The sequence below is a fragment of the Acinetobacter albensis genome, from assembly GCF_900095025.1.
GTDB classification, from domain to species: Bacteria; Pseudomonadota; Gammaproteobacteria; order Pseudomonadales; family Moraxellaceae; genus Acinetobacter; species Acinetobacter albensis.
This window is the reverse complement of the sequence record NZ_FMBK01000005.1, coordinates 57,672-173,014: the sequence shown is the minus strand read 5'-3', so window position 1 is coordinate 173,014 and position 115,343 is coordinate 57,672. Positions and strand designations below refer to the sequence as shown.

The following is a 115,343-nucleotide window of genomic DNA, read 5'->3' as shown; positions in this document are numbered from 1 at the left end:
ATAGAAAGCGTGGCATCACGGCGGTTACGCATCTCAATAAATTCTGTTTTAGTGGTGTTGCGATTTAAATGAATATTTTTATTTTTTTGCTCATAAATACTGCTTTCACAGCAATATTCATCCCTGTTTTCAGGTAAATAATCATGGCACAGCAAAACACGCATATTTTCATCTAATTCATATAAACGCTTAATCGAATCATAAAGCTCAGATGCACTCCCCTTAGGAAAATCACACCGAGCTGTACCATAGTCGGGCATAAATAAAGTATCACCGACGAATACACAGTTTTCTATCACATAGCTGATGCATGCAGGTGTATGCCCTGGCGTTGGGATATTGTATGCATTTAATTGGCCAATATGAAACTGTTCGTAGTCTTCAAAAAGATAATCAAATATCTGATTGTCAGCGGTACTATGAATATTCATATTATAAATTTTATTAAATGTTTCTTGTACAATTGCAATTTTTTGACTCATTGCAATTTTTCCACCTAATTCTTTTTTTAAATACTGTGAAGCAGTTAAATGATCTGCATGAACATGTGTTTCTAAAATCCACTCTACGCTTAGGCTATTTTCATGAATATATTGAATGATTAAATCTGCTTGAATTGTAGAGCTTGTCGCTGACGGCGCATCATAATTTAAAACACTATCAATAATTGCGCAGCGCTTGCTTATCACATCAGATATGACATAACTAAAGGTATTGGTGTGCTCATCAAAAAAATGCTGTATTTTCGGATTTTGCATTCTAAAATTCCTTATATTTTGAAAGTTGATCACCCATCATTAAAGTGATGCTATTGTGATTATTTTTCTATTTATACACTTTTATTTTAACCAAGCTCAGGGTACTCAAACCCATAACCTATTTTGAACTCAAATAATAAAACTCAAAACCCAGCCACAAAAAGCTGAATAACTTTATTCTGCTGTAAAATCCTTAAGTACCTTTTCTGCAAACCACCATGGAAGCTGCTGCACATCAGGATTTATTTTAAGGATTTCTGCCGATTGAATTTCTGCAAGGAAGGCTGCATTTTCACCATTTGAAGAATTATCGAATAAATATGTTCGGTCGCTTGCATCAACTGCCTGCATCAGTAAATTTATACTTCGATAGTAACGCTCAACAATTTTTTGTTCTGGTACAGCATGCCCTCCCATTCTCACTCGATATTGAACACGCGCAATATTAATAATCGGATCGACAGTCGAGACATAATATAAATAGGTTTTAAAACCTTGACGTTTTGCTTCTTGTAAAAATTCAACTTTGGAAATATGTGACATGACTGTTTCAAAAGTAAAACTAATCTTTAAACGTAAAAACTCCAAACGAATATAATCAATAATACGGCCACACAAATAAGAGTCAATTTCTGAAAGGTCAAACCGTATTTGACCATCTTCTAATATTGAGGGCTGTAATTTAAGCAAAGGTAGCAATTTCCCAGCTTGAGGCCGTTTTTTTTGGTTTAAAAAATGGATTAAATTTTGTGCTTTTAAAGCGGGATGATAGATCATTAAATCTAATTGATGCGTGGCACTTAAATTCTGTTCGAGCTCATCTGCATTTAAATAAGCCCCAATATGATGGGGCAATAGATATTCTTTAATTGTGCTTTTCCCCGATCCATTTGGACCAGCAAACATTCTAATTCTAGGTTGAGGCATTAAATTATACAACAGCCTCTTTTTTATGGCGCTTTAACACTTTAGGTACATGATCAGCAGCAATGTAAGCATGAGACAAATCTTGGATCATGCTTTCGTGCCCATTGGTGTCACGTTGTACGAGTCTTAGATCTTTTGTATACACTACAGTGGCTACAGAGCAGGCTTTATTAAAAGCATGTCGAAAAGCATGCATAGCAAGTTTAGGAATCATGTCATCCTCATACTGACCTGCTTTCATGATGGTATAAGCTGTCATAAAACAACTCCCTTTCGACTTGATTTATTTCATTGTATTCTAGCAATAGCGCAGACTATTGTCTATTTATACATCAATATAGAAATGTAATGCATAACGCTAAAGCTTTAAAACGAGGTAAAAACTTTAATAAAAACGACTCTATAACAGTAAAATCAGATACTCCCTTCCTTCCATACATCTTCGTAATCTTCACGATCAATCATAAAGCGATAACCTTCAGCTAAAGCCAAGTATGGGAGAACTTCAGGTAAAATATCCTGTAACTCACGAACGGTCATGGTTTGAAAAACATCTTGCTCCTCACCTAATTCACCGCCATAAATAAACCAAGCAACATTTTCTTCAGTTTCAGGTTTTTTACGAATTCCAACGATAGGTTCTTGGTTTAAACTATCCACAGCGATGGCTACGACATCATCTCCTTGGACTTGAATATAAGCAGAGTCGTATTCCTCGCACAGCAATTTTTGTTCTGCGATTAATTCTTCTAAAGGAGATTTTTGAGTCATTGTTTATTACCAATCAAAATAAATAAGGTATTTTACTCTACATTCTTTATATATAAAGCCTCTTTTTAAATTGTTCTGCTTCTGCTAATCTTGAAAAAGTTACATATTCAAGAAGAAACTAAAGTTGATAGACTCACTGCACCAAATTCCTAATCACGGCGGAAAACGTAAAAATGCTGGCCGGAAAACGCATTATCAAGAAAAAACAGTCGTCATGCGTGTGCCAGAATCTAAAGTAGTGAAAATAAAAGCGTGGTTAAAACCGATTCCCAAAGACGACCGTTCTAAAAATATTGAACTTCAACCAATTGAAGCTCGAACTCATTTACAAATTGCCTATCCACTCGAGTCAGTAGCTGCGGGGTTCCCCTCGCCTGCTCAAGATTATACTGAAGACTTTATCGATCTCAATGAACATCTGATTCATAATCCATTAAGTACATTTATATTACGCGTGAATTCACTGTCTATGAAAAATGCAGGCATTGATATCGATGACCAAATTATTATTGATCGAAGTTTAACCCCCGAGCATGGCGATATTGTTCTTGCCATGATTAACAATGAATTTACTGTCAAACGATTCATGAAAGAGAAAACGCATCAACATCAATATAAAGTTTGGTTAAAAGCAGAAAATCCAGAATATCCCGACATTTATTTACAGAGTGAAGAAGAACTTGTTATTTGGGGCGTAGTAACGTGTATTTTAAAAAAATTACGTTAATTAAATCAACAATTTAAATTATTAATTATTAAAAAGCCTCAATATTAATTGAGGCTTTTTTCTTGGTAAATCTTAGCGTTGTTGTTGAGGGTTTTTTTGTTGCTTCTGCTGACGTTGATTGTCTTGTTGGTTTTGCTGTTGTTGATGCTGATTGTCATTTTGCTGGTTAGGCTGTCTATTTTGTTGACGTTGCTGGTCTTGCTGCTGTTGACCCTGATTATGATTTTGTTGGTTGTGTTGTTGATTAGCCATTTTCATATCCATCCTTTAATTTTTTGGGATATGTCGCACTAACTTTACGACTTCTACCAATCTAATGAATATTTTGAATTCGCCAAGCCTACAACTGTGTCTATTTAATACACTGTAATAGCGCTACTGTTAATGTATTGATTTTTATTTAATCCATAAAAGAGTGATTTACATGTTTAACTGTAATTACACTCATAGTTACACAAGTTTAAATGCTTCTCCCCATTCATTGATTTTTAAATTTGGAATTTATTGAATTACACGTTATTCTTAATTTGAAAAAGTTACAAATTCAAGATAAAAATGGACAAACAATTATTCGCTCTCATTGATATTAATAACTGCTATGTCAGTTGCGAACGTGTGTTCAATCCAAAACTCAATGGAAAAGCTGTGGTTGTGCTTTCAAATAATGACGGTTGTGTGGTTTCACGTAGCAATGAAGCAAAAGCCTTAAATATAGGCATGGCCGTTGCTTGGCACACCATTGAAAAACAAGCACTGCAAGCAGATGTTAAAGTTTTTTCGAGTAACTACGCTTTATATGGAGATATGTCTCGACGTTTTTTTGCCATTTTAGCCAAACATTTTCATAGTGCAGATATTGAACCCTATTCAATTGATGAATGTTTTATCAATCTAACGCCTTATGCGAAAACGCTTGACCTTGAACAATACTGTCGTGAACTGATAAATACAATTAATCAATGGATAGGCTTACCTTGCTGTATTGGTATTGGTTTCACAAAAACGCAAGCCAAACTGGCCAATCATTTTGCAAAACAAAAAACAGGTTTTAACTCTTTATGTTATTTACCTCACCTAGATTTATGTAGCTACGAAAACCTACTTCAAGAAACTCCAGTGGCTGAAATTTGGGGGATTGGGCGTAAAATCAGCAAAAAACTGCAGGATTATGAAATATATACTGGCTATGACTTAACTTTTGCCAATGAACAGCATCTGACTAAGCAATTCTCTGTGCTTATTACACGGACTATTCGTGAGCTAAAAGGTCACTCTTGCATTGCCTTAGAAGATCCATCTATACCCTCAAAAAGTATTCTTTCATCGCGAAGTTTTGCAACCGCCACCAATCAAAAGAGCATTCTGAAGCAGGCTTTAATTTTTCATATTGACCGTGCTTATAAGCGCTTAACGAGGCAACAGCAATTATGCGCCTGCGTGCATGTTTCCCTCTATGAAAAATCTTCCCATCCGCCCTATAAAATCAGTATTTCTCATACTGTAGGACTTGAATATGCCACCGATGATTTGATCATTTTAAATCAAACAGTATTAAATCAAGTAGATGTTTTATTTAAAGAAAATAAAAAATATATGAAAGTTTCAATTATGTTGACCGCACTTCAACCTAAGCAACAACATATTCAAGATTTATGGCACCCCATAGAACTGATTCAACAACGCGATCATTTAATGAAAACCTTGCTAACGATGAAACAACGCTATGGAGCCGAATGCATTCAGTTGGGTTATCATTCAAACAGCAAAATATGGAAAATGAGGCAACAATATCGCTCCCCACGCTACACCACATGTTGGCAAGAAATGCTGAGCATTGATGATTCTTCGATGGCAGTTACACAAATCACATGAACTGTTTTGGTCAATTCGGTTTACAATATTGAAATAAATAAAAACGATAAAAAATGTCATTTTTTAACATTGCCATTTACTTGCAAAGTTCTCAATATATAGCACAGATATGACACACAAACTCTACGTCAAAATTAAGCAAGTTATAATAAAAATGTAGGATTTCGTGCCATAATGGGCAAATTTTGCAGGTATCTTGCAAGATATTGGTGCAACTTAAAAATGGAGCAAGCTGAATGAATTCGAGCATTTTGGTCATTCATGGACCGAATCTTAATTTGCTAGGAAAGCGTGAACCAGATGTTTATGGGCATCTCACTTTGGATGACATCAATCAGCAGCTCATTATTCAGGCACAAAAAGCAGCAATTCATTTAGATACTTTCCAAAGTAACTGGGAAGGCGCAATTGTTGACAGAATTCATCAAGCACAATTAGAAGCTGTGAAATTCATCCTCATCAATCCCGCAGCATTGACGCATACCTCTGTTGCAGTTCGTGACGCTCTTCTTGGTGTAGCTATCCCCTATATTGAAGTTCATTTATCGAATGTTCATGCTCGCGAAGCATTTAGACATCACTCATATTTATCTGATAAAGCCGTTGGCGTGATTTGTGGCTTAGGAGCAAAAGGTTATTCATTTGCTCTCGATTACGCTATCGAAAAAATTCAACCTACTACGCAACCATAATTAGGAATATTGTCTCATGGATATCCGTAAAATCAAGAAACTCATCGACCTGATGATTGAATCTGACTTACAAGCGATAGAAGTTAAAGAAGGTGATCAATCTATCGCTTTAACGCGTCGTAATCCAGTGGTTGCGGCAGGTGTTCAAAGCATCCCTACAGCTGTTGCTGCTGCGCCTGTAGCAAAAACGCCGCGCGGTGCGGTAGAAACCTCTCCGATGGTTGGGGTATTTTATGCTGCTCAAAGCCCAGGTGAACCGCCATTTGTTAAAGTGGGTCAAACCATTTCAGCAGGTGAAACGTTAGGCATCATTGAAGCCATGAAAATCATGAACCCAATTGAAGCGACGCAAAGCGGTGTGGTAGAAGAAATTTTAGTGAAAAATGGCGAAGTGATTCAATTCGGTCAACCTCTTTTCCGCTATCGCGCGTAAAACCACGAGGATTTATCATGTTGCAAAAGGTATTAATTGCAAACCGGGGTGAAATCGCTTTACGCATTACCCGAGCTTGCAAAACTTTAGGAATTAAAACCGTTGGTATTTATTCCGATGCCGATAAAGACCTCATGCACCTTCGTTTTGTTGATGAAGCCGTATGTATTGGTCCGGGTGCAAGTAGTGAAAGCTATTTAAACATCCCAGCAATTATTACTGCTGCTGAAATTACAGGTGCAGATGCGATCCATCCAGGTTATGGCTTCTTATCTGAAAATGCTGAATTTGCAGAAATTGTTGAAAGTTCAGGTTTTATTTTCATCGGACCACGCCCTGAACACATTCGCCTAATGGGAAACAAGGTTTCTGCCATTACCGCGATGCGTAAAGCAGGCGTTCCAACTGTTCCAGGTTCTGCACACGCAGTGACCACTAGCAATGCGCTAGCTGAAGCCAAAGAAATTGGCTTCCCATTGATCATTAAAGCTGCTTCAGGCGGTGGTGGTCGTGGTATGCGTATTGTAGAGCGTGTAGACACATTACTTGAATCTGTTCAAGCCGCACAGCGTGATGCAGAAATGTGGTTTAGTGATGATACGGTTTATATGGAACGTTTCCTACAAAAACCACGTCATGTTGAAGTGCAAGTTCTAGCGGATGGTAACGGCCATGCGATTCATCTTTTTGACCGTGACTGTTCTTTGCAACGTCGCCATCAAAAAGTACTTGAAGAAGCGCCAGCGCCAGGCTTACCAGAACAAGCCCGTGCTGACATTTTGGAAGCATGCGTAAATGCATGTAAGCTCATGCAGTATCGTGGAGCGGGAACATTTGAATTCTTGTTTGAAGATGATGAGTTTTTCTTCATTGAGATGAATACGCGTGTTCAAGTTGAACATCCAGTGACCGAGATGGTTACAGGTATCGATATTATTGAACAACAATTGCTGATTGCAGGCGGTCTTGGTCTAAACATTCAACAGTCCGATGTTCAATGTCATGGTCATGCCATGGAATGTCGTATCAATGCTGAGGACCCAACCAACTTCATGCCATCACCGGGTAAAATTGAGCACTTCTATACTCCAGGTGGTGCAGGTATTCGTTTAGATTCGCATATTTACGAAGGTTATAGCATTCCTCCTTATTATGATTCAATGATTGCTAAACTCATTGCACATGGTAAAGACCGGAAAACCTGTATTGCGCGTATGAAACAAGCCTTAGAAGAAATCATTCTGACAGGAATTAAAACCAATATTCCTTTGCATAAAGATCTAATTTTAGAAGATAAAAACTTTTGCTCTCAAGCAATGGATATTCATTATCTTGAAAAGCATTTGCTTCAAAAATTAGAAGGTCATGTAAAAGAAAACGCTTAAAATATATAAACATAAAAAAACCGCTCTAATGAGCGGTTTTTTTATAAAAATTATTTAAGTTTTAAGGCAAGACACGGCTTAAAGTAGCAAAACATTGTTCTGCCTTTTCATTCGTACAAAAATGAATGGTTGATGGATTTTTCCATTGGACAAAATACTGGGAAATTTCGCCACTTTGATCCTGCTGAAGGCCTGAGCAATCCTTTTCATTATTATCATACTTGACTTGCAAGATCAGGGCTGGCAATAAGGTACGTTCCTCTTGAGGTGGTTGGTAATCGTAAATTCCCGATGACCACTCTTGTCCACTCTTAATCATCACATCGTTATTACTTTTAAAATTGTAATATTCAATACATTTTTTATTATTGGGAATTTGCATTCCCCACAATCCTACAATCTCTGGACGCGTCACAATACGAATACTATTCGAATTTTCTGTTGGTTTTACTTTTTCGTTTGCTACCACTGATTTACTTTCATTTGCCATCGCAATTGATGAGCATAATACGAGAAAAATGGTCAGATATTTTTTTTTCATACGTTTAAAATTCAAAACTAAAATCCTTAACTACAAGTTAGCATGCTTTTATGAAAAACCAGTATTTATCACCATATTACAACAATATATTTAGTCTATTGAACATAAAAATCAGTTATTTGACTGTCAAAAAAATAGCTTTAAATGGTCTGGTTTTGAATAGCCAACTCTCATTTTTTTGAATAAAAAAACAGTCTTGCTTATTAAGATAAAATCGCTTACAAAAACAGAGGTTTAAAAAAATTAAATAAGGACACTATGAAACTTTCTGAATATCTTCAATATGATGGACTAGGATTGGCCGAATTGGTGGCTAAAAAACAAGTGAGCTCTTCAGAATTGCTTAATTTAGCATTACAACGCGCCGCAGACACCAATCCCAAATTGAATGCCATTATTATTCCTATGCATGACTATGCAAAGACACGCACTCAACAAGCATTAACTGGGCCTTTTGCTGGTGTCCCTTTTTTAGTGAAAGATTTATTTCAAGAATATGCAGGCTATCCCACGTCATATGGCTGCACAGGATTAAAACGAATCCATTATATTGCTGAACAAAATTCTGAAATTGTAAATCGCTGGGAAAACTCAGGTATTGTCACTTTTGGGCGTACCAATACACCAGAATTTGGCATTAAAGGCATTACCGAGCCCGATGCTTGGGGTACGTGTCATAACCCTTGGAATCTCAAACATAATAGTGGTGGATCATCAGGTGGTTCTGCTTCTGCTGTTGCAGCAGGCATCGTTCCTCTGGCTGGTGCAGGAGATGGCGGTGGATCTATACGTATTCCAGCATCTTATTGTGGTTTATTTGGGTTAAAACCTAGCCGTGGCCGTACCCCGTGGGGGCCAAACATGAGTGAAGCGATGCATGGTGCTGCAATTCAACATGTATTGACCAAAACAGTACGTGATAGTGCTGCAATGTTAGATGTAACGCATGGCCCTGAACATAGCTCATTATTTAAAATTAAATCACCTGAATCCACTTATTTAGAAGCAATTCAGTTTCCACCCAAAAAATTAAAGATTGCATTTAGTACCCAATCTCCAATCGGTACAAAAGTTTCTGAAGACGCCATAGCCGCAGTACATCATACCGTGAAATTACTAGAATCTTTAGGACATACGTTAATAGAAGATACTCCTGCTATTGACGGACTGGCTTTAGCTCGAGATTTTATTACCACTTGGTTTAGTCAGTTTTCTTATATGCTGGAACAAATCAAACAACAATATCAAAGTAAAAATGGGGATTTTGAACTCGACTCATTGGCATTGGCCGCATTTGGAGCTCAAACCAGTGCAGCTCAATATATCCATAATCTCAATAATTGGGGACTATACACCACACAAATGAATCATTTTTTTGATCGCTATGATTTATATTTAACACCTGCCACTGCATCAGTTGCACCTAAAAATGGCGAAATCAAACTTCCACAATGGCAAAAACCTATTTTAAAAAGTTTAATCAAATTAGGAAAAGCGCATTTGCTTGCTCAAGGGAAACTGGTCGATCAAATTGTTAAAGACAATCTAAAATGGGTTCCTTTTACCCAATTGGCCAATATTACGGGTTTACCTGCAATGTCAGTGCCACTGTATTGGAATAAAGATCATCTTCCTTTGGGCTCTCAATTTATTGCACCTTTCGCTCAAGAAGACAGATTACTACAACTTGCGGCTCAACTCGAACAAGCTCAGCCATGGTTAAATCGTTATAACCAAATTCACATATAACACGTCAAGATCACTCTATGTCCTTGAACTATTTTTATGAGTCTCATAATAATGCAAACTTGAAAGAATTTTTTGCAATTAAAAAGCCCATAAAAATGGGCTTAATTTAATGGATTGTACTAATCTTTGTCCATCGAATGTGGTGTAGTGGTTTTGTCTTGCTGACTATTATCAGTATCACGTTTTTGGCAACCTGTGAGTCCAACCATCACCAATAGTCCTACTACGATCATTATTTTCATTATTGACTCTCATATACTCAGAATTAAACAGAATATAAGACCTAGAATAAATACACAGTTTTATTTTTACACAACAAATGTAAAATTATCATTACTGATCAAAAAATCTTTTACAACCTGCTAAAAATTCTGCATTAAATACTTTAACCGCATTATCTTTTGCATTTTTACATTGATCTGCACCAGCTAATTTATTTTCTTGTGCATAATGATAACCCGCATACTCCGAAGTACCTTGTTTAAAAGGCTCTTTGTCTTGCGTTCGTATAGATTCTTGGAAATATAAAAATGCAGCAACTCCAATAATAGCCAAAATGACATTCACGATTTTAAATTGTTTAAAATTCATAATTTTATACTTTTTTGCCTATGTAACTCATCATAAATAAAATTAATCGCTTCGTCTATGCGTTCAAATATAAGTCTATTTCTATTTACTTTGGGTCAAAATCATAAAAAAACTCTATTGGGCTTATCACCACTTAGTTCAATTGCAATAAACTTTGTTCTGCCTCAAAAACCAACTGCTTAATTTCATTTTTTCTTTTTTCCTTATTTTGTTGATGAATATACAAACCTAGTACTACACTCAAAAATACTAACATCGATAACAATACCCTTAATTTTTTAGTATTCACACTCAACCCCACAATAAAAATTAATTTATATTTGATTTATTTTTATACTTTAAATTTATCTTTCAATTTTACTATTCCTCAATTTGATGACCCTACTTAAATAAAAAGCACCTTTTGGTGCTTTTTATTGGTTATTTATAATGAATTAGACATTTGCCCAAATGCATAAATGACTAGCATAAGTAAAACAGCAGATGATGATGTTAATAATAATTCTAAAGTTCTCATACCCCACTCACTTCTTGAAAGTGAAGTATTAGTTATACGGGGATTATGATTACTTAATAATGACAAAAAGTGACAAAAAGTGCTCATAACAACATAAAATTGTAAAAATTGATTTCTTAAATACGCATAAAACATCTAAAAATATACACAGTACTTTGAAAACCAAAAAACCGCCTTATGGCGGTTTTAAAGAGCATTTTTAATGTGGTTTAATTTACACGAGAAGTGAATTTAAACATTTCATTTACATCTGTATAGAAGCTACGACCATCAAGGTTTAAATCAATTTCTACACCAGATTGAAGTAATACTTTTTTTCCAACTTCAACCCATTTAAACCCATCACGCGTACTTTGCATCTTTTTTGATGGAACCAACGATACAATTATTTCACTACCATTTACAGATTTTGCAATTAAATTTTCTATATTATTCAACATTTACACCAATTTTTTAACATCTACAGAAACACCACCATTGGCATTTCAAAACAACTTTTATTTCGATCACTTAGACTAATATAATATTTCTATCAATTTCAAAAAGAGAACATTTTCATACTTGTTGCAATAAGTATAACAGAAAAACTGATTCAATTCTTATTAAACCATCAGCCTTGCTCATATTAATTGCATCTAAATATTTCATCAAGACCGCTAAAGTAATTCTTGTTGATGCTGATTGATTAAAAAATCAGAAATTAATCGTGTCGCCCAAGAATTAGTTTGTTTTAATCCTTCGTAAAATCCACAATGACTGCCCTTTTTCGTGGTGACCACCATAATATTTGGCATGTTCTGAATCACCGTTTTATACGGTTCTAGATTTTGTATACGACACACAGGATCATCTTCTGCATTTAACACCATCAGTGGAATGGTAATTTTTTCAAATACAAAAATAGGATTGGTGGCCTGATTATAAGCTTCAAAGCTCTGATAACCTGCCATTTCAAAATAACGGTACTGGAAGTCAGCCAAACTTCGAGTGGCAAGCACTTGAGTGAGTGACGCTGTTTTTTGCCATGTGGTCGAATAAGGATGAATAAATGACTGAAATAATTTTTTGGTCATAATTTTACTATAAAAGGGATGCACATTTTTGAAGCCCAGTTCTGTGTCATAGCCTGGGCAAAGTGCAAAAGCAGCTTTAAACGGCGTTTGCTCGCCTTGTTCCCCTAAATATCGTACCAATAGCCCTGTCCCTGCTGACGATCCGACAGCATACAAAGTAGAATGAGCAAATTTGGTTTGAATATATTCAATTTGTTCGCGCAAATCAGAGGTCGAACCAAAAATAGAGATTTTAGGAACTATCATAGGTAAGTTTGCATGACCACGGCGTAAACATAATGCAATCCGCCAACCCGTATAACGATGTAAATCGTGAACTACCTCAGACATGCTTTCAGGCGTTCCCGTTAAGGTATGCATAAGGACAATCGTCGGTGTACTTTCAGGCAAATGTAATCCGTACCATGCAATAGCAGTAATACCACCGTCAGCCATGTGTAAGTGCTCAATTGCATCATACTGTAGCTGAACATTCTTTTTCTTAATCAAATCAAAATACATTAAATGCAGATGAGTATTAGACAACCATGGTGTTGGACGATATTTGTGATTGAGTTGAGGCAATTGATCAATCCATTGTTGCGCCTGTCCTTTTGGATCAAAATACAATTTCGGTATTTCGGCTCCAGATAACTGATCAACAATATTTTGTACCCAGTGCGTTATTTTTTTGACCGGCAATTTCATGTGTATTTCACCTTGGGAGATTAATGCAAATTTAAAATAATAGGCTTCATATTCACCCTAAATCATTTACACGATCTGTTATCTCAATTTTTACCTTAAAATTTTACTCAGTTAAACTTTTGGGGTAAATGCCGCCAAACGCTGTCCCATTTGTGCAGCCAAAGCTTCTAGCCCACTTTTAGGACGTAGCATCACTTCAAAATCAATAATTTTTCCTTGATCATTAAAGCAAATCATATCAATGCCTTTTAATTTTTTTTCGGTTACATTAGCCGAAAACTCAAGTACAACACTCATTCCGTCTGAGGTATAAAACGCTCGGTGGTAAGTAAAATTTTCAAAAATCTCAATCACGTTTGATAAAATGAAAAATACAATTTGTTTACCAACATAGGGATTAAATGCAACCGGTGAACGAAAGATCACATCATCTGCAAGTAAATCATTCAATATTGACATATCGCGGGTTTCTAGCATTTCATGCCAGCGCTGTACGGCAGTTTGCGTATTTGCTAAAGCCATTTTTATTTCCTTATAATTTTATATTTCAATTGAGAGAAAAGAGTTCTTTGTTTCTATCATTTTTTTTCTACTTGAAATCCATTGATTTAGTCCTCCCCCAAAGGGAGAGGACTTTGTCTGTTTAGATGACTGCTGCCAAATCCGCACCTTGACGAATGGCACGTTTTGCATCTAATTCACCTGCTTCTTTAGCACCACCAATTAAATGCACATTTTTCCCTTCAGCTTTTAATTGCTCAAACATGGCGGTAAAAGGTTCTTGACCTGCACAAATCACAACATTGTCTACCTCTAATACAGTGGCTTGACCATTAACTAAAATATGTAAGCCTTGATCATCAATTTTTTCATAACTGGCGCCTGCAATCATTTTCACTTCACGATGTTTTAAGCCTGTGCGATGAATCCAACCTGTGGTTTTACCCAAACCTGCACCAACAGCCTTTGATTTACGTTGTAATAAATAAATTTCTCGATTGGATTGTTCCAATACAGGATTTTTTAGCCCCCCGACATGGGCATAATTGGTATCAATACCCCATTCATCATAGAATTTTTCAGGGTTGAGACTGGCGCTTTGACCTTCATGACTTAAATATTCTGCTGTGTCAAAACCAATCCCGCCAGCACCAATAATGGCAACACGTTGACCCACAGGCTTACGTTCTTTCAATACCTCTAAATAAGTTAATACTTTAGGGTGATCAATACCCTGAATATCTAAATGACGTGGCGTAACCCCTGTTGCAACCACAATCTCATCATAATTCGATTTAGAAAGTGCTTCATACGTCGCTTGGTGATTCAAAACCAGTTGAATATTGGGTTGTAATTCAATTTTGCGCTGAAAATAACGTAAAGTTTCATAAAACTCTTCTTTTCCTGGAACAGTTTTCGCAATATTAAATTGTCCACCAATCTGATTGGAGGCTTCATATAAGGTGACTTTATGTCCACGATCTGCCGCATAGGTTGCAAAGCTCAAACCGGCAGGCCCAGCTCCAATCACGGCGATATTTTTAGTCAAGGTTGTTTCTTTAAAAATCAGTTCTGTTTCATAGCATGCCCGTGGGTTGACTAAACATGTGGCAATTTGCATGGAGAAAATATGATCTAAACACGCTTGGTTGCAACCAATACAGGTATTAATTTCATCACTACGACCTTGTTCCGCTTTTTGAACAAAGAAAGCATCTGCAAGCATTGGACGTGCCATTGATACTATATCCGCATGACCTGAAGCCAGTACATGTTCCGCCATTTCAGGTGTATTAATCCGGTTTGATGTAATCAATGGAACATTGACTAAACCTTTAAGTTTTTCCGTTACCCACGTAAATGCTGCACGTGGCACTTTGGTCGCAATGGTTGGAATACGGGCTTCATGCCAACCAATTCCCGTATTGATAATGGTTGCACCTGCTTTTTCAATTTCTTTGGCAAGATGTACTACTTCATCAAAAGTTGAACCACCTTCGACCAGATCGAGCATAGATAAACGATAAATAATAATAAAATGCTCACCCACTTCCTCACGTGTGCGCTTTACAATTTCAATTGGGAAACGGATACGATTTTCATAACAACCACCCCACTCATCATCACGATGATTGGTACGTGCAGCGATAAACTCGTTAATGAGATAACCTTCCGACCCCATAATTTCAACGCCGTCATAACCTGCGTATTGCGCCAGTTTTGCACAATTTACAAAGTCAGCAATGGTTTGATGGACTTCGGCTGAGCTTAAGGCATGCGGTTTAGTGGGATTAATAGGCGCTTGAATAGCAGAAGGTGCAACTAAGTCGGGCTGATAAGAATAACGACCCGTATGCAAAATCTGCATGGCAATTTGACCACCTGCATCATGTACAGCCTGTGTAATCACTTTATGCTTTTCTGCTTCTTCTAGACTGTCAAGTTTTGCGCCACCAGCAAAGGTTAAACCCGCATCATTCGGTGCAATACCGCCCGTCACAATGAGCCCAACACCACCTTGTGCACGTTCAGCATAGAAAGCCGCCATACGTTGGTAGCCCTGTGGTGCTTCTTCTAAACCGACATGCATAGATCCCATCAAAACTCGGTTTTTTAAAGTGGTAAAACCTAAATCTAAAGGGGCTAACAAATGAGGATAGTTAGACATACAATCTCCTTGGCGCGCTTAATACAGCTGGCTTATATTTCAATTAATGCAATTTGTTGCATATTTTATATTCTAGATTTGATTTTTATGCAACATGTTGCATAATGATTAGGTAAATATTTACTGACTGAGCCGTCTATGTCTTTAGCCCATGTTTTATTGACCAGCTTAATTGAGAAACCCAGTACAGGTATTGATTTAGCACGTCGTTTTGATCGTTCTATGGGCTTTTTCTGGAATGCAACACATCAACAAATTTATCGCGAACTCAGCGGTATGCAAGAAAAAAAATGGATATCGACGCTTGAACAGCCCGACAGCAGCAGTCGAAAAAAAACCTATCAGGTTGAAGCGTTAGGACGTATCGAATTAGCTGATTGGATGGTCAAACAAAGTCCACCCGCGCAATTACGTGAAGAACTCATGGTGCGTTTAAGGGCTGAAGCTCAGTTAGGTGGAAAAAGTTTGTTGCCTGAACTCGAGCGTCATCTACGCTTACATCAACAAAAGCTCAAAACCTATCAAACTATTTTTGCAAAAGATTTTGCAGATGGGCATAATCATAATCGAACACAATTTATCCATAAAATGATTTTACAACTTGGAATTGATTTAGAAATAGGCTGGATTAGCTGGTTAGAGATGCTTATTCCGCAATTAAAAATTTTTGATGAACAAGAATAATCTAAGGAAATAATAAACATGTCCTACTATGCTATGCCAGATGGTGAGCTACTTTTTGTACGAGAGTTTGGCCAAGGGAAGCCCGTATTGGTTCTATCTGGTTTAGGCATGCAAAGTTGGCAATGGTTACCTTTTTTATATCCTCATACTCAAAAATTTAAATTTATTATTCCAGACTGGCGTGGTTTTGGTGGTTCACATAATTGCCGCATCCCAACTCTAGATGCAATTTCAAGTCATTGGACTGATATCACAAGTCTGATTGAACAATTTAAATTAGATCAATTTTCTGTAATTGCTTATTCAATGGGGGCATCTACTGCCATGCATGGCATGCAATATGGCAATTTTCATCAAAAGATAAAGTCTTATCTGCATATTGATCAAACCCCTAAAATTTCAGTAGATGAAACATGGCAATATGGTTTGCTCAGTCAGCGTCAAGGTGAATTTAAAGCGCTTTTAGCTCAAATTTCCATCTTGCTGGCATCCAACCCGCAAACACGTTTATTTAAAGATCTAGAGCCAACACCTCAACAAGAACTGATGAAACTTTGGCTCAGTTTTATTGAATTACAAGCCAGCAATAAAATTGTACCGCTTCTGTTTAAAGTGGCATTAAAGCAACCTAAATTACAACCATTAATTTTACCCATTCAACGTTTAGATTATCTGGCTTGGTATATCAATAATTACCTGAACCATAACGAGGATTATCGCGAAGCAGTGGCACAACTTGATTGTCCAACAACTTTCTTTATAGGTGAAAAATCTTCTTTATACCCCTCTCAGGGCCAAAAGATCATTGCGAATAGTGTGCAAAATTCAACCCAAATTATATTTAAAAAATCTGGGCATACTCCTTTAATTAGTGAACCAATTAAATTTAGCCGTGAAATTGCTCGTTTTTTAAAAAATCCTGTATAAATAATTCAGATAAACAAAATTTAAAATTGACAAATTGCAACGATAAATCTTTAATTAACGGGATTGTTGCATCAATGGAATTTTTAAATGCTGTCCGATCTTGATGATTTTTATTGCTTTGCTATGGTGGTCGAACATGGTGGATTTAGTGCAGCAGAACGCGCAACCGATATTCCAAAATCCAAATTAAGTCGTCGAGTACACAATCTTGAAGAGCGTTTGGGTGTTCGCCTAATTCAGCGCAGTTCACGTCATTTTGCAGTGACCGATATTGGGATGAATGTTTATCGTCATGCACAAGTGATGATGACTGCGGCTCAAGCTGCTCATGATTTGGTTGATCATTTGAGTATTCAACCACGTGGGGTCATTAAAATGAGTCTACCGGTTTCGATTGCACAAAATGAAATTGCAAAAATTTTGCCTGAGTTTTTAAAAACCTATCCTGAAATTAAAGTTCAGTTAATTGTCAGTAATCGCCGTGTCGATATTATTAATGAAGGCATTGATATTGCGCTTCGAGTTCGCTCTAATCTTGATGATGATCCCACTTTAGTGCTACGCAAATTTGAAAAAATTGAACAGCACTTATTTGCAAGCCAAGCTTATTTGAACCAATACGGTGACTTGAAACAGCCTGAAGACTTAAGTGAGCATCGTATTCTGAGTATGGTCGATGAGCATTTAGATCAACATATTGTGGTGCACGATGAAGACAATCATCAGAAAAAAATTAAAGTTAATCCAGTCGTGATGGGTTCTGATTTAATGATGTTGGCACAACTGGCCCGACAAAATTGTGGCATTGCTCTCTTACCAGATACCATTGCTCAAGACTATATTGAAAGTGGTGAACTGGTGCGTGTGTTGCCTAACTGGAAAGCGCCCCATGGTATTCTACACGCAGTTTATCCTTCACGACGCGGACAACTTCCAGCTGTACGTGTACTTATCGACTATTTGGTCAAGCAACTCAGCAAATATTAAGATGGCTGTGATCTATCGTAATGATAGAAAGCTTAAACAATAAATGATTAAAATTGAAAATTTCTAATTTTGAATCTAGCTCAAAGCGACAATCAGCTCATTCTTCTCACTGAAGAAAATTTTTGATAAAAAAAAGCTTACCCGAGGTGGATAAGCTTATAAACTAAGATAAGAAACTACAGCTAGATTCTATTTGTCTATAATACAAATAAAACACACTTTTATCTAATAGATAAAATATCTTAAAATTTACTCAAAAACAGTCAAACACCAAATAAAATCAGATATTGCAGGAAGTTTTTATCGTTTAAAACACTTTATTTATGTGGAATCAGAATTTAGTTCTACTAAAGTCTAAAGCCATATTTTATCATTTAAATAAATCTTTTAAATTGCTGGATATGAACCTGTTCCTTCTGGCCAAGGTGACAATAACTCAAAACCTGTATCCGTTACAGCAACCATATGCTCCCATTGTGCTGTTAATGAACCATCTGCTGTCACCACAGTCCAACCATCTTTAAGCTCTTTTACTCGTGCTTTACCCGCATTGACCATAGGCTCAATTGTAAAGACCATGCCTTTCTTCAGTTTTAAACCTTGTCCTGCTTGCCCATAATGCAGAACATTAGGTTGTTCATGATAAATTTTACCAATTCCATGACCACAATATTCACGAACAATGCTATAGCCTTCGCGCTGTGCTACTGATTGAATGGCAAATCCAATATCGCCCAAGGTTGCATCTGGCTTTACTGCATGAATCCCCGCAACCATTGCTTCATAAGTCGTTTCAACCAATTTTTTCGCTTCAGGTTTAACACTGCCAACATAATACATGCGACTGGTATCGCCAAAATAATCATCTTTGATAATCGCAACATCAATATTCAGAATATCCCCATCTTTTAAAATAGTTGCTGCTGAGGGAATACCATGACACACCACTTCATTTGGGGAAATACACGTCGTTTTGGTGTAACCATAATAGCCAACATTGGCTGGCGTCACTTTTAAAGTATTTACAATATAATCATTACAAATATCGTCCAAATATTCTGTCGTCACACCCGGCTGAACATACTTCCCTATCATTTCTAAAACTTGAGCAGCCAATCGCCCAGAAATACGGAGTTTTTCGATATCTTGCTCAGTTTTAATTGTAATAGTAGAAGCTTTCATTATTTATTCTCATCTGGGATCATTAAGATTATAAACCTTTTATTATTTTTTTGTTTAATTACAGATTATTAAGTCATTCATTATTCAGCATAACGATTCCCCCACGCTGAATGTATAATTTTTAAACTTGCGATCATCCTCGCTAAAAGAGGTTTATAAATAAAGTAAAAAATAAATTATCTTTTTTTAATAAAAAAATCAGTAATATAAATAAAATTTTATTTTTTTATTTAATATAGCTTTTTATTTGTTTATAAATAAAATCTACAACTTACATAAAATAAAGTACCCAAAACTTTGTGTATCCTCTAAAATTGCCCTTTTTGCTTGACCCTCTCCCTTTCTATGACAAATCTTCGTACTCGAGATATTGTTGCTTTAGGTTTTATGACCTTTGCACTTTTTATTGGTGCTGGCAATATTATCTTTCCTCCTATTGTCGCTCAACAAGCGGGTGAACATGTATGGTTGGCTGCATTTGGCTTTCTAATCACGGCCGTTGGTCTACCTGTCATCACCATTATAGCTTTATCACGCGTTGAGGGTTCTATCCAAAATTTAAGTTCACCCTTAGGTAAAATAGCAAGTTTAATTTTAACTGTGGTGTGTTATTTAGCGGTTGGACCTTTGTTTGCAACGCCTCGTACAGCAACGGTTTCATATGAAATTGGATTTTCTTCATATTTTGGTACATCAAGTAGCAGCTTACTTATTTATAGTGCTATTTATTTTGCAATCGTGACTGTCGTATCACTTTATCCAAATAAACTCCTTGATACAGTGGGGCATTTTCTCGCACCATTAAAAATTATTTCTTTAGCGATACTCGGAATTGCTGCATTTGCGATACCTGCTGGATTTATCCCACCTGCAATTAATAATTATGTTACTGCTCCAGTCTCCGAAGGTTTCGTGAATGGTTATCTAACCATGGATACTTTAGGTGCTTTGGTTTTTGGTATTGTAATTATTCATGCCATTCATTCGCGCGGAGTAACTGATAAAAAGCTGGTCACTAAATATGCTGTCATCGCCAGTTTAATTTCAGGTGTAGGTTTAACCTTAGTCTATTTAAGCTTATTTAAGCTGGGTTTAGGCAGTCACGAAGTTGCACCCAATGCTGCAAATGGAGCTGTTATTTTACATGCCTATGTACAGCATGCGTTTGGTGATGTGGGATCGTTATTTTTAACAGCGATGATTTTTCTGGCCTGTATGGTCACCGCGATCGGTTTAACCTGTGCATGCGCAGAGTACTTTTCTGAACTGACTAAAATTCCGTATAAAATTTTAGTTTTTATCTTAATTGGCTTCTCGTTTATTATCTCTAACTTAGGCTTGACCAAGCTGATTACTGTTTCAGTGCCTGTTTTAAGTGCGATTTACCCACCTGCAATTGTGGTTATATTACTGAGTTTCTTTTGGAAATTTTTTAATCGTCCTTCCTCTGTCGTTGCACCTGTTACTGCAATTGCATTTTTATTTGGTTTATTCGATGCTGTAAAAGTGGCTGGTTTTGAATCATATTTACCTAATTTTATTCAACATTTACCTTTAAACGAACAAAATTTAGCATGGCTTATTCCTTCTCTATGTGTGCTAGTGATTGCGATTGTGCTAGATAAGGTCGGAAAATAAGCAAAACTGATAGTATTTAAAATCAAGTTTTACCCAAACCTGATTTTAACCCAATCAATAAAGCATCGTGTTTTACCCAAACAGAGTTTTATTGTTTACATCATCAGTAGATTGAAAAATTCTTTAGACATGGCGTGAATAATTTCAACCATATATTGTGTTCACTTTTTGAATGATGCACGATCGTCCTTATTATCGTAATTTCAATAAACTATTTATTCTCATGATGAATCTTTTAATTTCTGATCAATAATAAAATAACTCAGGTTATGCTCTTAAAAAATACCATATATTTACATTTAAAATAAAATAGTCATACATAAGTTCGCATTAGCATAGTTTTATTGCAAAATTATGAAAACAGCCCTTGAAATACACCAAAATAAGAAGTAAAACATTAGAACGAAGTTGACTAAAACAATTTGGTTTAAGTCGAAAATTATAGGAGGGGTGGAGATGTTATCATTACATTTCAACAAGCAAGTCTTCATTAACGCTCTAAAAGCAAACAAAAATATGGTCACCTATTTAAGTACCACTGTTGGTCTCATGGTGATTCTGATCATGCATGGTTTAATTCAAGGTAATCTGAAACCAGAATTCTTTATGTATGCTTTTATTGCTTCAATTGCCTTTTACATTTGGGCAGTGGTCGATCAAAAGTATCGTTACCAGAAACAGAGTAACTCTACAGAATAGAAGATGGGTGAGCCACTCACCCATCCTAAGAAAAAATAAAATAATAAAAATTATATTAAAGTTTAAATAGACCAATCATCGCACCACCTAATAATCCGGCTGTAGCCACCAATTCGCCTATAACCAATAACAACATAGCGCTGCTTAACATCCATTTGGGTAAGTGCCAACGTCCCATTTGGTGAGGTTGTTTAAATTGATTCGTAGTGTCTTTTAACCAGCCATGCAATATATAGCTTAAAATTGAAAAGCTAAAAAAGAAAAGATTAATGAAGACAAAGATTAAGTTTATTTCTTCTATCCATACTGAAAAATAAGCCAAGACAGCAAGAATTAAACTGGCTGGTGCGTACAATAAACTGCTTCTATGTGCAATATCGACGTAATAATGAGCGCGCGCTTGTGCTGAACAACGGATTTGATAATATTTCCATACGCCAGTAAGCATACCTACCCAAAGAAAAATCCCACTAAATACAATTGCCCAGATCACTGAATAATTTAAATTTTCCATACTAATTGATTTATATCCTTATTTTTAGAACGCTATTCTGACTTTAAAGTCATGAATTATGCAAGTTTGTTTTTAGAATTTGGGTACAGTACAACTAAGAAAAATGAATGTGCGTATTTAATATGACTATTTTTGAAAGCCTAGAAATTAACTGCAAAGATGGTTATTGCTTAAGTGGACGTTTTTATCCCAATCAAAAAACCAATCATAAGCGCTATCCTGTTTTAATTTGTCCTGCTACAGGTATTACCCAACACTTTTACCAAGCGTTTGCAGAATGGCTAACTACTCAAGGTTATGATGTTTTAAGCTTTGATTTTCGTGGTATTGGCCGTTCTTTACATGGCCCGCTCAAGCAATCTCAAGCTAGTATTGTACAGTGGGGACAACTTGATATTCCTGCTGCAATTGACACGCTCTTATGTAAAACTCAAGCAGAGCAAGTAATATTATTAGGTCATAGCGCAGGCGGTCAGCTTCTGGGAATTGTGCCAAATTATCAAAAAGTTGCCAAAGTAATTGCTGTTTCAGGCTCAACTGGACATATCAAAGGTTTAAAAGGTAAAACGAAATTACTGGCACCGTTGATGTTTAATGTTATTTTTCCATTAGCACGTATTACGCAAGGATATGGGCCAACTCAAGCGATTGGTATGGGTGAGAACTTACCTAAAGATGTTGCTCAACAATGGGCACAATTTTGCAGCAAACCTGGATATGTCCTGAATGCGATAGGTAAAACTGTATTTCAAGATTACCATGCCGAAATTAATTGTCCTATTATCTCAATCTGGTCATCAGATGATGAAATTGCGACAGAAGCCAATGTAAAAGATTTATTGCGCTTATATCCGAACGCCAATACCCAAATGATTGAACTAAAACCTAAACACTATGCGCATAAAGCCATTGGTCATATGCTTATGTTCAAAAAATCACATCAAAATTTATGGTCAGTCATTGAACAACAATTGGTTGTTTAGCTTTGATTTAAACTCCTAAAATGATATTTTCATTTTAGGAGTCTTTATCTTAATGACCCATTTATTGTTTTTTGATTTTATTATTCATCAATAAAACCTTCTTTTTGAGTTTTTTATCAGACAAATATTCTCGGACAACTAAGCTAACGATCACAATAACTCCAACCAAAATTGCTGCAGATATCGTGATTTTCATAAAGTTTTCACTCGTTAAAACTGAAAACCATAATTGGACAATTGCAAGTAAAGCCCATAAAACTGAAATTGTCAGTGAACTAATCACACCATACTTCATTTCATTCTTTCCAAAATAACCACATAAGCTTCACGTTTCCAAAACAGTAACATACGGCGAATATCTTTTTCCATCGTGATCACAGACCAACCTTGTGCAGCATTTTGATTTAAAAAATTGGTAAATTTTACTGGGTCTACTTTGGATGAACCAAACAGTAAAGATCCCAATAACCCCTCTTGATAAATAACAACTTTATATTCTTTCATTTATAAATTTCTTTTGTAAAGGTTAATTTTAGGCATTATTTTAAAACTCAGTCCTGAGTATACATTTTTATTTTTAACTTTCAATAATATAGAATTTAAAAGCAATCACTTGATGTTTTTGAATTATTTTTATGTTTTAATACCCTCAGTTTGAGATGAGCCTCTTACAGTATATGAGCTTGACTTGTATACGACTAACCCCTAACCATGGGGTTTTTTATTGTCTAAAATGAACAACTTACAACTAATTGGCGTAAATCAAGCGAAATAATAAAGTTATCCACAGCTTGCAACTACTTTGTTGTACCAACCTCCCATAAAAGGTTGTTCAGCAATATCATTTCCGAATGAATAGGCTTACAACTATAATCTACTATACAAAGAATTGGTGCTTTTACAATCGAACTTTAATCAATCGAGGAAAACTTTCGATTTGGTTTGATCCTACTACTGAATGGTTACAGGCCTTATTTAGAGCCTCATTAAATTATATGGTTTAGATTGGACAATACCCGATTACTCCAAGCTTACTCAATAAATTTGCGGAATTAGGTAGACTTTATAAAATGTAAAAGTTTTGATCAATCAGTAAGCGATCACAGCGAAAATCTAGATCTTAAAAAACCCTAAGAAGCATAAAACTAATTAGGGTATAAACTTTGAATCTTTTTCGTTGGTAGCGTGAGCTGGATTTGAACAAACGACCTTCGGGTTATGAGCCCGACGAGCTAACACACTGCTCCATCCCGCATCAACGAGGCGCCTGTATACGTCTTATTAGGTCTAATACAATCTTTATTAATTTAAATCCAAAATCATTTTAATATCTAGATAATGCAAATAAATCTAATGAATTTCTGATTCTGTTATAAATTCAGGATGAGAAGATCGATATAACCCCAATTTCTTTATTTCATTCTCTAAATAGGATTTAGGCTCTTCTAGCCATGTAACTTTATCACTACCAAAATCTGAATTATTCAAAGCCCAATCAGAAATAAGACCATACATAAACGTATTATCAGCAAAAATTAATTTTGATTTTTTACTGGTATTACTCACAAACACTTTATGCGTCGGTAAAAAACCAAATATACTGATACGAGTATATAGATATCTATAAGTATCTTTCATATTAGACATGTCCTAGTAAGAAAGTACTATATCAGCAATAAGTGATACTAATTAAATTATCTCGTGGCAGCATTCAATTTAAACCACTACGACTAAAGATATCGCTATAAAAAAGCCCACCTTTTCAATGAGCTTTTGTTGATATTTAAATCTATTCCCTTGAACACTTTACTTCAAGCTGACTGTCATCTTGAGTAATTTTAATTTTAATTTTTTTGTATGTCCGCTTATTTGGATCCATTGCGGAGCCTACTACTTCTTCAAAGAAGCTGCGATCATTCATCAACTCTGCGTAAACTTTATAGCCTATTAATATTTTTTCAGGTTTTTTATTTCTTGCTATTACATCACTAAAAATAGTGTTTAACTTATTAACATCAACTGTGGGCATAAAAAAGAGTTCAAAAATAAAGTGCCTATTATCCTTTATTTGTATGACCAATCAATGTCAAAAAAGCCCACATTTCTGCGAACTTCTTTTGAAATCCTAAGTGAATTACTATAGCTACGTCCACTATAGCTGAAATAGGCCATATCCCTTGCGCAAGGTCAATATATCCACACTGCCTTTAAACTATTGATTATATAATACTTTCATCATCTAAATATTCGTTCTATTTTATGGTTGATTTCAGCTTTCTCCAGGTGAATACCTCAATACGGTTCAAGAAGTTATATGCGTAGCTTTTGATGAGCCAGTATGAGTGAAAGCTAAGATTCGAAATTAAAAACAAACACTTTATCAGCTTTAAAATTTGGCTAACACACTTGGTTTTATCTAAAAAGTATCGTGAGAATGATGGTGCGAAGTTCAAAAAATCTGTTATTGCACTAATACGCCTGCCATTAAACATAAGTTTAATTTGATATGACTCATCACTTTTTTAGCTTTAGGAGGTTTAATTATTGGGCCTAATCTTGGTGTAAAGTGTGAGCTAATTTAACGTAAACTACGTCTAAAATAGATAAAATGACCAATAAAATAAAAAGAACCTTATTAATCAACTGCTTTTCACACTCATTAATATGAAAATAATTTTTTGTTTTTAATTGTTTTTTTAAATTAACTGCAAATTAACTAACTATGCCACCCCAAAACCAAAAATTATAAAAAACTTAACTATGGGGTGTTTTTTTCTAAAATTAATAATTTATAAAAATTGATAAGTCATAAAAAAGCACCTAATGGTGCTTTTTTATTTTTAAGAATTCGTAATAGATGAATTAGTTCAAGATCCCAATTGAAAATTGGATCACAAATGCATTCACAATATCGACAAAGAATGCACCCGTCAGTGGAATAATTAAGAAAGCTTTATGAGATGCCCCATAAGTATTTGTCACTGCTTGAATATTAGCAATTGCCGTTGGAGTGGCACCTAAATTTACGCCACATTGACCGGCACACAATACCGCAGCATCATAAGTTTTGCCCATCACACGGAAGGTCACAAAATATAGATACAAAGCTAAGAAAACGGTCTGAACAATCAGAATAATCACCAAAGGCCCTGCCAAGTCTGCTAGTAACCATAACTGTAATGACATTAAAGCCATCGATAGAAATAGTGCCAAAGATGCATTCCCAAAAACATCTATGCAACGGTCAAACACTTGAACTTTTAAACCATGCTCTAGAATATTACGTAAGATCACACCACACATGAGTGCCCAAACGAACGTTGGTAATTCAAACCATTGCCCTTTGGCAATTGCAGTCATGAAATAAGCAAAACTAATGCAAACCGCAAACATACCCATCGTTTTTACAGCATCATCTGCGGTGATTAGACGGGTTTTTTCTGGGTACTCGAACGGTGCTGTTTGCGATGCAGGTGGTGCTTCATTACGACCAGTTTCAGGTGAAACTTCTTCAGCTAATTGATAGCGCCGTATAAGAAACTTTGCGACAGGCCCACCCATCATACCGCCAATCACCAATCCAAATGTCGCACTGGCCATGCCTAATACAACTGCGCCTTGTACACCATGTTCTTGTTCAAAGATACTACCCCAAGCACCTGCCGTACCATGTCCACCAGTTAAGGTCACTGAACCTGTGATTAAGCCAATGAGTGGATCTAATCCCAAAACTTTGGCCAGACTGATTCCTACAACATTTTGTAAGAGTACAAATATAATTACACAAACTAAGAAGACCAGTAGTGATTTACCACCTTCTTTAAGCTTGACCAAACTTGCACTTAATCCCACGGAGGTAAAGAACATCAGCATAAAAATTTGCTGAATATTGGTGTCAAAATTCACCGTAATATTAAAACTTTTAAATAGAAAATAAGTAATTACAGCCGCGACTAAACCACCTGCAACAGGTTCGGGTATATTGTATTTTTTTAGTATACTGACTTTATTGACAAATACATACCCGACCAATAATACGCAAACCGCTGCAACTATAGTCAAAAATGCATCGAATTGATAATTCATGAGATATCCAATGATGCTTATTTAATTAATTTTAAACAGAATCATCAGTTACGAACAAGATGTTATTGTTATTCTTAGCCTATCTAGGTCTCATTTGTACAAATATTATCATAGATAAAATACATCTCTATAATGCAGATAATTAATAAAAAGCTTACAGTGAACGATTAAAATATAATAAATAAGTACGCACTTTTATTCGATATCATATACCCAATTTCTAGCTTGTTTATCTGTAGTGGTTTCACACACATAGTAATAGTCCTCCCAAACATCTGGATGACTGATCTGAAGCTTTCGATAAGTTACTTGCTTTGCACTTTCTGTACATTCAAATTTTTCACCTTGATCTTTCAAGCCTGACCCATTTAAAAAACCACCAATACATAAAAACCGTGCTTGTTTTGCCATTTGATACATCAACTTTTTAAATTATTTTCAATGCGGCGATTAAACGATTTATTGCTTTAACTGTAAAGTCTAACAAATAATAAAATCCAACTTTGAAAAGCTATAGTAATTATTATTAAAGCTTTTCAATTATTTGTTCTTCATATTCAAAGTATTTATTACTTTCTGCATTATAATTAAAAGAAATATCCTTAATAATTTTCTCTAAATCTAGCTCTTTTTCTTTATCATAAAAATCTTTAGGAAGATTTTTTACAAGCTTATATTTCCAAATATATTGTTCCCACCCTTTACCAAAAACACTTAAGCTATTTACAATAAGTAATGCTTGTTCATACGTATTCAGTTGAATTCTTAGTTTCCTTACATAATCTTTATATATTTCATCATTCTCTTCTCCCTCTTGATAGCTATCAATCATTTTTATTGTATGAAACAAATGACGATAATAATGTCCTAAACGTGTCTGATGACCTCCAAACAATTTGTAAGGAAAATCTTTTTTCTTACGAATTTTTTCACGGATTCTATTGTTTGAGAGAAAATCTACGACATTAGAAACATACAACTTATCTCCAAATCTAGATTCTAAATAATATTTCAGCGTTCTATTTGAACGCTTACCTACTCCAATGAAAAAACAATAAAAAGAAATTTCAACTAAATATTTATTTTCTAGTTTTTCTTTAAAAAAAACTTGCTGTCTTTTCAAAGAAAATATTGAACGCCTAATATTATTGAATTCTTCTGTATGCTTATTATTAATTAACTCCAAAATTAGCATTAACTCTCTAAACATCAAAAGAATTGCTTTTACACCTTTTATTTCTTTACCTGTAATTGTATTGATCTCTATATTTTTAACATTTTCACGATGAACTTGTAAAAGATGAAAAAAATGATCTTCAAATCGCTGTTGCTTAACTCTCAAGCCCTCTTTCTTATATGTTTTATTAGAAAAGTACACTGCAAGTACAGTTAAGAACAAAATAAAAAAACTTGTTAAACCCGAAAAGTAACTCCCTAAATAGCCAAGATTCTCAATATAATATTCTTTTTTTTCAAACCCTGAGTATTCTATAAACATATAAATACCTATTAAGATACCTATACATCCTAAAAAACTAAAAAAGCATAGTATATATGTCAACCAATAATTTGGTTTGTCACTCATTAGTCTTTCAAATAATATTTTCGGCATAAATCTAAAAAAAGGGCTGATTACTCAGCCCTTATCATATACTGCTTATTACTTAATTTTCAAAGTAAATCATAGATATGCTCTTGCGCTAGGGAAAGCCTTTCGGCTTTTCTCGATCCTAGCTCATTAAGACAATTGAGCAGCAGCAATTTTCTTCGTATCAACATCTTTAGCAGCGTCAGTATAGTCGCTCATTTTGTCAAAGCTTAAGTATTGATAGATGTCAGCTGACATGCTGTCAATTTGAGCTGCATATTGTTGGTATTCTTCTGGACTTGGCAATTTACCCAATACAGCAGCAACAGATGCAAGTTCAGCAGAAGCTAAGTAAACGTTCGCACCTTGACCTAAACGGTTCGGGAAGTTACGCGTAGAAGTCGATACACAAGTAGTGTTCGGCGCTACACGTGCTTGGTTACCCATACATAATGAACAACCTGGCATTTCAGTACGCGCGCCAGCTTTACCATAGATGTTATAGAAACCTTCTTCCATCAATTGACGTTCGTCCATACGCGTAGGTGGAGCAATCCACAAACGAGTTGACAATACGCCACCAGGAACTTTCTCTAACAACTTACCAGTTGCACGGAAGTGACCAATGTTCGTCATACATGAACCAACGAATACTTCGTCAATTTTCACGCCTTGAACATCAGAAAGCAATTTCGCATCATCTGGGTCGTTTGGACAGCAAAGAACTGGTTCAGTAATTGTAGCAAGGTCAATTTCATACACTTTCGTGTATTCAGCATCAGCATCAGCTTTAAGAAGTGATGGATTCGCTAACCATTTTTCCATGTTTTCAACACGACGAGCCATCGTACGCGCATCGCCATAACCTTCAGAAATCATCCACTTCAACATTGTGATGTTTGATTTCAGGTATTCAGCAACTTTCTCTTCAGAAAGCGTGATAGAACAACCTGCAGCAGAACGTTCAGCAGAAGCATCAGAAAGTTCGAATGCTTGCTCAACAGTTAGGTCAGTTTCCATTTCTGTAAGGTCAATTTCTAGAATACGACCAGAGAAGATGTTTTTCTTACCTTTCTTCTCTACAGTTAAGTCACCTTGCTGAATCGCAACGTAAGGAATTGCATGTACTAGGTCACGTAGAGTGATACCAGGTTGCATTTTACCCTTGAACTTAACAAGGATAGATTCAGGCATATCAAGTGGCATAACACCAGTCGCAGCAGCGAACGCTACAAGACCAGAACCCGCTGGGAATGAAATACCAATTGGGAAACGCGTATGTGAATCACCGCCTGTACCAACAGTATCTGGCATTAACATACGGTTTAACCACGAGTGAATAATACCGTCACCTGGGCGTAAAGACACACCACCACGATTCATAATGAAATCAGGAAGCGTATGTTGCATTTGAACGTCAACTGGCTTTGGATAAGCCGCAGTATGACAGAAAGACTGCATTACAAGATCAGCTGAGAAACCTAGGCAAGCTAAGTCTTTCAATTCATCACGCGTCATTGGACCAGTCGTATCTTGCGAACCAACAGTCGTCATCTTAGGTTCACAGTAAGTACCTGGAAGTACGCCTTGACCTTCAGGAAGACCACATGCGCGACCTACCATTTTCTGCGCTTGAGTGAAACCTTTGCCAGTCGCAGCAGGTTGAACTGGAACACGGAATAAAGTAGATGCAGCAAGACCTAAAGCTTCACGCGCTTTAGTGGTCAAACCACGACCAACGATTAAGTTGATACGGCCACCCGCACGAACTTCATCTAGAAGTACTGGAGTCTTAAGTTCAGCTTCAGCAATCACCGCACCGTCTTTAGACGCAGAAACTTTTGCAGCAGCATGATCAATGTTTAGAACGATTTCGTCGCCCATGTTCATGTTTGCAACATCAATCTCAATTGGTAACGCGCCAGCATCTTCCATGGTGTTGAAGAAAATCGGAGCTATTTTAGAACCTAGGCAGTAACCACCATCTTTTTTGTTCGGGATGTGCGCAATATCATCACCAAAGAACCAAAGTACAGAGTTCGTTGCAGATTTACGGCTTGAACCCGTACCAACAACATCACCTACGTAAGCAACTTGGTTGCCTTTCGCGATCAAGTCTTTAATTTGGTTTAATGGACCAACTTCACCAGGAACTTCTGGGTTGATACCGTCACGTACGTTTTTAAGCATTGCATTTGCGTGCAATGGAATGTCTGGACGGCTCCACGCGTCTTGTGCAGGTGACAAGTCGTCTGTGTTGGTTTCGCCAGTTACTTTGAAAACCGTTAGTTTAATTTCAGATGGAACGTCTGGACGACTTGTGAACCATTCAGCATCAGCCCAAGACTGCATAACAGCTTGTGCATTTACGTTACCTGCTTTTGCTTTATCTGCAACGTCATGGAACGCATCAAATACAAGTAAAGTTTTTTTCAAAGCTTCAGCAGCAAGTTCAGAAAGCTCTGCATCATCTAGAAGAGTAACTAAAGGAGCAACGTTATAACCACCAAGCATAGTACCTAGCAAGTAAACAGCACGTTCTTTAGATAATAGTGGAGAAGTTGCTTCACCTTTAGCCAAAGCGGCCAAGAAAGCAGCTTTAACATATGCAGCTTGGTCAACACCTGCTGGCACACGGTTTTCAATTAAATCAACGAGGAATGCTTCTTCACCAGCTGGTGGATTTTTTAACAATTCAACCAACTCAGCAGTTTGAGCATCATCAAGTGGCTTCGGTGGGACTCCGAGTGCGGCACGTTCTTCTACGTGTTGGCGGTAAGCTTCTAGCACAGTGTTATTCCTCTTTTTAAAAAATTACTCATGAATTCCAGCTTGTTCAAAGCCTCAAGAGCAATATGGACTGTCAAATTTTACTAAAAATCAAGGCAAAAGTTAATGCTATATGGGTGTTTATTCATGATGCCCATTATTTACTAAATAAATGATGATAATGAGTAAGCTGATTTCACGGCTGATTTTTAAGCGATTAAAGTTAAATAACTTTTCATCATAAATAATGATAAACATAATGCCTGATTGAATTGCTTTTCAAAATACCACCTTAGTGGATTCCAATCCAATATTTAGTACTGCTAGATATTGGATTATAACCTTCAGTTTTTAGCGATAAACCTCTAAAACATCTTTATTCAGCATAGCATGTTCTCTACTAGCAAATAAAAATTAGAACTTGAACAAACTTATATTTTGATATCTCCCTATTCAATTCTGATTTTTTAAGCTTTATATAGAATTTGATAGTTATATGATAACCCAGTGAATAAGCTGCTTTAACAATAATATTCTAGTCATGACATTAAACTGATGCGTTAGGTTTAATTTTTAAAACTCAAATTTCACCTTACGCTATGTATTAATTTTAAATAGTTATTAAAGATAACTGTTAAAAATTTAACATTAATTTTTCGCTTAGGCTATTTTGTTTATGCTTTTTGTGTTGACAACCCGGTTATTAAAACGGCTTGTAGTTTGGTAAGGTGTCATGTGGCGTTGCCAAACACTTATCTGTCATTTTTTGCTTAAATTGCTTACGTGTGCCCTCTGGATCTGCCTTAATCTGCTCTAACGGAAAAGCATAAACTTGCTCAATCGTATCTAAAATAAATGTTTTTGTAGTGTTATCTTCAACTTTATTGGCATGTTCTAAAGCTGCTTTTTTATCAATTGCATTTTGGCGATCAAACATGATTGTGCTTGCTGCATTGCCGACACTTGTACAATAGCCTTTCCACTGCTCTTCAACGGTCAATGGTTTTTTTTCTGCACAGCCGATTACACTCAGTGATAACGCTACAACCAGTAATTTATTCATGAATAATCTCCTATTTTCCTTATCATAATCAAACTGAAGAGAAATGCGAAACTTCATTTTACCCTTACAAGAAATATTTTTGAAAAATAAATAATGAACATAAAAAAAGCCTAATCTGGGTAGATTAGGCTATAAACTTTGAATCTTTTTCGTTGGTAGCGGGAGCTGGATTTGAACCAACGACCTTCGGGTTATGAGCCCGACGAGCTACCAGACTGCTCCATCCCGCATCAACGAGTGTGCTTTATACGCTTTAGTACGTAATAAAGCAACCTTTACTTTAATTTAGGATAAAAATAAAACTTTTAGCTAGCACATCGCTGTACTCATAGGTGTTCAATCCGTATCAAATTGCAGCAATATTTATATATTAATATAAATTTCAATATATTAGCTAAATAAATAATATCGTCCGCTAAAAAATCTAGCATACCTACTTTAATTTTCGCTTTGTTAACTACAATAATTATTTTAAAAAAAATTTAAATAATTAATTGATTTATATACAAATTAAAACTGATATTCAGATAAAAGCACAATTAGTGTGATAATTAGTTGCATCTTATTAAATACAGCTGTATTATAGATCTCAACTAGAAAAATAGTGTGTTCTGGTAAATCTTTTTGTATTTCGCAGTTTTAGTCATAATCCTTCGTTTTTTCAGATTTAAAGTTACATTCTTATTTTCAAGTTGTCATCAGGCTTTTAATTAAGCCAAAAAATATTAAGGTTTATAGGATTGTATTATGTCTAATACTGTTAAAGGTACTGTTAAGTGGTTTAACGAAACTAAAGGTTTCGGTTTTATTCAACAAGAGAACGGTCCTGACGTTTTTGCTCATTTCAGCGAAATCGCTAACTCTGGTTTCAAAACTTTGGCTGAAGGCCAACAAGTTGAATTCAGCATTACTCAAGGTCAAAAAGGCCCGAATGCTGTAAACATCGTAGCACTATAATTTAAAATTATTCTTACTTGTTAAGATAATTGAAGATTTAAAAAGCGAGAGTTGACTCTCGCTTTTTTGTATTTATTTTATCCATAATAATTAAAATTTTACCCTGACCTTCTTTTACTTCCTGTTTTTTAGAATTACCTACAATTTGTTTAGACAAAATAATATTGGACAATACAATTCCTCTGAATTGGTATAGTTTCTTATAATATAAAAAATAATTTTTTAAATTTAATTATAAATGGGATTATTGACCAAAAATTTTGGATCATTTTCAATATTTTAGATATACATCAAATATTCTTTATATAAACATGACATCATTATTAAATAAGAATAATTTCCTGTATTCATTAGATGATTAAACAGCATAACCTAGAATAAATCTAAGAATTGGAAGCCACTTTAAACCAATAGAAATATTAAAAAATTTTAAAATAAATTATGATCAGATATAAGTAAAAATGCTGATATATTTAGAATAAGATTGATAAAGAATGGAGTACATTCACTTGAATAAAATAAAAAATCATGTTCTTAAAATATTATTAGGCTGTTTAAGCATAAGTTCTGCATCCGTAATTGCATCTCCATCAATTTCTTCTCCCAGCACAGCTCAAATACCAACTGTATTACTTACAAATCCAGGAACTTTATTATCCCTACAACCACAACCAACAGATTTATTTTCAAATGCATCACAACGATTTTTAATGACCTATCGGAGTCGTGGAATACAATCAGAACCGATTGTAGCTTCTGGATTTATCCTATTACCTAAAGGGAAAGCACCAAAAGGTGGTTGGCCAATTTTAGCTTGGGCGCACGGCACAACTGGTGTTGCGGATACTTGTGCTCCCTCGGGTGATTATGTAGATGGACCTGTCCACGCTTATCAACAAGTCGTAGCAAAAGCATTAAATGCTTGGCTTGCTCGTGGATATGTAGTAGTAGCACCAGACTATCAAGGTCTAGGTACACCCGGCGAACATCCATATATGAATGCTCGGAGTCAATTACATACTGTCGTTGATGCTGTCAGGGCGATTCACCTTTTAAAGCCAAATCAGTTAAGTAAGAACTGGTTTGTCATGGGGCATAGTCAAGGAGGCGCTGCCTCTCTTGCTGTCGCAGCGTATGGACAAAAAGATGCACCCGAGCTTAATTTACGTGGTGCAATAGCACTCGCACCTGGTGGCTATCAATATCAAGGAATTGCCGAATACGTGGTCAATAATCCTGAACCTGACAAAAGTGTTGCTGCATTCTTCCCGATCGTGCTTTTAGGTGCTGAAGCAGCAGACCCAAACCTTGCGCCTGCAAATTTAATTAGTCCAGACATGGAGAAAATTCTTAATACTGCACGTAGTCGTTGTTTGTCTGAATTGCAATCTAACTTAAAAGAATCTCCCAAGTCTGTTTTCAAACCAAATGCAAATCTAAACCCTTTGATTCACTATTTAAAAAAACAATCTATTGAAAATATGATTCCCACTGTTCCAGTGATGCTTGTTCAGGGTGAAAAAGACCATTTAGTAGATTCACGAGGCACGTATGCATACTATCAACAAATTTGTACTGCACAAAAACCTATTAAATTTCATTCTATCAAGGATGGCGATCATCGTGACTCTTTGAAACAAAGCGAATTCTTAATTGGAGACTTTATAAATTCAGTTGAGAAGGAAAAGGTCACAAATCTCTGTAGTAAAAAATGACTTAAATCATATTGCTCAGGCTAAATGGGTTACCTAGCGTAATCCATATTTCTATGTTAATAAAAAATTAATTAGTTAAAAGTATTCATATATAAGTAAAAAACACCAGCAATTAGTCATATTTTACGCTATCTATACTCAAGCGCTTCGAATCAGCAGCGTGTTTGGCTAGTGTTGGATATCTGGTATGCAAGCATATCTTCTATAACTCAATGCTGATAAAAATTTAGACAGTTTCTAATAAGGTGTACTATATTAGTTTTAAACACATTAAATATCTGAAAATAAACTTAATTCGTAGGGTCAATAATGAATAATAAACTAAAAATGATATTTTGTATCGTCACACTCTTAAACTTGGGAGCATGTGTAGGCAATATGAATCCAACAGGTGGCAATAGTCGACCTGATTATCCCTATTACGTCACTACACAACCGATAATTGTAAAAAAGATTCCTATACCTGTAGGTACAAAACTAGAATATGAAGAACAATATTTTAAATCAGGACAGCAAAATTCGTTACTTAATGAGAAAAAACTGGTTGCTATTTACTTCCCAAAAGATCAATCAATGAATTGGGCTGGTGTACCGATTGGCACTATTAACAAATATTTTAACTCAGAAATGAAAGGTTTTTCTGTATATGCACGTTTCGAACAAATTCCGAGCAATCAGCAGACGAGGTTTTCTCAACTTTGGCAAAAATGTGATGACAACTTAGGCATCAGTGTTAGAAATACCGATGATTGGACCTTTAATCTCAATAATATTGCTGATATAGACAGTTGCAGTGTCAATTATCAACGCTATTTTAAAAATAATTTGCAACAGCAACATTATCTTGATCAGCTTTATCAGGAAATGCGAAAAGCAGGAACAATAAAGTAATGTTCACGAATGAATAAGAGTAATTACCTGAAATTCTTCCTCATCCAAAGAAGTTTTTCAATTCCTCTACCATGCACCAAGATTGATAGCCATTTTCTTAAAAAAGAATGAGCTGTGTAGTCTGCTAATAGTCATTAGAATACAAAGATTTAAGTAAAATAAGCTTTAGGATCTATAAGATTATTAAAGTACTTATAACGTCTCCATAATTAAATGGTTCACGGTCTATTAGAGACTGCCCTTTTTAACAATCTAGTAACACCAAAATGAGACTTAATTGAGTTTCATTTCAAACTTAATCTGTATATTCGAAATTTCCCGATTAAACCTGAAACTACTCAACAGTCTACACACCAATTTAAAGTGTAGATAAAATCCAATAAAGTAATATACATAATAATAATTTACTAAATCCTATCTTTTTAAATTATCAGAATCTCCAATTATAAAACACGTCAATCGCTCTTTCTAAAGACTGACTGGCTTCTAAATACAAGCGTTTATTCATTTGATAACGTAAAGTTAATTTATTGACTGGTGTAAATACACCCACCCCATAACGGATAAATAAATCTGGAGTAAGATAACCCGTTACACTGACTTGTGTATCATCTCCTGTACCTTGTGCATCTAAGGCCAAGCCACTTAAACCAAAAGTACGTCCAATTTGATTGGTTAGAGCACGTGTCCCACCTAAGCCCATGCTGATTCCCGCGGCAGCAATGGTATTATTGACATCTGATTTGAAACCTTCTGCCTGACTGATTCCACTACTTCCCTCGTTAATTCGCCCTGTAACCAAAGCATTTAGGGCTTCTTGTTCTGATAACCCAGCTTCATTATAAATTTGAATATTTGGACTAGTTGCAGTTCCTGTGACACGAACACCAACCAGACTTCCTTGCACATTTTTATTAGCATCAACATCGAGTGTTGGATTCGATAATGGACCATTAAAGCGTGCAATAGCACGGTTTAGATCTAAACTTTGTCCGTAGGCTTCAATTTTCACTCGTTGACTAACACCAATCGCCCCATTAGCACGCATTGCAGTTTCAAGCCCGCGTTGTGAAAGATATAAGCGTCCAAGTAAAGGAATACGACTATCAAAACCTTGGAAGATGACTTGATTACCTAAATTTACCATAATATCTGCACGAATATCCCAAGGTCTTGCCGCTTTCAATATTGCCAATTGATCATCACCCTCATGCACTATACGCACATCAGAAGATAAATTAACCACGGGTGCCGAAGCTTCTGGCATGGAAATTAAAGCACGTGGTACTTCAACTTTACCGTTTAACGTTAATTTTTTCTGCATCGGCAAAACATCAAGTGTTAAATCTGGTGTAATAACCGCAGTGATGAGTGGCGCTTGGCGTACAAGTAAATTTTCACCTTTTAAATGCAACTGAATACGTGGATCATTTTTCCAATCAATATTGCCTGTTATTAATCCCACACCTTGTCCACTATTAAATGCACCATTGATACTGGCACGATCTTGGCGAATAGAGGAATAAACTTGAATGTTATTCAAATTTACGGGTAATGAAATCATACTAATGGCACCATCTTTAAGACGCATTTCACCATTAAATAAAGGTTGCGTTAAAGTTCCTGCTATTTTTCCTGCCAAAGATAAGGTTCCACTCAATGCACGCACATCTTGAATAAAAGGTTTGAAAACTTTTAATTGCACTTCATTAAAAGCAATTTCACCACGCATGGGTTTACTGTCTTTATATGGATCAATAATAACATTGGCATAACCTGTACCAATATCAGGTGTTTTAACATCAAGTCGTACTTGTAAACCTTCTGAAACACTTTTGGCAATTAAGCCAATTTCATTGTAGCTTAACGTAGAGCCTACATCTTGAGGGTCTTCTGCTGCTAAACCAATGACACCATTTCGAGTCACCAATCTGGCATCAATTTTAGGTTTAGTTCCTTGTGCCCACACGGCTTTGGCATACCCATTGACTTTGCCAGTAATTGCCAAATCTTCTGGCATGAAAGCAGCAAAATCATTTAAATCAACATTTTTAGTGACAAAAGATACATTACCTTTGATTTTACTTACACGAATCGGTTGATCGAAACACAATTCACTTTGTTGACTGGTCCAGCAGTGTGCGCCTACAAAGACTTCCGTTTTGGCTGAATTATAAATAACGGATGCATTTTGACGTTGCACCAAACGTGCACGTAAAGAGTCAAAATCACCCTTTTGAATTTGACCGAGCCAATTATTTTGTGCATTAAAACCACCTGCCAGCTGTACATAAAATTTTGACAGTTTATTTTGTGCCTGAACTTTTAAAATATGTGCTTCACGAGTACCCGCTAAAGAAATTTCACCTTGCTGAATTTCACGTGAGCCACTTTTCAAACTGTCCATTTTTGCAGTTAATAAAGTTGGTGTTCGCGCAGATGTTGGTAATTCACCTTGAATACGTAATTTTTTAATGCTTAATAGATTATTAAAACCGAAGTCATCTACTGCTAAATTTGCAGTTGCTTGTAAGCGTGGTTGTGACTGAACATTTAAGTAACCATAAGCTCGACCACGAAGTCCGCTATAAACCTCATAAAGTGCAGGTGCATTGATTTTCAATCTTAAATTTTGTGCATTTCCTGTGGCTTGAATTTGGTTTTTAGCATAGGCCAAATATAAGTTATTGGCTTCAAATTGTTGCGGTAAAAAACCTTTTTGATTTGAATTTAAGACCACTGCTAAATTTCCTGTACCACGAACAGGTTTATTGTTTATCACGCCAGCCAAATTTAGTTTTTCAATATTAATTCTTTTGAGTGCATCTGACCAAACACCTTGTGTTTTGACATTACCTGATAGTTCACCTCGAACAGAGGAAATGAAATAATGCGGTTTAAACCGAACTAGAGATGCATTTACATTCCAACCAATACCCTTTTTCAGGTTGACTAGACCACTTGCAAATATTTTTCCAGCAATACCTGAATGCTGTAATTCGGCTATTTTAATCAGCTCGGGTGTACCAGAAACTTTAATTTTAAGTAAACCTTCACTGGCTGCAATTTGACTGGCATTTAATGCACCATCATAATTTACTGCAAAACTTTTAAAACCACCACCAGCCTTTGCATCATGGAATAGAATGGCTGCTGTACTACGACCAGTTAAGCGAACTGTTTCATTGTTATTTTGTTGTGCCAACCGACCCGTTAGATTAATGGCATTAAAATTAATCAATTGCTGATTAGGCTTAGCAAAACCATTTGCTTTGATTTGTCCATTTAACAAGTTTACTGGTGCTGCTACAGCTACACTTTGCGGATTAAAATTTTTCGCATTTAGAATGGCATTCCATTTTAATTGACGCTTATCTGAAGGCAAGTCTACTTTCGCACTCCCACTTAAACTGCCTTTTCCAGCCACATAACTAAATTGCGGTACATTTAAATCATTATTTTTAAGATTGAGTTGAGCTGTATACAAACCCTCAGGTAAAGCGCCTTGATCATGCCGAGTCACATAGGTTGCAACATGAATATTTTGCTGACCTTCGACTAATGCCAATTTAACATCACCCGACTGGCTATTTAACCAGCCCACATAAGGTACGGCGCGATTAATATTTTGCCAAGCAACATTTAACTGCATCGGATTGGGTTTATTGCTTTTCTGTTCAGCTTGATCCAGCTTTAAATTCCATGTTTCATAGCGATCGAAATCGATCAAAGCTGTCAAATGCATGCCTTTATCTAAAGCGCCCTTAGAGGCAATTTTAGCATCTAGACTCGGGGGTAAAAAATCTTGAATGGCTTGTGGAATCAATTTGTCTTTAGGATTGATCTTATCCAAGCGACCATTCACATCCCAAGTAACGTGATCTTTCCAGCCAACGATACCCGCAAGATTCACCGCACCATTCATGAGTTGACCATTTAGATTGGTGATGTCTAATTGCTGCACCAAATCGGTAAACATAGAAGCATTGTACTGACCTTCGGGAATATTTTTTCCACTTAAATCTGTAATAACATCAATATCTAAACGTTGAATATCACCTTTGAATTTTGCATTACCATTTTTACTGAACAGTTGTTGTTCTAACATTAATGGCCAATGATATTGTTTAAACTGTAACTCCCCAAACATAGGCACGTCTTTACGCACAGGATGCACAACCGCCCAACCTGTTAGTAAATCCGGGGTATTTGTCGCAATGCCAGCTTGAATAGTATCTAAAGTCCCTTTGGCAACCACTTTGATATCATGAATATTTAAATTTTTGTTTAAGGATGGAAGATTGACATCTGCAACAGCATTTAATGGGTACTTCCCTTCAAATTTCATATTACCTGTAGCATTTTTAACTGCCAAATATCCCATATCCATGCGAGAGTTTTCAAATTTCAGTTCAGTTCCCGACCAGAGTGCATCACTTAAATATACATCTTTAAATTGTATGCTAGAGGTTGATGTTTTGATGACCAAATGATCAATATCAGCACTATCTAAACGCAGCACAAAAGGTAGACGGATTTCACTGAACTTAAAGGGTTCATCGCTCGACGGATTTTTAGAAATGACTTGCAAATTACGCACATCAGCACGATTAAGATGAATTTCTTTTTTAAGAATTGCACGCCAACCTAATTTGATATCCGCACGATCAATTTTTACATCAACTGGTTTTAAGGTCACTAAAACATTTTTAAGAATAATGCCCTGTAATAAATTTCCGCCTTCATATTCGTAATGAATAATTTGCTGGCGTTCTAAAACCCGATCAAGTAGAAACTTACTGCCCTTATCAGTGCTAAACATCACGGCAAAAGAAGCAACAAGCAAAACCAACACGATCAGTAAAGTGAGTAAAACACTCCTTAAAATCCGACGTTTTTTTGGCCGAGGTGTTTTCGTGTCTTGTTGTTGTTCTACTTCAGCCATAATACTCTCTGAAAATTAAATGTTATAGTTGGGGGCCAATAAAGAAATGTATACGTATCGGGTGGTTATCATCTGAAATACCCGACGCGACATCAATCCGAATAGGTCCAATCGGTGATGCCCAACGCACGCCTAAACCGAAACTATAAGCAGTCGGAGTATTGAAATCCTGATCATATGCATTTCCCACATCACTAAATACAGCTGCACGCCAACCTTCTTTAAACTGGTAATTATATTCTAAAGATCCTACAGCTAAAGCCTGCCCACCAATTTTGAATCCGTTTTGTTCTGGCGATAAACTTTTGTAATCAAAACCACGTAGTGTTTGATCACCACCGGTAAAATAACGCAAATTATAAGGTACTTTGTTAAAATCTTCGGTGAAGATATAGCCTAAATCACCACGCCCCACAAACTGATGATCATCAGTTTCACCTAATGAATAAATAAAACGCCAACCTGCATTGATAATAGCCATATCTGCATCAGACAATAAAGTCTCACTACCAATTTCTGCTTTATAGGTTTGCTTAAAGCCCTTGGTCGGGTTAACACGCTTATCACTGGTGGTACGGGAAACTTCATAACCAAACAGTAAAGATTGCTGCTCTTCGTTCGAATTGGCTAAGAAAGCATCTGGAATCTCATCAAAATCTGTTAAGCCATCTTGGGTAAGCTGATCCAAACGATAACGCAAGCCAAACGTATGTTGCCAACTTCCACGCGGGTTTTTAATAATTCGATCGACACCTGCCACAGCAGATTCAATCATTAATCCGTTACCTTGAGCAACGTCTTCACGTTCTTCGCGTTCATAGCCACCGACCAGACTAATATAGTCATTGAGTGGATGCTTATAAGGAATATTATAACGACCATCAATGGCCTGACGAATTTCAGAAAGCTCTAGATTGGCATCAAAAGAATGACCACGGCGGTTTACAATCGCCCGACGATACTGACCACGTAAACGGACACCTGTATCTGTACCATAGCCTAATCCCATTTCAGCACTGTTCAGACGGTCTGCGTTTAAAGTCACCACCACTGGAATTTTCTTTTCTTCTCGTGCTTGGGTTTTTAAACGTTCTTCTTCACTTTCTTGGGTATCTTGCTTAACACTCAAATGACGCATGTTTTGATCAGCTTCATTATTTGCAGTACCCGCAAATTGCCCTTCATCTACCACAGACTGTGTGACTTCTTTTGCTGAAACAACCTGTCGCTTAGCATCAGGTAAAACTTCATTTTCATTCACTTTCTGTTGATCGACCAAAGCCTGAATATCAGGTGGAAGCTCTAAGGGTTTTTCAATTGGGTCAGGTCGTACAGCATCCACTAAGGTGTAATTAAAATAACGTGAGTTAGTCAAATTATTGGCTAAACCATTTACACGCCAAAAAGTATAGTCTGCGCCATCTTGCCATGACACCATACTTTGCAAAACATCCATATCAATCGGAAAAGGTTTTGAAGGATCACTCATCCGAAATTCGACAGGTCCTAATTTATAACGCTCGCCCGTTTCGTAGCGTAAATTTACTTCTGCGGTATTTTGTGGTTGTGCGACTTTCACATCATGTAAACGCCAATATCCATCAAAAAAACCATTATTGGTCGAGGCTTCATTAATGCGATTTTTAGTTTCTTCATACAAACCGTGATTAAAAATATCGTCGACATCTTGATCAGGCAAAACACCAATCACTTGGAACTGTGGCTGATTTTCACCAGCGCCACTAAACTCAACAGTTTGCGCTTTAATCTGAACTGGAGAATTCGGAGTAACGTTGACTCGAACACGACTGTCACTTAATTTTTCAAACTTAAATTCAGCCTGATAAAAACCCACTGCTTGTGCTGCTTGATTCGACAAAGTTCGTAATTGGGGCAAGGCTGATGGAAAATCGCTAAACGATTCTTGTGTGAAACTGGATAATTTACCTTTAATATTGGCTTGTAAGTTTTCTAATGCTTGATTGTAGTCTTTTTTTGCAATATTACTGTCATTTTGCTGTGATGCAATCACCACATCGGCACTAATACGAGGAACTTTTGCAGCATTCATCGGACGCGAAGGTGTTATTTTATTTAACCAACGTTTAAAAAATCCTGTTTCTTCTTCTAATTCGTTTGCAACGCTTAATTCAGGCAAAGTTCTACCTGATTCATTTGCTTCCACGACTATTCGGCTATCCGCTTCAATAGTATTCATCAATTGATCAACATTGACTGGCGATTGATTAATTTCGACCAATTCTTGTTGTGTTACATCTGAGATGATTACCTCGGTAGATTGCCCAGCACGATATTGTTGTGCTTGATTTTTGGCATCTTCAGCAACTCGAAAAATTTCATCAGCCATTGATTGGCTAACGGGTTGAACTGGTAGTTCTTCTAAGTTTTCAAATTCAATTGGTTTAAATTCATCTATTGACTGAACAGCTTGTTCTTGTTGTTGCAGCATCGATAGACTATCAGGGCCTGTCTGCTCTTGTTGAAAACTTTCTATTTTCTCAATATTTTCAGGACTGTCCATGCCTTGTTTTGCAGCTTCATCCTTAAGTTGTTCTTCAAAGCCTGCCTGAGATACATTCTTATCTGATGACACTTCTTCTGCAAAACTTTGTTGGGCAAGCAATATTACAAACAGACTCAAACAAAAACGTTTATATTCATCATTCCACTGTATGATGGAACTCACACTTTGGGTAAGAGTCGACTTTTTAAAACTAAGTTTTGAAGGCATAAAGAACTCTAAACTCGTATAATATTTGTAATGGAAATTGCCCAATGAAAGCCCGCTAACAAACTCAATTCTATCGGAATTTTCACTAAAGTATAGGGTGAAAACATCATACATGATTTTTTATCGTGTTTTACCAAATGATCACATTTCTTAATAAAACTCAATGAAGTCCAGAAACCATGGAAAAAAATGAAAATCTTTTAGCGACACGTCGATTTTTACCGATGTTTATCACCCAGTTTTTTGGGGCACTTAATGACAATGTCTATAAACAATCATTGTTGTTGGTCATTACGTATGGGTGGATTAATCAACAAAGTGCTGATATCAGCACACTGAATAATCTTGCAGCGTTGTTGTTTATTTTACCTTATTTTATTTTTTCTGCGACAGCTGGTCAAATTGCCGATAAGTATGAACGCTCACAATTAGTACGAGGCATTAAAACCTTAGAAATTGTGATTATGCTAATCGGTTCAGCCGGCTTTTTATTGGGCCATTTATGGCTGTTGCTTTTGGCCTTATTTTTAATGGGGACGCATTCTACCTTTTTTGGTCCGATCAAATATGCCATTTTGCCTGAAATTTTAAAACCAAATGAGCTGATGTCAGGCAATGCTTTATTTCAGTCTGGTACATCAATTGCCATTTTAATTGGTATGATTTTAGGTGGTGCGGTCATTTCAGCATCACAAGGTAATTTAATCTGGATTAGTCTGACGGTTGTGACCATTGCTATTTTAGGCTATATCTCTAGTCGTTTTGTTTTAAAACAAAATGTCACATCCCCTGATTTGAAAATAGATTGGAATTTTTTCAGAACCAGTTTACAAACCTTAAAATATGCCAAAAGTTTACCGATTGTTTTTTTAATATTGCTTGGTAACTCTTGGTATTGGTTTTATGGCGCGACTTATCTCACGCAAATTCCGCAGTTAACACAACAGAACCTACATGCTTCTGAAAATGTAGTCAGCCTTTTATTGACTTTTTTCTCGGTTGGCATTGGTGTCGGTTCATTATTGTGTCGTAAAATTGGTGGATCAGAGGTTAATTTAAAAATGGTCCCTATTGGCGCGATAGGATTAACTTTTTTTGCATTTTATCTGGCTGCCAGTTTGGCTTTTGTACCCGAGCGCACGGGTGAAATGTTAGGTTTGAAAGAGATATTTACCCTAGGCTTAAGTTACTATCACGTTATGTTTGCCGTGACCTTATTGGGAATTAGTGGTGGTTTTTATATCGTTCCTTTATATGCAATGATGCAAGCTTTTTCCCCACGCTCACATAGAGCGCGAGTGGTCGCTGCAAATAATATTTTAAATGCAGTATTCATGGTGTCTTCAGCAATATTTTCAATTATTATTTTAAGTATCTTCAAAATTGATATTAAGATTCTTTTTAGTATTACTGCTATTTTGAGCGCTATTTTCACCACATGGCTTTTATTTAGACTCAAACCCCTGCTTGCTGCACATCAACAAGATGTTTTAGAGGATTAATGTTATGCGTCAATATACAGGTATCGACAAGTTTATTCATTCGTTCGACCAAGCCTTACGTAGCTTGGTTCCAGGAACAACCTCTGCACAACGCGACAATCCAAGTCATGATGTTGAAACCCAATTGGGCGTGAGTGAAGCACGTCATGTTGCAGGATTAATGCGTGTGAATCACAGCGGAGAAGTCTGTGCACAAGCGCTTTATCAGGGTCAAGCACTTACTGCAAAATTACCGAATGTACGCCATGAAATGGAGCAAGCTGCTGTTGAAGAACAAGATCATTTGGCGTGGTGTGAAGAGCGTTTAAAAGAGTTAGACAGTCATACCAGTTTACTCAATCCAGTGTGGTACGGACTTTCTTTTGGAATGGGTGCAATTGCTGGCATTGCTGGCGATAAATATAGTTTAGGTTTTGTGGCTGAAACTGAGCGTCAAGTCAGCATGCATTTACAAGATCATATTCGTCAATTACCCGAACAAGATGAACGTTCGCGTAAAATTTTAGTGCAAATGCATCAAGATGAATTGGCGCATAGAGACACTGCACTGAATGCAGGTGGTGTCGATTTACCAGCCCCTGTACGAATGACCATGACTACGATTTCAAAGTTAATGACTAAGACCAGTTATTACATTTAACATCCATCTCTTGAAATGATAAAAAGCAGTGTTGATACACTGCTTTTTATTTTTCAGTATTTCACTTCATCAATCACTTAAGGCAGCAACGCTTTATTTCCATTTTGATTGAGTAGATCTACATAAGCAGGTGCTAAAGATGGATTGCTTGGATAACTTATCCCATTAAACTTTAATAATACTTGTCCTGTTCCTCGGGTATATACAGATAAATCATGCCAACCTTGTGTTTGACTGGATAGCGCATAAATTGGACGATCAGTGACCGTTAATTTACTGTGAGGTTGAAATTGATCATTGGATATAGCCTTAAGCACGATCATGGTACAACCACCAGAACCACACCAATTTGAACCCTTCAAAAGTACCACTGCATCTTTTAAACCATCTTGATTCAAATCAAATAAAGCCACATCAAAATCTGTCTGAGCATTCGTGTAGGTATTGATTGCTCTTATCAAAGCTGGATTATTTTTAGGTGAAACCTCTATCTCTTGCATTGCTGTAGATGATTTCACGGGTAAATTAGAGCTACAAGCCCCGATAAAAACACTCAATATCGGAATCAGTAAAAATTGAGTTTTCATATATTTTTATCACTCTGCTAAACAAGATATTGAACTATTCTAAAACAGAATAAATACGGCTCAATTTGTTATATGTTAATAGGCGCTCAACAGCGCACAGTTTGAAAATGATGTTGCTGTTGAGGAAACATTGCATGTTGCCAAATATCTGACATCGGAATTTTGACATCTGTAGCGAGAGGCAATTTTTTAGGATTAAATTGCATATCCGTCAAATCATCTCCCCAAGCAATCAAGTCAATATCTAAAGAAATTTGATGCGATGGACGCACACGACCAGATTTTTCTTCCATGTCTTCTAAGATCAGCACAACAGCATCTACACTCAGGCTACTTCTGAGTAAGCACGCAGAGTTCCAATACTCAGCGCCTACACCATCTCGGCATGGAATTAAATAAATTTGAGAGAATTGAACCTGTCCCATTTCAGCAATTTGGCGATAAACCTGTTGAAAATGTTGTTCGGGATGATCATTACTCGCCAGAGCTAAGGCGAATATCGTTTCGGTGGCGTTCAAGACGAATTCCTACAGAATTTGCTTGCGCGATAATGGCAGGCTTACGGACTGTAATCATAATCGATTCAATCCTAGGAAAGGTAGTAAAAAGCGTATTGAGAACAAGTTTTGCTGCATGTTCAATCAATTCGGGTTGTTTTTTTTGAATCACTTTGGTAGAAATCTCACAAATTTCCGCATAATTTAATGTGTGTTCTAACTTATCCGAATTAGAAGCTTGTTCTAAGCTGGTCTGAATAATCAGATCAAGCATTAAAGGTTGAATGATTTGACGTTCCCAATTAAAACATCCAACCACAGTATCTATCTTTAAACCTTCAATGATGATTGCATCCATGATCTAGCCCTAAAATAAATTCAAATTTTCACTCATCTTTTCTAAATTCTTGCTTTAAAGCCTTGAGCAATAAAATCAATTCAGCCATCAATTTTACTGCTTTGTTTTAAAATTCAAAAAAGATTTAAATTAATTTTTTAACAACACATTTGGATCCAGAGTCTGCACCATTTGTAGACGCTGGTCTGCATAAATATCGGTATAAGGTGCGAGGATGCGCATAAACCGATCAAAATACAACATTTGTTTAAACAGCAAAGCAAAGTCACGCGGGAAACGAATACCATGACGCTCCCCTACAGCCACCATATCCATCATGATATCGTTTAAATCTGCAGGATTTGAGCTCAGTAATTCTTGCGGATCGCTCAGCAACACGCCACCAAATAAGCGTTCTAAATCGGCCGCAAGCACTTGAGTATCAACTTTATGGTCTGTCATACCCATATTTAACATATTTTTTGCCATGGCCTGATAATCAGTACGTTGCAGTGCATCCATAAATGCAATACATGCCGTCCAAACTTCAGGATTAAGCTGTCCAACAATACCGAAGTCAATAAAGCCGACACGACCATCCTCAAGCAGCATTAGATTTCCAGCATGTAAATCAGCATGGAAACTCTTACACATCATTAGACTACCAAACCAAGTATTCATAGCAGTAATTAATACTTGAGACGGATCTTTGGATACTTTTTTAACCACATCAAAGTCGGTCAATGGTACGCCATACAATCGTTGCATCGTTAAAATGCGGCGGGTCGAATACTGATGGTAAACTCTGGGTGCTGTTGCTTTGGTATTTTGTGTCACATTCAAATAATCGACAAAATCATCGAGATTTTGTGCTTCTTCAATGAAGTCAACTTCACGAACCATACGCGTTTTGATTTCATCTACAATATCCGCAAGTGAAGCAAATTTAACTTTCGGAACTGCTTTTTCTAAAATTTTGGCCGCCCAATGTAATACATTTAAGTCGGTATACAAAATGGTTTCTACACCAGGTTTTTGTACTTTAATAACAACATCTTCACCAGTTACCAGTCTAGCTGCGTGAACTTGTGCAATAGAGGCTGAAGCTAAAGGTTTTTCATCAATAGAGGTAAAGATTTCATCTAAATTTCTGCCTGCAAATTCAGATGCTAAAACCCCCTGCACATAGCTAAATGGCAAAGATGGGGTTTGATCTAAACAACCTTGAAACTCTTCTACATATTCTCTTGGAAACAATGAAGGTGTGCTGGCAATAAATTGCCCAAGTTTAATGTAGGTTGAACCCAAAGATTCAAACGTTTCACGCATCAATTTTGCATTGCTGGGTTTTTCTGTGGCGTACTTAATACCAGCTTTTGCTGCAATGACTGCTGTTTCACCCACACGGGCGACTGAACGCAATCCATCCAACCAAATATTGTTTTTCATAATGTCAGCGTAGAATTAAATTGTAGTGAGTGTAGCAAAAAAATAGTATTTTGCAGGCTTATCTTGCCTGACAGGTTAGACAATCTGTATCATTTTCGAAAGCAAGTATACGTTGCTTCATCGTTAAACCATCCCAAAGCATCAGTTTTTGCTTCAGTGGTGTTTTACCCAAACCTAAATACAACAAAGCATGATGGGCTTGTAAACTGGCCATGACATTTGGAGTTGTGGCCAATACACCTGAATCTGCACAACGTAAATTTTCATTGGCATGCTGCTCTTTCGGAAATAGACACTCATAACAGGCCGAATCGCCTTCAACCATCAATAATTGTCCTTGAAAACCAATTGCAGATGCGCTGATTAAAGCAACATCAAACTGTTTACACGTTTGGTTAACCAAATAACGTGTCGTGAAGTTATCGCAACCATCCAGTACTAAATCTTGTTTAGAAATGAGTTGTGCTGCATTGTGATCATCCAGTTTTATGGTTCGAGATTCAACGCATATATGTGGATTGATTTGCTTCAGTCGTTTAGCCAAGATTTCAGCTTTATAAAAACCAATATTTTCTTCTACATAAGCAATTTGTCGTTGCAGATTACTGATCTCAATGGTATCCGCATCAATTAAAGTAATTTTCCCAACACCCGCGCGAGCCAATAACTCTGCTGTGGTACAACCAATGCCCCCACAACCTATGATTAAAATATTTGCAAACTTGAGTTTTTCTTGAGCATCAATATCCCAGCCTTCAAGTAATATTTGACGACTATAGAGATGCATTTCTTCATCAGTTAACTCTAAATCTATATCAGTATGATTAGTCAAACTATATTCTGCTCTATCTTTCTTTGGCTAGCTAAAAATTCTAACAATTTTTTATGGTATATGGATTAATTTAAAAAGATTTTTTGATTAAGGTGACAGCTTAACCCTAATTCTTATTACCTTATAAAAACTTAATAAAATAAATATCTTGTTGATTATTTTTTTAGGTATTTTATAAAAATTAAGATTATCTTTTTGTTAAATTGGAAGTTTAGTGTAGAAAATTGCAGTTCACTGCCATATAGAAAGCTTATAAAGCGGGGAAGTTCAGTCAGTTCTAAAATAATCACCACCTTAATAAAGAAAGCATTTATTCAAATGCTTTCTTAAATATCAAAGAATGATTTAAATCACATTAACCCACTTTTTGAGTCGTCTCTAATTTTGCAATTTCCTGCTGTTTAAGCAAATTGCGTTGAATTTTTCCACTTGACGTCTTGGGTAAGGTTTCAACAAATTCGATTTCTTTCGGATAAGCATGTTTAGACAACCGAGAACGTACATAGCCTTGTAATTTTTGGCTTAATGCCTCAGAAGCTAAAAATTGGGATTTAAGAACCACAAAGGCTTTTACCACCTCAGTACGCTCAGGATCCGGTTTACCAATAACAGCAGACTCTAATACTTCTTCACATTCAAGTAATGTGCTTTCAACATCAAAAGGCCCAACCCTATAGCCTGACGTTGTAATTACATCATCAGCACGACCCACAAAATCAACACCACCAAACTCATTTAATTTCACGGTATCGCCAGTTAAATAGTAATGTCCGACAAATGATTTTAGGTTGTGCCCGTCATAACCTTTAAACCACGTTAAAGGAGATTGAGAACAGTCTATAGCAAGTGTACCAATTTCACCTTTTTCAACTTCCTGATGAAGTGAATTTAATACTGCAAAGCGATGTCCTGGAATAGCATAACCTGCTGAGCCAACTTTCTTTTTATGCTCCAAGGCGTGATGGTTTGCAACGACCATGCCGAGTTCAGTCTGACCATAATGATCGTAAATATTGACATTTAAATCATTTTTAAACCAGTGAATGACTTCTGGTGTTAAAGGTTCTCCCGCACTACTGACCACACGCAAATGCTTTTTAATCGAAGCGTCAAATTTTTCTTTAAATCCAAAAAACATTCGAAATGCGGTAGGTGAGCCTGCTAAGTTACTGACTTTATATTTTTTAATCAGCTGAATTGCGTTATCTACACTAAAAGCACGTTCATCCATAATAATACTGTGGCCCAAGCTTAAAGGCCCTGTAATTCCGTAGTACAAACCATATGCCCAACCTGGATCAGCCAAATTCCAATATGAATCTTGTTCACGTAAATCAATTGCATAAGTCATATAACCTTTAAACGCCAATACAGCTTTTAAAGGAACAGGAACCGATTTTGCTAAACCTGTCGTTCCTGAGGTAAACATCATTAAAAAATCGTCTTCAAAGCTGCGCATAACGGGTATAAATGATGATATTTGTTGATTCAATACAATCCAGAAATCAGTATTTTCACTTTCACTTAGGCTATTTGAATGATGGACTGTTATAATATTTGGCAACACTATATTCTTAAGTTTTAAGCCTTGTTCTTCATTGGTCACAATCAGTTGAGTTTTAGCGACATTTACACGATGTTCAATGGCTTTAGATTCAAATGCGGTAAATAAAGGTTGATAAATTGCTCCAATACGCCATGTCGCCAAAACGGTAATCAGTAATTCTGGTGTACGCGGTAAAAGTCCTGCAATACAATCCCCCGCTTTTAAGCCTAATGAATCAAAATAATTGGCTAATTTTCCTGAAGCCTCAGCAAGTTGCTCAAAAGTCCATTTTTCAGATTCACCATTTTGACCTTCCCAAATTAAAGCAGTTTTATGTGACCCGAGGTAACGTTCACAACATTCAACATAGGCATTGACTGAATGTGATGTACCAACCAACTGCTGCTGAAGAAAATCGTTAAAATTAAATTCTTGATGTGCCTGTTCTAGTGTCTTCATGGCGTGTACCTTTATCCGTTGTTTTAAAACAAAGCTTTTGCATCATGCTTTCACTTTGCTCATCCATTTTCATTATTGTTTTCATCATTTGAATACCAAATTATATTCAGCATTTTTTACTTTTTACACATGATGTATTTAGATAACCATGATTAAATGATTGCTGCAATTTCCATATCTCTCAAAAGAAATGCGATATTTGAGCAACGACTAAAGTCTAAATTTAACTGCGATGAAATGAACATTACAAAGTGGTCACACTGAATGAATTCAATTGATTCTCCTGTTTTAATATTCAACGTTATTATTTTATTTTTCTCAATTTTATAAATATGAAGAAATCTATTTTTGAGTGTTTTTAAACTCAAAAATCGTTGGCGACTTCCCAAGACAGAGCGCCATAAGTTTTGAATTTCCCTAAAGGTTTTTGCACCCTCAATATAATTTAACAATTTTTAATGAGTAAAATTTTGGTTAATAATATTGAAATACAATTAACCAAAAGCACTCACATTATGTATAAAACCATGACAATATTATAAAAATAAGGAATAATTACTTCGGCTGCATACGAATCGCACCATCTAGACGAATGACTTCACCATTCAAATAGCTATTTTCAAAGATATGACCCACCATATGCGCAAATTCTTCAGGCTTCGCCAAACGTGGTGGAAATGGCACCATTTCTCCTAAAGCATCTTGAACATTTTGTGGCAAACTTTTTAACATCGGTGTTTCCATAATGCCAGGCGCAATCGTCATGACACGAATGGCTTCACGCGCAAGTTCACGTGCCAACGGCAAAGTCATAGCAACCACTGCGCCTTTAGATCCTGCATAAGCCGTTTGACCAATTTGACCATCAAATGCGGCAACCGAAGCGGTATTGACAATCACACCTCTTTCTTCTTCATCACTTTGAAGTTGGTATTTGGCCATCAGGTTTGCAGCAAAGCGAATCATATTAAATGTTCCCATCACATTTATGTTGAACACTTTTTGAAATAACGCAAGTTCATGTATACCATCACGGCCTAAAACCTTAGCAGATGGTCCAATTCCTGCACAATTGACTAAGCCATTTAGCTGACCATATTGTTGCTCAATATTTTCAAAAAAAGTTTTAACTGCATCTTCATCGGTCACATCTAGTGTGATAAATAATGCTGCTGCACCCAATTGTTGTTGAAGTTCAGTTCCTAGCTCATGATTCATATCCACCATAATCACTTTTGCTTTTTTTTCAATTAAGTAACGAGCTGTTGCTGCACCTAAACCTGAAGCACCACCAGTCACCACAAAAACTTTTCCTTGAATTTTCATTTTATATTCCTGTTGATGATTTAAATAAGCTTTCGACTTATGGTGCAGAGTAAATACACTTGTATTAAAGTACAATTTCAAAATATTGCATAATCAATGATAGATTTGGATAATGAGATGTTATTCAAGCAATGAACTGACTCTGGATATTCAGTACATGACTCACCAAAACGCATATTACAACAAAGATACCATTTCAATTCATTTGGTTCATGAAGCCCTACTGGTCGCCCATCAAAAGGGTTTAAACACTGAATCTGTGTTAATCAATTCCGGTATACCTCTAGAATTACTAAATACCTCTAAAGCTCGGGTTTCGGTTTCACAATATGCAAAGTTATGGGTTGAACTTGCAAATTTAATGAATGATGAATTTTTTGGTATTGATAGTCATCCCATGCGTCGTGGAAGTTTTAAATTTTTAGCAAAATCCGCCATGCACAATGAAACAGTAGAAAAAGCACTACAACATATTTTGCAATTTTTGAATATTGTTTTAGATGATTTTAACAGTCAGTTATTTGTTCAGGAAAATTATGCTTATATCATTATTTATGATCAAAAAAATCCAAAAAGAATGTTTAGCTATGCCACTTATTTAATCTTTATTCATGGCTTGATGTGTTGGTTAAGCCGACAGAGAGTGTTTATTCAGCAAATACAACTTAAATGTGATGCACCGCTAGATGATCATGATTACAAAGTTCGATTTTGTGAGAAGATTCAATATAATAGTGCTGAAAATTATATACAGTTTGATGCCAACTATTTAAATATCACTATCAAACAAGACTCATCCTCATGGCATCAATTTATTCAAAATACGCCACAAAATTTATTGGTTCGTTTCAAAAACCCCAATGCAATTAGTACCCAATTACGCAAATATTTAATCAAGTATCCACCGTCGAATTGGTTAGAACTAAATGAAATTGCACAATATTTTAATATGTCAAATGCAACCATACAAAGGCGCCTAAAAAGTGAAGGCGTGAGCTATCAACAACTCAAAAATGATATCCGCTGCGATATGGCAATAGACTTTTTAACCAATACGTCAAAAACATTGCAAGATATCAGTCATCAATTAAACTTTCATGATCCCAGCGCTTTTCATCGTGCTTTCAAAAAATGGACAGGCGTCAGTCCTGGAGCTTATCGTCAACATCAGGAACAATAATGTCTTTTGTATTCGTTTAATCAAAATTAATCATTTTTATAATATTTAAGTTTTTCATGCGCTTAATTCACTTTCTGTTCACTCATCTAAAGATGTTTGCATAATGTTCCAAAATGGGTTATTTTTCAATCAATTTTAAAGCATATTTTATGCTTAATCTGCTGTTCTCCTCCCCGTGAAATCACCTTAAATTAAAGGTTCTGACATGCTAAAGATGATTGATGTACTAGAGCAAAATTTAGTGCAAAACTTTACTCATTCTCTCAACACTCACACATCTCAATTTGATGAGCTAGTGAATCAAGGAATTTTAAATTCGTCTGACTCAGCACTTGAAAAAGCAATGATCAGCTTTTTCAATCGTGCCGATGCTATTGAATTAGCTCAGGCTCTAGATATTCCTGCTGAGCGTATTCAAATCTTAAAAACTGGTATTGCTTTAAAAGATGATCAATCTCTTGCTCATACAGCAAAAATTGTGACGCTCTGTTTAGCACTCGAAACTGATTCGCTCACTCAGTTAGATATCTCAGATTGTCTCAAAGACTTTCCTATATAAAATCAAACTAAAGCTAAAAGCGACTTTATAAAGTCGCTTTTTTTGGCTTAATTAAATGACCTCATTGCAGAGTAATAGTTCTTGTATAGATTTTAAGCTTTAATACAAAATAGTTTAATTCGAACTATGAAATACAATCACTCAGTCTTGTCTTTTTAAATAGTATTCTACTGAATATCTCATAAAATTTGAGTAATCATAGATGTTTACAATGGTATGATAAAACTCTAATTTTGTAATTACAATGAAATTACATTGAATATACATAATGATTAAATGTAAATTATTACCTTTTTCTATTTCAATTTATGTTTTTAATATAAAGAAGGAAAAACTTAAAAATATAGATTAATATTATAAATTTCATATACTTGTAATCTTAATTTCGATATATGCAAAATTAAGATAATTTTATAAAAATTACTGGTTTCTGATTACCCTTTAATTACTGGCAGTATCTGGTTCCATACAATGTTCTACAATTTTATGGGGTCTATAAATGCACAGTTTTGACTTTAAAACTAAAAAATTAGTTACTGCAATCACACTTGCTTTCCTAACTCAACAGAGTTTTTCAGCTCTCCCCGATACACTCAAGCTAGACTATGCTTATTACGCGCCTACAAGTTTAGTGGTGAAAGAGCAAAAACTATTGGAAAAAGCATTGCCTAAAACTGAAATTAAATGGGTCTTTAGCCAAGGCAGCAATCGCTCATTGGAATACTTAAATAGCGATAGTATCGATTTTTCATCAACTGCGGGTTTAGCAGCTACATTGAGTCGTGCGAATGGTAGCCCAATTAAAACAGTGTACATCCAAAGTCAACCCGAATGGACAGCTTTAGTCGTTGCAAAAAATTCAACAATCAAGAGTATTCAGGATTTAAAAGGGAAAAAGATTGCGGCAACCAAAGGTACTGATCCTTTTCTGTTTACTTTGCAGGCACTTGAAACTGCAGGTTTGAGTAAAAAAGACGTTCAATTGGTGCACTTGCAACATCCAGATGGCAAAACTGCACTCGATCGTGGACAGATCGATGCTTGGGCAGGCTTAGATCCGTTAATGGCGGCTGCACAAATACAATCAGGTGCAAGACTACTTTATCGAAATATCGGATTTAATAGTTTCAGTGTGTTGAGTACCAAAGAAAAATTTGCGAAACAAAGTCCTGAGGCCATAGAAGCAGTCATTAAAGCCTATGAACAAGCACGTAAATGGGCCAAAGCCAATCCAGACCAGTTGGCAGAGTTATTGGCACGTGAAGCCAAATTACCCATAGCTGTGGCTAAACTGCAATTAAGTCGAACCAATTTTGAACAAAACATTCCAACCATAAAACATATCAATGCCTTAAAAAAATCTGGAACCATTTTGACTGAAGAAGATTTGGTTCGTAAAGGTACGAATGTTAATCAAGTGATTGATCAATTATTTGATGTTAAATATGCACAAAAAGTCGTGACCAAATAATGTCTTATCCTTTAGAAACTGATGATACTCCTATAAAAATTCGGGCAGTGAATAAATGCATTTCGCCGCGCTGGCTTAAACTCCAAAGCAGGCTTAAAGGGTTTTTTTTGCCGATTTTACTGGTCATTCTGTGTGAAGTACTTGTGCGTAAAGGCTTTATAGCATCCTATTTGCTTCCTGCTCCAAGTAGCTTATGGCAGTCTTTAATAGAGTTGGCCAAGGGTGATTTATGGCAGCATATTTGGACCAGTACTTGGCGAGTTTTCTTTGGTTTTTTTATTGGAAGTGGACTTGCACTGATATTTGCTATTTTTGTCGGATTAAATAAACACGCTGAAGATTTTTTAGAACCTTCTTTTTCAGCGCTTAAATCAATTCCAAGCTTGGCTTGGATTCCTCTGTTACTTTTATGGTTGGGAATTGATGAAACTTCCAAAATCACCTTAATTGCAATTGGCGCATTTTTTCCGACTTATACCAATGCTGTGGCTGCTATTCAGGGCGTAGATCGCAAATTGATTGAAGTTGCACAAGTCTATCGATTGAAATATTTTCAACAAATTAAAGAAATTATTTTACCTGCTGCTTCACCTGGTATTTTAACGGGCTTACGTAACAGTTTAAGCTTATCTTGGATGTTTATGATTGCAGCTGAACTCATTGCAGCAACGCAAGGGATTGGCTATTTACTCAGTGACGGACGGGAAACATCTCGACCTGATATTGTGATTATTGCCATTATTTTGTTGGCTATTCTCGGAAAAATCAGTGATGGTTTAATGAAACTTATTGAAAATAAGCAATTACGTTGGCGCGATGTAGTCAAAAAATAAAGCGCTTTTAGCGCTTTATTTTTTTAAATTACATTGAACAACCAATAGTTACACGATTATTACCACCATAATCTTTAATGGTTTGAATCTCTGTATAACCATATTTTTTAAATAATTGATAGACGACACCCGCTTGATTATAACCGTGTTCAAGTGCAATCCAGCCATTTGCAGTCAACCATTTTTTACCGTTTTGAATAATGAACTCAAGATCAGCTAAACCGTTATTCGCTGCAACCAAAGCGTGCTTTGGTTCGGTTGCCAAATCTTGCATGTGCTCATCGTCTGGATCGATATACGGTGGATTCGAAACAATCACATCAAAAAATTGATTACGTTCTAACGCTTTAAACCAATGTCCTAAAGCAAATTTAACCTGCGTTAAATCATGTTTTTCAGCATTAAACTGTGCCACCTCTAAAGTGGGTGCGTAAATATCAGTTGCCGTTATCGACCATTCTGGACGCTCACTGGCCAGTGACAAAGCAATGGCACCTGTTCCTGTTCCCAAATCCACAATACGGGCATCATTAGGTAAGTATAACTTTAAAACTGTTTCGACCAATACTTCGGTATCTGGACGAGGCACCAACGTATCTTGAGTCACTTTTAAATCAAGTGTCCAGAAGGGTTGAGAACCTGTGATATAAGCCAGAGGCTCACCCGCAGCAATACGCTCTAGTCCAGCGATATATTGCTGTTCTTGTTCAAGCGTAAGTTCTTGAGTTTTTTTCATCAACAAATCAAATGAATCAATTTGAGTAAGATGCTCAAGTAGCCATGCGTTTTCTTGACGTTCGTAACTTTCCGCTTCTCCGCGTAAAGTTAAAGCTTGTTCAATGTTCATTAGCCACCATTCTGCTGTGCAAGCATCGCCAACTGATCTGCCTGATATTCACGATGTAAACTATCCAGTAGTTCGGTCAAATCGCCTTCCATCACTGCATCCAACTTATATAAAGTCAGGTTAATACGATGATCAGTCATACGCCCTTGTGGGTAATTATAAGTACGAATCCGTTCTGACCGATCTCCTGAACCGACCAAATCACGGCGCATTTCTGAAGTGGCTGCATCTGCTGCTGCACGCTTGGCATTTTCTAAACGTGACACCAAGAGTGCCATCGCTTTGGCTTTATTTTTATGTTGAGAACGTTCATCTTGACATTCAACTACGACACCAGACGGCAAATGGGTAATACGGACCGCAGAGTCAGTCTTATTAATATGCTGTCCTCCTGCACCCGAAGCACGATATGTATCAATACGTAGATCAGAAGCATTGATTTCAACCGAAGTATCAACATCTACTTCTGGTAAAATGGCGACTGTACACGCGGAAGTATGTACACGACCTTGAGACTCTGTTGCAGGCACACGTTGGACACGGTGCGCACCACTTTCAAATTTCAAACGACCATATACACCTTCACCATTAATCAGGCAAATAACTTCTTTATATCCGCCATGCTCACCTTCATTTTCAGACAAAACTTCCAATTTCCAGCCTTGAGTCTCAGCATACTTGCTATACATGCGATATAAATCACCTGAAAAAATAGCAGCTTCATCTCCGCCGGTTCCAGCGCGAATTTCCAAATAAGCTGAATTTGCATCATTGGGATCTTTAGGAATCATTAAAATATTTAAGTCAGCTTCAAGCTGACTAATAATAGCTTTATTGGTTTGAATTTCTTCTTGTGCCATTTCCTTAAAATCAGGATCAGACAACATTGTTGCTGCAGTTTCAATATCTTGCTCTGCTTGCGTATACTTTTTCCAGACTTCGGTTATATCTGTTAAATCATTATGTTCACGCGAAAGTTGGCGAAAGCGCTTGTTGTCAGAAATGACTTCTATATCCGCAAGTAATGCGGTTAATTCTTCATGACGGTCAGAGAGTTGATCTAATCGTAAACGTAACGACTCTTTCATTTTACAAAATATCTCAATATAAAGGCTTTTCTATGTTGGATATGACACAGAATGGGCTTAAAAAATTGTGTCTAGTGTAACGATTCTCAGGTTTAAATGACATAGATAATGTCGCGACACCAATATTTAAGCCTGAACATGCAAAATATCAATAAATCTATAAATCAGCCAATTGCTTAATTATTCAGCGCTACAAACCACATTTGAAGCGTTTCCTCCATATTGTTAATGAAACTTTACAAAGCAGACACCAAATGCCACAACTGTGTTGATAGCTCTCCATATTGTTCTAAAACATTTTTGTTACATTTGCTCCAACGAAATAAATTAATTAAACGTCCAAATCATTCGGACATGGAGTTCATCATGAAACTAAATGCATTCTTATTAAGCGCAACATTAGCAGCAACTTCAATGATGGCCGTTAATGCTCATGCAGATAACTCAACACGTATTGCAGCCACTTCTGCATTAGGTAGTGTTGCAGGTACTGCTATTGGTAAAAGTATGGGTGGTAACACTGGTGCGATGATTGGTTCTGCAATTGGTGGTGCGGGTGGTGCTGCTGTTTCTGCAGACCGTCGTAACCGTACGGGCGCTGCAATTGGTGGTGGTCTAGGTGGTGTCGGTGGTTATACTGTCGGTAAAAATATAGGTGGTACAACCGGTGGATATGTCGGTTCAGCTTTGGGTGCTGCTGGTGGTTCTGTCCTTGGTAAAAAAGTATCAGAGGATCGCCGTGCAGATCAACGCTCTTATAAAAAACATTCAAAAAAACACCGTCGTAATCACCGTTAATTGATCAAACATTTAATCAGTACAAGCTTTTCCAAAAAAATACCAATCAATTAAAATTGATTGGTATTTTTTATTTTCTATTTCAAAATATTCTTAGATAAGATTTTGATAAATCTAAAGATTTAAAACTGTAAATCCTATTTTTCATTACTACAGAAAAGATTTGAATCAGCTTAATTTTCAAGTCATAAACTAGGCTACATTAGCCTTTGAAATGCAAGCCTAAACTATCCTTTGATCGATAAAAACCAATTATCATAAAAAATAGCTTAAAAATATTTTAGTTTAAAACTTAAATCCAATTAAAAGACTCAAACGCTCAGAATCTATGATTGTGCATTTAACTTACTTAGATTTAAGTGTGAATACTTTTGATAGCACTGAGTCTTTTGTCTATATGTAATATCAATTATGAATGAATTTGGCAGAAAAAAAATACAAACCATGAACAACTCATTCATCTTCAATTTCACATTTCTTATTACATTAAACTCAAGACATAACAAAAGCCTCCACAAGGAGTTTACGGTGAAATTTAATTCAATGATTTTAGCTGCAGTACTTGCCACATCAGCTGTAGCCACAACTACCTCTTATGCAGGCACCAATACCAATGTTGCTTTAACTTCTGCACTTGGTGGTGTAGTCGGTGCTGCAATTGGTAAACAAATGGGTGGTAACACTGGTGCGATGATTGGCTCGGCTCTGGGTGGTGCAGGTGGTGCAGCGGCATCAGCCAGTAAACGCGATCGAACAGGTGCAGCTATTGGTGCAGCTTTAGGTGGTGCAGGTGGCTATACAGTCGGTCAAAGTGTTGCGGGTAGCACCGGTGGATACGCAGGAGCTGCACTCGGCTCTGCAGGTGGTTCGGTCTTGGGTAAAAAAGTAAGCGAAGACCGCCGCTACGATGATGAACGAGATAATCGTTATAACGATAGAGGTTATCGCAATAGCAAATACAGCTACAATGACCGTAATTACCGACGTGATAATGGTCGCCATTTAGGCTGGAATAAACGTCGTTAAGCTGAATAACTCAAATATTTACATGTCAGTTAAAAGCACCTTCGGGTGCTTTTTTTTGCACGTTCTCTATAGCTAAATACACAACAAATTTAATATCGAAAAAAAACGATATACAAAACACGTGAGTCAACGTATGCTTTGATGAGATTCTATATTTGAGATATTCCATGCGTTCATTAAAAGATACCCAATTTTCAATTCTTGAACTCGCTCCTGTGCGTGATGATAAAAGTATTCAATTTTCACTACATCATGCTTTGGCACTGGCTCAAAAAGCAGAGAGTCTGGGTTATAAAAGACTTTGGTTAGCAGAACATCATAATATGGATGGTATTGCCAGCTCAGCAACTGCTGTTTTACTGGGTTACCTCTTGGCCAACACCCAAAGTTTGAAAGTAGGTTCAGGCGGTATTATGTTGCCCAATCATGCACCGTTGGTTGTTGCAGAGCAATTTGGTACTTTAGCCACACTCTATCCTGATCGAGTAGAACTGGGTTTAGGTCGTGCTCCCGGGACTGACCAACTCACTATGCGCGCTTTACGCCGTGGTCGCCAAGAAACCGAAGATCAATTCCCTCAAGATGTGATGGAAATATTGCAATATTTCAAAGAACCAGCACCACATCAACGTATAGTCGCTACGCCTGGTCAAAACACGCATGTGCCTGTTTGGTTATTGGGTTCAAGTTTATTTAGCGCACAATTGGCAGCAAAATTAGGACTTCCCTATTCATTTGCCTCACATTTTGCACCACGTATGCTGGGTCAAGCGATTCAACTTTATCGCGACAATTTTGAGGCTTCTGAATATTTAGATCGGCCGTATATTTCGATGGGAGTTCCTACCGTTGTTGCGCATTCTGATGAAGAAGCAGCATATTTGGCCACCAGCGCCTACCAACGTGTTTTGGGATTGATGCGTGGTCAAAGCTTGAAACTTAAAGCACCCGTAGAAAGCATGGAAGGAATTTGGACTCCTGCAGAAAAAATGTCTGTTAATAACTTCTATGCGATGTCTCAAGTAGGTTCACCTGAAACGGTTAAAGCAGGCTTGGAAGATCTTTTAGCACAGTATGAAATTGATGAGTTTATATTTACATGTGATATTTATGATACAGACAAACGTATCGAAAATTTTGAATTATTGATGGATATCAAAAACGCCTGAAATTTTCAAAAAATCTAAATAGCATCATTTTAGCTGCTATTTAGATTTCAAAAATAATACGACTATTGAATGCTGAGCCTCTTAAATTTAATGAAAGTTAAACACGCTTTGCGATCTTGTTTTGCTAAGGCATAATAGTAATATAAAAATAACTGAACATAAAAATGGAAGTCTGATGAATCAATATATTAACAAACCCACTTCAGCTTTTATTGCAGCAAGCTGGGTTGCGCTTATTGCAGGTATAGCCGCGTATATTATTGGCTTATGGAATGCACAAATGCCATTTAATGAAAAAGGCTATTATCTAATTTTGATTTTATATGGTTTATTTGCAGCAGTGTCTTTGCAAAAAATTGTCCGCGATAAACTTGAAGGCATTGCTGTCACCTCTATTTATTTTGGATTATGTTGGGCATCCATCATTATTTGTGCATTTTTACTGACCATTGGACTCTGGAATGCTTCGCTTCAATTAAGTGAAAAAGGATTTTATATCATGGCTTTTTTACTGAGTTTGTTTGGTGCTGTTGCAGTCCAAAAAAATATTCGTGATTTGGATTATTTAAGAACCCATAGTCAAACGCCTAAGCTTCCCGAATTTCCAAATACCGACCATAACGATGACTCACAATAAAATTAAGTAATTTAAACTGGTGATAGATAGCTTTAATTCTTCATTTTTAAATAATTTTTTTATTTATAAAATTAATTTGTGCTATTTCCTCAGATGACCTTTTTATACAATTTTCGGCATCCTTTATTTTTAAAAGCTACTTTTGACTATATTTTAGATTAACGATGACTGACACGACTGCTAAAAAATCTTTACCACTCTATTTATCTTGGCTATATGATTAACCTATAAAAAGCATTTCAATGAAATAAAATAACAAAGGACAGTAAAATGGTTGATAAGAGAAAAAATGCTTTGGATGGCTTTTTTCAAAACTCCCCTGATTTTTTTAATAAATTTACAGGGAATGTAATTCGTGCAGAAGACTTAAAGTCATTTGATTTTTCAACATTCAATGTGGCAATTATTGGTGCAAATCAGTATATGGTTACGCACCTAGAACAACTCTGTAATAGCGCTCAATCCATTAAAGTATTTCAAATTACGCCACATTTTGTGTTGCCACGTACTGAAAAAGGCATACATAAACTTCTATCACATCCGCTCATCATTAAGAATAGACGGTTATTTAATAATCGAGTTAAATCCCTTTTGGCGATTCGCTATCTTGAGTCAGAGGTTAAAAATAATTGGCTAAAGCGTCAGCTTATGCCGAATTCCGCCAGTGAAAATAAATTATTTTTTAAATCAGATAGCTATTATCGCGCTATGCAACATCAGAACTGTCAGTTAATTACTTGGCCCGTAGTCAAAATTACCAATCATGCGATACACAGCATGGATGGTACTGAACATCCAGTCGATATCATCATTACCACTTATTAGAATTTGAGCCACTTATCTAAAACACAAGAAAGAGATTCAATAAGATCTCTTTCTTCTCTCACTTACTTTACTGTACCCACATATTGATAATGACTATTCATTTTTTGATAACGTAAATATTTACCTGTGGGTTTAGTATTTTGATCTAATAATTTAATATCAATAAACTTCATATCTTTTGAGACACGAATATAATCACCTTTACGCTCCGTATCGTATTGGCAATCATAGTCCACACGAACAGTGTCTAATTTCTTTGTTTTGGTTTGAAAAATTGGTACTGAATGCAACTGATTTTTTTGTTGTTTATAGGCTTGTATTTGATAAGCGCCTACGCAGCTATCCCCTTTATAATAACTTTGAATTAAATAAATAGCCTGTCCAGATAACGTAACTTGGTTAATATTTCGAATAAAACCCGTTTCGATAGATTGCAGTTTATGCTTAGGTGCATTTTTGAACTGCGCATAAGATGAATAGGTTCCCATAGTCCCACCACCACCGACATCAAAAGTATACGTTTTAAATACTTGATCAGGCGCATAGTGAATATTTAAATTCAGATTTTCAGTCAATTGAGGAAATGAATACTTATAACTATTTGCATTCTTTTCAATTAACTTTACGACATCAGTTTCAAGTTTTTCATTGATGGTGTAAAAATCCTGTTGACTGTATTTTTTATAAATCTGCTGTTCTTGCGTACCTAAAGTTGTGGTATTGGCATAACTCTGGCTTAAGCAACCTATAGATAAAACCATCAATCCGACTATTTTCGATATTTCTTTCATCTCATTCACCCGTTCTTTTTGTTATTTATGACATAAAATAAGAGCCCAATAAAAGACTCTTATTTTTGATTAATGTAATCACCATTAACCAATACGACGCTTTAAACCTGTCATCTGTAACACACGAGTTGAAATTTCTTCAATCGACATTTCAGATACATTTAAATACTTCAAACCTTCTGAAATATAAATGCCTTCAATGGCGCGTAATTCCATCTGACATTGACTAAAACTTGCATAACGACTATTGGCTTTACGCTCAGAACGAATGGCAACTAACCTTTCCGCATCAATCATTAAGCCGAACAATTTATTCTTATGCGCTTTTAAAACAGCAGGTAAACGATTGTCATCGAGGTCTTCTTCAGTTAAAGGGTAATTCGCCACACGGATTCCAAATTGTAAGGACAAATAAATTGAAGTTGGTGTTTTACCTGAACGTGATACGCCAATTAAAATTAAATCAGCTTTGTCATAATGACGTGTTCGCGCGCCATCATCATTGTCTAAAGCAAAATGTACTGCATCAATTCGTGCCTTATAAGACTCAGAATCTGTTACTGCATGGGTCTGCCCGACTAAAGTTGTAGGTGGTGTACCTAAAACCTCAGACAATTTACTTATAAGACCTTCAAAAACATCAAGATTTATAGCATTTGCGGTGTTAATAATATCACGTGCATACGGGTCGACCAATGTATCAAAAACCAAAGGTTGATTTCCATCTTGCTCAGCACGTTTATTAATTTCTGCAACTACCTCCATTGCTGCTTCTTCAGAGGTAATATAAGGAATAATATGAATATTAAAATCAACATGAGGAAACTGTGCTAACAATGAGTGACCAAGGGTTTCAGCCGTAATTGCTGTACCATCGGAAATAAAAAAAACACTGCGCTTAATCTGTTTACCTTCTGACATTAAAATTCTCCTTAAATATTTGTCTAAGTGCTATATAATCATTATAGTAAACTGATCTTATATAACTTTTGCTGAGTAAAATCAAAATGCTGAGTAAATTTGTTATAATTTCATGCCAACAAGATAGTGATTAATACTGCAAAAAGTGGAGTAACAACATTGGAAGCGCGCGTAATTGGTCTAGAAAAATTAGGGAAACACGACGTTGAACTTGTAGGTGGGAAAAACTCATCTTTAGGGGAAATGATCAGCCACTTATCCAATGCTGGCGTATCAGTGCCAGGAGGCTTCGCAACTACAGCAGATGCTTATCGTGAGTTTCTCGAACAAAGTGGCCTAAACGCTAAAATTCAAACAGAATTATCAACTTTAAATGTGGATGACGTTAATGCTTTGGCAGAAACGGGGGCTAAAATTCGTCAATGGATTGTAGATACTCCGCTTACAGCAGCACTTGAAAAAGAAGTACGTACTGCTTTTGCTGAACTATCGGCCGAAAATGCTGACATTGCCGTTGCTGTTCGTTCCTCCGCGACTGCAGAAGATTTACCTGATGCTTCTTTTGCTGGTCAACAAGAAACTTTCTTAAATATTCGCGGCATCGAAAATGTATTAATCGCAATCAAAGAAGTGTTTGCTTCACTTTATAATGACCGTGCTATTGCTTACCGTGTACACCAAAATTTCAAACACGAAGTTGTCGCATTGTCTGCAGGTGTACAGCGCATGGTACGCTCTGAAACAGGTGCTGCTGGTGTTATGTTTACACTGGACACTGAATCAGGCTTCCGTGATGTTGTATTTATTACAGCATCTTATGGTTTGGGTGAAATGGTGGTTCAAGGGGCTGTAAACCCTGATGAATTTTATCTATCTAAACCATTATTAAATGCAGGCAAACATTCTATTCTGCGCCGTAATTTAGGTTCTAAACACCAAAAAATGATTTATGGTGAAGAAGCATCTGCTGGAAAGTCTGTTTCAATCGTTGATGTTGAAAAAGTTGATCGTCAACAGTTCGCATTGAATGATCATGAGCTGCAAGAACTGGCAAAACAAGCCTTAATCATTGAAAACCATTATGGTTCTCCAATGGATATTGAATGGGCGAAAGATGGCGATGACGGTCAAATTTATATTGTTCAAGCGCGTCCAGAAACAGTTAAAAGCCGTGAAAATGTCGGCACTATGGAACGTTACTTACTAAAACAAAAAGGTACAGTTATTTGTGAAGGCCGTTCAATTGGCCAACGTATTGGTTCAGGTCGAGTACGTATTGTCACTTCGATCAAAGAAATGGATAAAGTTCAAGCTGGTGATGTTCTTGTCTCAGACATGACCGACCCAGACTGGGAACCTGTAATGAAACGTGCAGCTGCGATTGTCACTAATCGTGGTGGTCGTACATGTCACGCTGCTATTATTGCTCGTGAACTTGGTGTACCCGCAATTGTGGGTTGCGGTAATGCAACAGAAGTACTTGTGGATGGTCAAGAAGTGACCGTGTCTTGTGCTGAAGGTGACACAGGTTTTATCTATGAAGGTGCCTTGGATTTCGAAATCCAACGTAACTCGATTGAATCTATGCCTAAACTACCCTTTAAAATTATGATGAACGTCGGTAATCCTGACCGTGCCTTCGATTTCGCAACTATTCCAAATGAAGGAATTGGGCTTGCACGCTTAGAGTTTATTATTAATCGTATGATTGGTGTTCATCCAAAAGCATTATTAAATATTGATAGTTTACCGCGAGAAACACGCGCTGCTGTTCTTACACGCACTGCAGGTTACAGCTCTCCTATCGAATTTTATGTTGAGAAATTAGTAGAAGGTATTTCAACGCTTGCGGCTGCTTTTGCTGATAAACCTGTGATTGTGCGTATGTCTGACTTTAAGTCAAACGAATATGCCAACCTCATTGGTGGTAAATTATACGAACCAGAAGAAGAAAACCCAATGTTGGGTTTCCGCGGTGCAAGCCGTTATGTTTCTGATAACTTCCGTGACTGTTTTGAACTTGAATGTCGTGCCCTGAAAAAAGCACGTGATGAAATGGGTTTAACCAATATTCAAATCATGATTCCTTTTGTTCGTACTGTTGCAGAAGCAAAACGTGTCATTGAATTATTGGCACAAAATGGTCTTAAACGTGGCGAGAATGGTCTTAAAGTCATCATGATGTGTGAATTACCCACCAATGCATTGTTGGCTGAACAGTTCCTTGAACATTTTGATGGCTTCTCTATTGGCTCAAATGATTTAACTCAATTGACTTTAGGTCTTGACCGTGACTCTGGCATTGTTTCACACTTATTTGATGAGCGTGATCCTGCGGTGAAAGCTTTACTTTCGATGGCTATTCACGCTTGCCGAAAAGCAGGTAAATATGTCGGTATTTGTGGTCAAGGTCCATCCGATCATCCTGATCTTGCGCAATGGTTAATGGAACAAGGTATCGAATCTGTTTCATTAAATCCTGACTCTGTTTTAGATACTTGGTTCTTCTTGTCTGAAGAAAAGACTAAACAAGCGTAATAAAACATGTTAAAAAAGACCCCATTCGTGGGTCTTTTTTTTACCTACTTTTTAAATTTTAGTTTTGAGAATTTAATTTTATGCAAATTTACTTGGCTCGTAATAATCAACAAGCTGGACCATATACATTAGAGCAACTCAATCAAATGCTCGCGAGTCAGCAAGTTTTACTTACTGATCTAGTCTGGCATCAAGGGATGAGTGAATGGAAAGCTTTAGGTGAATTAACCCAAGGAAAACTTGCATATGAGCCTTTAGGCTATACAGCACCTGCACCTTTTCCTGAAAAAACACCTATTCAAAACGACCATTTTCAAAAAATACAGGTTGAAAAAAAAGCAGTACAGAATACAGAACTTGCCTCTATCGGTACGCGTTTTTTAGCCAAAATTATTGATTTACTCCTCTGGTTACCAGCAGCAGCCATTCCATCTTTTTTTCTAAAACCCGAGCAATTTAACCAGCTTTCTGACATTCAACAAAAAATGCAGTCTGCGGATACTTCTACTCAAGCCATCCAATTACAACAGCAACTTTTTACCCTTATTCCAGCTGAAGCATGGCAAGCGATGTTTATCTACATCATTATCATGTTAGGTATTCAGGCTTTTTTATTGGCAAAATCAGGTCAAAGTATTGGTAAAAAATTGACTAAAATTAAGATTGTAGATGTAGAAAGTGGTGAAAAAGTCAGTTTGATGCGTGCTTTTACATTGCGTAGTTTTATCTTTATTATCTTAAATTTATTGTTTATGCCATTCATTACCATACTAGATCATGCATTTGCACTTAGCGAAAAACGCCAAACTTTACATGATAAACTGGTAAAAACCAAAGTGATTAAACAATAATTAAACGATAAGAACAGGAAGGATTTTACCTTCCTGTTTTGTTTCAGAATATTGATATTAAAATGAAATAGTTATAGTGAAATTTAATTCCGACTAAAAAAATCAGTTTTTATAACAGGCATTTAAGGCATTTTAAATATAGCTTAGTTAAACAATATGAGGCATAATGCCCTACAACGTAGCGGTGTCGTATGATTAGAAAATATTTGCCATACTTAACTTTATAAGTATTAATAAATTTCTAATCATGTGGCACTTTAATCGCTATCCCATATTAAATTAGGGAATGGGACTCTTCACCGAGGTTGTAAAATGAGACAAACGTTTTTAGCTGTATTGTCTTTATCTGCGATGGCTGCACTCTTGACTGGGTGTGGCGGTGATATGGTACTTCTAAACTCAAAAGGTCCAGTTGCTGAAGGTCAAAGTAACCTGATGATGATTGCGATCTATCTAATGCTTTTGGTGGTTATTCCATCAGTTATTATGGCATTGTGGTTTGGTTGGAAATATCGCGCGTCGAATAAAGATGCAGAATACAAACCTACTTGGGCACACTCTACGACTATTGAAATTATAGTTTGGGGTATTCCCGTCATTATTATTGGTATTCTAGCTTGGTTAACTTGGTGGGGTTCCCACAAGTATGACCCTTACCGTCCGCTCGAATCTGATAAGGCACCTTTAACTGTTCAAGTTATTGCTGAACAATTTAAATGGGTGTTTATCTATCCAGAACAAAACATTGCGACTGTTAACGAACTCCGTTTCCCTGAGAAAACGCCTTTGAGTTTACGTATAACATCTAACTTCACAATGAATTCGTTCTTCATTCCTGCTTTATCTGGTCAAATCTACGCTATGGCAGGCATGCAAACTCACTTGAATATGTTGGCTGATGAAACAGGTGTATTCCGTGGTTTTTCATCAAACTATTCTGGTTATGGTTTCTCACAAATGCATTTTAAAGCGCATTCTGTGACTGAAGCTCAGTTTGCCAATTGGGTAGAATCAGTGAAGACAGGTAATGGCATTTCAGTTAACCCTGAAGCAATTCAAAAAGGTATTTTAGACCAAACTGAATTTGCAACCTTACGTGACGGTAATCGTTCAACTCATCAGATTGAAGCAATGATAGCCAATGCGGAAACGCCAGAAGAAAAGGCTGCTGCAGAAGCATTAACGCCTTATCCAACTAAGCCACATCCAGTGACTTATTATTCTTCAGTTGAGCCAAAATTGTTCGAATCTGTGATTAACAAATACATGAGTAACTACCATGGTGCTGATCATTCAGCTCCTGCTGCAGGACATGCGAATGCCGCTCATGAAAATGTTGAACATGCGACTGCTTCTGGAGAGGAATAAAACATGAGCTTCTTAGGTAAGTTAGGACCAGATTCAATTCCACACGATCCAATCGTGTTGGCGACTGTTGCAATGATGGTACTCGGTGGTATTGCAGTTTTTGCAGGTATTACCTACTTTAAAAAGTGGAACTATTTGTGGACAGAATGGTTCACTTCTGTAGACCATAAAAAAATTGGTATCATGTATATTTTCATTTCTGTGATTATGCTACTTCGTGGCTTCGCAGATGCAATCATGATGCGTCTTCAACAGTTCCTCGCTCGAGGTGGTGGTGAAGGTTATTTACACCCAGAACATTACGATCAGATCTTTACTGCGCATGGCGTGATTATGATCTTCTTCGTCGCAATGGGTCTAGTTGTTGGTTTAATGAACATCTCTGTACCATTACAAATTGGTGCACGTGACGTTGCATTCCCATTGTTGAACTCTCTTAGCTTCTGGCTCTTTGCTGGTGCTGCAGGTTTAATGATGGCTTCTCTTGCACTAGGTGAATTCGCTGCAACAGGTTGGATGGCTTATCCTCCTCTTTCAGGTATTGAATACTCTCCTGGCGTAGGTGTTGATTACTACATTTGGGCACTACAAGTTTCAGGCTTGGGTACACTTTTAACTGGTGTTAACTTTTTTGTTACCATCATTAAAATGCGCGCACCTGGCATGACATTGATGGATATGCCGATCTTTACTTGGACAGCTTTATGTACGGCTGTATTGATCATTGCATCATTCCCAGTATTGACTGCAACACTTGCGATGCTAACGCTTGACCGCTATTTTGATTTCCACTTCTTTACAAATGACTTGGGTGGTAGCCCAATGTTGTATGTAAACTTGATTTGGACATGGGGTCATCCAGAAGTATATATTTTGGTACTACCAGCATTTGGTATCTACTCTGAAGTTGTATCAACCTTCTCTCGTAAAGCACTGTTCGGTTATAAATCAATGGTGTATGCGACTATTGCGATCACAGTTCTTGCGTTCGTGGTATGGGTCCATCACTTCTTTACAATGGGTGCTGGCGCGAACGTTAATGCGTTCTTTGGCATCATGACCATGGTTATTGCAATTCCGACTGGTGTGAAAATCTTCTCATGGTTATTCACCATGTACAAGGGTCGCATTACCTTTACTACCCCTATGCTTTGGACACTTGGTTTCCTCGTGACTTTTGGTATTGGTGGTTTAACGGGCGTATTAATGGCAGTTCCACCAGCGGACTTCTTAGTACATAACTCGTTATTTTTGATTGCTCACTTCCATAACGTTATTATTGGTGGTGTTGTATTTGGTATGTTCGCAGCGATCATTTTCTACTGGCCAAAAATGTTTGGCTGGAGACTCAATGAAGCTTGGGGCAAAGCATCTTTCTGGTTCTGGTTCTTCGGTTTCTATTTTGCATTCATGCCACTTTATATCCTTGGCTTCATGGGTATGACACGTCGTTTGAATACATATGACAATCCAGAGTGGGATCCATACGTTGCTATCGCGCTGTTTGGTGCCGTACTTGTTGCAATTGGTATTGCTTGTTTCTTAATGCAAATCATTGTTGGTTTCTTACAACGTAATGACAACCTTGATTTGACTGGCGATCCGTGGGATGGCCGTACATTAGAATGGGCGACTTCTTCACCTGCTCCGTTTTATAACTTTGCTCATCTTCCAAAGATCAATGGTATTGATACCTTCTGGACAGACAAAGAAAACGGTATTGCCTATGCCAAACCGACTCAGTATGAAGATATTCATATGCCGACCAATCGTGCTGCTGGTTTTATCATTGCAATGTTCATTACACTTATGGGCTTTGCTTTAATCTGGCACATTTGGTGGTTAGCAGTGATTGGATTCATTGGTGCTATCGTTTCGTTTATCGTAAGTTCATTCACTAAAAAAGTGGATTACTATGTGCCTGCTGCTGAAGTAGAGCGTATTGAAAACGAACGCTATGCGATTCTTGAAAAACACTTGAAGAAGGACTAAGACAATGGCTGAAGTACTTCATCACGACAACCATGACCATGATGAGCATCATCACCACGATGATACTGACATCACTGTCTTTGGTTTCTGGACTTACTTGATGAGTGACTTGATCCTATTCGGGACACTCTTCATTGCGTTCGCTGTATTAAGCAGTCACATTCCTGTAGGCACGCCAAGTGCAAAAGAGCTTTTTGGTGATTCACTCGGTTTCGTATTAACTGAAACCTTTGCACTACTTATCTCTTCTGTGACATTTGGTTTTGCTGTACTTGCTTCATACAAGAAAAATGTAAACCAAGTTTTAACTTGGTTAGCAATTACTTGGTTATTTGGTGCTGCCTTTATTGGTATGGAACTTTATGAGTTTAATCATTTAGTTCATGCAGGTCATGGCCCAAGTCATAGTGCATTCTTATCTGCGTTCTTTACTTTGGTAGGTACGCACGGTATCCACGTGACTTCAGGCTTGATATGGATGATCATTTTGATGTTTCAAATCAAGAAAAATGGTTTGACTCTTCCAAATACCCGTCGTCTTGCTTGCTTAAGCTTATTCTGGCACTTCCTAGACATCGTTTGGATCTGTGTATTCAGCGTCGTTTATTTGATGGGAGTTCTCTAATGAGTCACGATCATAACTCTGCTGGTGCGGCACACGGTAACGTTAAACAGTATACGATTGGCTTTATCCTTTCAGTTATTCTCACGATCATTCCTTTTGGAATGGTCATGAGCGGTGGCTTTGGACGTGGTCTTTTGATTACTGTGATTGCGATTACTGCAGTTGTTCAGGTTTTGGTACAGCTCATGTTCTTCTTACACATGAACTCATCATCTGAACAACGTTGGAATGTAATTGCGTTTATCTATACTGTGCTTTGTATTGCTGTGCTTTTGATTGGTTCCGTATGGATCATGAATTACCTTCACTACAACATGATGATCTAAACTGATCATCATGCTAAAAAAGTATTTATTCCTGACTAAACCAGGAATTCTCTTTGGTAACTTCGTTACCACTTTGGGCGGCTTTTTCTTAGCCGCTCAAGGTTCTGTAGATTTCCTTTTATTGCTTATTACCCTCCTAGGTACAACTCTGGTTGTGGCCTCTGGTTGTGTGATCAATAATGTTATTGATCAAGACATCGACCACAAAATGCAGCGCACACAAAATCGTGCTCTAGTTAAAAAAACTATCTCTGTACCAATCGCTTTAGCTTATGCTTTTGTATTGGGTGCAATCGGTTTTAGCATTTTATGGTTTTGGGTAAATGCGTACGCTTTTTTATTTGCGGTGATTGGTTTTGTGTTCTATGTGGTGTTTTATAGCCTCTGGACAAAACGCACCACTATTCATCAAACGGTTATTGGAAGTATTTCTGGTGCTAGTCCACCAGTAATAGGTTATACCGCTGTTGTAAATGGTTTTGACTTAGCTGCCTTACTTCTTTTTATTGGTTATGCACTTTGGCAAATGCCACATTCATGGGCAATTGCAGTTTATCGTTTTGATGACTACAAAAATGCAGGTATTCCAATTCTTCCTGTAGCACGTTCTATTTTGCGCACTAAAATTGAATCACTGATTTATGTGGTTTTATTTACGATCTCGATGAATGCTCTATATGTATATGGTTATACAAATTGGCTTTACCTTGTGATTCTAAATGCGTTATGTATTTATTGGTTTTATATTGGTGTTCTTGGTTTTAAAGCTGAAAATGACCAATTATGGGCAAAACGTTTTTTCCTATTTTCTGTCATTTTAATTACTCTTGTGAGTTTATGTTTTAGTTTTACCTCCCAAGCCCCTATAAATTCAATCATACTTTTTTAAAAGATAGAGTTCTGCTCTATCTTTTTTATTTTTCATTTCTAAAATAATTTCGCTATAACAATCACATTACGCGCAACACAACCAAAATGATAAAGTTACTTTTACGAACCAAGTCCAAAATAAATAGATGCTGAATATCATTTTTATATCTTTACATCCTATCTACACTTAATTACTCAAGCTTTAGTCATACGATTACTGAAATATTCTCTGAAAAGTGTACTCAATTTGGAATTCGAAATTACAGCTTGTCATCGTTTTAACGTTCTTCCCCTTATTAACGACACCCCAATCAAGCTATCTCAGGCTCACTACTCCTCCCTCAAGGTCTATCATTTTCTAAATACCCTATCAAAAAGTTTGGTTAGTATATTTCAGCCATTATTTAAGGGAATAAACTGAAAAATTAGAAAAATCTTAATCGCGATTAACTATTCTCATCAGAAAACAGTATTTATCATGTCTTATTGTCTTTCATGTGATGCTTTTAATTTAAGCATTACAGAAAACTGTTCTTGTAATTTATCCTTAAAACCTCTAAAATTCACGCTTCGCAATTTTGCGACACAACCTTGGTTGTGACTCCTTGCTTCTGACTTTTCAAAAGTTAGGGGCTGCATAAACCGTAAGGAGCTGACAATGCGTCACTACGAAATCGTACTTTTGGTACATCCAGACCAAAGCGATCAAGTTGTGGGTATGGTAGAACGTTACCTAACTCACATCAAAGAAGCTGAAGGTCAAATTCACCGTTTAGAAGATTGGGGCCGTCGTCAATTGGCTTACCCAATTAACAAAATTCATAAAGCACACTACATTTTAATGAATGTTGAATGTGGTCAAACTACGCTAAATGAATTAGAAGAATTGTTCCGCTATAACGATGCAATCCTTCGTAATGTTATTATTCGTCGTGAAAACGCAATCACTGAAGAATCATTGCTTGCTAAAAGTGCTGAAGAAAAGCGTGCGCGTAAAGCACAACGTGAAGAAGCACAACAATCTCAAGACTCTGCTGAAGCATAAGGAGAACATAAATGGCACGTTTTTACCGTCGTCGCAAGTTCTGCCGCTTTACAGCTGAGAAAGTTGCGTACATCGACTACAAAGATATCGATACTCTAAAACAGTACATCACTGAAAACGGCAAAATTGTTCCTAGCCGTATTACAGGTACTAAAGCTCGTTACCAACGTCAATTAGCGCTTGCGATTAAACAAGCTCGCTACTTGTCTTTGATCCCTTACACTGACAATCATAAGTGAGGTTGAGCTGTGGATATTATCTTATTACAACGCATTAAAAACCTTGGTAAATTAGGCGATAAAGTTTCAGTTAAAGCTGGTTACGGCCGCAACTACCTTATCCCTCAAGGTCAAGCAGTAGCAGCGACTGAGTCGAATACTGCTGCTTTTGAAGCTCGTCGCGCTGAACTTGAAAAAGCTGAAGCTGATGTTTTAGCTGCTGCTCAAGCACGTGCTGACGAACTGAACGAAGTAAATATCGCAATCACAGCGAAAGCTGGTGATGAAGGTAAATTATTTGGTTCAATCGGTACTCGTGATATCGCTGATGCGTTAACAAGTGCTGGCCTTACTGTTGACCGTGCTGAAGTTCGTTTACCGAACGGTGCACTTCGTCACACTGGCGAATTTAACATCGCAATTCAATTGCATCATGATGTTACTGCTGAAGTTCTCGTTACTATCGTATCTGAGTAATTTTCTGCAAAAAAAAGAGTATGCTTTTTGCATACTCTTTTTTTATCTTTAAAAATTGTCCTCATAGTAAATTTCCACTTATTGACTCATCATTTATCCTATTTGTTGCTGTTTTTAGATGAATGAAATTTTCGATTCGCATTTTTTGTAAGAGCGCGTATGATCTATTTATACGGAAACAATTGAAAATTTATTCTTCGTTCCAATTTTTATAAATTACTTATTTATTGCATTTTAATTAGGGTTTTATATGTCACAGGCGACTGCCAATGCCACGCTTAACTCAGCTAAAGTAGATCATAAAGGAAACGAACCTAGTCAATTAAAGGATTTTCGTACTCCACCGCATAATTTAGCAATTGAGCAAGCTGTACTTGCAGCCCTGATGACTGTTGCTGAATCTTTTGAACAAGTGGGTGATGTTCTTAATGAAAATGATTTCTATGCCACACGTCATAAATACATCTTTCGTGCCATTGAAAAACTCACCCAAGAAAACTCGCCTTATGATGCGGTCTTAGTCAATGACTGGCTGATTAAACAGAATCTGCTTGAGGCCGTAGGTGGTGAAGAATATCTGATGCAACTGATGGCAGATTCCCCTTCTAGTTTTTATAACTTAGAAACTTATGCCAATAAAATTAAAGAATTTTCAACCTTACGTAGCATGATTAAAGTCAGCTCTGAAATTTTACAAAATGCCTATGACACCAAAGGTCGTAGCGTCAGTGAAATTCTAGATTTAGCCGAAACCAATATTTTCTCGATTGCAGAACAACATAACAATAATGCAAAGGCGCAAGGCCCAAAACCGATTAATGCCGTTGTTGCAGATGTTTTTGACAAGTTAAACGAGCTGTCTCAAATGGAAGGCAGTATTACAGGTTTGACCTCTGGCTTTATGGAACTGGACAACAAAACCTCAGGCATGCAGGCTGGCGATCTCATCATTGTTGCTGCACGTCCATCGATGGGTAAAACTACTTTTGCCATGAATTTAGTCGAAAGTGTCATCTTTAACTGTGACTTGCCTGCCTTGGTATTCTCTATGGAAATGCCGGCAGATTCAATCGCAATGCGTTTGATTTCTGCCTATGGTAAAGTTCATCAAGGTCATTTACGTTCGGGTAAACTCGATGGCGATGAATGGTCTAAAGTCACGGGTACAATTTTACAATTACAAGAAAAAAATCTTTATATTGATGATTCTTCAGCATTACCACCAACAGAATTACGTGCACGTGCGCGTCGTATTGCCAAAATGCATGGGGGCAAAATTGGCTGTATTATGGTCGATTATTTACAGCTTATGAAAGTTCCTGGCATGGGTGATAACCGTGTCGGTGAGATTTCTGAAATTTCACGTAGCTTAAAAGCGCTTGCAAAAGAAATGATGTGTCCTGTAATTGCCTTATCTCAGTTAAACCGATCACTGGAAAATCGCCCCAATAAACGTCCTGTTATGTCAGATCTTCGTGAATCTGGTGCAATTGAGCAGGATGCTGACTTGATCATGTTTATTTACCGTGATGAAGTCTATAACAAAGAATCCAAAGAAGCAGGTACAGCTGAAATCATTATTGGCAAACAACGTAATGGGCCTATTGGTACAGTACGTCTGGCTTTTGAGGGTCAATATACACGTTTTAGTAATTTATCCCCTGAGTTTTATGCTCAGTATGATGATGGCGAATAATATTTCTCATCATTTTTTTCATATACCCTGAAGGAGTAACGAGGGTGCGCCAAGCAACAGTTTATATTGACAGTGAAGCGCTGCAATATAATTTAAACCGTGTCAAACAACTTGCACCAACCGCTAAAATCGTCAGTATGGTGAAAGCCAATGCTTACGGACATGGAATCAAAGACTGTTTAGCAGCCTTGAGTGAAACCGATGCCTTTGGTGTCGCCTGCCTTGAAGAAGCACTTGAAATTCGTGATCTCGGTTATCAACAAATGATTACCCTGATTGAAGGCGTTTTCTCTGAAAATGAAATGCAGATTATCATTGATCAGAATATTGAATGCGTCATTCATCAGCAGCAACAAATTGAATGGCTTCTTACTCACAAAGAAGCTTATATTGATCAGGGGCTAAAAGTTTGGGTCAAACTGAACAGCGGTATGAATCGCTTAGGTTTTAAAATCAATGAAATTATTGAGGTTATTAACACACTTAAATCAGAAGGCTTTACTTGTGTTTTAGTTATGCATTTTGCTAATGCAGATGTGGAAAATCATCCGTTAAATCAACAACAGATCAATCAATTTTTACAAGTAAAAAAAGCTTGTTCCCCAATTCTAGCCTCATGCTGTAATTCAGCCGCCCTTTATCAATGGCCAGAACTGAATTTTGATTTTGTTCGACCAGGCATTATGTTATACGGCGCTTCGCCATTTGCAGGAAAATCAGTGCATGCACTCGACTTAAAGCCTGTAATGACTCTTACGGCTGAGGTTATTGCGCTCAATCATATTCAAACTGGCGAATCGGTGGGTTATGGATCTACATTTATAGCCGATAAAGAAATGGATTTAGCCATTGTTTCTATTGGCTACGGTGATGGTTATCCACGTGTATTTTTCAAACAAAATTATGTCGCCATTCAAGGCAAATCTTGTCGTGTCATCGGGCGTGTTGCAATGGATATGATTGCGATTGATGTTACAGGCTTAAATACTGCTATTGGAACTGAGGTAGAACTTTGGGGTAAAAACCGCTTAGTGGATGATGTTGCAGAAGCAAATGGAACGATTGGTTATGAATTACTTTGTCGTTTAACAACCCGACCTAAGCGAAAGTAATCCAACATTTAATAAAACCCAAGCATAACTTGGGTTTTATTAATTTTCATTCATTTAGAGAATATATTTTTACGTTTGATTACTGTTTTATTCTAAATAATCATCTGTTGGAATAGGCAAGCTTTGCAAGCCACGACGCAGAATATCTGACCATTGTTTACTTAACTGTCGAAAATAAGGGTCTTCTTGATAAATGCGTTTACCATGTGGAATATCTAAAGAGTCTTTTTTATAAATGACCATATCCAAAGGCATTCCCACTGAAACATTAGAGCGTAAAGTAGAATCAAAAGAAATTAAACAACAACGTACAGCTTCATCTAAGGGCATTTCATAGCCTAGCGCACGGTCTAAGATAGGCTTGCCATATTTACTTTCACCAATTTGAAAGTAAGGTGTGTCTTCAGTGGCATTAATACAATTACCTTGGGGATAAATATTGTATAGCTGCATATCTGCACCTTGAATTTGCCCACCCAGCAAAAGACTACAATAATAATTACTATGCTCATTGATATCTGTGGTGACATCAGCAATTACTTTTCTTAAAGTTTGGCCAATTAACTCAGCCATTTCAAACATAGTATTTACACTATATAAATTTGGTTCTTGTTTAAGTTCTAAATGATTGTTTAAATGTCCAATCACTGCCTGTGTTGTCGCTAAATTCCCAGATGTTTGAATGGTAATAAATCGCTCACCCTGCACACCAAATGTATAAAGTTTACGAAATACAGAAATGTGATCAACACCCGCATTGGTACGCGTGTCACTGACAAATACCAATCCATCTTTTAGACGTAGCGCACAACAATAAGTCATGACAACTCCTTATGACTTTTTTACTCATTAGCAAGCCAGCACTTGAACGATAGAATGCATTGACTCAACACCTCCACGCTCTCTAATACCTCTTATCGGTGCAACATCCCAATAGTCGCGACCTATGGCCACATAGATATGTGAATTTGGACTAAATAATTGATTGCTCGTATCAAAACAATACCATGCATTTTCTAAAAATACCTCTGCCCAAGCATGACTTGCCAGATGAGAAGTATTGGGTACAAACAAATATCCTGACACATAGCGCGCGGGTAAACCTAAATATTTACACATCGCAATCATGACATGACTATGATCTTGACACACACCCTGCTGATTCTGAAAAGCATCTATTGCGGATGTCAGCACAGAGGTTTGATCAGCAACATAGGGAATATGATTTAATATAGCTTCTGATAAAACGATTAAATATTTTCGTGTTAAACAAGGCACATGACGTTTGGCAAATTCCTTCATTTCAGTATTGCACAAAGTATTGGCGGTAGGTTGAAGAAACAAATTTGGATTAATTAAACTCTCTACACCATATACAGTATCATGATTTATCTCGACTATTCCCTGCGCCATAATGGTCATTTGCTGGTACGGTTGGCGCTGCGAACTGGTAATCCAAATATTATTAAACGCATCATATTTTGTACATTTCTGACCCGGTACACTGACATCCCAACTGTACACTTTTTGATGTAAATTGGAGGTAGGTGTCATTTTAATATACTGAATACTATTACATGCTAGATCGGTATATTGATAGTGCGTTTGGTGGTTGATCATGAGTTTCATACATCCACCTCAAATACGGTTTGCATATGATCATGGAAATGATAAAGATGAATACTATCTGGCGATAATTTTAATTGATGCCAAGCATGGTTTAGCTTGTTCCACCCCATCTGGTTCAATAAATCTATCGTATGGTCCAAGTTTTTAAGAGTCTGAGCTTGTTGTTGTTTTAAACGCATTTGTCGATCAAGTTGTTCAATATTTTGCCCTAAACTAAAGAATAAGAAAATATCTTCTGCTTCGGCTTCCAAAACTTCATGGCATTCTACGGCCACTTCACCAATATAGGCTAAGTTTTCGTGTGCATTTTTAATTAACTGATGAAGTTCGGCATAGGCATGAGCAGACAAAACTCCGCGCAAATCTTGGATATTATTTTTACTGGATTGAAATTGTTGATTGAAGGATGCTGGTTGCTCTGGATCTTGCAATAAAGCATTTAAGGATTCTGCATCAAAAGCAGGTAAGCAAAATGCATGTGCGTATTTCAGTGCCTGCGCATTATTTTGAAATGGAAATTGATCACATAAATATTCAATACGATTTAAATATCGTCCTAACCAAAAAATCTGTTCTGCATTACGATTTAATAAAATCACGTTTTCATTCCCATGCTTAGATGTTTATGAATGAAGATTATCGATCACCCATGTGTCTTTAACTCCACCACCTTGTGAAGAATTGACGACTAAAGAATTTTGTTGCATCGCTACTCTGGTTAATCCACCTGGTACAATTTCGGTACGATAAGGCGAACTTAAAACAAAAGGACGTAAATCAATATGACGTTCTGCTAAACCAGAATCGGTAATCGTCGGACAAACCGATAAATCCAATGTAGGCTGTGCAATATATAAGTTGGGGGATGACAGAATTTTTTCTTTAAATGCTGCAATTTGGTTTTTTGAAGCTTGTGGACCAATCAACATGCCATAACCACCCGAACTTTGTGTTTCTTTGACCACCAAATGCGCCAAATTAGACAATACATAATTTAAATCTTGTATATTTCGACATTGATAAGTGGGTACATTTTTTAAAATAGCGCGTTCGCCTAAGTAAAAATCAATCATTTTATCCACATAAGGATAAATTGATTTATCATCTGAAACGCCTGTACCCGGTGCATTTGCAATCACAACATTATGTTGTAAATAGGCCGACATCAAGCCAGCCACACCCAAATGACTATCTGGTCTAAAGCATAAAGGATCTAAATAAGCATCATCTACACGTCGATAAATTACATCAACCTGCTGCCTTCCACGGATTGTTTTGACATAAACCTTATCGTTTTCCACAAAAAGATCGCGTGATGTTACTAAAGGCACACTCATTTCTCTTGCTAAGAAAGCATGTTCGTAGTAAGCGTTGTTAAAACGACCAGGAGTGAGTACCACAATAAATGGCTGATCGACGTTAGTATTTTCTTCCAAAATTTCTTTAAGTAATGCAGGATAATGTTCTATACTTAAAATATTATTTTTTTGACATAGCTCAGGCATCAATTTTTGACTAATTTTACGATTTTCAAGCATATAAGACACACCCGATGGCGTTCTTAAATTATCTTCGAGCACATAAAATTCGCCTTTTTGATCACGAACAATATCAATTCCACTAATTTGGCTATAAATATTACCCTTTAGATTATGCGCATACATATGCGGTTGATATGCTTCATGAGTCAAAACTTGAAGCTCAGGTACAATTTGGGCTTTTAATATGTCTTGTTGGTGGTAAATATCATGTAGAAAAGCATTCAGGGCACGTACCCGTTGGACACAGCCTGAAGCGACCTTATTCCATTGTTTTTTCTCAATCACTCTCGGGATTAAATCATAAGGAATTGTTCTCTCGATTCCATCAGCATCTCCATAGACTGCAAATGTAATACCTTCATATAAAAAATGTGCTTTAGCGATTTGATTTAATTTTTGCAATTCATCCAGTGTATGATTTGCTAACCAGTCTTCAATATTCTTACAGGCATCATTCGGTTTAGTATATCCATCGATCAATTCATTAAAAAACTTTGATTGAAGCTGTTGAAAGACCTCATTCATTTTCGCGCCCTGCTTAGCCTGAACAGCCACAGAAACCACACTCGCGCCAATAGAGCTGGAAAAATTTTCAAGTGTGAGCATTGCTTGGGGATTTTGATCATCTTTAAGCATACTACCCTCATTATTTGAATGTCAGTTTTGTCTATGATGAACTCATCTATTTAAATCTTATTTTTCATAATATGATGCAAGTGCATACTTCAACGCATGAGTTACCTATATTTGTTTATATATCCACGCTTAAGTGACACATTCAATGGTATTTTCGATCCAACATGTATCAAAATATAGGCAGTAATTTTGAATTTGATTGTGAGTGTACAAACGACTGGCTAAAAAATTCGGTATTTTCGATTGTGTTCATGATTCAATGCAGATATAAACAAACTACTCCATTTTTAAATTCAGTTATGTCTTCACAAGAAAAAGAAACGTCTAATAGCCTGTATCGTCAATGGCAAATTTTATCTCGCCTTTCTACTGGAAAATGGATGGGCACGCGTGAATTACAGGAAATTTTACAGCGTGAAGGGATTGATATTAGTCTGCGTACTATCCAACGTGATCTAAATCAGATTTCACTACGCTTTCCGATTGAAAGTAGTAAGACAGTGCCGCAAGGTTGGCGCTGGCGTTCAGATGCGCCTATTCAAAGTTTACCGCATATGACCAGCTCTCAAGCAGTCACCTTTATGATGGTAGAAGAGCACTTAAAGCATTTACTTCCGCCTAGCCTAATTGAAGAAATGAATCCATGGTTTGATTTAGCACGGCGGAGTTTGTCTACGCAAAATAATGTTCGACAATGGATTAATCGAGTTCGAATCGTTCCTGCGACGCAACCTTTAATTCCACCTATCGTTGAGAAATCGGCACAACAAGCGATTTATGAAGGCTTACTGCAAGATAAGCAGCTGGAATGTATTTATCAGCGACGAAGTCATTTAAGTGAAGAAAAAACCTATGTTCTAAATCCTTTGGCTTTGGTACAAAAAGGAGCCATTATTTATTTAATTTGTACACGTCATGATAAGACTGATATTCAAACCTTTGCCTTACATCGTTTCAAGGCAGCCACAGTTTTAACTTCACGCGCCATGCATCCTGTGAACTTTGATATTGATGCTTATATAGATTCTGGCGCACTCGGGTTTAGAGTAGACTACAATAAGCCGACCGAGAATATCCAACTAAAACTCACGATGTCAGAACAAGATGCGCATTATTTTGATGAGAGCCAATTGGGTAAAGATCAAACGATAGAAAAAATTGAAGATGGTTTAGCACAAATTACTGCCACTGTTCCTTTTACTTCACAACTGGTCTGGTGGTTAAGAGGTTTTGGTCATAAAATCCAACGTATTGAACCCATTGAAGTGTTTCATGCAGTGCGTGAAATAAAGGATTAGTACAAAAACCTATAAGAAAAAGTCCCAAAAATGGGACTTTAGAAGATTTATAATTGTGTCTAATTTTTAGTTATGGCAGTAGAGTTTAAAAAACCAAGTTTTATGAATTCGCCCCATTGATCTAAAACCTGATCGCGTTTGATGTCATGCGTGGTGAAAAAAACATGGAGTTTTAGCAAGCAAGGTCTCCACGATTAAATCGAATTGCTTTCATCGTCATATTCTTGTTCCTCTTATTTCCTGTGTAAATTAAATATAATTGAAATATTCGAATTTATTAAATCATAAGATCTGAATTCGTCAGCTTAATTTTTATTAAGCATTTATTCTGATTGCTTTTACTTGAAGTTTAATATGGCAAACTTCAAAAATAATTGTGCTTTACAAATCAAACCTTGTACATCATTTATAAACTAGGCACATTTAAGTCATTCATAAATTTATGGAAAACCAAGAATGCCAGGTACAGTTCAAGCCGTCAGACATAAACTGCTCAATACTTTTTTTTCTCGTAATTCAGTATGGTTTGCTTTTATTTTTATTGCTTTAAGTATTACTTGGTTTCGATTTAATTACGCCCCTCATTATATTTACTATTTTATTTCAGACACTTTATTAAATTCCCTTTGGCTTATTTCAGGCTTACTGAGCTTTTTGGGACTCTACGACGTATTACAAAATAAACATTCTATTTTAAAAAACTATCCGATTATGGGACATTTTCGGTTTATGTTTGAAGATTTTCGTCCAGAAATTCGTCAATATTTTATTGAATCTGATCAAGATGCTCTGCCATTTTCACGAATGCAACGTAGTTTAGTTTATCAACGGGCGAAAAATGAAAATTCAGATAAGCCTTTTGGTTCAATTATTGATGTATATCAACAAGATTATCGCTTTATTACTCACTCAATTGTTCCCTGCAAACCTGCCAATCCAGAAACATTTCGTATTCAAATTGGAAATCATCAATGTAAACAGCCTTATAGTGCTTCTATTATGAATATTTCTGCCATGAGTTTTGGCAGTTTAAGTGCGAATGCCATTCGAGCACTCAATTTAGGTGCGTATATGGGAAACTTTTTTCATGACACAGGTGAAGGCAGTATTAGCCCTTATCATCTGGAGAATGGTGGAGATATTGTTTGGGAACTTGGAAGTGGATACTTTGGCTGTCGTACTTTAAAGGGTGATTTCGACGCAGAAAAATTTACTCAACAAGCCAATTTACCGCAAATTAAAATGATTGAAATTAAATTATCGCAAGGTGCAAAACCGGGGCATGGCGGTATTTTACCTAAAGATAAAATTTCTGAAGAGATTGCTCAAATTCGGGGAGTTAGCCGCGAACAAGACTGTGTTTCACCTTCTCAACATTCTGCATTTAGCACCCCAATTGAAATGATGCACTTTATTCAACAACTCCGTGATTTATCTGGTGGAAAACCCGTTGGTTTTAAACTCTGTATTGGACAACCTTGGCAATTTATGGCAATTGTGAAAGCCATGTTAGAAACCAAAATTGTCCCCGACTTTATTGTGGTGGATGGTTCTGAAGGTGGTACTGGTGCAGCACCCATTGAACTGATTGATCATATGGGCACACCGTTACGTGAAGGGTTGTTATTTGTACACAACACCTTGGTCGGTGCAGGATTGCGCACCCAAATTAAAATAGGTGCAAGCGGTAAAATTATCAGTGCTTTCGATATTGCCAGTATGATGGCAATTGGTGCAGATTGGGTTAATTCAGCGCGTGGTTTTATGTTTGCGGTCGGCTGTATTCAAGCGCAAAGCTGTCATACCAATCAATGTCCTGTCGGTGTTGCGACTCAAGATATAGACCGTCAAAAAGCGCTGCATATTCCCACAAAATCGGTGCGGGTGTTAAATTTCCATAAAAATACCTTACATGCTTTATCTGAAATGATTGCAGCGGCTGGACTCAAGCACCCAGCCGATATTAAGGCACATCACTTAGCACAACGGATTAATGACCGTGAAATTAAAAACTATGCACAATTACATTTCTGGCTCAAAGAAGGTGAATTGCTTAACTGCGAAAATAAAGACGAAGAAAATTTTTACTTTCGGATGTGGAGTTTGGCGCATGTAGAGCATTTTTAACAATTGCTTGTAATTAAAATTCTTAGTTTTAATAATTCCAAAAGGAAATTCAACGTTAATTTAAAATCCAATTAAAAACCTGAATTGAACTAAACACCACTAATCGCCATTTATTAAATCTGGAATTAGTGGTGAGTATCTTTAAGTTTTATTTTTACAAGATGAAATTTCAAGCCTGTTGTTAATAATAACGATCAGAACTTTGGGTATGTAAAAAAGCAGGAATTAAACCAGTCAGTGCTGCACGAATATCGGCACGTTCATTGATTAACTGGTGTGATCCCTCTTCTAACATGAGTAAAGTTTGTAATCGAAATTTTTGGCGGATAAATTCAATGTTATAACGCCAGTCCACCGTTTCATCCAAAGCACCTTGTGCCAACCAAACAGGAATACGACACGCTGGACGTGCTTCCATTTCCTGCATCCATTTTGACATCGCCAAAATCCAATCCATTCCCATCATACGGGGTTGCAAAGGATCCTTTAATCGTACAAAACGTAAAAACTCAGGATTGTGGTTATTTCGTCTAAAGTGACGTGGTACTTGACGTTTAATACGCCGAATAATCCCTAAACCTACAGGATTATGCCACCAAGCCGATTTGGCGGGTCGGATCAGCGGTGAAAGTAATAGCACCCGACCCACATAAGGATTTTCACGACGTTGTGCAAAATCTAATAAATGGTGCATCCATATTGCGCCGCCTGTACTTTGCCCTATTCCCAACCAAGGTTTAGGCAGTTGCTCTGCATCTTTAACAGATTGATAAACAGCTTTTAAAACGTGTTGATAATGATCGAAATTTTTAATATTCGCAGGTGAGCCATCACTTAAGCCATGCCCTGGTAAATCATAGGTTAAAACACTGAAACCTTGTTCAAGTAATTCACGAATAATCGGCTGATAAATACCGCTATGTTCTAGGTAACCATGCAGCAAAAAAACAGTGCCACGTATTTTATTAAAAGGAATGAGCGCTAAATCAGGCTGAAACACCTGAACATGTAATTTAAACAAGGGCATTTGTACATAGCCTTGCCAATGTTCACCTTGCAGTAGATGTAAGCCATACAATTGACGATAAGCTTGGATTTCAACTGAAGGCTGATAAGGTTTTTGTAGATTTAAAACTTCAAGTAATTGTGGCGTAGTTTCACGACTGGGAACTGGTAAATCTAATTGCCTTAAGATATTGGGATTTAAAAATGGAATATCTGACATTAAGGTACCTCTCGACAATCACTAGAACCAAACCAGACATCCCGAATCGTCGCGAGCATTTCATAGTTTGCACGGCGACTATGATCATAATTTTTTTCGCTTGGACGCCACTGAGTAAGTTGCGTTGGCATGGGTGCTTCAATAGGTACCGTTTCAATACCATTCAATGCAAATAAACGACGGGTGCGTGGCATGTGATAACGATCTGTAATTAAAATTACGCGTGGTGCTCCACCCTTTTTCTGCAAAAGTAATGAACTAAAGCGCGAATTTTCACAGGTGTTCATGCTGCGATCTTCCAATAATTTTGCATCGACATCATGTTGTTTTAACCATCGTTGCATATAAGGTGCTTCTACGCCACTCAGAACAATCGGAAGTTTATATTGTTTTTCAACAGCTAACGTTTTTTCCAAACGTAAGCGTGTATAGTCATTGACCACGATATTTTGTCTATTTTGATCTAAGGTGAGTCCCCCACCTAAAACAACAATCGCATAAGGTTTTGAACTTTGAACCTGAGACTGTTCATTTTGATTTTGTTCATGAATCTGTGCAATATCTTGATAAAGACTTTCATCTACTTTTTCTTGAATAATCTCTTGATTTTCGACTGGATGAGTCTGTAAAAATTCCAGATACTTTTCCATCAATACTTTATTTTCATTACTGTTCAAATTTAACAAATCTTTCACTGCTTGTGTCGGATCATCTTGCGCTCCCACAGAATCACTTTCTTGCTCTGCCGAAGTTGAATCTTGTTCTTTCACCAGCAATGGAATACGGGGTTTTTCTTGTTCTTCATTTTCCTGAATTTGAGCTTCTTCAATCTTGCCTTGCAAAGCTTTATAACGTGCTTGAAGCACAGTTAAATCTGGTGAGTTTTTGCTTTTTATGGTTTCTTCCATTAACTTTAAATAGGCTTGACGCGCAATCCACAATTTCGATCCCGGCTCTAAACTTTCATGTTCACTTAAAGCCGCCTGTTGCTGACTTTTTGCAGCCACTTCATTGACTTGTAGCGGAACAAAGGTATTAAGGCCTTTTACGATCCATTGCGAATAAAAAGGCGAATAAATTAAAACCATAAAACAGCCGAAGAGCAAAAATAGCACAGATGCTACTTGTACCAATCGAACCATCCAATGTGTTTTCGCCATAATTCTTTATTCCAAATGTGAACGAATTAAACCTGTTTCATCAAACAATACAGGTTCGGGTTCTAATAAAATGTTAAATTTTTGATACACATCGTGTTGTACAGCCCGATAAGTGGCTTGTACATCTGTTAAAGAGGCCTGTCCATAGTTCACTAAAACCAAGGCCTGTTTATGAAACATACCGACAATGCCATGTTGCTTACCTTTCCATCCTGATTGGTCGATTAACCAACCAGCCGCTATTTTAGCGTTATCTTGAGCTTGAGGATAATGGGGTAAATACGGAAATTTCTCTACCAAAAGGTCACAAACCTGCTGCTGAATGATTGGATTTTTAAAGAAACTTCCTACATTCGGATAGTCTTTCGGATCGGGAAGTTTACTTTGGCGAATTTGAATGATCTGCTTCTGCAAGTTTTCTGCTGTTTGTTCATCGCCTACTGCTTGCCTAAGATCACCATAATTCAGCACTAAATGGGGATGCTTCAATAATTTAAACGTGACATGGGTAATGATAAATCGATTCGGATCATCTTTAAAAATGCTATGCCGATAAGAAAAATCACAATCTTTGGCAAAAATGGTGTCAAATTTTTCAATTTGTCGGTCATACACCTGTACCGATTCAATAAACTCACCTACTTCAACGCCATACGCACCAATATTTTGTACGGGTGATGCACCCACTAAACCAGGGATGAGAGCCAAGTTTTGTAAACCATATAAATGCTGTTCAGTCGTCCATAAGACAAAATCATGCCAAATGTACCCTGCAGCCACGCGGATGGTCTTGCTTTGCTCATCTTCTGTAATATTTTCAATACCTTGTATATCCATATGCATCACAAGCGCATGAATATATTGAGGTAAGAGCATATTACTACCACCTGAAAGAATCAGCACATTGAGTTGCTGTTGCTTGGCATACTCCAAACCGTCCACCAAGTCTTGTGTAGAATACACTTTGAGGTAATGCGATGCAGTCACATCAAGACTTAAGGTATTGAAGGGTTTAAGTTGAACTTGGGTTTGAATATTCACACTGCTTAAACCTTATTGCGTATTTATTTCTTGTTTAAAAATATTAACCCAAGCCAGACTACTGGATTCACATTGATCTAAAACCCGTTCAAATCCATCCGCTTCACTATAATAAGGATCGGGTAAAGCTTGTTTTAAATATTGAGAATCATGTTCACTCATCAAGGCAATTTTTGCACGAATTTGATTTAAACCATATGTAGTTTGTGCTTGCCCTAAAAGTGCTTGAATATTCAATAAATTTTCATGATCCATCGCTAAAATCAAATCAAACTCAATAAAATCTTGCACATTTAATTGACGAGCACGCAAGCCCGATAGATTATAGCCACGTTTTAAAGCATGCTTTTGGCTGCGACTATCAGGCGCTTTATTGGGATGATAGTTACTGGTACCTGCAGAATCAATCACAATATTAAGCTGTTGTTCATCACAAAAATGTCTAAGCACGACTTCCGCCGTTGGAGAACGGCAAATATTTCCTAAACATACACATAACACCTTATATGGCGTTTTGGATGACATAACAACCTCGATAACTGCTTTATTTTCAGGTGCCTTATGTTAAGTTATTTAGAGGATGAATCCTATAGAGCGCTAAAACAATAATCTTGAATTCGATATAAAAAAGGATGCAATAGATGAGCCATTTTCAATTTCAGACAGTTTCTAATATTATTTCAGGGCTTGGTTCAATCTATGAATTAAAACAATTACTGCAAGCTCAGGGTTACCAAAAACTGTTACTGGTTACGGATGCTGGCATGATCCAACAGCAATTGCATTTACCCATTCTTGAAATTTTAGAGACCATTCGACTGGATTACGTGATTTATTCCAGTGTACAAGCCGATCCAGCTGAGCACATCGTTCTTGATGCAGTTACATTTGCGAAAAATGAGAAAGTCGATCTTGTGTTAGGTTTTGGTGGAGGAAGTTCTTTAGATGTGGCTAAAGTTATTGCCATACTTGCTCACTCACAACAAAAGCAAACATTAGCAGACTTATATGGTATCAATAATGCCAAACAACCTCGACTGCCGTTATTTTTAGTGCCCACCACCGCAGGTACAGGCTCCGAGGTCACACCTATATCGATAGTCACCACGGGTGAAACAACAAAGACAGGAATCATTTCTCCTGTATTATTTGCTGATGTTGCCATTTTAGATGCAACTTTTACGCAAAATTTACCTGTACATATTACGGCAGCAACGGGTATCGATGCCATGGTACATGCCATTGAAGCCTATACCTCAAAAATTAAAAAGAATCCTTATGCAGATATGCTGGCGAAACAGGCATTACGATTGTTAAATCACAATTTAGGACTGGTTTTGGCAGATGGACAAGATTTGAACGCTAGACAAAATATGCTGGTGGGTGCAATGCTCGCAGGTCAAGCCTTTGCCAATGCACCTGTTGCTGCGGTACATGCTCTGGCTTATCCTATTGGAGGACATTTTCATATTTCTCATGGGCACAGTAATGCCCTAGTGTTGACTGAGGTTTTAAAATTTAATGCACCCAATACCAAACAGCTCTATGCAGAGTTGATGTGTTGGTTAGACACTAAAAGTACAGGGAGTACAGATGGATTATGTGATTTATTTATTGACCATATACAAAACCATTTAGATAACAGTGGGTTGGTTTTAAAATTAAAAGATTTAAACGTGCCTGAACATATGCTGAGTCAACTTGCCAAAGATGCTCTGTTACAAACTCGACTTTTACAAAATAATCCTCGGGAAATGACACAACACGATGCGCAGCAGATTTATCAAGCAATCTATGAATAAACAATTTAGTCGATTAATTTGGCTCTAAAATTAAATATAGACAGCACATTCAAGGTCATTTTGACCAATGACCTATTTTTAATCCATCTCCATTTACCCTTATTCAAAAACAGAAATTGAAAATTTCAGAGTAATTCTGAAAGTACTGAATTCGGTCGCTGAATTTTAAAATCACGTTGTTCAGGATTACGACATACATTCGTCATCCTGAAACGGTGCAATGACTCAAGTCATCCCACACAGATGGGTTGATTAATCAATTTTAAACGGCCAAATAAGAAAACACCCTAATATCTATAGAAATATAGGGTGCTTTGTTTAAATTACAGTTTAAAAGACTAAGTTTACTTCAGTTGAATATTTTGAAGTTCACCATCAAAATTTTGCAAAATATCTTTTACAGCGGATTCAGTATGTAGTAATTCAGATGCACGAGCATAAGCTCTTTCTTTACGCTCGTTTTGTAGCTCATATGGTGTACTGATGTCCACTTCAACATAATTGACTTGAAAATGAGTATTCGGCCATTGATCTTTCAACGCTTGCGCTAATGCATGTTGTTGCTGATTTAGCAATTGCTCATATTTCGGTGGGATCTGAAAAAATGACTCACCATCAATTTGACCCAACATGATCCCTTGCTGTGCTAACTCCTGTACAGCTGGCGATAAAGTACTATTTCGAAACCAATATTCCCACTTGTCTACTGTCCATGCACCCTCAAGTTGTTGCGGTGTAAGTTTTAAAATATCCTGTGGCATCAAGTTTGAATTTTGCTTCAAATCAGTTTCAGCTAAAGTCTTACTTTCTTCAAAATCGGCTTGATCACATGTAGAAATCGTTGGCGCTATAGGCGTAATAACTGGTGATTCTAAATTCACGACCTGTTCTACAGTTTCATCTAAACTGCGTGTCTGCTTTAAAAATAAGTCTGTTTCCAATTCAGCCTTAGCATCATTAGATGGCAATATTGTTTCAGTCTCTGTTTCAGCCTTGTCTAAAGGAAGAAAGTCATCAAATAATACATCATCACTATTCGGTCCATGATCAACAGCTACTTGTTCAGCTTCATCAGTGGATACGTCTACATCAAATAATGCATCTTCTGAGGTCGGATCAAATACAATTTGCGCTGAATCTGGCGTTGGCAGAGTTTCAGCAACAGCCTGTATAACATCCCCCAAAACTTCATCGGAAGATGACACTAAATTTTGCTGAGTGATCGCTATGGAAGTTTCTGAGATATCTTCTACTGAAGATTTTTTTAATGGAGAATCTTCATGAACAATATGCTGTTGTTGCAAATTTTGTATAGGTGTTTGTGAGGTAATTTGCTCATGAACTTGCTGCGTTGAAGTAACAGGAACCTCATTCGGCTGCAATGGACGAAATGCCAATAATCGCAGCACACACATTTCAAAACCTTGTTCTGGAGTGACCGCTAATTGTAATTCTGCTCGACCCTTACATGCCACTTGATAATACAACTGTAAATCTTGTGCCGAAATAAGCTGCGATAAATGCATAATTTTTTTATTAATTTCAGCACTATATTTTAGACTTAAATCGGGTAAATATTGCAATAAAGCCAACTCATGCAACGTTGAAATCAACTGATCTAAAACCAGTGAAACATCTAGAGCCTGCTGTCTAAATTGCATCAATAATTCGCTCACGCGCTGTTTTTGGTTTTGATGAATGGCAACAATTAAATCGTAAATAATGGTTCGGTCAATCAAACCCAACATTTCTTTCACATCTTGATGTTGAATCTCACCTTGACCATAAGCAATCGCCTGATCGGTTAAAGACAAAGCATCACGGACTGAACCTTGCGCAGATTCAGCTATTTGCCAAATCGCATCTTGTTCCGCTTGAATTTGTTCTAAATTCAAAATATGGGTTAAATGTTCAGTAATTTCATCCACAGCCAATGGACGCAATGTAAATTGCAAACAACGTGAAATAACGGTAATCGGCAGCTTTTGCGGATCGGTGGTTGCAAAAAGGAATTTGACATGTTCTGGTGGCTCTTCCAGCGTTTTTAATAACGCATTAAAAGAATGCGTTGATAACATATGTACTTCATCAATTAAATAAACTTTAAAACGACCTTGAGTCGGTGCATACGGAACGTTATCTAACAATTCACGCGTATCTTCAACTTTGGTACGTGATGCCGCATCGATTTCAATTAAATCGATAAAACGTCCTTCATTGACTGCTTTACAGGTAGGACAGACTTCACAAGGTTTAGAGGTTACGCCAGTTTCACAATTCAAGCACTTTGCCAAAATACGCGCAATGGTGGTTTTTCCAACCCCGCGTGTACCAGTAAATAAATACGCATGATGTAAACGCCCACGTTCCAAGGCACTGGTGAGTGCTCGTGATACATGGTTTTGCCCAACCAATTCAAGAAAATTACGTGGACGATATTTACGCGCGAGTACTTGATACATGTATGCTCCTTTTTACAGGTCTAAGCATACTGTTTTTTTGTCTAAGAGTGAATGAACTATCTTCAAAAGCTTAACAATAAACCCTCCATTAGAAGGACGGTTCTAAATTGCAAAGTACTTTTAAAGGTATACATTATCCATTTTTTTCTAAAATAAAATCACCTTCCGAAGGATAGAGATGACCCGTTTGATCTTGTAATATTTCAAGGATTTGTTGATCCAAATCTACAGACATTAAATTACGTACCTTCATCTGCATTAATTCAATTTTACTGTGATCAGTATTTCTAAAACGAAACTGCCCTGTATAAATTTCTTGCTGATCATTTCCACTTAAACTTTCACGTTTTAAAGTATAGGTCTTGTTCTGATTCAGCACTAAATCTACGACCATGCCCGGACACTCTTCACAACGAGTATTACATCCCATACAAGGCGTTGTGCCATGATATTTTCCGACCCATTTCGCGACCGTCACTTTATGCTCGGCAACCTGATCAATTTGATTGTTACTTTTACTACTTGATTGAGTAGAATCCTGACAACCCACTAAAATGGAGGATGCAATGAAAGACAGAAAAATGGGATTTTTCATTAGCATGCCTAAAGAAACCTGGAAAAGCAGCAAAATAACATATTTTTCGAAAAATCATCAACATGTTATATGAAGGAGGTTCTCCCTAAAACCAACCCTTACGCCCGTTTAATGCTGCATCAGCACAACGTAAAGTTTCTTGAGTTAAACCCCAAAGACGATAATCTCCTGCAATAGACGTTGTTGGAAAATTATGCGTATAAGCAAAACTTAATTGACGTTCAGGATCACACCAAGCAGCAGAACCATTAAATCCCATATGCCCAAACCCTTGTGATGATTTCCCCAAGGTTAATATACGGTGATAACCCAGTCGCCAATGCATAGCGAGCGGCATAATACGGTCACGTTTTTTATATTGCACCGTTCTGAATGCTTCAAATATTTCAGGTCGAATCAATTGCTGACCATCTTGTTGTCCTTTATTGGCCAACATGGCATAAATTTTTGCCAAACTATGGGCAGTAAAAACCCCATTCGCAGCAGGTATTTTTGCTTGCAAAGCGACATCACTAAAGAAACTAAAATTTTTCATTCCTTTTGGAATCATCGCATCTTGAAATTCTTTCGGGTCTTGTCCTGACCACTCCATTAGTTTGTGCATTGGTGAAACTTTTTTTTGTTTTGATTTCTTTTGTGATACTGGATGCTGTACTTGATTTAATTTGGGCAATGGCCGAGCAATACGAGCTAATTCAGCTTCTGGTACACCAAAATAAGCACCGTCTAACTGTAACGGCTCTAGCAAATATTGTTGCATTAAATGATCTAAAGGCTTTCCAGTTGCTTTTTCCAGTAGACCGCCCAACAACCAGCCGAATGTTAAAGGCTGATATGCTGCATCTGTCGCAACATTAAAACGCGGTTTCGCTTGTGCGATTACATTCAACATATGCGGCCAATCTGTCATCTCAGAGGCATCATCTATAATATTACGAATATCATATAAGCCACTTTGATGGCTCAAAATATGTCTTAATGTGATTCTTTCTTTACCATTTTGAGCAAATTCAGGCCAGTACTGTGCAACAGGAATATCATAATTTAAAAAGCCTTGACTCACTAAAATATGCGCCAAAGTAGCAAGCACGCCTTTACCTGTGGAATAACACATGGATAATGTATCAGCTTGCCAATTTTCTGTAATAGATTTTTTCCCCGTATAAATATCCACTACTTTTTTGCCTTGAAAATAAACCACCAAAGCGGCACCACTCTGCTCAGCTCGTGCATCTTGCATACGGCTAAATTGTTTGGCTAGGTCTATAAATCGCTCATCTACCTGACCTTGGTAATGATGATTAGTAGCAAAAATATAGTGTTGAATAGCTTTCATCTTGCTCTTTCCATAGCATTTATTTTTATTTTAAATAAAAAAGCCTAAATCAAAAAGACTTAGGCTCATTATATTTAAACTGCTTTAACACATCCTGCAACATGTGGTTTTTGATTTTTACTATTTCGAATTAAAAACTCAGTATCTTTCGCTGTTTGAGTGGTTAAAAACTCAACTTTAGACGGTAAATACATCGGTAATTTAAACTGAACATCTGCTTCATAACGATCTGGCAACGTTAGACTGGCCAATGCTCTCGCTTTACTCCACATTCCATGAGCAATGGCTTGTTTAAAACCAAACGCTTTTGCTGTAATCGCATGAATATGAATCAAATTAAAGTCACCCGAAGTCAATGCATAACGACGGCCTGTATTTTCAGAAACATTCCACTCTGCATTGGGTTCATATTTAGGAATCTGAGCATCTGCTGTTTTAGTCACAGCTTGAGTATTCGTTTTTTGACGCGCTAAATAAGTTGTAGTCCCTTCCATGACCACATCATTTCCGACTTTTGCCGTCGTAATAAAGTCGAACTGAACGCCTTTGTCATGCGGTTGTAAATCACCAAACTTACACGATAAAGACAGTTGTTCATTTACGCCTACTTTACGTGTTTGTTTAATCTGATTGCGAATATGCACCAAGCCTAAAATTGCAAACGGAAATGCTTCTTGAGTCATCATGTGCATTTGCAGACTTTGTGAAAGTACTGCTAAGTAAATAGCAGGAATATAACCGTTATTTTTAAAACCACATACTTCGTTATAGGCTTTTAAATGTTTTTGATCGACCTTAAATGAATCCACTACATATTCAACTTGCGGCAATACTTTTTCACCCTTTGGTTTTTTAAAGATTAAACCTTGAATTACTTTTGGATAGGCTAAATAAGGCTTTGGAAGTTGGCTAAAATGGCGAGTATTCATAATGAACCTTTTATAAAATTCTTTATTATCTATAAATTCTCTCTCCCAATTGGAGATGAGAAAACTATTGTGCACGGAATGAGGATTAAATATAACCCTCATTCTCTTAAATTTTGCTTTAGCTTGATTGATAAAATGAAACTAATTTACCTTTTTATCAACAAGGTAAATTAGTTTAGGTTCTAACAAAGCTTTAGAATCTTTAATTTATGCACCCAATAAGCTTTGACCACAAACACGTACAACATTGCCATTTAAACCTGTAGAAGCAGATGATGCAAACAAGGCAATTGTTTCTGCAACGTCTACAGGTAAACCACCCTGACTCATTGAGTTCATGCGGCGACCAGCTTCACGAATTGCAAATGGAATTGCTGCTGTCATTTGAGTTTCAATGAAACCCGGTGCAACAGCATTGATGGTTACACCATTTTTTAGGATGGACGCAGTGAATTTAACCAATCCAATCACGCCTGCTTTTGACGCTGCATAATTGGTTTGACCCAAATTACCGGCAATACCTGAAATTGAAGATACGCAAACTATTCGACCATTTTTATTGAAACCTGCATTTTCCAATAAATAATCGTTTACACGTTCAATTGCTGAAAGATTGATATTAATCACCAGATCCCATAGCTCTGGCTTCATATTTGCCAAAGTTTTGTCACGAGTAATTCCCGCGTTATGCACGATAATATCTAAACCACTCTGCGCAGCTGCAGCAGCTTTAATTTTTTCACCCGCATCATTCGCAGTAATATCAATGGCTAAAACTGAACCGCCAATCTCACCGGCAACACGTTCAAGGTCAGCTTGTTGTTGTGGTACGTCTAAACAAATCACATGCGCACCATCGCGTGCTAAAACATGCGCAATCGCTTCACCAATACCACGGCTTGCACCAGTGACTACTGCTGTTTTACCTGCAAGCGGTTTAGCCCAATCAACATCTGCCACATCCGCTTTTGAAACACGAATAACTTGACCCGAAACATAGGCTGAACGTGGAGACAGTGCAAAACGAACGGTAGATTCTAAATTCGCTTCGGCCCCTTCATCAACATACACCAATTGTGCTGCAATGCCTTTTTTGAACTCTTTGCCTACAGATTTCACAAAACCTTCAAGCGCGCGCTGTGCAATGGCTTGTTTTACAGTTTTCGCAGTTTCAGGCGTAATTCCTACAATAACGACACGACCAGACGTTTGAATCTGACGTGCTATTGGATTAAAAAATTGATACAGCTCATTTAATTGTTCAGAATTTTGAATACCTGATGCATCAAAAATAACTGCTTTAAATTTAGACTCTTTATCGCCCTGATTAAATGCACCTAAGTTCAAACCGGTTTTCGCTGCTGCTTGCTGTAATTCAGCATTATTACCTGTGTAGCTATTTGCATGAATATTGGCCAGCACTTGTGCAATCGAACCAGATAATGTACTTGCAGGTGCAGCACCAAATAAAACAGCACCTTTTACCACTGGGGTTGCAGACTCAAAGCGATCAAGATTAATAGGTGCTGGTAGACCTAAATTTTTGATGACAAATTTACCAATAGGAGATTTTGCAAAGGTTTGGTATTGGTCAGTCATGATTATTATCTCTCTTAAAAATAAATTGTAGATGAATAGAAATATATCTGTTTAACTTCAATGCAATGTTAGATATTTATGCTTTCAATACATCCATCCGTTTCTAAATAATCATACTTGAGTTAAAAAATAGATGTCTTGACCTGAATGCTTACCGTAATGTCATTGTAGTCAATACCGCCACTTTTAGAATGTGGTAATGTACAGCTCAAGAATACTGTAAAATGCTTGGAAAAGCCTTATGAGCAAAACAACTCAAGAAAATCCAGCAGTCGAAAATTCTGCTACGGAAACTGTGTCAAATACATCAAAAAGTACTACGCGTACAACTAAAAGTTCTGGCACTGCAAATACATCGGCAAATAGTGTGACCAAAACGACTCGAACTCGTTCAGCGTCACCACGTAAAAGTATTGCCAACACCCAAAAAACTGAATCTACAACTCAAACTGCTGTTCAACAGGATAAAATCATGAGTCAAAACACTGTTCGCCGCGTTGCTATTATCGGTGGTAATCGTATTCCTTTCGCTCGTTCAAACGGCGCGTATTTCACTGCTTCCAACTCTGATATGTTTACTGCAGCATTGAATGGTTTGGTTGAGCGTTTTAATTTACAGGGTCAACGTTTAGGTGAAGTGGTTGCTGGCGCTGTATTGAAACATAGTCGTGACTTCAATATGACACGTGAATGCGTATTAAACACTGAACTTGCACCAGAAACACCCGCTTACGATATTCAACAAGCATGTGGTACAGGTTTACAAGCTGCATTCTTGGTAGCCAATAAAATTGCGCTAGGTCAAATTGAAGTTGGTGTTGCGGGTGGCGTAGATACCACTTCTGATGCACCTATTGCTTTTGGTGATGGCCTACGTAAAGCATTGCTTGAACTTAATATTGCAAAAACAGGTAAAGACCGCTTAAAAGCATTAACTAAAATTAATCTTAAAGACTTGATGGATGCACCAAAAAATGGTGAACCACGTACAGGTCTTTCTATGGGCGACCATCAAGCAATCACTACCCTTGAGTGGGGAATCGCTCGCGAAGCACAAGACGAATTAGCAGCATCTTCTCATCAAAAAATGGCTGCTGCTTATGAAGCAGGTTTCTTTGATGATTTAATTACGCCATTTTTAGGTTTAGAACGTGACAATAATTTACGTGCTGACTCAACTGCAGAAAAGCTGGCTAAACTCAAACCAGCATTTGGTAAGGGCGATGCGCGTACAATGACTGCGGGTAACTCTACTCCATTAACAGATGGTGCTTCTTGTGTACTTTTAGCGTCTGAAGAATGGGCAAAAGCCAATGGGCACGAAATTCTGGCTTATTTAAGCTTTACTGAAACTGCTGCAGTCGATTTCGTCGGTAAAAAAGAAGGTTTATTGATGGCACCTGCTTATGCAGTTCCACGTATGCTTGAGCGTGCTGGCGTTACTTTACAAGATTTCGATTACTATGAAATTCACGAAGCTTTTGCATCACAAGTGCTTTCAACTTTAAAAGCATGGGAAGATCCAAAATTCTGTAAAGAGCGTTTAGGTTTAGATGCGCCACTCGGTTCAATTGACCGCACTAAACTCAACGTAAAAGGTTCTTCACTTGCAGCAGGCCACCCATTTGCTGCAACAGGCGGTCGTATTATCGCGACTGCTGCAAAACTCATTAACCAAAAAGGTTCTGGTCGTGTGCTCATTTCAATTTGTGCTGCTGGCGGTCAAGGTGTAACAGCGATTATTGAAAAGTAAGGTTCTGTAAACCAACTTACGCTTTTAATTGAGCACTTAAAAACCCCGAGAAATTCGATTTCTCGGGGTTTTTTATACAAAAACTTAACTTAAAATAAAACGAAAATTTTATCGAGTCGCACGCTCCCATGCTTCTCTCACTGCAATTTTTGCTTCACTCCAAGTTAAACGGGATAAACCTTTTTCATGGTCCCATTTGGTTTTTAGATCGCTCTCTACATCTTCAAAACGTGTATTCGCATCATAATGCTGACGGTTTTCATAACCTATGCGGTAAGCATTTTGATAATCACGGTCATAGTCTAAATCTGAATAGGTCGTAAGCGTTTCTGCATAATAGGGTGTGGTACGTGCAGTTTCTCTCCAATAGGCTTCTTCCTCTGTAGGATTCACTGCTTCAGCAGCACCTTTACCTGCTAAGCCACCCACTACTGCTCCTACAGCACCACCGACCAATGCTCCAATTGGCCCACCCATTGCACCAATGGCCGCACCTGCGGCGGCACCGCCTGCTGCACCCACTCCCGTTCCAACTGGATGCGCACCTGGCTCTCCAGTAATCGGGTCAGCATTTAAATCATCTCGAGCATCTTTAGGAAGATTTTTTACAGTGTCACGATCAATATTATCATTCATTGAATATTATCCTTCTTTTATGCTTTTGAAATAAGGGTGTATTCTCAAAATTTAATGATGAATATAAAGAATACAAAATGACTATAGGACACATTGAGCAAAAAGTTGTATAGCTGACTGTCAGCTTTCAGTTAAAGAATGTATAGGCTTGTAGCTAATCATGAATCAAACCGTTTTATTACAACATAAACTGAACAAAATTAAAAAATAGAGAAATATTAGGATCGAATTTCAAAAAATCAAAAAACTTAAAAGCTATCATTTAAAACTTTAGATTAAGCAGATTAACTACACTTTATTTTAAATCAGATTACTGACAGTCAAATGCTCTGATTTAAGCGAGCTATTGACTTCAAAACTTTGACTTAAATTTTATTGATATCTAGTTTGTTTACCCCAGTATTGCTCCAAATGGTCATAACCCCATTGGAAGATAAAAGTATAAACCAAAATACACATGGTCAAACTAAAGTCGAGCACAATTGCTTGCCAGATGCTCATCTGCATCGCATAGGCGACCATGGGAATAGTTGCGAGCATCAAACCACCTTCAAAACCAATCGCGTGTAGAAGTCGTACACCAATGGTTCTTTTGAGTTTTCTTTTCGCTTCAAACTTTTCAAAAAAATGATTAAACACCATATTCCATATGACCGAAGTGACTGCCATAGCAATACCAAGCACGCCTGTGACTTCTAAGGGCATATGAAATATGAAACTTAGCGCTAAAGCAATGATCACCAATAGGATGATTTCATAGCTGAGGGCATGAATAATCCGTCTTTTGGAAATCCACATTTTAAATTACTCTTTCATGATTGGATATTGGCTATTTTATTTTTATAATATTGATTAATCGAGCTAGGTTCTTTCAATAAAATTGAAAGATAGAACATTATGAATATTAATCAAGAGCAACTGATCATTTTTAAGACTGTGATAGAAACGGGTTCATTTTCTGCAGCCGCAAGAACATTAGGCAAAGTCCCCTCCGCTGTCAGCATGTCAATTGCCAATTTAGAAATTGATTTAAATTTATCTTTATTTAGTCGCGCTGGGCGTGAACCTATTCCGACTCCCCAAGCGATCACCCTTTACGAAAAAACTGAGCAACTCCTTATTGAAATGAATCAATGGAAACAACATGCTTTTGCGCTAAGCGAAGGTTTGGAATCTGCTTTAAATATTGTCGTGGTCTCAGAAATCTTACATATTCAGTGGACCGATTATATTTCACTGCTTGAAAAGGAATTTCCAGATCTCCAAATCAATATTTTTTCAGCACCCCAAGAAGATGCGCTCAACATGTTACTCAATCAGACGGCTCAATTGGCAATGATGTTTGAACGTGAGCAGTTGGAAAGCCGTGAACAGTTTGTTGAACTCAAACGTGAAGTTTTAGTTCCTGTTGCTGCGCTACACACTGAATTAGCAACATTTAAACAAGTTCGTTATGAGCAAATTTTGCAGAATCGACAAATCGTGGTTGCCAGTCGAGATCGAAGCCTCAAACCAGAATTGTTATTTTCAAAGAAATACTGGCGTACAGACAACAATCTTTCGGCCTGCGCCATGATTATAGAAGGTTTGGGTTGGGGAATTTTACCTTTAGACATGCTGAATCAAAACCCTCATATTCATCAACAACTCAAAATTCTTGATTTTTTGGATTTTAGTCCAAAATTTGAATATTTTATTGATTTGGTCTGGAGTCGTGAAAGTGAATTGGGTGCAGCTGCTCGTTTTTTGATTGATCACATTCGAAATTTAAGAAAAAACCTCAAATAGCGCGTTGTTATACCTGCTTTATACTTGGGAAAAAAGCAGATTGTGATATAACAAATGTACGGGAAATAACTTTAAGAACCAGATATCAATGAATCAATCCGCCTTAGATCAATTAAAAAATTTAACCACTATTGTCGCTGATAGCAGTGATCTTTCAGCCATTGAAAAATTTCGTCCTCTAGATGCCACAACCAATCCTTCGCTTATTACTGCAGCAGCAAATCAGCCAGAGAACAAAGAACTGATTGAAACTGCATTTGAGCAAGCCAAGTCAGAAGGTTATCGTGATGATCTTTTAATTGAACGTACTATTGATATTCTTACGGTCAAGTTCGGTGTTGAAATCTTAAACCTAATTGAAGGCCGTGTTTCAACTGAAGTAGACGCTGCGCTGTCTTACGATACTGAAGCTACGATTGCCAAGGCAAAAGAATTACTGGCTTTATATCAAAATTATGGCATCGCGCAAAATCGTATTTTAATTAAAATTGCATCTACTTGGGAAGGCATACAGGCGGCCAAAGCCTTGGAAGCTGAAGACATTCACACGAATATGACGCTATTGTTTGGTTTACACCAAGCACAAGCCTGTGCAGAAGCCAATGTGACGCTTATTTCACCATTTGTAGGACGTATTTTAGATTGGTACAAAAAATCGGAAAATGTTGATCATTATTCGATAGATCAAGATCCAGGTGTGTTATCGGTCAAGAAAATTTACCAATTCTATAAACAACACAGCATCAAAACTGAAATTATGGGCGCAAGCTTCCGCAGTGTTGAACAAGTTTTAGGTTTGGCTGGTTGTGATTTATTAACTGTATCTCCAAGTCTATTGGACGCGTTGGAAAATGACCATCGCGAAGTCATTTGTCAGTTAAATTCAGATCAGAATCAAATACAGCAACATGAAATTGTGCCCCTAGATAAGCACACATTTAAACAGCAAGTTGAACATGATTTAATGTCTGCACAGCTTTTACAATCTGGAATTGATGGATTTATTAAAGCACGTGAACAACTAAATACTCTACTACGCCAATCGTTTGGTTTAGATGCTGAAATAAAAGCTTAGCATTTTATATTGCCGCATTTAAAAAGCCGATTTTGTTATAGTAAACACGTCGGCTTTTTTATTTTTTGAGTGTGTCCAGTGTTTGGTATAACAGATCTTACGACTTATATTATTGGGACTACTTTAATCATTTTATTGCCTGGTCCAAACTCTTTGTACGTGATGTCTATTGCCTCGCGTTTCGGCATTAACGCCGGATATAAAGGCGCATTCGGTGTATATACGGGTGATCTAATTCTTATTTTACTCACTGCATTTGGAGCTGCTTCACTACTACATGCATTTCCGTGGTTGTTTATCTTACTTAAAATTGTAGGTGCGCTCTACTTAAGCTATTTAGGCATTAAGTTATTAATTGCGGCATATCATACTTGGTCTGCTTCACATTCAAAAAAAGAAAGATTACGTGCTAATGCAACTATTCAGCAACTCCAACCCTTCAAAACGGCCTTAACGATTAGCATATTAAACCCTAAAGCCATCTTATTTTATTTATCATTTTTCGTGCAATTTATCGATCCACACTATCCCTATCCTGCTCTTACTTTTACTGCACTGGCTATTATTCTACAAATCATCAGTATGAGTTACCTCACCTTGCTTATTTTTTCAGGAGCGAAACTTTCAGCTTATTTTACTTATCGTTATAAAGTTACTGCATCTTGTGTAGCAGCAGTCGGTATTTTATTTTGTGGTTTTGGTTTAAAACTGGCAACCTCCACTTTATAAAATATATATTTTTTATAAGTACTTAAGTATAGTTAAATTCAACATTTTCTTTTAGTAATCTCTTTTCGCTTAAAAAAGAAAGGCGTATGCTTATAACGCTTTTCAATCATTACTCAATATTTTTAGCAAAGGCTTTATGCAAAAATTTCTTCAAGACTTCTCGGTTCCTGCTGTATTTGCCGGTTTTATTACTTTTTTAATTGGCATTAGTGTTTCTGCAGTCTTGGTCATTCAAGCAGCCCAAGTTTTAGGCGCCACTCCAGCACAAATTACATCTTGGTTTTGGGCTTTAGGTTTAGGTATTGGGCTTTCCGGTTTAATTTTATCTTGGAAATTTAAGTATCCCGTTGCAACATCATGGTCTACCGCAGGACTTGCGCTCATTTTAGCCACAGGAAGCGGCTATAATTTGTATGAGGCTGTAGGGGCATTTTTAATTTCAGGTTTACTCACTGCAATTTTAGGTTTTTCAGGTATTTTTCAAAAAGTTTTATCATATATTCCGCAAAGTCTAACCAGTGCCATGTTAGCTGGCGTATTACTCAAGTTTGGAATTGCACTTTTTGCGAGCATGCAAAATGACTGGGGATTTATATTTTCATTGCTCACCGCCTATATTCTATCCAAGCGATTATCGCCACGTTATAGCATTGTCATTACAGTCGTTGCAGGTCTGGTCCTGTGTCCAATCTTTATGGAGTTTCATCCACCTGTTTTAGAATGGCACGTCGCACAACCTGTATGGATCACACCTGAATTTACGTGGTCAGCACTTTTTGGCTTAGCCCTGCCTCTCTTTGTCATTAATATGGCATCACAATATTTGCCTGGAATTGCCATGATCAAGAGTTATGGTTATCAACCGCATGTCAATCAATTGATTGGTTGGACCGGTGCTGTACAAACCCTGCTTGCACCTTTTGGTTGCTATAGCGTCAATATTGCAGCAATTAGTGCTGCTGTAAGTCTTGACAACCAAGTCCATCCTGATCCTAAAAAACGTTATATCGCAGGGATGAGCTGTGGTTTTTTTTATATCGTGATGGGTGTTTTTGCCGCGACATTAACCAGTTTATTAATGTCATTTCCAAAAATATTTATTGTTGCCTTGGCGGGAATTGCATTATTCGGCACGATCAGTCATAACATTGCTTTAGCTTTTAATGATGCTAATGAACGCGAAGCAGCTTTAATGACTTTTTTATTCAGCGCATCAGGTATACAGTTTTTTGGAATTGGTTCAGCTTTTTGGGGATTATTATTTGGATTAATCGTCTCTATGTTTCTCAAATTTAGAATAAACCGTTCAAATTTAGAATAAAGCGTTAAGGTGTCAACCCATTACAGTGTTCTTATTGTGCTGTATAATTTTTTATCAATAATTATTCAAACAATCGGTTTGGCAGCATTTAAATTCAATGACCTACAGATTTGGAAAAAACATTCATCACAATGACACCACCGACAATCATGATAATTCCAATTACAGCGGGAATATCGAGATTTTGACGAAAGATCAAAAAACCAATAAAAGCCGTCAAAACAATACCCACACCACCCCAAATTGCATAAGCAATCCCCAAAGGAATCGTTTTGATAACCTGAGATAAAAGATAAAAAGAAATGATATAGAAAATTACAACCAAAAGACTTGGGCCTAATCGAGTAAAACCTTCAGATTTGACTAAAAAAGTTGAACCGGTCACTTCAGAAATAATAGCCAAAGCAAGTAAACCATAAGCAATGAAAATTGCATTCATATTGAACCATTCAAAAATCGATACCATAAGAGTCTATCGTATCTATTTTATTCGGCTATGTATTCTATATTTTTATAAAATTTAACATCCAATTAATAGACTCAAGCAAAGATATTTTTAATCTCACTTCATTACGACATACAAGCTCTTATGCTTATTTACACTTTTAAATTAATCATTATAAAACAATCTAATCATTTTGATTATCACTATTAATTTTATGAATTTTAAAACAATTTTTCAGATACTAAATTGAACATTTATACACAATGTGCTATGAATAAATAATAGCTATACAATAAACCAAAGGAAGAATTCTTATGTCTTATCAAAATATTTTAGTCCCTGTGGACGGTTCAGAAATTTCATTATCTGCTGTTAAAAAAGCCGCACAGTTGGCTCAAGCGTTTAATAGTCAATTAACACTGATTAGTCTTGTCAGTGAAGACCCATTTGTAAATGCAGACTTTTACTATCCGTCTCCAATCATGAAAGAATATTTCGTGCAAGCTTATGCAAATGCCGAAAAATCGTTAAAAGAAGCGCAAATCATCGCCAGTGAAAATGGTGTGAATGCCAATATTGAAATTGTGAAAGGTGAAGTTTCTGAAAAAGGCATTATCGAAACTGCAGAAAAATTAAACACTGATTTGATTGTCATCGGCTCTCATGGTCGCAAAGGTTTCCAAAAGTTTTTATTGGGTAGTTTTGCGCAAGATGTTTTACAAGGAACTAAACTGCCTGTATTAATTGTTAAAGAATAAAGTATGTATATATCGATTTAATATAGAATTTTTCGATTGTGTGCATAAATTTCAATTAAATCGGCTCTTCATGATTTAAATGACTTTAAATATTTAACTCAACACTACACATAAGGATAACATCATGACTTATAGACACATATTAGTTCCAGTAGATGAATCTCCAATTTCTTATGCAGCTGTTGAACAAGCGTTAATTTTAGCAAAAACCTTAAACTGTCAGGTCACCATCACGAGTGTGATTGCTGTAGACCCATTTGTTGGGGTCGATTTTTATAAAGTTGCCCCAGCCATCACAGATTATTTTATGCAGGCTGAACAAAATGCACAATTACGTTTAGCTGACACCAAACAATCTTTTATTCGTGATGGTATAAATGTTGATACTAAAGTGATTCGTGGTATATCACCTGCTGAAGGTATTATTCATGTTGCGGATGAAGTGGGAGCAGACTTAATTATTATGGGTTCACACGGACGTACAGGGTTTAAAAAGCTCATTTTAGGCAGTGTAGCGCAAGCGGTACTGACCCAATCACCTATCCCCGTACTAATTATTAAAGTTTAACTCATTTAAAAGTCCCTAAATTTAGGGACTTTTAAATACTTAGGTCAAACAGTTTAAAAGTCTTTATTTCAATCAAATGGTATAAATTTTTCATTCATGACCATGTTGACTACAATATTTCATTAAACAAATACATGCAGATTCTCGTTTAATTTCACATTTATTTTGAAATTTGCTGATGTAAATTTTGTAAATAAATTTCTGCTTCAATTTTGTTTGCAAAAGTTTTTTGATATATACCCAGCGCTTGAATATTGTGAGGTGTATATTCGACACCAACCATAAAACATCCATCAGTGATATTTTTAGAAATACGAACTGCAATAATATGCTGTGAATTTAAATAAAAACCATCTTCAATTTTAACCAACATCATCCACCTCCACACTTAAACTCAGTTAACAGATTGGCTATTTAGATCTGTTAAATAAAAAAGCGCATTCTTAATGAGCTTTTTGTTGAGTACCTTAACGCAAGAATGTGACGAATTGAATATTTTATGTGAATTATCAATTAAAATATAAACTATCTAGTGATTTGTCTAAATACCATTTTAACCAGGACAGCGTAAATTTTATTTTCTAAATCTTTTAAGGCTGAGCTTTAATCCATATTTTGCTTTAATTCACGATCAAAAAAATCTACTGTACGTTGCCACACTAATTTTGCTCCCGCTAAACTTCGGCTAGTACTACGGAAGCCATGTGGCATGTTATAAGTGTACGCCTCTACTCGATCACCGAGCTCTTGAATCAGTTTATTACCCTTACTTACTGGACAAAATGGATCGAATGAAGACCAATGTCCTTGAAGAATTCGAATCTCATCTAAATGATCTTGCTCTGGCACACCTGCGCCTTCAATACCCAAAGAATGATGATATAAAACTGGCGCAAGCATATCTTCACGTTTCGCCATTTGAATCACATATCCACCCGTCAAACACTGCCCTAACATTCCCAAACGACCATTTGATCTTGGATCAACTTTTAGTGCATCTAAAAGAGCGTGAATTTCCTGATTTCCTTCATTGTCCGCTGCATTAGTTCGCCCCGCTTTAAATACCATGGCACGAATGCAGTATTTAACGGCGCCACCATTAAATAAATTTGGAACATATACTAAATAACCTCGATCTACCAAATCTTGGGCATCTTCACGATAGATATCAAGCAAGCCCGTTAATTCGTGCAGCAATAAAATTGCAGGCGCTTTTTCTGAACCAGATGTCGGAGTATAAACTTCTACTTCGATTTCACGGTTGGGTAAGGCAATTGTTTTTAATTCCATTTTTACTGTCTTATTTTATTTATCTGGATTATCTTATTAGTGACAATTAATATTGTCAAATAAAAAAGGATGCCTTTAGACATCCTTTTTCACACTTGACCCTATTGATCGTTTTAAGCTCGAAGCAGAGGCTATTTATAAATATCAATAGTGCCTGTAAGGGTATTAAACGCTCAGCATACTATTTAAAGTTTCTACAACATTTTTAGATTTTACTTGAGATTTTAAAGCCTCAAGTGCTGTTTTCACCTGTGTACGTTGTGGCTCAGCCAAAGTGTACCAACGTGAAAGCACTTGTAATAAGCGAGATCCCACAATTGGATTTTTTTCATCTAAATATTTTGCCAAGTCAATAAAATGCTGTACACCAAAACTCCATGTATTGACAGGATGAGTATTTAAACCGCCACTGACTGCACGAATACGATTTGGTGTCGTCAAATCATAGTCAGGATGTGAAGTTAAATAATGAATACTTTCTACAGTGGCTTTAGGATGAGCGGCTTGTACCATAAACCACTGATCAAGTGACAATGCTTCATCTTTAAAGCGATTATAAAAATCAGCTAGCGCATCGCTGGCTTGTGGCGCATCATTCCACACCAAGACTTTCAATGCACCCAAACGTTCAGACATATTGCCTGTATTTTTGTACTGTTCAAAAGCCAATTCAAATGCAGCGATATCGCCTTGACGCGCCATCATATTTAACATGATATTTTTTAAAGCACGTACTCCCATCGCTTGGGAAAATTCTTTCTGCAAATCTGGATCTAAACTTAAATAAGTCTCTTGGCAGAAGGAGCCTAATGCATGTGCCAAAGTATAGATTAATGCATCACGCTGTTCCTGAATCACTATCGGTGAATAGTCACAGTCAATTCGGCTGCCCAAGTAACCTTCTGTAGGAACATCAAATAAACGTGAAGCCAAGAGCGGATCTTTTTCTACCAAATCTGGCAAGGTGTTTTTAATGGCTTGCACATAAATATTGGCGTCATGACCCTGCAACAATATACGTTCAAGCAAAGTTTGAGTCGCTTGCCATTGATTAAAACCATTGGTTTCAAATTGAATTAAAAAGGCCAATTCCTCATCTGAATAATTAAAATCTAGATTTACAGGTGCAGAAAAGTTACGTAATAAAGACACCACAGGTTTTGCCGTAATACCGCTAAACTCGATAGTTGCTTCATTTTGATCAAATAAATACATGCCATCTTTAACTGTATTTTCGAATAATGCTTCAGACTGCAAAGTATATTGCTCACCTGTTTCGGCATTAAACAAGGCAAGCGCAATCGGAATCGGCACAGCTTTCAAATTTGGATATTTAGGATGGGCTTTTAAAGATTGTTTAAAGCTTAAACGATAAGTTTGTTTGCCAGCATCATATTCTCCATTTGCTTCAAGTTTTGGAGTACCCGGCTGGTTATACCAAATTAGAAATGCAGATAAATCGATACCTGAACCTGCTGTCAATGCAGACACCCAATCTTCAACCGTCACGGCTTGACCATCATGACACTGGAAATATTCGTCAGTGCCTTTACGGAATTTTTCTTTGCCCAGTAAAGTTGCCATCATGCGGTTAATTTCCGCACCTTTTTCATATACGGTTGCCGTATAAAAGTTATTAATTTCAACAAAATGGTCTGGGCGTGGCGGATGTGAAAGTGGACCTGAATCTTCTGGGAACTGATGAGCTTTTAAAACTGCGACATCATCAATCCGCTGTACCGCAGCCGATTGTAAATCTTCCGAGAAAGATTGATCACGAAAAACAGTCAAGCCTTCTTTTAAGCACAATTGGAACCAGTCACGGCAGGTAATCCGATTCCCTGTCCAGTTATGGAAATACTCATGTGCAATCACAGATTGAACACGCATGATTGCAGCATCCGTTGTGTATTCTTCGTCCGCAAGTACGCAAGAGGTATTAAAGATATTTAAACCTTTATTTTCCATAGCGCCCATATTGAATTGGCTGGTCGCAACAATCATATAATTGTCCAAGTCATAAGGACGACCATAATGTTCTTCGTCCCAACGCATGGAGTGTTTTAACGCTTCCATTGCAATATGACATTTTGGAATATCTTTTTCGACCGCATAAATTTCGAGTGCAACATTACGGCCTTCTGATGTCACGTATGAATCTTTCAGAACAGCTAAATCGCCAATGACACAAGCAAATAAATAACTTGGTTTATGAGTAGGATCTTCCCAAATCGTATAATGGCGGCCTTCACCGACCTCACCTGCTTCCATTAAGTTGCCATTGGCCAAAAGCACTGGAAATTTTTTGTCCGCTTCAACCCGCGTGGTAAATACAGACAGGACATCTGGACGATCTGGATAAAAGGTAATTTTACGAAAACCTTCAGGTTCATTTTGAGTGACAAATAAATCACTGCCTGCTTGATACAAACCTTCAAGTTGCGTATTGCTCTCAGGATGAATAATAACTTTGGTTTCTAAAATGACATGATCTGGTGCATTGGAAATCACTAATTGTTCAGCATCGAGTGTATATTCACTTTCAGACAGAATTGTACCGTTTAATAGAATTGATTTTAATTCAAGATCACGGCCTAGCAGTACCAAATCCCCTGAAGTTTGGCGCTGCATGATCAATGTGGTGTTTACTTGGGTATAATCTGAATGAACTTGAATATCTAGATTAATTGAATCAACCAAAAAAGAAGGTTTTTCATAGTCTTTTAAATAAACAGTTTGATCTGCTTCAACCACTGGGTTCGCCGCGATATTCATATAATGTCCTAATCCTGTAATTATTAAGCCAGCACATTGGTCTGTGTAAGAGTTCGATCATACGATAACTTTCACACTCTGTCTGCGTTGCTACTTTATGTTATATATGGGCATCTGATGGAATATTTTCAATTAAATACTAAATCAATGGAACAATTATTATTCTAAATATTGAATGAAGTGTCTTTTATCAAAAATATCAATACCTTAATCAAAATTTATCAGTAAAACTTGATCAATAAATGAATACACTGTGATTCAACTTATATGAAAGTTAACACTTATTTTCAAGATATGTACATTTTGTGCACGATTTTTGCTTGTAATCATCTGCGCAAAGCGCACTATAAAAGTCAGTCTTAAATAAAAATGAGGTAATTGCTATGTTTGTTAAAGACCATATTGTACGCGTGGAAAATATTAAATCCATACAAAAGCTTGATGCGGCTGGGATTGATCATAAAGTGATTGCTCTATTTTTGAGTTGCGAAGGTATTGCAATACAACCTAATGAAATTGGCGCTATTTTAAATACTTATGATGTATTGGGTCACAAAAAAATCCCATCTAAAAAAGTTCAAGCTTTAATTGCGGCTAAAAAAATCGGGCAGGAAGACGAAAGTTTACCTTGCCCAGTTTAGAGATAAAAATTTTTGACAAAACAACCTTGATCCACGTGCGGATCAAGGTTGTTTTAAAGATGAAAAATTAAGATGTTACTTTATCTACTTGAATCTAAGCCACTCTTCGCCCCAAAGCCGTTATTCCCATGTAGCCATTGATATGAAAAATTTTGCCTTTTTTTGAGTGATAACCGTTTTATGTATCCAACCAAAGAAGCCCACAAGTTCCTAAAAATAGGAAAGCCTTATTATCAATGCTTTTAAGGGGTTGCACTATGAGTTCGAATCCAAACTTGAGAACGTCCAAGTAAAGATACGCCAATATAACCTCGCATACGCACGCGCTTTCCATTCGCTTCTAATGTTGCTTTACCTTTATAAATATTGCCCGTTTTAGGTTCCAAAATACGACCATCAATAAATTCGTTGGGTTTGTTTGGGTTTTCTTTGATATTCCAAGCAATTTCAAGACCTAAAATTGGCTTATTTTTAAAAGGCTCTGGACATTTCACACAGTTGGTCAGCACTTGTGTACTACCGAGTTGCGGATAACGATATACCACTTTTACGCCATAAGTGTTATCTGCTTTCTTTTTAATTTCAACGATTGAAACCTGTTGTCCCGTTTTATCATCGATGGTTCTCCAAAAACCTTCGAGTGACGCTGCATAGCTCACAACACTGCTGAATCCGACGACCAACCCCAACATGCATTTTATTAACAATTTTTGTGTCATCACTAAAAATCCTTTTACATTTTTGAATAATTTACGTTGTTTTATAATTATGTATTCGAAGAATCTAACATATTGCAACAAATAAAAAAGTCTTACAGTTCACTTTTATCGGGTAATTTTAATATTTATTTCTCAATTTCAGCATAATTTTCATATTGGATAAATCTTTGCACTACTCCTGTATCTGGGAATGTATAATTTACATTTTTCACCTCATGAGTTAGAGCTACATGCTTCTTCAAATTCTGCAAAAACAACTCGATGAAAGCACATCATGCCCTTTATGTCAGGCATCTATGTTCTGGATTGAGGCAGAGCAATACGAACAAGCAATTCATTTCCACGAATGTAGCCATTGTCAACATCGTGTATTTCAAGATGAACGTCATAATTGTCACTGTGATCGGTGTTTGGCAAATCGTAAAAGAATGCTGACGGAAACACGGCTGCAAGAACAACGTAAAATTAAGTCCAAAGATAAAGAACAAATCGAATATCGACTTGATCAAATCAGTTTTATCAACAAACTATTCTTACTCAGTATTCTAGACAATCAAGTTCAAGAATATACAGTGCATCAGGAATATATTGATTGGGAAGCGATCAAATACCATTCCATTACCCCCAACTATTTGTTTCAAAGTTATTTGATTAAACTATTAGTCAAAGAACAGATTTTAATTGCCAAGGATTTTGCTTCTGAAGCACATCATTATTATGTTAACGTTCGATTAGATGGTTACTCTGAACCGAGTTTATTTAGTGTAACGCTACAACTTCGAAATTGGTTTTACGAAAATTTAACCATGGGTGTGCCTTTTAAAAATGCAGACGAAGTTAAAAGTGCATTGTATTTGGTGCTTTATCAGGAAATTATACAGTTTGCTCAGTTTTATTGTCGGCTTTGGGGCGTACAGATTGCAGGAAATAATAGTCTCCAAACCTTCTGTTATCGCTTAATGGATGTACTGGCAGTAGGGCAAATTTATTATCTGGTACAAACTGCTTTGGAATATTTACATCAGCAAAAAGCACTTAAAGCCCGTAATGAAAACTTTATTAATACCAACTTATTAAAGAAAACCTTACAGAAATATCGTGAACGTGCCGTGACAGAAAAATGGGAAACCTCGATGTTGCCTCGTCCGCCCAATATTCCATTGAGTAAAATGAGTGACATTCTATTTTTTCGTTTTCTTGGCAGCGATGAAAATATTTTTTTCCAGCCGATTTGGCGTTTATGGAATAAAATGCAGCCACGTTTAAATTTTTATTCACAAAAACGCTGTATGTATTGCGGCTCGAATGAACTGACTGTGGATTATGATGCTGAAAGTTATGTGACTTTATTTTGTCGTACGTGTAAGCATCAAGATCATTATTTCACCCAATAAATTCAAAATGATGTATTCATTTGATTTAATTACAGCGATTATTTAAGGAATTAGCTTATGCTTGAAAAATCAACATTGCTAGAGCAGGTTATTCAAGCATGGCAACAGCTTCAAGCTCAGCAGCCTTTGGTACAATGCATCACCAATAGTGTCGCAACCAATTATACCGCCAATATCTTGCTTGCTGCAGGTGCTTCTCCTGCCATGATTGATAACCCATACGAGGCTGAAAGTTTTACACATATAGCGGCGGCTTTAAGTATTAATCTGGGCACACCGACCAATGAGCAAATGCAGGCGATGCAGATTTCTGCAAAAACAGCTCAACTTACAGATACACCTTGGGTACTTGATCCAGTAGGATACGGCACTATTCTAAAATGGCGTTCAAATATGGTAGATGATTTATTACAATATCATCCGACCATCATTCGGGGCAATGCTTCAGAAATGAGTACACTCGCTGGCCATCAAGCCAAATCTAAAGGTGTAGATAGTACTTTAAAAAGTGCAGATGTTTATCACCAAGCCAAAGTACTGTTAAAGCATACAGACTGTATTGCCATTTCTGGTGAGTCGGATTTCATCTTATCCCAACAATTTAATGCTGTTATTCAAATCAATGGTGGCTCTTACTTACAACCTAAAATTACTGCGACAGGTTGTGCCCTAGGTGCTTTAATTGCTGGCTATGCTGCTGTAGCTACACCTACGCTTGCGGCTATAGCAGCACATTTACATTTTGCAATTGCTGGAAAATTGGCCTTTGAAAAAACACAAAAATTAGGCGAGTTTAATATTGCCTTTATAGATCATATTCATCAGCTTGATGAAAATTTAATTCAGCAATATGCAGACTTTGAAATCATCAAAATTTGAGCTTTTTTTATTATTTACGTTATTTCAAAACTAATTTTTGGATGAATTGGGTTGTTTAGCATCAAACACAATCAAGTATAGACAAAATATCAGGACCTCAAGCTTAAAAAACCCAATAGGACTAGCCTATTGGGTTGATACAACAAATTAACGATTTAAAAATTAATCAACAAGCTGCATTATTCTGCACACTTAATATTTTAACGATGCATAATTAGAACAGATTTAATACGATTTCCGTCCAGTTCAGTGACCTCGAAATCAACCCCTTGATATTGCAATTGAGTTCCTAACTTCACTTCACCATTGGTTTTATCTAAAATTAAACCTGCAACACTGATATAACCTGCATCTTCTTCCACCAAATCCATCATGCCCAACTCTAATTCAAGCTGATATACATCCAACATGCCAGAAGCTTTCCATGTGTGCTCATCAATCTTGACCAAATCGAGCTGTTCATCTGCATCTGGAAATTCACCAGCAATTGCTTCAAAAACATCGAGTGGAGAAATTAGACCTTGTACATTTCCAAACTCATCACTGACTAAAACCAATGAGCCTTTAGAAGTACGCAAAGTATTAATTGCATCAATAACTTTCATTTTTTGAAAAATATAAATTGCACGATGGCGTTTGATTAAAGCTTTGAGTTCTTCATCATTATCTAGCACATCAAGAAGTTCTTTTGCACGTACCACACCCAAAACTTTGTCTAAACTACCTCGGCAGACAGGAAATAAGCTGTGTGGTACAGACAAAACCTGTTCACGAATTTGCTCGGGTGTATCATTAATGTCTACCCAAGAAATTTGACTCCGAGGTGTCATAATAGACGCTACAGATCTTTCAGCTAGCGTTAACACTCCACCAATCATATAACGTTCTTCGTCGGCAAATGCTTCTTGCGCTTCAAAATGTTGACCACTATCGGTGACCGTTTCCATTTTACCGCCCATCAATTTTAAAATAGAATCGGCAGT

106 protein-coding genes, 1 tRNA gene and 4 pseudogenes (2 of these 111 cut by a window edge) are annotated in these 115,343 nt (G+C 36.9%); 53 read left to right on the top strand and 58 right to left on the bottom strand.

Annotated elements, in window-relative coordinates; translation table 11 throughout:
* From GA0116959_RS05565 to GA0116959_RS05550, 4 genes are all read right to left on the bottom strand, one after another.
* On the bottom strand, nucleotides 1–758 hold the 5' portion of the coding sequence (locus tag GA0116959_RS05565) for an MBL fold metallo-hydrolase (protein ID WP_092719190.1). Its footprint begins 118 nt before the window's first position; the window shows 758 of its 876 coding nt (coding positions 1–758); its start codon is at nucleotides 756–758; its stop codon lies off the left edge, out of view.
* 174 nt (nucleotides 759–932) lie between these two features.
* Complete coding sequence (locus GA0116959_RS05560; RefSeq protein WP_092719188.1) at nucleotides 933–1,685, bottom strand: ATPase; 753 nt, start codon at nucleotides 1,683–1,685, stop codon at nucleotides 933–935.
* Between the two features lie 4 nt (nucleotides 1,686–1,689).
* Nucleotides 1,690–1,944: a hypothetical protein gene (locus GA0116959_RS05555; RefSeq protein ID WP_053577958.1), complete on the bottom strand. Its 255-nt coding sequence runs from the start codon at nucleotides 1,942–1,944 to the stop codon at nucleotides 1,690–1,692.
* 155 nt (nucleotides 1,945–2,099) lie between these two features.
* On the bottom strand, nucleotides 2,100–2,456 hold the full coding sequence (locus GA0116959_RS05550; RefSeq protein WP_092719185.1) for an immunity protein Imm33 domain-containing protein: 357 nt from the start codon (nucleotides 2,454–2,456) through the stop codon (nucleotides 2,100–2,102).
* 214 nt (nucleotides 2,457–2,670) lie between these two features.
* On the opposite strand from GA0116959_RS05550, the gene GA0116959_RS05545 reads away from it, so the two are divergent.
* Nucleotides 2,671–3,183, top strand: coding sequence for a LexA family protein (locus GA0116959_RS05545; protein ID WP_092719309.1), 513 nt, complete (start codon nucleotides 2,671–2,673; stop codon nucleotides 3,181–3,183).
* A gap of 72 nt (nucleotides 3,184–3,255) precedes the next feature.
* Here the strand turns inward: GA0116959_RS05545 and GA0116959_RS05540 are convergent, their stop codons facing one another.
* Nucleotides 3,256–3,435, bottom strand: coding sequence for a hypothetical protein (locus tag GA0116959_RS05540; RefSeq protein ID WP_171256871.1), 180 nt, complete (start codon nucleotides 3,433–3,435; stop codon nucleotides 3,256–3,258).
* Between the two features lie 303 nt (nucleotides 3,436–3,738).
* On the opposite strand from GA0116959_RS05540, the gene GA0116959_RS05535 reads away from it, so the two are divergent.
* From GA0116959_RS05535 to accC, 4 genes are all read left to right on the top strand, one after another.
* Complete coding sequence (locus GA0116959_RS05535) at nucleotides 3,739–5,055, top strand: Y-family DNA polymerase (protein ID WP_092719177.1); 1,317 nt, start codon at nucleotides 3,739–3,741, stop codon at nucleotides 5,053–5,055.
* A 236-nt stretch (nucleotides 5,056–5,291) separates the two neighbouring features.
* Nucleotides 5,292–5,747 carry a type II 3-dehydroquinate dehydratase gene (gene aroQ, locus GA0116959_RS05530; RefSeq protein ID WP_053577962.1) on the top strand — a complete coding sequence of 152 codons (456 nt, stop codon included), beginning with the start codon at nucleotides 5,292–5,294 and terminating at the stop codon, nucleotides 5,745–5,747.
* Nucleotides 5,748–5,763: 16 nt separating this feature from the next.
* Nucleotides 5,764–6,180 (top strand): acetyl-CoA carboxylase biotin carboxyl carrier protein, encoded by a 417-nt coding sequence (locus tag GA0116959_RS05525; protein ID WP_092719174.1) that lies wholly within the window; start codon nucleotides 5,764–5,766, stop codon nucleotides 6,178–6,180.
* Between the two features lie 17 nt (nucleotides 6,181–6,197).
* The gene (accC, locus tag GA0116959_RS05520; protein WP_053577964.1) at nucleotides 6,198–7,565 is read left to right on the top strand and encodes an acetyl-CoA carboxylase biotin carboxylase subunit; all 1,368 of its coding nucleotides are present in this window, start codon (nucleotides 6,198–6,200) and stop codon (nucleotides 7,563–7,565) included.
* A gap of 61 nt (nucleotides 7,566–7,626) precedes the next feature.
* On the opposite strand, the gene GA0116959_RS05515 is transcribed toward accC, so the two are convergent.
* Nucleotides 7,627–8,106, bottom strand: a complete 480-nt coding sequence (locus GA0116959_RS05515; RefSeq protein ID WP_092719306.1) for a hypothetical protein — start codon at nucleotides 8,104–8,106, stop codon at nucleotides 7,627–7,629.
* A 258-nt stretch (nucleotides 8,107–8,364) separates the two neighbouring features.
* On the opposite strand from GA0116959_RS05515, the gene GA0116959_RS05510 reads away from it, so the two are divergent.
* Nucleotides 8,365–9,855, top strand: coding sequence for an amidase (locus tag GA0116959_RS05510; protein WP_092719170.1), 1,491 nt, complete (start codon nucleotides 8,365–8,367; stop codon nucleotides 9,853–9,855).
* Between the two features lie 119 nt (nucleotides 9,856–9,974).
* Here the strand turns inward: GA0116959_RS05510 and GA0116959_RS14455 are convergent, their stop codons facing one another.
* The 6 genes from GA0116959_RS14455 to GA0116959_RS05485 form a co-directional block, all read right to left on the bottom strand.
* Entirely contained in the window at nucleotides 9,975–10,088 is a 114-nt protein-coding gene (locus GA0116959_RS14455; RefSeq protein ID WP_406741611.1) for a hypothetical protein, read from the bottom strand.
* Nucleotides 10,089–10,188: 100 nt separating this feature from the next.
* Entirely contained in the window at nucleotides 10,189–10,446 is a 258-nt protein-coding gene (locus GA0116959_RS05505) for a hypothetical protein (RefSeq protein WP_092719167.1), read from the bottom strand.
* Nucleotides 10,447–11,172: 726 nt separating this feature from the next.
* The gene (locus GA0116959_RS05500; protein ID WP_053577967.1) at nucleotides 11,173–11,403 is read right to left on the bottom strand and encodes a hypothetical protein; all 231 of its coding nucleotides are present in this window, start codon (nucleotides 11,401–11,403) and stop codon (nucleotides 11,173–11,175) included.
* Nucleotides 11,404–11,619: 216 nt separating this feature from the next.
* Nucleotides 11,620–12,723 (bottom strand): YheT family hydrolase, encoded by a 1,104-nt coding sequence (locus GA0116959_RS05495; RefSeq protein ID WP_092719164.1) that lies wholly within the window; start codon nucleotides 12,721–12,723, stop codon nucleotides 11,620–11,622.
* A gap of 111 nt (nucleotides 12,724–12,834) precedes the next feature.
* Complete coding sequence (locus tag GA0116959_RS05490; RefSeq protein ID WP_092719161.1) at nucleotides 12,835–13,245, bottom strand: nuclear transport factor 2 family protein; 411 nt, start codon at nucleotides 13,243–13,245, stop codon at nucleotides 12,835–12,837.
* A gap of 121 nt (nucleotides 13,246–13,366) precedes the next feature.
* Nucleotides 13,367–15,391, bottom strand: a complete 2,025-nt coding sequence (locus GA0116959_RS05485; RefSeq protein WP_092719158.1) for an oxidoreductase — start codon at nucleotides 15,389–15,391, stop codon at nucleotides 13,367–13,369.
* Between the two features lie 138 nt (nucleotides 15,392–15,529).
* On the opposite strand from GA0116959_RS05485, the gene GA0116959_RS05480 reads away from it, so the two are divergent.
* The 3 genes from GA0116959_RS05480 (at nucleotide 15,530) to GA0116959_RS05470 (ending at nucleotide 17,989) form a co-directional block, all read left to right on the top strand.
* Entirely contained in the window at nucleotides 15,530–16,075 is a 546-nt protein-coding gene (locus GA0116959_RS05480; protein WP_053577971.1) for a PadR family transcriptional regulator, read from the top strand.
* 18 nt (nucleotides 16,076–16,093) lie between these two features.
* Nucleotides 16,094–17,002, top strand: coding sequence for an alpha/beta fold hydrolase (locus tag GA0116959_RS05475; RefSeq protein WP_092719154.1), 909 nt, complete (start codon nucleotides 16,094–16,096; stop codon nucleotides 17,000–17,002).
* 87 nt (nucleotides 17,003–17,089) lie between these two features.
* The gene (locus GA0116959_RS05470) at nucleotides 17,090–17,989 is read left to right on the top strand and encodes a LysR family transcriptional regulator (protein WP_053577973.1); all 900 of its coding nucleotides are present in this window, start codon (nucleotides 17,090–17,092) and stop codon (nucleotides 17,987–17,989) included.
* A gap of 387 nt (nucleotides 17,990–18,376) precedes the next feature.
* Here GA0116959_RS05470 and map read toward each other — a convergent pair whose 3' ends face one another.
* On the bottom strand, nucleotides 18,377–19,171 hold the full coding sequence (gene map / locus GA0116959_RS05465; RefSeq protein WP_092719150.1) for a type I methionyl aminopeptidase: 795 nt from the start codon (nucleotides 19,169–19,171) through the stop codon (nucleotides 18,377–18,379).
* Nucleotides 19,172–19,516: 345 nt separating this feature from the next.
* Between map and brnQ the strand changes: the two genes are divergently transcribed.
* Together brnQ and GA0116959_RS05455 are read left to right on the top strand one after the other, a co-directional pair.
* Nucleotides 19,517–20,809 carry a branched-chain amino acid transport system II carrier protein gene (brnQ, locus tag GA0116959_RS05460; RefSeq protein WP_092719147.1) on the top strand — a complete coding sequence of 431 codons (1,293 nt, stop codon included), beginning with the start codon at nucleotides 19,517–19,519 and terminating at the stop codon, nucleotides 20,807–20,809.
* A 456-nt stretch (nucleotides 20,810–21,265) separates the two neighbouring features.
* Nucleotides 21,266–21,508, top strand: coding sequence for a hypothetical protein (locus tag GA0116959_RS05455; protein ID WP_053577977.1), 243 nt, complete (start codon nucleotides 21,266–21,268; stop codon nucleotides 21,506–21,508).
* 55 nt (nucleotides 21,509–21,563) lie between these two features.
* Here GA0116959_RS05455 and GA0116959_RS05450 read toward each other — a convergent pair whose 3' ends face one another.
* Entirely contained in the window at nucleotides 21,564–22,022 is a 459-nt protein-coding gene (locus tag GA0116959_RS05450; RefSeq protein WP_171256870.1) for a hypothetical protein, read from the bottom strand.
* A gap of 122 nt (nucleotides 22,023–22,144) precedes the next feature.
* Between GA0116959_RS05450 and GA0116959_RS05445 the strand changes: the two genes are divergently transcribed.
* Nucleotides 22,145–23,005, top strand: coding sequence for an alpha/beta hydrolase family protein (locus GA0116959_RS05445; RefSeq protein WP_092719139.1), 861 nt, complete (start codon nucleotides 22,145–22,147; stop codon nucleotides 23,003–23,005).
* 61 nt (nucleotides 23,006–23,066) lie between these two features.
* Here GA0116959_RS05445 and GA0116959_RS05440 read toward each other — a convergent pair whose 3' ends face one another.
* Entirely contained in the window at nucleotides 23,067–23,300 is a 234-nt protein-coding gene (locus tag GA0116959_RS05440; RefSeq protein WP_092719136.1) for a hypothetical protein, read from the bottom strand.
* On the bottom strand, nucleotides 23,297–23,509 hold the full coding sequence (locus GA0116959_RS05435) for a DUF4177 domain-containing protein (RefSeq protein WP_092719134.1): 213 nt from the start codon (nucleotides 23,507–23,509) through the stop codon (nucleotides 23,297–23,299). The genes GA0116959_RS05440 and GA0116959_RS05435 overlap by 4 nt, the downstream gene beginning before the upstream one ends.
* A gap of 347 nt (nucleotides 23,510–23,856) precedes the next feature.
* Here GA0116959_RS05435 and GA0116959_RS14395 point away from each other — a divergent pair.
* Nucleotides 23,857–24,038: pseudogene (locus tag GA0116959_RS14395) on the top strand (IS5/IS1182 family transposase); the annotation flags it as partial.
* Nucleotides 24,039–24,355: 317 nt separating this feature from the next.
* On the opposite strand, the gene GA0116959_RS05425 reads toward GA0116959_RS14395, so the two are convergent.
* Nucleotides 24,356–24,643, bottom strand: a complete 288-nt coding sequence (locus GA0116959_RS05425) for a hypothetical protein (RefSeq protein WP_092719131.1) — start codon at nucleotides 24,641–24,643, stop codon at nucleotides 24,356–24,358.
* Between the two features lie 151 nt (nucleotides 24,644–24,794).
* The gene (locus GA0116959_RS05420; RefSeq protein WP_053577983.1) at nucleotides 24,795–25,034 is read right to left on the bottom strand and encodes a hypothetical protein; all 240 of its coding nucleotides are present in this window, start codon (nucleotides 25,032–25,034) and stop codon (nucleotides 24,795–24,797) included.
* 241 nt (nucleotides 25,035–25,275) lie between these two features.
* On the opposite strand from GA0116959_RS05420, the pseudogene GA0116959_RS14495 reads away from it, so the two are divergent.
* Nucleotides 25,276–25,344 (top strand): annotated as a pseudogene (locus tag GA0116959_RS14495) (hypothetical protein); the annotation flags it as partial.
* 523 nt (nucleotides 25,345–25,867) lie between these two features.
* Here GA0116959_RS14495 and gltS read toward each other — a convergent pair.
* The 6 genes from gltS to GA0116959_RS05390 form a co-directional block, all read right to left on the bottom strand.
* Nucleotides 25,868–27,091, bottom strand: coding sequence for a sodium/glutamate symporter (gltS, locus tag GA0116959_RS05415; RefSeq protein ID WP_092719128.1), 1,224 nt, complete (start codon nucleotides 27,089–27,091; stop codon nucleotides 25,868–25,870).
* A gap of 195 nt (nucleotides 27,092–27,286) precedes the next feature.
* Nucleotides 27,287–27,502 carry a hypothetical protein gene (locus tag GA0116959_RS05410; protein WP_092719300.1) on the bottom strand — a complete coding sequence of 72 codons (216 nt, stop codon included), beginning with the start codon at nucleotides 27,500–27,502 and terminating at the stop codon, nucleotides 27,287–27,289.
* 115 nt (nucleotides 27,503–27,617) lie between these two features.
* The gene (locus GA0116959_RS05405; protein WP_171256869.1) at nucleotides 27,618–28,676 is read right to left on the bottom strand and encodes a putative phage abortive infection protein; all 1,059 of its coding nucleotides are present in this window, start codon (nucleotides 28,674–28,676) and stop codon (nucleotides 27,618–27,620) included.
* A 153-nt stretch (nucleotides 28,677–28,829) separates the two neighbouring features.
* Complete coding sequence (locus GA0116959_RS05400; RefSeq protein WP_092719123.1) at nucleotides 28,830–31,469, bottom strand: bifunctional aconitate hydratase 2/2-methylisocitrate dehydratase; 2,640 nt, start codon at nucleotides 31,467–31,469, stop codon at nucleotides 28,830–28,832.
* Between the two features lie 682 nt (nucleotides 31,470–32,151).
* Nucleotides 32,152–32,511 carry a hypothetical protein gene (locus GA0116959_RS05395; protein WP_053577988.1) on the bottom strand — a complete coding sequence of 120 codons (360 nt, stop codon included), beginning with the start codon at nucleotides 32,509–32,511 and terminating at the stop codon, nucleotides 32,152–32,154.
* 153 nt (nucleotides 32,512–32,664) lie between these two features.
* Nucleotides 32,665–32,741 (bottom strand) — tRNA-Met (locus tag GA0116959_RS05390).
* Nucleotides 32,742–33,258: 517 nt separating this feature from the next.
* Between GA0116959_RS05390 and GA0116959_RS05385 the strand changes: the two genes are divergently transcribed.
* From GA0116959_RS05385 to GA0116959_RS05375, 3 genes are all read left to right on the top strand, one after another.
* Nucleotides 33,259–33,468, top strand: coding sequence for a cold-shock protein (locus GA0116959_RS05385; RefSeq protein WP_053577989.1), 210 nt, complete (start codon nucleotides 33,259–33,261; stop codon nucleotides 33,466–33,468).
* A 509-nt stretch (nucleotides 33,469–33,977) separates the two neighbouring features.
* The gene (locus GA0116959_RS05380) at nucleotides 33,978–35,183 is read left to right on the top strand and encodes an alpha/beta hydrolase family protein (RefSeq protein WP_425304200.1); all 1,206 of its coding nucleotides are present in this window, start codon (nucleotides 33,978–33,980) and stop codon (nucleotides 35,181–35,183) included.
* Nucleotides 35,184–35,492: 309 nt separating this feature from the next.
* A complete protein-coding gene (locus GA0116959_RS05375) occupies nucleotides 35,493–36,074 on the top strand; it encodes a hypothetical protein (protein ID WP_092719117.1) in 582 nt (193 codons plus the stop codon).
* Between the two features lie 430 nt (nucleotides 36,075–36,504).
* Here the strand turns inward: GA0116959_RS05375 and GA0116959_RS05370 are convergent, their stop codons facing one another.
* Nucleotides 36,505–41,019, bottom strand: a complete 4,515-nt coding sequence (locus GA0116959_RS05370) for a translocation/assembly module TamB domain-containing protein (RefSeq protein ID WP_092719114.1) — start codon at nucleotides 41,017–41,019, stop codon at nucleotides 36,505–36,507.
* A 22-nt stretch (nucleotides 41,020–41,041) separates the two neighbouring features.
* Nucleotides 41,042–43,771 carry an autotransporter assembly complex protein TamA gene (locus GA0116959_RS05365; protein WP_092719111.1) on the bottom strand — a complete coding sequence of 910 codons (2,730 nt, stop codon included), beginning with the start codon at nucleotides 43,769–43,771 and terminating at the stop codon, nucleotides 41,042–41,044.
* Nucleotides 43,772–43,950: 179 nt separating this feature from the next.
* Between GA0116959_RS05365 and GA0116959_RS05360 the strand changes: the two genes are divergently transcribed.
* A complete protein-coding gene (locus GA0116959_RS05360) occupies nucleotides 43,951–45,273 on the top strand; it encodes an MFS transporter (protein WP_092719108.1) in 1,323 nt (440 codons plus the stop codon).
* Nucleotides 45,274–45,277: 4 nt separating this feature from the next.
* A complete protein-coding gene (gene coq7, locus GA0116959_RS05355; RefSeq protein WP_092719106.1) occupies nucleotides 45,278–45,913 on the top strand; it encodes a 2-polyprenyl-3-methyl-6-methoxy-1,4-benzoquinone monooxygenase in 636 nt (211 codons plus the stop codon).
* A gap of 77 nt (nucleotides 45,914–45,990) precedes the next feature.
* Here the strand turns inward: coq7 and GA0116959_RS05350 are convergent, their stop codons facing one another.
* The 7 genes from GA0116959_RS05350 to GA0116959_RS05320 form a co-directional block, all read right to left on the bottom strand.
* Nucleotides 45,991–46,500: a hypothetical protein gene (locus GA0116959_RS05350; RefSeq protein WP_244878564.1), complete on the bottom strand. Its 510-nt coding sequence runs from the start codon at nucleotides 46,498–46,500 to the stop codon at nucleotides 45,991–45,993.
* 86 nt (nucleotides 46,501–46,586) lie between these two features.
* Nucleotides 46,587–47,018 carry a 2-amino-4-hydroxy-6-hydroxymethyldihydropteridine diphosphokinase gene (locus GA0116959_RS05345; protein WP_092719103.1) on the bottom strand — a complete coding sequence of 144 codons (432 nt, stop codon included), beginning with the start codon at nucleotides 47,016–47,018 and terminating at the stop codon, nucleotides 46,587–46,589.
* Nucleotides 46,975–47,355, bottom strand: a complete 381-nt coding sequence (gene folB, locus GA0116959_RS05340) for a dihydroneopterin aldolase (protein WP_092719101.1) — start codon at nucleotides 47,353–47,355, stop codon at nucleotides 46,975–46,977. The genes GA0116959_RS05345 and folB overlap by 44 nt, the downstream gene beginning before the upstream one ends.
* Before the next feature lie 129 nt (nucleotides 47,356–47,484).
* The gene (locus GA0116959_RS05335) at nucleotides 47,485–48,783 is read right to left on the bottom strand and encodes an ABC1 kinase family protein (protein ID WP_092719098.1); all 1,299 of its coding nucleotides are present in this window, start codon (nucleotides 48,781–48,783) and stop codon (nucleotides 47,485–47,487) included.
* Nucleotides 48,784–48,841: 58 nt separating this feature from the next.
* Complete coding sequence (locus tag GA0116959_RS05330) at nucleotides 48,842–49,615, bottom strand: HesA/MoeB/ThiF family protein (RefSeq protein ID WP_171256868.1); 774 nt, start codon at nucleotides 49,613–49,615, stop codon at nucleotides 48,842–48,844.
* A 355-nt stretch (nucleotides 49,616–49,970) separates the two neighbouring features.
* Entirely contained in the window at nucleotides 49,971–51,620 is a 1,650-nt protein-coding gene (locus tag GA0116959_RS05325; RefSeq protein WP_092719095.1) for an AMP-binding protein, read from the bottom strand.
* A gap of 555 nt (nucleotides 51,621–52,175) precedes the next feature.
* Entirely contained in the window at nucleotides 52,176–52,946 is a 771-nt protein-coding gene (locus tag GA0116959_RS05320) for a 3-hydroxyacyl-CoA dehydrogenase (protein WP_092719092.1), read from the bottom strand.
* A gap of 157 nt (nucleotides 52,947–53,103) precedes the next feature.
* On the opposite strand from GA0116959_RS05320, the gene GA0116959_RS05315 reads away from it, so the two are divergent.
* The 4 genes and pseudogenes from GA0116959_RS05315 to GA0116959_RS05300 all read left to right on the top strand — a co-directional run.
* A complete protein-coding gene (locus GA0116959_RS05315) occupies nucleotides 53,104–54,126 on the top strand; it encodes an AraC family transcriptional regulator (RefSeq protein ID WP_092719090.1) in 1,023 nt (340 codons plus the stop codon).
* Between the two features lie 205 nt (nucleotides 54,127–54,331).
* Nucleotides 54,332–54,685, top strand: coding sequence for a hypothetical protein (locus GA0116959_RS05310; RefSeq protein ID WP_092719088.1), 354 nt, complete (start codon nucleotides 54,332–54,334; stop codon nucleotides 54,683–54,685).
* Nucleotides 54,686–55,184: 499 nt separating this feature from the next.
* Nucleotides 55,185–56,156 (top strand): aliphatic sulfonate ABC transporter substrate-binding protein, encoded by a 972-nt coding sequence (locus tag GA0116959_RS05305; protein WP_092719085.1) that lies wholly within the window; start codon nucleotides 55,185–55,187, stop codon nucleotides 56,154–56,156.
* A gap of 131 nt (nucleotides 56,157–56,287) precedes the next feature.
* Nucleotides 56,288–56,989 (top strand): annotated as a pseudogene (locus GA0116959_RS05300) (ABC transporter permease); the annotation flags it as partial.
* Nucleotides 56,990–57,017: 28 nt separating this feature from the next.
* Here GA0116959_RS05300 and prmC read toward each other — a convergent pair.
* Together prmC and prfA are read right to left on the bottom strand one after the other, a co-directional pair.
* Nucleotides 57,018–57,836 (bottom strand): peptide chain release factor N(5)-glutamine methyltransferase, encoded by an 819-nt coding sequence (prmC, locus tag GA0116959_RS05295; protein ID WP_092719080.1) that lies wholly within the window; start codon nucleotides 57,834–57,836, stop codon nucleotides 57,018–57,020.
* Nucleotides 57,836–58,924, bottom strand: a complete 1,089-nt coding sequence (gene prfA / locus GA0116959_RS05290; RefSeq protein WP_053578005.1) for a peptide chain release factor 1 — start codon at nucleotides 58,922–58,924, stop codon at nucleotides 57,836–57,838. Before prfA ends, prmC begins: the two co-directional genes overlap by 1 nt.
* A 366-nt stretch (nucleotides 58,925–59,290) precedes the next feature.
* On the opposite strand from prfA, the gene GA0116959_RS05285 reads away from it, so the two are divergent.
* From GA0116959_RS05285 to GA0116959_RS05265, 5 genes are all read left to right on the top strand, one after another.
* Nucleotides 59,291–59,722, top strand: a complete 432-nt coding sequence (locus tag GA0116959_RS05285; protein ID WP_092719077.1) for a hypothetical protein — start codon at nucleotides 59,291–59,293, stop codon at nucleotides 59,720–59,722.
* A 528-nt stretch (nucleotides 59,723–60,250) separates the two neighbouring features.
* Complete coding sequence (locus GA0116959_RS05280; RefSeq protein ID WP_092719075.1) at nucleotides 60,251–60,748, top strand: hypothetical protein; 498 nt, start codon at nucleotides 60,251–60,253, stop codon at nucleotides 60,746–60,748.
* A 167-nt stretch (nucleotides 60,749–60,915) separates the two neighbouring features.
* Complete coding sequence (locus GA0116959_RS05275) at nucleotides 60,916–61,917, top strand: LLM class flavin-dependent oxidoreductase (protein WP_092719072.1); 1,002 nt, start codon at nucleotides 60,916–60,918, stop codon at nucleotides 61,915–61,917.
* A gap of 175 nt (nucleotides 61,918–62,092) precedes the next feature.
* Entirely contained in the window at nucleotides 62,093–62,554 is a 462-nt protein-coding gene (gene yiaA / locus GA0116959_RS05270; RefSeq protein ID WP_092719069.1) for an inner membrane protein YiaA, read from the top strand.
* Between the two features lie 270 nt (nucleotides 62,555–62,824).
* The gene (locus GA0116959_RS05265) at nucleotides 62,825–63,379 is read left to right on the top strand and encodes an NAD(P)/FAD-dependent oxidoreductase (protein ID WP_092719067.1); all 555 of its coding nucleotides are present in this window, start codon (nucleotides 62,825–62,827) and stop codon (nucleotides 63,377–63,379) included.
* 62 nt (nucleotides 63,380–63,441) lie between these two features.
* Here the strand turns inward: GA0116959_RS05265 and GA0116959_RS05260 are convergent, their stop codons facing one another.
* Nucleotides 63,442–64,170 (bottom strand): hypothetical protein, encoded by a 729-nt coding sequence (locus GA0116959_RS05260; RefSeq protein ID WP_092719065.1) that lies wholly within the window; start codon nucleotides 64,168–64,170, stop codon nucleotides 63,442–63,444.
* Between the two features lie 84 nt (nucleotides 64,171–64,254).
* The gene (ppsR, locus tag GA0116959_RS05255) at nucleotides 64,255–65,091 is read right to left on the bottom strand and encodes a posphoenolpyruvate synthetase regulatory kinase/phosphorylase PpsR (RefSeq protein ID WP_053578012.1); all 837 of its coding nucleotides are present in this window, start codon (nucleotides 65,089–65,091) and stop codon (nucleotides 64,255–64,257) included.
* Between the two features lie 159 nt (nucleotides 65,092–65,250).
* On the opposite strand from ppsR, the gene ppsA reads away from it, so the two are divergent.
* From ppsA to alr, 12 genes are all read left to right on the top strand, one after another.
* The gene (gene ppsA / locus GA0116959_RS05250; protein WP_092719062.1) at nucleotides 65,251–67,629 is read left to right on the top strand and encodes a phosphoenolpyruvate synthase; all 2,379 of its coding nucleotides are present in this window, start codon (nucleotides 65,251–65,253) and stop codon (nucleotides 67,627–67,629) included.
* A gap of 80 nt (nucleotides 67,630–67,709) precedes the next feature.
* Nucleotides 67,710–68,480, top strand: a complete 771-nt coding sequence (locus GA0116959_RS05245) for an RDD family protein (RefSeq protein ID WP_092719060.1) — start codon at nucleotides 67,710–67,712, stop codon at nucleotides 68,478–68,480.
* Between the two features lie 312 nt (nucleotides 68,481–68,792).
* Nucleotides 68,793–69,848: a ubiquinol oxidase subunit II gene (gene cyoA / locus GA0116959_RS05240; protein ID WP_053578015.1), complete on the top strand. Its 1,056-nt coding sequence runs from the start codon at nucleotides 68,793–68,795 to the stop codon at nucleotides 69,846–69,848.
* A 3-nt stretch (nucleotides 69,849–69,851) separates the two neighbouring features.
* Nucleotides 69,852–71,840, top strand: coding sequence for a cytochrome o ubiquinol oxidase subunit I (gene cyoB / locus GA0116959_RS05235; RefSeq protein ID WP_092719057.1), 1,989 nt, complete (start codon nucleotides 69,852–69,854; stop codon nucleotides 71,838–71,840).
* A gap of 4 nt (nucleotides 71,841–71,844) precedes the next feature.
* Nucleotides 71,845–72,465 (top strand): cytochrome o ubiquinol oxidase subunit III, encoded by a 621-nt coding sequence (gene cyoC / locus GA0116959_RS05230; protein WP_092719054.1) that lies wholly within the window; start codon nucleotides 71,845–71,847, stop codon nucleotides 72,463–72,465.
* Nucleotides 72,465–72,791 (top strand): cytochrome o ubiquinol oxidase subunit IV, encoded by a 327-nt coding sequence (locus GA0116959_RS05225; protein ID WP_053578018.1) that lies wholly within the window; start codon nucleotides 72,465–72,467, stop codon nucleotides 72,789–72,791. Before cyoC ends, GA0116959_RS05225 begins: the two co-directional genes overlap by 1 nt.
* A gap of 10 nt (nucleotides 72,792–72,801) precedes the next feature.
* Entirely contained in the window at nucleotides 72,802–73,680 is an 879-nt protein-coding gene (gene cyoE / locus GA0116959_RS05220; protein ID WP_092719051.1) for a heme o synthase, read from the top strand.
* 639 nt (nucleotides 73,681–74,319) lie between these two features.
* Nucleotides 74,320–74,706, top strand: coding sequence for a 30S ribosomal protein S6 (gene rpsF / locus GA0116959_RS05215; protein WP_053578020.1), 387 nt, complete (start codon nucleotides 74,320–74,322; stop codon nucleotides 74,704–74,706).
* Nucleotides 74,707–74,717: 11 nt separating this feature from the next.
* Nucleotides 74,718–74,945 carry a 30S ribosomal protein S18 gene (gene rpsR, locus GA0116959_RS05210; protein WP_004648825.1) on the top strand — a complete coding sequence of 76 codons (228 nt, stop codon included), beginning with the start codon at nucleotides 74,718–74,720 and terminating at the stop codon, nucleotides 74,943–74,945.
* A 9-nt stretch (nucleotides 74,946–74,954) separates the two neighbouring features.
* A complete protein-coding gene (rplI, locus tag GA0116959_RS05205) occupies nucleotides 74,955–75,401 on the top strand; it encodes a 50S ribosomal protein L9 (RefSeq protein ID WP_053578021.1) in 447 nt (148 codons plus the stop codon).
* A 250-nt stretch (nucleotides 75,402–75,651) separates the two neighbouring features.
* Nucleotides 75,652–77,097 carry a replicative DNA helicase gene (dnaB, locus tag GA0116959_RS05200; protein WP_053578022.1) on the top strand — a complete coding sequence of 482 codons (1,446 nt, stop codon included), beginning with the start codon at nucleotides 75,652–75,654 and terminating at the stop codon, nucleotides 77,095–77,097.
* A 44-nt stretch (nucleotides 77,098–77,141) separates the two neighbouring features.
* On the top strand, nucleotides 77,142–78,209 hold the full coding sequence (alr, locus tag GA0116959_RS05195) for an alanine racemase (protein ID WP_092719048.1): 1,068 nt from the start codon (nucleotides 77,142–77,144) through the stop codon (nucleotides 78,207–78,209).
* Nucleotides 78,210–78,296: 87 nt separating this feature from the next.
* On the opposite strand, the gene GA0116959_RS05190 is transcribed toward alr, so the two are convergent.
* The 4 genes and pseudogenes from GA0116959_RS05190 to GA0116959_RS05175 form a co-directional block, all read right to left on the bottom strand.
* Nucleotides 78,297–79,031 (bottom strand): proteasome-type protease, encoded by a 735-nt coding sequence (locus GA0116959_RS05190; protein WP_053578024.1) that lies wholly within the window; start codon nucleotides 79,029–79,031, stop codon nucleotides 78,297–78,299.
* A gap of 27 nt (nucleotides 79,032–79,058) precedes the next feature.
* Nucleotides 79,059–79,838 (bottom strand): transglutaminase family protein, encoded by a 780-nt coding sequence (locus GA0116959_RS05185; RefSeq protein WP_092719045.1) that lies wholly within the window; start codon nucleotides 79,836–79,838, stop codon nucleotides 79,059–79,061.
* Nucleotides 79,835–80,437, bottom strand: a complete 603-nt coding sequence (locus GA0116959_RS05180; protein ID WP_092719042.1) for an alpha-E domain-containing protein — start codon at nucleotides 80,435–80,437, stop codon at nucleotides 79,835–79,837. The genes GA0116959_RS05185 and GA0116959_RS05180 overlap by 4 nt, the downstream gene beginning before the upstream one ends.
* Before the next feature lie 24 nt (nucleotides 80,438–80,461).
* Nucleotides 80,462–81,895, bottom strand: a pseudogene (locus GA0116959_RS05175) (circularly permuted type 2 ATP-grasp protein); the annotation flags it as partial.
* Between the two features lie 419 nt (nucleotides 81,896–82,314).
* On the opposite strand from GA0116959_RS05175, the gene GA0116959_RS05170 reads away from it, so the two are divergent.
* Both GA0116959_RS05170 and GA0116959_RS05165 read left to right on the top strand, forming a co-directional pair.
* Nucleotides 82,315–83,313, top strand: a complete 999-nt coding sequence (locus GA0116959_RS05170; RefSeq protein WP_092719291.1) for a helix-turn-helix transcriptional regulator — start codon at nucleotides 82,315–82,317, stop codon at nucleotides 83,311–83,313.
* Between the two features lie 456 nt (nucleotides 83,314–83,769).
* The gene (locus tag GA0116959_RS05165; protein WP_092719036.1) at nucleotides 83,770–85,440 is read left to right on the top strand and encodes an FMN-binding glutamate synthase family protein; all 1,671 of its coding nucleotides are present in this window, start codon (nucleotides 83,770–83,772) and stop codon (nucleotides 85,438–85,440) included.
* Between the two features lie 181 nt (nucleotides 85,441–85,621).
* On the opposite strand, the gene GA0116959_RS05160 is transcribed toward GA0116959_RS05165, so the two are convergent.
* From GA0116959_RS05160 to GA0116959_RS05145, 4 genes are read right to left on the bottom strand one after another with little or no spacing between them, the layout of a single operon-like run.
* Entirely contained in the window at nucleotides 85,622–86,665 is a 1,044-nt protein-coding gene (locus GA0116959_RS05160) for an alpha/beta hydrolase (RefSeq protein WP_053578029.1), read from the bottom strand.
* Nucleotides 86,665–87,825, bottom strand: a complete 1,161-nt coding sequence (locus GA0116959_RS05155) for a YdcF family protein (protein ID WP_092719033.1) — start codon at nucleotides 87,823–87,825, stop codon at nucleotides 86,665–86,667. Before GA0116959_RS05155 ends, GA0116959_RS05160 begins: the two co-directional genes overlap by 1 nt.
* A gap of 6 nt (nucleotides 87,826–87,831) precedes the next feature.
* Nucleotides 87,832–88,866 (bottom strand): UDP-N-acetylmuramate dehydrogenase, encoded by a 1,035-nt coding sequence (gene murB / locus GA0116959_RS05150; protein WP_092719028.1) that lies wholly within the window; start codon nucleotides 88,864–88,866, stop codon nucleotides 87,832–87,834.
* Between the two features lie 12 nt (nucleotides 88,867–88,878).
* A complete protein-coding gene (locus GA0116959_RS05145) occupies nucleotides 88,879–89,391 on the bottom strand; it encodes a low molecular weight protein-tyrosine-phosphatase (RefSeq protein WP_092719024.1) in 513 nt (170 codons plus the stop codon).
* Nucleotides 89,392–89,507: 116 nt separating this feature from the next.
* On the opposite strand from GA0116959_RS05145, the gene GA0116959_RS05140 reads away from it, so the two are divergent.
* Complete coding sequence (locus GA0116959_RS05140; RefSeq protein ID WP_092719021.1) at nucleotides 89,508–90,668, top strand: iron-containing alcohol dehydrogenase; 1,161 nt, start codon at nucleotides 89,508–89,510, stop codon at nucleotides 90,666–90,668.
* A 344-nt stretch (nucleotides 90,669–91,012) separates the two neighbouring features.
* Here the strand turns inward: GA0116959_RS05140 and dnaX are convergent, their stop codons facing one another.
* From dnaX to GA0116959_RS05110, 5 genes are all read right to left on the bottom strand, one after another.
* The gene (dnaX, locus tag GA0116959_RS05135; protein ID WP_092719019.1) at nucleotides 91,013–93,130 is read right to left on the bottom strand and encodes a DNA polymerase III subunit gamma/tau; all 2,118 of its coding nucleotides are present in this window, start codon (nucleotides 93,128–93,130) and stop codon (nucleotides 91,013–91,015) included.
* A 133-nt stretch (nucleotides 93,131–93,263) separates the two neighbouring features.
* Complete coding sequence (locus tag GA0116959_RS05130; protein ID WP_092719016.1) at nucleotides 93,264–93,725, bottom strand: copper resistance protein NlpE N-terminal domain-containing protein; 462 nt, start codon at nucleotides 93,723–93,725, stop codon at nucleotides 93,264–93,266.
* Between the two features lie 85 nt (nucleotides 93,726–93,810).
* Nucleotides 93,811–94,965 (bottom strand): serine hydrolase domain-containing protein, encoded by a 1,155-nt coding sequence (locus GA0116959_RS05125; RefSeq protein WP_425304199.1) that lies wholly within the window; start codon nucleotides 94,963–94,965, stop codon nucleotides 93,811–93,813.
* Nucleotides 94,966–95,135: 170 nt separating this feature from the next.
* Nucleotides 95,136–95,990 carry a MaoC family dehydratase gene (locus tag GA0116959_RS05120; RefSeq protein ID WP_053578037.1) on the bottom strand — a complete coding sequence of 285 codons (855 nt, stop codon included), beginning with the start codon at nucleotides 95,988–95,990 and terminating at the stop codon, nucleotides 95,136–95,138.
* 207 nt (nucleotides 95,991–96,197) lie between these two features.
* Nucleotides 96,198–97,589, bottom strand: a complete 1,392-nt coding sequence (locus GA0116959_RS05110) for a 3-oxoacyl-ACP reductase (RefSeq protein ID WP_092719008.1) — start codon at nucleotides 97,587–97,589, stop codon at nucleotides 96,198–96,200.
* Nucleotides 97,590–97,830: 241 nt separating this feature from the next.
* On the opposite strand from GA0116959_RS05110, the gene GA0116959_RS05105 reads away from it, so the two are divergent.
* Nucleotides 97,831–99,342 (top strand): acetyl-CoA C-acetyltransferase, encoded by a 1,512-nt coding sequence (locus GA0116959_RS05105; protein WP_092719006.1) that lies wholly within the window; start codon nucleotides 97,831–97,833, stop codon nucleotides 99,340–99,342.
* A gap of 108 nt (nucleotides 99,343–99,450) precedes the next feature.
* Here GA0116959_RS05105 and GA0116959_RS05100 read toward each other — a convergent pair whose 3' ends face one another.
* Nucleotides 99,451–99,978 carry a hypothetical protein gene (locus GA0116959_RS05100; RefSeq protein ID WP_092719004.1) on the bottom strand — a complete coding sequence of 176 codons (528 nt, stop codon included), beginning with the start codon at nucleotides 99,976–99,978 and terminating at the stop codon, nucleotides 99,451–99,453.
* Between the two features lie 372 nt (nucleotides 99,979–100,350).
* Nucleotides 100,351–100,776 (bottom strand): chlorhexidine efflux PACE transporter AceI, encoded by a 426-nt coding sequence (gene aceI, locus GA0116959_RS05095; RefSeq protein WP_092719001.1) that lies wholly within the window; start codon nucleotides 100,774–100,776, stop codon nucleotides 100,351–100,353.
* A 99-nt stretch (nucleotides 100,777–100,875) separates the two neighbouring features.
* On the opposite strand from aceI, the gene aceR reads away from it, so the two are divergent.
* From aceR to GA0116959_RS05075, 4 genes are all read left to right on the top strand, one after another.
* A complete protein-coding gene (aceR, locus tag GA0116959_RS05090) occupies nucleotides 100,876–101,766 on the top strand; it encodes an HTH-type transcriptional regulator AceR (RefSeq protein WP_092718998.1) in 891 nt (296 codons plus the stop codon).
* A gap of 88 nt (nucleotides 101,767–101,854) precedes the next feature.
* Nucleotides 101,855–102,841, top strand: a complete 987-nt coding sequence (gene tal / locus GA0116959_RS05085; RefSeq protein ID WP_092718995.1) for a transaldolase — start codon at nucleotides 101,855–101,857, stop codon at nucleotides 102,839–102,841.
* A gap of 78 nt (nucleotides 102,842–102,919) precedes the next feature.
* Nucleotides 102,920–103,570 (top strand): leucine efflux protein LeuE, encoded by a 651-nt coding sequence (gene leuE, locus GA0116959_RS05080; RefSeq protein WP_092718993.1) that lies wholly within the window; start codon nucleotides 102,920–102,922, stop codon nucleotides 103,568–103,570.
* A 136-nt stretch (nucleotides 103,571–103,706) separates the two neighbouring features.
* A complete protein-coding gene (locus GA0116959_RS05075) occupies nucleotides 103,707–104,891 on the top strand; it encodes a benzoate/H(+) symporter BenE family transporter (protein ID WP_092718990.1) in 1,185 nt (394 codons plus the stop codon).
* Nucleotides 104,892–104,985: 94 nt separating this feature from the next.
* On the opposite strand, the gene GA0116959_RS05070 is transcribed toward GA0116959_RS05075, so the two are convergent.
* The gene (locus GA0116959_RS05070; RefSeq protein WP_092718988.1) at nucleotides 104,986–105,330 is read right to left on the bottom strand and encodes a DMT family transporter; all 345 of its coding nucleotides are present in this window, start codon (nucleotides 105,328–105,330) and stop codon (nucleotides 104,986–104,988) included.
* Nucleotides 105,331–105,650: 320 nt separating this feature from the next.
* On the opposite strand from GA0116959_RS05070, the gene GA0116959_RS05065 reads away from it, so the two are divergent.
* The gene (locus tag GA0116959_RS05065) at nucleotides 105,651–106,094 is read left to right on the top strand and encodes a universal stress protein (protein ID WP_053578046.1); all 444 of its coding nucleotides are present in this window, start codon (nucleotides 105,651–105,653) and stop codon (nucleotides 106,092–106,094) included.
* A 124-nt stretch (nucleotides 106,095–106,218) separates the two neighbouring features.
* Nucleotides 106,219–106,662: a universal stress protein gene (locus GA0116959_RS05060; RefSeq protein ID WP_053578047.1), complete on the top strand. Its 444-nt coding sequence runs from the start codon at nucleotides 106,219–106,221 to the stop codon at nucleotides 106,660–106,662.
* 160 nt (nucleotides 106,663–106,822) lie between these two features.
* On the opposite strand, the gene GA0116959_RS05055 is transcribed toward GA0116959_RS05060, so the two are convergent.
* From GA0116959_RS05055 to pepN, 3 genes are all read right to left on the bottom strand, one after another.
* Nucleotides 106,823–107,035, bottom strand: a complete 213-nt coding sequence (locus GA0116959_RS05055; protein ID WP_092718985.1) for a hypothetical protein — start codon at nucleotides 107,033–107,035, stop codon at nucleotides 106,823–106,825.
* A 230-nt stretch (nucleotides 107,036–107,265) separates the two neighbouring features.
* Complete coding sequence (locus GA0116959_RS05050; protein ID WP_092718982.1) at nucleotides 107,266–107,952, bottom strand: dienelactone hydrolase family protein; 687 nt, start codon at nucleotides 107,950–107,952, stop codon at nucleotides 107,266–107,268.
* A 165-nt stretch (nucleotides 107,953–108,117) separates the two neighbouring features.
* On the bottom strand, nucleotides 108,118–110,727 hold the full coding sequence (pepN, locus tag GA0116959_RS05045; protein ID WP_092718979.1) for an aminopeptidase N: 2,610 nt from the start codon (nucleotides 110,725–110,727) through the stop codon (nucleotides 108,118–108,120).
* A 383-nt stretch (nucleotides 110,728–111,110) separates the two neighbouring features.
* On the opposite strand from pepN, the gene GA0116959_RS05040 reads away from it, so the two are divergent.
* The gene (locus GA0116959_RS05040; RefSeq protein WP_053578051.1) at nucleotides 111,111–111,368 is read left to right on the top strand and encodes a hypothetical protein; all 258 of its coding nucleotides are present in this window, start codon (nucleotides 111,111–111,113) and stop codon (nucleotides 111,366–111,368) included.
* A 242-nt stretch (nucleotides 111,369–111,610) separates the two neighbouring features.
* Here the strand turns inward: GA0116959_RS05040 and GA0116959_RS05035 are convergent, their stop codons facing one another.
* Complete coding sequence (locus GA0116959_RS05035; RefSeq protein WP_406741591.1) at nucleotides 111,611–112,060, bottom strand: DUF2147 domain-containing protein; 450 nt, start codon at nucleotides 112,058–112,060, stop codon at nucleotides 111,611–111,613.
* A gap of 257 nt (nucleotides 112,061–112,317) precedes the next feature.
* On the opposite strand from GA0116959_RS05035, the gene GA0116959_RS05030 reads away from it, so the two are divergent.
* A complete protein-coding gene (locus tag GA0116959_RS05030; RefSeq protein ID WP_092718977.1) occupies nucleotides 112,318–113,481 on the top strand; it encodes a hypothetical protein in 1,164 nt (387 codons plus the stop codon).
* 57 nt (nucleotides 113,482–113,538) lie between these two features.
* Nucleotides 113,539–114,360 carry a hydroxyethylthiazole kinase gene (thiM, locus tag GA0116959_RS05025; protein ID WP_092718974.1) on the top strand — a complete coding sequence of 274 codons (822 nt, stop codon included), beginning with the start codon at nucleotides 113,539–113,541 and terminating at the stop codon, nucleotides 114,358–114,360.
* Nucleotides 114,361–114,560: 200 nt separating this feature from the next.
* On the opposite strand, the gene GA0116959_RS05020 is transcribed toward thiM, so the two are convergent.
* On the bottom strand, nucleotides 114,561–115,343 hold the 3' portion of the coding sequence (locus GA0116959_RS05020) for a TerC family protein (protein ID WP_053578055.1). 744 nt of this gene lie beyond the right edge of the window; only the last 783 of its 1,527 coding nucleotides appear in the window; the start codon falls outside the window, past its right edge — the gene reads right to left on this strand; the stop codon is at nucleotides 114,561–114,563.

What these genes read in the sequence shown, in the direction of transcription:
- GA0116959_RS05560 (WP_092719188.1), bottom strand. Translation starts at nt 1,685, where the DNA reads ATGCCTCAACCTAGAATTAGAATGTTTGCTGGTCCAAATGGATCGGGG.
- GA0116959_RS05555 (WP_053577958.1), bottom strand. Translation starts at nt 1,944, where the DNA reads ATGACAGCTTATACCATCATGAAAGCAGGTCAGTATGAGGATGACATG.
- GA0116959_RS05550 (WP_092719185.1), bottom strand. Translation starts at nt 2,456, where the DNA reads ATGACTCAAAAATCTCCTTTAGAAGAATTAATCGCAGAACAAAAATTG.
- GA0116959_RS05545 (WP_092719309.1), top strand. Translation starts at nt 2,671, where the DNA reads ATGCGTGTGCCAGAATCTAAAGTAGTGAAAATAAAAGCGTGGTTAAAA.
- GA0116959_RS05540 (WP_171256871.1), bottom strand. Translation starts at nt 3,435, where the DNA reads ATGGCTAATCAACAACACAACCAACAAAATCATAATCAGGGTCAACAG.
- GA0116959_RS05535 (WP_092719177.1), top strand. Translation starts at nt 3,739, where the DNA reads ATGGACAAACAATTATTCGCTCTCATTGATATTAATAACTGCTATGTC.
- aroQ (WP_053577962.1), top strand. Translation starts at nt 5,292, where the DNA reads ATGAATTCGAGCATTTTGGTCATTCATGGACCGAATCTTAATTTGCTA.
- GA0116959_RS05525 (WP_092719174.1), top strand. Translation starts at nt 5,764, where the DNA reads ATGGATATCCGTAAAATCAAGAAACTCATCGACCTGATGATTGAATCT.
- accC (WP_053577964.1), top strand. Translation starts at nt 6,198, where the DNA reads ATGTTGCAAAAGGTATTAATTGCAAACCGGGGTGAAATCGCTTTACGC.
- GA0116959_RS05515 (WP_092719306.1), bottom strand. Translation starts at nt 8,106, where the DNA reads ATGAAAAAAAAATATCTGACCATTTTTCTCGTATTATGCTCATCAATT.
- GA0116959_RS05510 (WP_092719170.1), top strand. Translation starts at nt 8,365, where the DNA reads ATGAAACTTTCTGAATATCTTCAATATGATGGACTAGGATTGGCCGAA.
- GA0116959_RS14455 (WP_406741611.1), bottom strand. Translation starts at nt 10,088, where the DNA reads ATGATCGTAGTAGGACTATTGGTGATGGTTGGACTCACAGGTTGCCAA.
- GA0116959_RS05505 (WP_092719167.1), bottom strand. Translation starts at nt 10,446, where the DNA reads ATGAATTTTAAACAATTTAAAATCGTGAATGTCATTTTGGCTATTATT.
- GA0116959_RS05500 (WP_053577967.1), bottom strand. Translation starts at nt 11,403, where the DNA reads ATGTTGAATAATATAGAAAATTTAATTGCAAAATCTGTAAATGGTAGT.
- GA0116959_RS05495 (WP_092719164.1), bottom strand. Translation starts at nt 12,723, where the DNA reads ATGAAATTGCCGGTCAAAAAAATAACGCACTGGGTACAAAATATTGTT.
- GA0116959_RS05490 (WP_092719161.1), bottom strand. Translation starts at nt 13,245, where the DNA reads ATGGCTTTAGCAAATACGCAAACTGCCGTACAGCGCTGGCATGAAATG.
- GA0116959_RS05485 (WP_092719158.1), bottom strand. Translation starts at nt 15,391, where the DNA reads ATGTCTAACTATCCTCATTTGTTAGCCCCTTTAGATTTAGGTTTTACC.
- GA0116959_RS05480 (WP_053577971.1), top strand. Translation starts at nt 15,530, where the DNA reads ATGTCTTTAGCCCATGTTTTATTGACCAGCTTAATTGAGAAACCCAGT.
- GA0116959_RS05475 (WP_092719154.1), top strand. Translation starts at nt 16,094, where the DNA reads ATGTCCTACTATGCTATGCCAGATGGTGAGCTACTTTTTGTACGAGAG.
- GA0116959_RS05470 (WP_053577973.1), top strand. Translation starts at nt 17,090, where the DNA reads ATGCTGTCCGATCTTGATGATTTTTATTGCTTTGCTATGGTGGTCGAA.
- map (WP_092719150.1), bottom strand. Translation starts at nt 19,171, where the DNA reads ATGAAAGCTTCTACTATTACAATTAAAACTGAGCAAGATATCGAAAAA.
- brnQ (WP_092719147.1), top strand. Translation starts at nt 19,517, where the DNA reads ATGACAAATCTTCGTACTCGAGATATTGTTGCTTTAGGTTTTATGACC.
- GA0116959_RS05455 (WP_053577977.1), top strand. Translation starts at nt 21,266, where the DNA reads ATGTTATCATTACATTTCAACAAGCAAGTCTTCATTAACGCTCTAAAA.
- GA0116959_RS05450 (WP_171256870.1), bottom strand. Translation starts at nt 22,022, where the DNA reads ATGGAAAATTTAAATTATTCAGTGATCTGGGCAATTGTATTTAGTGGG.
- GA0116959_RS05445 (WP_092719139.1), top strand. Translation starts at nt 22,145, where the DNA reads ATGACTATTTTTGAAAGCCTAGAAATTAACTGCAAAGATGGTTATTGC.
- GA0116959_RS05440 (WP_092719136.1), bottom strand. Translation starts at nt 23,300, where the DNA reads ATGAAGTATGGTGTGATTAGTTCACTGACAATTTCAGTTTTATGGGCT.
- GA0116959_RS05435 (WP_092719134.1), bottom strand. Translation starts at nt 23,509, where the DNA reads ATGAAAGAATATAAAGTTGTTATTTATCAAGAGGGGTTATTGGGATCT.
- GA0116959_RS05425 (WP_092719131.1), bottom strand. Translation starts at nt 24,643, where the DNA reads ATGAAAGATACTTATAGATATCTATATACTCGTATCAGTATATTTGGT.
- GA0116959_RS05420 (WP_053577983.1), bottom strand. Translation starts at nt 25,034, where the DNA reads ATGCCCACAGTTGATGTTAATAAGTTAAACACTATTTTTAGTGATGTA.
- gltS (WP_092719128.1), bottom strand. Translation starts at nt 27,091, where the DNA reads ATGAATTATCAATTCGATGCATTTTTGACTATAGTTGCAGCGGTTTGC.
- GA0116959_RS05410 (WP_092719300.1), bottom strand. Translation starts at nt 27,502, where the DNA reads ATGGCAAAACAAGCACGGTTTTTATGTATTGGTGGTTTTTTAAATGGG.
- GA0116959_RS05405 (WP_171256869.1), bottom strand. Translation starts at nt 28,676, where the DNA reads ATGAGTGACAAACCAAATTATTGGTTGACATATATACTATGCTTTTTT.
- GA0116959_RS05395 (WP_053577988.1), bottom strand. Translation starts at nt 32,511, where the DNA reads ATGAATAAATTACTGGTTGTAGCGTTATCACTGAGTGTAATCGGCTGT.
- GA0116959_RS05385 (WP_053577989.1), top strand. Translation starts at nt 33,259, where the DNA reads ATGTCTAATACTGTTAAAGGTACTGTTAAGTGGTTTAACGAAACTAAA.
- GA0116959_RS05375 (WP_092719117.1), top strand. Translation starts at nt 35,493, where the DNA reads ATGAATAATAAACTAAAAATGATATTTTGTATCGTCACACTCTTAAAC.
- GA0116959_RS05370 (WP_092719114.1), bottom strand. Translation starts at nt 41,019, where the DNA reads ATGGCTGAAGTAGAACAACAACAAGACACGAAAACACCTCGGCCAAAA.
- GA0116959_RS05365 (WP_092719111.1), bottom strand. Translation starts at nt 43,771, where the DNA reads ATGCCTTCAAAACTTAGTTTTAAAAAGTCGACTCTTACCCAAAGTGTG.
- GA0116959_RS05360 (WP_092719108.1), top strand. Translation starts at nt 43,951, where the DNA reads ATGGAAAAAAATGAAAATCTTTTAGCGACACGTCGATTTTTACCGATG.
- coq7 (WP_092719106.1), top strand. Translation starts at nt 45,278, where the DNA reads ATGCGTCAATATACAGGTATCGACAAGTTTATTCATTCGTTCGACCAA.
- GA0116959_RS05350 (WP_244878564.1), bottom strand. Translation starts at nt 46,500, where the DNA reads ATGAAAACTCAATTTTTACTGATTCCGATATTGAGTGTTTTTATCGGG.
- folB (WP_092719101.1), bottom strand. Translation starts at nt 47,355, where the DNA reads ATGGATGCAATCATCATTGAAGGTTTAAAGATAGATACTGTGGTTGGA.
- GA0116959_RS05335 (WP_092719098.1), bottom strand. Translation starts at nt 48,783, where the DNA reads ATGAAAAACAATATTTGGTTGGATGGATTGCGTTCAGTCGCCCGTGTG.
- GA0116959_RS05325 (WP_092719095.1), bottom strand. Translation starts at nt 51,620, where the DNA reads ATGAAGACACTAGAACAGGCACATCAAGAATTTAATTTTAACGATTTT.
- GA0116959_RS05320 (WP_092719092.1), bottom strand. Translation starts at nt 52,946, where the DNA reads ATGAAAATTCAAGGAAAAGTTTTTGTGGTGACTGGTGGTGCTTCAGGT.
- GA0116959_RS05315 (WP_092719090.1), top strand. Translation starts at nt 53,104, where the DNA reads ATGACTCACCAAAACGCATATTACAACAAAGATACCATTTCAATTCAT.
- GA0116959_RS05310 (WP_092719088.1), top strand. Translation starts at nt 54,332, where the DNA reads ATGCTAAAGATGATTGATGTACTAGAGCAAAATTTAGTGCAAAACTTT.
- GA0116959_RS05305 (WP_092719085.1), top strand. Translation starts at nt 55,185, where the DNA reads ATGCACAGTTTTGACTTTAAAACTAAAAAATTAGTTACTGCAATCACA.
- prmC (WP_092719080.1), bottom strand. Translation starts at nt 57,836, where the DNA reads ATGAACATTGAACAAGCTTTAACTTTACGCGGAGAAGCGGAAAGTTAC.
- prfA (WP_053578005.1), bottom strand. Translation starts at nt 58,924, where the DNA reads ATGAAAGAGTCGTTACGTTTACGATTAGATCAACTCTCTGACCGTCAT.
- GA0116959_RS05285 (WP_092719077.1), top strand. Translation starts at nt 59,291, where the DNA reads ATGAAACTAAATGCATTCTTATTAAGCGCAACATTAGCAGCAACTTCA.
- GA0116959_RS05275 (WP_092719072.1), top strand. Translation starts at nt 60,916, where the DNA reads ATGCGTTCATTAAAAGATACCCAATTTTCAATTCTTGAACTCGCTCCT.
- yiaA (WP_092719069.1), top strand. Translation starts at nt 62,093, where the DNA reads ATGAATCAATATATTAACAAACCCACTTCAGCTTTTATTGCAGCAAGC.
- GA0116959_RS05265 (WP_092719067.1), top strand. Translation starts at nt 62,825, where the DNA reads ATGGTTGATAAGAGAAAAAATGCTTTGGATGGCTTTTTTCAAAACTCC.
- GA0116959_RS05260 (WP_092719065.1), bottom strand. Translation starts at nt 64,170, where the DNA reads ATGAAAGAAATATCGAAAATAGTCGGATTGATGGTTTTATCTATAGGT.
- ppsR (WP_053578012.1), bottom strand. Translation starts at nt 65,091, where the DNA reads ATGTCAGAAGGTAAACAGATTAAGCGCAGTGTTTTTTTTATTTCCGAT.
- GA0116959_RS05245 (WP_092719060.1), top strand. Translation starts at nt 67,710, where the DNA reads ATGCAAATTTACTTGGCTCGTAATAATCAACAAGCTGGACCATATACA.
- cyoA (WP_053578015.1), top strand. Translation starts at nt 68,793, where the DNA reads ATGAGACAAACGTTTTTAGCTGTATTGTCTTTATCTGCGATGGCTGCA.
- cyoB (WP_092719057.1), top strand. Translation starts at nt 69,852, where the DNA reads ATGAGCTTCTTAGGTAAGTTAGGACCAGATTCAATTCCACACGATCCA.
- cyoC (WP_092719054.1), top strand. Translation starts at nt 71,845, where the DNA reads ATGGCTGAAGTACTTCATCACGACAACCATGACCATGATGAGCATCAT.
- GA0116959_RS05225 (WP_053578018.1), top strand. Translation starts at nt 72,465, where the DNA reads ATGAGTCACGATCATAACTCTGCTGGTGCGGCACACGGTAACGTTAAA.
- cyoE (WP_092719051.1), top strand. Translation starts at nt 72,802, where the DNA reads ATGCTAAAAAAGTATTTATTCCTGACTAAACCAGGAATTCTCTTTGGT.
- rpsF (WP_053578020.1), top strand. Translation starts at nt 74,320, where the DNA reads ATGCGTCACTACGAAATCGTACTTTTGGTACATCCAGACCAAAGCGAT.
- rpsR (WP_004648825.1), top strand. Translation starts at nt 74,718, where the DNA reads ATGGCACGTTTTTACCGTCGTCGCAAGTTCTGCCGCTTTACAGCTGAG.
- dnaB (WP_053578022.1), top strand. Translation starts at nt 75,652, where the DNA reads ATGTCACAGGCGACTGCCAATGCCACGCTTAACTCAGCTAAAGTAGAT.
- GA0116959_RS05190 (WP_053578024.1), bottom strand. Translation starts at nt 79,031, where the DNA reads ATGACTTATTGTTGTGCGCTACGTCTAAAAGATGGATTGGTATTTGTC.
- GA0116959_RS05185 (WP_092719045.1), bottom strand. Translation starts at nt 79,838, where the DNA reads ATGAAACTCATGATCAACCACCAAACGCACTATCAATATACCGATCTA.
- GA0116959_RS05170 (WP_092719291.1), top strand. Translation starts at nt 82,315, where the DNA reads ATGTCTTCACAAGAAAAAGAAACGTCTAATAGCCTGTATCGTCAATGG.
- GA0116959_RS05165 (WP_092719036.1), top strand. Translation starts at nt 83,770, where the DNA reads ATGCCAGGTACAGTTCAAGCCGTCAGACATAAACTGCTCAATACTTTT.
- GA0116959_RS05160 (WP_053578029.1), bottom strand. Translation starts at nt 86,665, where the DNA reads ATGTCAGATATTCCATTTTTAAATCCCAATATCTTAAGGCAATTAGAT.
- GA0116959_RS05155 (WP_092719033.1), bottom strand. Translation starts at nt 87,825, where the DNA reads ATGGCGAAAACACATTGGATGGTTCGATTGGTACAAGTAGCATCTGTG.
- GA0116959_RS05145 (WP_092719024.1), bottom strand. Translation starts at nt 89,391, where the DNA reads ATGTCATCCAAAACGCCATATAAGGTGTTATGTGTATGTTTAGGAAAT.
- GA0116959_RS05140 (WP_092719021.1), top strand. Translation starts at nt 89,508, where the DNA reads ATGAGCCATTTTCAATTTCAGACAGTTTCTAATATTATTTCAGGGCTT.
- dnaX (WP_092719019.1), bottom strand. Translation starts at nt 93,130, where the DNA reads ATGTATCAAGTACTCGCGCGTAAATATCGTCCACGTAATTTTCTTGAA.
- GA0116959_RS05130 (WP_092719016.1), bottom strand. Translation starts at nt 93,725, where the DNA reads ATGAAAAATCCCATTTTTCTGTCTTTCATTGCATCCTCCATTTTAGTG.
- GA0116959_RS05125 (WP_425304199.1), bottom strand. Translation starts at nt 94,965, where the DNA reads ATGCAAGATGCACGAGCTGAGCAGAGTGGTGCCGCTTTGGTGGTTTAT.
- GA0116959_RS05120 (WP_053578037.1), bottom strand. Translation starts at nt 95,990, where the DNA reads ATGAATACTCGCCATTTTAGCCAACTTCCAAAGCCTTATTTAGCCTAT.
- GA0116959_RS05110 (WP_092719008.1), bottom strand. Translation starts at nt 97,589, where the DNA reads ATGACTGACCAATACCAAACCTTTGCAAAATCTCCTATTGGTAAATTT.
- GA0116959_RS05105 (WP_092719006.1), top strand. Translation starts at nt 97,831, where the DNA reads ATGAGCAAAACAACTCAAGAAAATCCAGCAGTCGAAAATTCTGCTACG.
- GA0116959_RS05100 (WP_092719004.1), bottom strand. Translation starts at nt 99,978, where the DNA reads ATGAATGATAATATTGATCGTGACACTGTAAAAAATCTTCCTAAAGAT.
- aceI (WP_092719001.1), bottom strand. Translation starts at nt 100,776, where the DNA reads ATGTGGATTTCCAAAAGACGGATTATTCATGCCCTCAGCTATGAAATC.
- aceR (WP_092718998.1), top strand. Translation starts at nt 100,876, where the DNA reads ATGAATATTAATCAAGAGCAACTGATCATTTTTAAGACTGTGATAGAA.
- tal (WP_092718995.1), top strand. Translation starts at nt 101,855, where the DNA reads ATGAATCAATCCGCCTTAGATCAATTAAAAAATTTAACCACTATTGTC.
- GA0116959_RS05075 (WP_092718990.1), top strand. Translation starts at nt 103,707, where the DNA reads ATGCAAAAATTTCTTCAAGACTTCTCGGTTCCTGCTGTATTTGCCGGT.
- GA0116959_RS05070 (WP_092718988.1), bottom strand. Translation starts at nt 105,330, where the DNA reads ATGAATGCAATTTTCATTGCTTATGGTTTACTTGCTTTGGCTATTATT.
- GA0116959_RS05065 (WP_053578046.1), top strand. Translation starts at nt 105,651, where the DNA reads ATGTCTTATCAAAATATTTTAGTCCCTGTGGACGGTTCAGAAATTTCA.
- GA0116959_RS05060 (WP_053578047.1), top strand. Translation starts at nt 106,219, where the DNA reads ATGACTTATAGACACATATTAGTTCCAGTAGATGAATCTCCAATTTCT.
- GA0116959_RS05055 (WP_092718985.1), bottom strand. Translation starts at nt 107,035, where the DNA reads ATGTTGGTTAAAATTGAAGATGGTTTTTATTTAAATTCACAGCATATT.
- GA0116959_RS05050 (WP_092718982.1), bottom strand. Translation starts at nt 107,952, where the DNA reads ATGGAATTAAAAACAATTGCCTTACCCAACCGTGAAATCGAAGTAGAA.
- pepN (WP_092718979.1), bottom strand. Translation starts at nt 110,727, where the DNA reads ATGAATATCGCGGCGAACCCAGTGGTTGAAGCAGATCAAACTGTTTAT.
- GA0116959_RS05040 (WP_053578051.1), top strand. Translation starts at nt 111,111, where the DNA reads ATGTTTGTTAAAGACCATATTGTACGCGTGGAAAATATTAAATCCATA.
- GA0116959_RS05035 (WP_406741591.1), bottom strand. Translation starts at nt 112,060, where the DNA reads ATGTTGGGGTTGGTCGTCGGATTCAGCAGTGTTGTGAGCTATGCAGCG.
- GA0116959_RS05030 (WP_092718977.1), top strand. Translation starts at nt 112,318, where the DNA reads ATGCTTCTTCAAATTCTGCAAAAACAACTCGATGAAAGCACATCATGC.
- thiM (WP_092718974.1), top strand. Translation starts at nt 113,539, where the DNA reads ATGCTTGAAAAATCAACATTGCTAGAGCAGGTTATTCAAGCATGGCAA.